General features: G+C 62.3%; 103 protein-coding genes and 1 tRNA gene (1 of these 104 cut by a window edge). 36 read left to right on the top strand and 68 right to left on the bottom strand.

Annotated elements, in window-relative coordinates:
- Positions 1-2567, bottom strand: partial view of an efflux RND transporter permease subunit gene (locus GM658_RS18960; protein WP_155455618.1) — the 5' portion only. Its footprint begins 541 nt before the window's first position; 2567 of the gene's 3108 nt are visible here — the first part of the coding sequence; it begins with the start codon at positions 2565-2567; its stop codon lies beyond the left edge, outside the window.
- Entirely contained in the window at positions 2564-3637 is a 1074-nt protein-coding gene (locus GM658_RS18955; protein ID WP_371865163.1) for an efflux RND transporter periplasmic adaptor subunit, read from the bottom strand. The genes GM658_RS18960 and GM658_RS18955 overlap by 4 nt, the downstream gene beginning before the upstream one ends.
- Positions 3638-3800: 163 nt before the next feature.
- On the opposite strand from GM658_RS18955, the gene hpnC reads away from it, so the two are divergent.
- The 5 genes from hpnC (at position 3801) to GM658_RS18930 (ending at position 8582) form a co-directional block, all read left to right on the top strand.
- Positions 3801-4625, top strand: coding sequence for a squalene synthase HpnC (gene hpnC / locus GM658_RS18950; protein WP_155455617.1), 825 nt, complete (start codon positions 3801-3803; stop codon positions 4623-4625).
- A gap of 38 nt (positions 4626-4663) precedes the next feature.
- Positions 4664-5497 (top strand): presqualene diphosphate synthase HpnD, encoded by an 834-nt coding sequence (hpnD, locus tag GM658_RS18945; RefSeq protein WP_155455616.1) that lies wholly within the window; start codon positions 4664-4666, stop codon positions 5495-5497.
- Positions 5490-6830, top strand: a complete 1341-nt coding sequence (gene hpnE / locus GM658_RS18940) for a hydroxysqualene dehydroxylase HpnE (RefSeq protein WP_170298876.1) — start codon at positions 5490-5492, stop codon at positions 6828-6830. The genes hpnD and hpnE overlap by 8 nt, the downstream gene beginning before the upstream one ends.
- A gap of 139 nt (positions 6831-6969) precedes the next feature.
- Complete coding sequence (locus tag GM658_RS18935; RefSeq protein WP_155455615.1) at positions 6970-7755, top strand: DUF1700 domain-containing protein; 786 nt, start codon at positions 6970-6972, stop codon at positions 7753-7755.
- An 11-nt stretch (positions 7756-7766) separates the two neighbouring features.
- Positions 7767-8582, top strand: a complete 816-nt coding sequence (locus GM658_RS18930) for a head GIN domain-containing protein (protein ID WP_155455614.1) — start codon at positions 7767-7769, stop codon at positions 8580-8582.
- Here GM658_RS18930 and GM658_RS18925 read toward each other — a convergent pair.
- From GM658_RS18925 to kbl, 9 genes are all read right to left on the bottom strand, one after another.
- Complete coding sequence (locus GM658_RS18925) at positions 8556-9776, bottom strand: TIGR03862 family flavoprotein (RefSeq protein ID WP_155455613.1); 1221 nt, start codon at positions 9774-9776, stop codon at positions 8556-8558. The two genes, GM658_RS18930 and GM658_RS18925, sit on opposite strands and share 27 nt — an antisense overlap.
- Positions 9749-11728, bottom strand: coding sequence for an EAL domain-containing protein (locus tag GM658_RS18920; protein ID WP_155455612.1), 1980 nt, complete (start codon positions 11726-11728; stop codon positions 9749-9751). Before GM658_RS18920 ends, GM658_RS18925 begins: the two co-directional genes overlap by 28 nt.
- 4 nt (positions 11729-11732) lie before the next feature.
- Entirely contained in the window at positions 11733-12551 is an 819-nt protein-coding gene (locus GM658_RS18915; RefSeq protein ID WP_155455611.1) for a phosphate ABC transporter substrate-binding protein, read from the bottom strand.
- A 166-nt stretch (positions 12552-12717) separates the two neighbouring features.
- Positions 12718-12972 (bottom strand): molybdopterin converting factor subunit 1, encoded by a 255-nt coding sequence (gene moaD / locus GM658_RS18910; protein WP_155455610.1) that lies wholly within the window; start codon positions 12970-12972, stop codon positions 12718-12720.
- A 1-nt stretch (position 12973) separates the two neighbouring features.
- Positions 12974-14170, bottom strand: coding sequence for a molybdopterin molybdotransferase MoeA (locus GM658_RS18905; protein ID WP_155455648.1), 1197 nt, complete (start codon positions 14168-14170; stop codon positions 12974-12976).
- 9 nt (positions 14171-14179) lie between these two features.
- Positions 14180-15655: a threonine synthase gene (thrC, locus tag GM658_RS18900; protein ID WP_155455609.1), complete on the bottom strand. Its 1476-nt coding sequence runs from the start codon at positions 15653-15655 to the stop codon at positions 14180-14182.
- Positions 15656-15804: 149 nt separating this feature from the next.
- Positions 15805-17184 carry an L-serine ammonia-lyase gene (locus GM658_RS18895; protein WP_155455608.1) on the bottom strand — a complete coding sequence of 460 codons (1380 nt, stop codon included), beginning with the start codon at positions 17182-17184 and terminating at the stop codon, positions 15805-15807.
- Positions 17185-17209: 25 nt separating this feature from the next.
- Positions 17210-18172: an NAD-dependent epimerase/dehydratase family protein gene (locus GM658_RS18890; RefSeq protein WP_155455607.1), complete on the bottom strand. Its 963-nt coding sequence runs from the start codon at positions 18170-18172 to the stop codon at positions 17210-17212.
- 32 nt (positions 18173-18204) lie between these two features.
- On the bottom strand, positions 18205-19407 hold the full coding sequence (kbl, locus tag GM658_RS18885; protein ID WP_155455606.1) for a glycine C-acetyltransferase: 1203 nt from the start codon (positions 19405-19407) through the stop codon (positions 18205-18207).
- 114 nt (positions 19408-19521) lie between these two features.
- Between kbl and GM658_RS18880 the strand changes: the two genes are divergently transcribed.
- Positions 19522-20097, top strand: coding sequence for a helix-turn-helix domain-containing protein (locus GM658_RS18880; protein WP_170298875.1), 576 nt, complete (start codon positions 19522-19524; stop codon positions 20095-20097).
- Positions 20098-20103: 6 nt separating this feature from the next.
- Here GM658_RS18880 and GM658_RS18875 read toward each other — a convergent pair whose 3' ends face one another.
- The 9 genes from GM658_RS18875 to GM658_RS18835 all read right to left on the bottom strand — a co-directional run bounded on the left by GM658_RS18875 (position 20104) and on the right by GM658_RS18835 (position 30022).
- Positions 20104-20499, bottom strand: a complete 396-nt coding sequence (locus GM658_RS18875; protein WP_155455604.1) for a GFA family protein — start codon at positions 20497-20499, stop codon at positions 20104-20106.
- Entirely contained in the window at positions 20499-20846 is a 348-nt protein-coding gene (locus tag GM658_RS18870; protein ID WP_155455603.1) for a hypothetical protein, read from the bottom strand. Before GM658_RS18870 ends, GM658_RS18875 begins: the two co-directional genes overlap by 1 nt.
- A 24-nt stretch (positions 20847-20870) precedes the next feature.
- Complete coding sequence (locus GM658_RS18865) at positions 20871-21239, bottom strand: VOC family protein (RefSeq protein WP_155455602.1); 369 nt, start codon at positions 21237-21239, stop codon at positions 20871-20873.
- Positions 21239-21673 carry a GNAT family N-acetyltransferase gene (locus GM658_RS18860; RefSeq protein ID WP_155455601.1) on the bottom strand — a complete coding sequence of 145 codons (435 nt, stop codon included), beginning with the start codon at positions 21671-21673 and terminating at the stop codon, positions 21239-21241. The genes GM658_RS18865 and GM658_RS18860 overlap by 1 nt, the downstream gene beginning before the upstream one ends.
- 23 nt (positions 21674-21696) lie before the next feature.
- Positions 21697-22257: a hypothetical protein gene (locus GM658_RS18855; protein WP_155455600.1), complete on the bottom strand. Its 561-nt coding sequence runs from the start codon at positions 22255-22257 to the stop codon at positions 21697-21699.
- 74 nt (positions 22258-22331) lie between these two features.
- Positions 22332-24737, bottom strand: a complete 2406-nt coding sequence (locus GM658_RS18850) for a zinc-dependent metalloprotease (RefSeq protein ID WP_155455599.1) — start codon at positions 24735-24737, stop codon at positions 22332-22334.
- A 3-nt stretch (positions 24738-24740) separates the two neighbouring features.
- Positions 24741-26915, bottom strand: coding sequence for a prolyl oligopeptidase family serine peptidase (locus GM658_RS18845; RefSeq protein WP_155455598.1), 2175 nt, complete (start codon positions 26913-26915; stop codon positions 24741-24743).
- Between the two features lie 91 nt (positions 26916-27006).
- The gene (locus GM658_RS18840; protein WP_155455597.1) at positions 27007-29382 is read right to left on the bottom strand and encodes a putative bifunctional diguanylate cyclase/phosphodiesterase; all 2376 of its coding nucleotides are present in this window, start codon (positions 29380-29382) and stop codon (positions 27007-27009) included.
- Positions 29383-29386: 4 nt separating this feature from the next.
- Positions 29387-30022, bottom strand: coding sequence for a methylamine utilization protein (locus GM658_RS18835; RefSeq protein ID WP_155455596.1), 636 nt, complete (start codon positions 30020-30022; stop codon positions 29387-29389).
- Between the two features lie 119 nt (positions 30023-30141).
- Here GM658_RS18835 and GM658_RS18830 point away from each other — a divergent pair, with 119 nt between their 5' ends.
- The gene (locus tag GM658_RS18830) at positions 30142-31971 is read left to right on the top strand and encodes a GGDEF domain-containing protein (protein ID WP_170298874.1); all 1830 of its coding nucleotides are present in this window, start codon (positions 30142-30144) and stop codon (positions 31969-31971) included.
- Between the two features lie 14 nt (positions 31972-31985).
- Positions 31986-32552: a DUF5625 family protein gene (locus tag GM658_RS18825; RefSeq protein ID WP_155455595.1), complete on the top strand. Its 567-nt coding sequence runs from the start codon at positions 31986-31988 to the stop codon at positions 32550-32552.
- Positions 32553-32557: 5 nt separating this feature from the next.
- On the opposite strand, the gene GM658_RS18820 is transcribed toward GM658_RS18825, so the two are convergent.
- The 4 genes from GM658_RS18820 to GM658_RS18805 form a co-directional block, all read right to left on the bottom strand.
- Positions 32558-33502, bottom strand: coding sequence for a tetratricopeptide repeat protein (locus GM658_RS18820; protein WP_155455594.1), 945 nt, complete (start codon positions 33500-33502; stop codon positions 32558-32560).
- 75 nt (positions 33503-33577) lie between these two features.
- Positions 33578-35557 (bottom strand): TonB-dependent receptor, encoded by a 1980-nt coding sequence (locus GM658_RS18815; protein ID WP_155455593.1) that lies wholly within the window; start codon positions 35555-35557, stop codon positions 33578-33580.
- A gap of 80 nt (positions 35558-35637) precedes the next feature.
- Positions 35638-35988 (bottom strand): hypothetical protein, encoded by a 351-nt coding sequence (locus GM658_RS18810; RefSeq protein WP_155455592.1) that lies wholly within the window; start codon positions 35986-35988, stop codon positions 35638-35640.
- A gap of 19 nt (positions 35989-36007) precedes the next feature.
- A complete protein-coding gene (locus GM658_RS18805; RefSeq protein ID WP_155455646.1) occupies positions 36008-37258 on the bottom strand; it encodes an Hsp70 family protein in 1251 nt (416 codons plus the stop codon).
- A 168-nt stretch (positions 37259-37426) separates the two neighbouring features.
- Between GM658_RS18805 and GM658_RS18800 the strand changes: the two genes are divergently transcribed.
- Entirely contained in the window at positions 37427-38518 is a 1092-nt protein-coding gene (locus GM658_RS18800) for a LacI family DNA-binding transcriptional regulator (protein ID WP_155455591.1), read from the top strand.
- A 101-nt stretch (positions 38519-38619) separates the two neighbouring features.
- Here GM658_RS18800 and cphA read toward each other — a convergent pair whose 3' ends face one another.
- Together cphA and GM658_RS18790 are read right to left on the bottom strand one after the other, a co-directional pair.
- Entirely contained in the window at positions 38620-41190 is a 2571-nt protein-coding gene (gene cphA / locus GM658_RS18795; protein ID WP_155455590.1) for a cyanophycin synthetase, read from the bottom strand.
- A gap of 12 nt (positions 41191-41202) precedes the next feature.
- Positions 41203-43380: a cyanophycin synthetase gene (locus tag GM658_RS18790; protein ID WP_155455589.1), complete on the bottom strand. Its 2178-nt coding sequence runs from the start codon at positions 43378-43380 to the stop codon at positions 41203-41205.
- A gap of 105 nt (positions 43381-43485) precedes the next feature.
- On the opposite strand from GM658_RS18790, the gene GM658_RS18785 reads away from it, so the two are divergent.
- Together GM658_RS18785 and GM658_RS18780 are read left to right on the top strand one after the other, a co-directional pair.
- Positions 43486-45765 carry a cyanophycin metabolism-associated ABC transporter gene (locus GM658_RS18785; RefSeq protein ID WP_155455588.1) on the top strand — a complete coding sequence of 760 codons (2280 nt, stop codon included), beginning with the start codon at positions 43486-43488 and terminating at the stop codon, positions 45763-45765.
- Positions 45758-46222, top strand: coding sequence for a cyanophycin metabolism-associated DUF1854 family protein (locus GM658_RS18780; RefSeq protein ID WP_155455587.1), 465 nt, complete (start codon positions 45758-45760; stop codon positions 46220-46222). The genes GM658_RS18785 and GM658_RS18780 overlap by 8 nt, the downstream gene beginning before the upstream one ends.
- Here the strand turns inward: GM658_RS18780 and GM658_RS18775 are convergent.
- Entirely contained in the window at positions 46219-47109 is an 891-nt protein-coding gene (locus GM658_RS18775) for a PhzF family isomerase (RefSeq protein WP_155455586.1), read from the bottom strand. The two genes, GM658_RS18780 and GM658_RS18775, sit on opposite strands and share 4 nt — an antisense overlap.
- 100 nt (positions 47110-47209) lie before the next feature.
- Between GM658_RS18775 and GM658_RS18770 the strand changes: the two genes are divergently transcribed.
- The 4 genes from GM658_RS18770 (at position 47210) to GM658_RS18755 (ending at position 49411) form a co-directional block, all read left to right on the top strand.
- Positions 47210-48103: a LysR family transcriptional regulator gene (locus GM658_RS18770; RefSeq protein ID WP_170298873.1), complete on the top strand. Its 894-nt coding sequence runs from the start codon at positions 47210-47212 to the stop codon at positions 48101-48103.
- Between the two features lie 74 nt (positions 48104-48177).
- Positions 48178-48564 carry a bacteriohemerythrin gene (locus GM658_RS18765; protein ID WP_155455584.1) on the top strand — a complete coding sequence of 129 codons (387 nt, stop codon included), beginning with the start codon at positions 48178-48180 and terminating at the stop codon, positions 48562-48564.
- A gap of 45 nt (positions 48565-48609) precedes the next feature.
- Positions 48610-49059 carry a MerR family transcriptional regulator gene (locus GM658_RS18760; RefSeq protein WP_155455583.1) on the top strand — a complete coding sequence of 150 codons (450 nt, stop codon included), beginning with the start codon at positions 48610-48612 and terminating at the stop codon, positions 49057-49059.
- Entirely contained in the window at positions 49013-49411 is a 399-nt protein-coding gene (locus GM658_RS18755) for a carboxymuconolactone decarboxylase family protein (RefSeq protein ID WP_155455582.1), read from the top strand. The genes GM658_RS18760 and GM658_RS18755 overlap by 47 nt, the downstream gene beginning before the upstream one ends.
- A 104-nt stretch (positions 49412-49515) precedes the next feature.
- Here GM658_RS18755 and fnr read toward each other — a convergent pair whose 3' ends face one another.
- The 5 genes from fnr to GM658_RS18730 form a co-directional block, all read right to left on the bottom strand.
- Complete coding sequence (fnr, locus tag GM658_RS18750; RefSeq protein ID WP_155455581.1) at positions 49516-50292, bottom strand: fumarate/nitrate reduction transcriptional regulator Fnr; 777 nt, start codon at positions 50290-50292, stop codon at positions 49516-49518.
- 101 nt (positions 50293-50393) lie between these two features.
- The gene (locus GM658_RS18745) at positions 50394-51029 is read right to left on the bottom strand and encodes a response regulator transcription factor (protein WP_155455580.1); all 636 of its coding nucleotides are present in this window, start codon (positions 51027-51029) and stop codon (positions 50394-50396) included.
- A complete protein-coding gene (locus GM658_RS18740) occupies positions 51022-52125 on the bottom strand; it encodes an ATP-binding response regulator (RefSeq protein ID WP_155455579.1) in 1104 nt (367 codons plus the stop codon). The genes GM658_RS18745 and GM658_RS18740 overlap by 8 nt, the downstream gene beginning before the upstream one ends.
- Positions 52122-52535 (bottom strand): response regulator, encoded by a 414-nt coding sequence (locus tag GM658_RS18735; protein WP_155455578.1) that lies wholly within the window; start codon positions 52533-52535, stop codon positions 52122-52124. The genes GM658_RS18740 and GM658_RS18735 overlap by 4 nt, the downstream gene beginning before the upstream one ends.
- Positions 52532-54022 (bottom strand): sensor histidine kinase, encoded by a 1491-nt coding sequence (locus GM658_RS18730; RefSeq protein ID WP_229416974.1) that lies wholly within the window; start codon positions 54020-54022, stop codon positions 52532-52534. The genes GM658_RS18735 and GM658_RS18730 overlap by 4 nt, the downstream gene beginning before the upstream one ends.
- A 175-nt stretch (positions 54023-54197) precedes the next feature.
- On the opposite strand from GM658_RS18730, the gene GM658_RS18725 reads away from it, so the two are divergent.
- Positions 54198-54458: a TraR/DksA family transcriptional regulator gene (locus GM658_RS18725; protein WP_155455576.1), complete on the top strand. Its 261-nt coding sequence runs from the start codon at positions 54198-54200 to the stop codon at positions 54456-54458.
- Here the strand turns inward: GM658_RS18725 and GM658_RS18720 are convergent.
- Positions 54455-55105, bottom strand: a complete 651-nt coding sequence (locus GM658_RS18720) for a hypothetical protein (protein WP_170298872.1) — start codon at positions 55103-55105, stop codon at positions 54455-54457. The genes GM658_RS18725 and GM658_RS18720 overlap by 4 nt on opposite strands.
- 102 nt (positions 55106-55207) lie before the next feature.
- Between GM658_RS18720 and GM658_RS18715 the strand changes: the two genes are divergently transcribed.
- Entirely contained in the window at positions 55208-57145 is a 1938-nt protein-coding gene (locus tag GM658_RS18715) for an ATP-binding protein (RefSeq protein ID WP_155455574.1), read from the top strand.
- Here GM658_RS18715 and GM658_RS18710 read toward each other — a convergent pair.
- A complete protein-coding gene (locus GM658_RS18710) occupies positions 57142-57588 on the bottom strand; it encodes an Hsp20/alpha crystallin family protein (RefSeq protein ID WP_155455573.1) in 447 nt (148 codons plus the stop codon). The genes GM658_RS18715 and GM658_RS18710 overlap by 4 nt on opposite strands.
- 178 nt (positions 57589-57766) lie before the next feature.
- Here GM658_RS18710 and GM658_RS18705 point away from each other — a divergent pair, with 178 nt between their 5' ends.
- A complete protein-coding gene (locus GM658_RS18705; RefSeq protein WP_155455572.1) occupies positions 57767-58594 on the top strand; it encodes a J domain-containing protein in 828 nt (275 codons plus the stop codon).
- A gap of 4 nt (positions 58595-58598) precedes the next feature.
- Here the strand turns inward: GM658_RS18705 and GM658_RS18700 are convergent, their stop codons facing one another.
- Positions 58599-58799 (bottom strand): DUF3079 domain-containing protein, encoded by a 201-nt coding sequence (locus GM658_RS18700; protein ID WP_155455571.1) that lies wholly within the window; start codon positions 58797-58799, stop codon positions 58599-58601.
- A gap of 53 nt (positions 58800-58852) precedes the next feature.
- Positions 58853-59815, bottom strand: a complete 963-nt coding sequence (locus tag GM658_RS18695; RefSeq protein WP_155455570.1) for a LysR family transcriptional regulator — start codon at positions 59813-59815, stop codon at positions 58853-58855.
- Positions 59816-59928: 113 nt separating this feature from the next.
- Here GM658_RS18695 and GM658_RS18690 point away from each other — a divergent pair, with 113 nt between their 5' ends.
- Entirely contained in the window at positions 59929-61137 is a 1209-nt protein-coding gene (locus tag GM658_RS18690) for an MFS transporter (protein ID WP_229416973.1), read from the top strand.
- A 35-nt stretch (positions 61138-61172) separates the two neighbouring features.
- Here GM658_RS18690 and GM658_RS18685 read toward each other — a convergent pair whose 3' ends face one another.
- The 23 genes from GM658_RS18685 to GM658_RS18575 all read right to left on the bottom strand — a co-directional run bounded on the left by GM658_RS18685 (position 61173) and on the right by GM658_RS18575 (position 84284).
- Positions 61173-63860 (bottom strand): winged helix-turn-helix domain-containing protein, encoded by a 2688-nt coding sequence (locus GM658_RS18685; RefSeq protein ID WP_155455569.1) that lies wholly within the window; start codon positions 63858-63860, stop codon positions 61173-61175.
- Positions 63861-64289: 429 nt separating this feature from the next.
- On the bottom strand, positions 64290-68333 hold the full coding sequence (locus tag GM658_RS18680) for a hypothetical protein (protein WP_155455568.1): 4044 nt from the start codon (positions 68331-68333) through the stop codon (positions 64290-64292).
- Positions 68334-68406: 73 nt separating this feature from the next.
- Complete coding sequence (sctV, locus tag GM658_RS18675; RefSeq protein ID WP_170298871.1) at positions 68407-70491, bottom strand: type III secretion system export apparatus subunit SctV; 2085 nt, start codon at positions 70489-70491, stop codon at positions 68407-68409.
- A gap of 11 nt (positions 70492-70502) precedes the next feature.
- Positions 70503-71585 (bottom strand): EscU/YscU/HrcU family type III secretion system export apparatus switch protein, encoded by a 1083-nt coding sequence (locus tag GM658_RS18670; protein WP_155455566.1) that lies wholly within the window; start codon positions 71583-71585, stop codon positions 70503-70505.
- Positions 71578-72366, bottom strand: a complete 789-nt coding sequence (sctT, locus tag GM658_RS18665; RefSeq protein ID WP_170298870.1) for a type III secretion system export apparatus subunit SctT — start codon at positions 72364-72366, stop codon at positions 71578-71580. Before sctT ends, GM658_RS18670 begins: the two co-directional genes overlap by 8 nt.
- Positions 72367-72377: 11 nt before the next feature.
- Positions 72378-72644, bottom strand: a complete 267-nt coding sequence (sctS, locus tag GM658_RS18660; protein ID WP_155455564.1) for a type III secretion system export apparatus subunit SctS — start codon at positions 72642-72644, stop codon at positions 72378-72380.
- A 9-nt stretch (positions 72645-72653) separates the two neighbouring features.
- Positions 72654-73301 (bottom strand): type III secretion system export apparatus subunit SctR, encoded by a 648-nt coding sequence (sctR, locus tag GM658_RS18655; protein WP_155455644.1) that lies wholly within the window; start codon positions 73299-73301, stop codon positions 72654-72656.
- Between the two features lie 32 nt (positions 73302-73333).
- A complete protein-coding gene (locus GM658_RS18650) occupies positions 73334-74389 on the bottom strand; it encodes a FliM/FliN family flagellar motor switch protein (RefSeq protein ID WP_155455563.1) in 1056 nt (351 codons plus the stop codon).
- Entirely contained in the window at positions 74386-74853 is a 468-nt protein-coding gene (locus GM658_RS18645) for a hypothetical protein (protein ID WP_155455562.1), read from the bottom strand. The genes GM658_RS18650 and GM658_RS18645 overlap by 4 nt, the downstream gene beginning before the upstream one ends.
- A gap of 253 nt (positions 74854-75106) precedes the next feature.
- A complete protein-coding gene (locus tag GM658_RS18640) occupies positions 75107-75625 on the bottom strand; it encodes a hypothetical protein (protein WP_170298869.1) in 519 nt (172 codons plus the stop codon).
- Between the two features lie 5 nt (positions 75626-75630).
- Positions 75631-76953, bottom strand: coding sequence for a FliI/YscN family ATPase (locus tag GM658_RS18635; protein ID WP_155455560.1), 1323 nt, complete (start codon positions 76951-76953; stop codon positions 75631-75633).
- Positions 76954-76967: 14 nt separating this feature from the next.
- Positions 76968-77603: a type III secretion system stator protein SctL gene (sctL, locus tag GM658_RS18630; protein ID WP_155455559.1), complete on the bottom strand. Its 636-nt coding sequence runs from the start codon at positions 77601-77603 to the stop codon at positions 76968-76970.
- Complete coding sequence (locus GM658_RS18625; protein WP_155455558.1) at positions 77600-78340, bottom strand: SctK family type III secretion system sorting platform protein; 741 nt, start codon at positions 78338-78340, stop codon at positions 77600-77602. Before GM658_RS18625 ends, sctL begins: the two co-directional genes overlap by 4 nt.
- Entirely contained in the window at positions 78337-79176 is an 840-nt protein-coding gene (gene sctJ, locus GM658_RS18620; RefSeq protein ID WP_155455557.1) for a type III secretion system inner membrane ring lipoprotein SctJ, read from the bottom strand. The genes GM658_RS18625 and sctJ overlap by 4 nt, the downstream gene beginning before the upstream one ends.
- 14 nt (positions 79177-79190) lie before the next feature.
- Positions 79191-79571 (bottom strand): hypothetical protein, encoded by a 381-nt coding sequence (locus GM658_RS18615; RefSeq protein ID WP_155455556.1) that lies wholly within the window; start codon positions 79569-79571, stop codon positions 79191-79193.
- A gap of 34 nt (positions 79572-79605) precedes the next feature.
- Positions 79606-80073 carry a tetratricopeptide repeat protein gene (locus tag GM658_RS18610; RefSeq protein WP_155455555.1) on the bottom strand — a complete coding sequence of 156 codons (468 nt, stop codon included), beginning with the start codon at positions 80071-80073 and terminating at the stop codon, positions 79606-79608.
- A gap of 59 nt (positions 80074-80132) precedes the next feature.
- Positions 80133-80363 carry a hypothetical protein gene (locus tag GM658_RS18605; protein ID WP_155455554.1) on the bottom strand — a complete coding sequence of 77 codons (231 nt, stop codon included), beginning with the start codon at positions 80361-80363 and terminating at the stop codon, positions 80133-80135.
- A 113-nt stretch (positions 80364-80476) separates the two neighbouring features.
- A complete protein-coding gene (locus GM658_RS18600; protein WP_155455553.1) occupies positions 80477-80731 on the bottom strand; it encodes a hypothetical protein in 255 nt (84 codons plus the stop codon).
- The gene (locus GM658_RS18595) at positions 80728-81879 is read right to left on the bottom strand and encodes an FHA domain-containing protein (protein WP_155455552.1); all 1152 of its coding nucleotides are present in this window, start codon (positions 81877-81879) and stop codon (positions 80728-80730) included. The genes GM658_RS18600 and GM658_RS18595 overlap by 4 nt, the downstream gene beginning before the upstream one ends.
- A 358-nt stretch (positions 81880-82237) precedes the next feature.
- A tRNA-Val gene (locus GM658_RS18590) sits at positions 82238-82312 on the bottom strand.
- 12 nt (positions 82313-82324) lie between these two features.
- Positions 82325-83026 carry a DNA polymerase III subunit epsilon gene (gene dnaQ / locus GM658_RS18585; protein WP_155455551.1) on the bottom strand — a complete coding sequence of 234 codons (702 nt, stop codon included), beginning with the start codon at positions 83024-83026 and terminating at the stop codon, positions 82325-82327.
- Between the two features lie 45 nt (positions 83027-83071).
- Positions 83072-83512 carry a ribonuclease HI gene (rnhA, locus tag GM658_RS18580; RefSeq protein WP_155455550.1) on the bottom strand — a complete coding sequence of 147 codons (441 nt, stop codon included), beginning with the start codon at positions 83510-83512 and terminating at the stop codon, positions 83072-83074.
- A complete protein-coding gene (locus GM658_RS18575) occupies positions 83505-84284 on the bottom strand; it encodes a class I SAM-dependent methyltransferase (protein ID WP_155455549.1) in 780 nt (259 codons plus the stop codon). Before GM658_RS18575 ends, rnhA begins: the two co-directional genes overlap by 8 nt.
- Positions 84285-84304: 20 nt before the next feature.
- On the opposite strand from GM658_RS18575, the gene gloB reads away from it, so the two are divergent.
- On the top strand, positions 84305-85090 hold the full coding sequence (gene gloB / locus GM658_RS18570) for a hydroxyacylglutathione hydrolase (RefSeq protein ID WP_155455548.1): 786 nt from the start codon (positions 84305-84307) through the stop codon (positions 85088-85090).
- A gap of 13 nt (positions 85091-85103) precedes the next feature.
- Positions 85104-85748: a 2-hydroxychromene-2-carboxylate isomerase gene (locus tag GM658_RS18565; RefSeq protein WP_155455547.1), complete on the top strand. Its 645-nt coding sequence runs from the start codon at positions 85104-85106 to the stop codon at positions 85746-85748.
- A gap of 167 nt (positions 85749-85915) precedes the next feature.
- Here the strand turns inward: GM658_RS18565 and aceB are convergent, their stop codons facing one another.
- Positions 85916-87505 carry a malate synthase A gene (gene aceB / locus GM658_RS18560; RefSeq protein WP_155455546.1) on the bottom strand — a complete coding sequence of 530 codons (1590 nt, stop codon included), beginning with the start codon at positions 87503-87505 and terminating at the stop codon, positions 85916-85918.
- Positions 87506-87629: 124 nt separating this feature from the next.
- On the opposite strand from aceB, the gene GM658_RS18555 reads away from it, so the two are divergent.
- Complete coding sequence (locus tag GM658_RS18555; RefSeq protein ID WP_155455545.1) at positions 87630-88535, top strand: LysR family transcriptional regulator; 906 nt, start codon at positions 87630-87632, stop codon at positions 88533-88535.
- Positions 88536-88709: 174 nt separating this feature from the next.
- Here the strand turns inward: GM658_RS18555 and GM658_RS18550 are convergent, their stop codons facing one another.
- From GM658_RS18550 to GM658_RS18535, 4 genes are all read right to left on the bottom strand, one after another.
- Entirely contained in the window at positions 88710-88913 is a 204-nt protein-coding gene (locus tag GM658_RS18550; protein WP_130314543.1) for a cold-shock protein, read from the bottom strand.
- Positions 88914-89115: 202 nt separating this feature from the next.
- Positions 89116-89469, bottom strand: coding sequence for an Hpt domain-containing protein (locus tag GM658_RS18545; protein ID WP_155455544.1), 354 nt, complete (start codon positions 89467-89469; stop codon positions 89116-89118).
- Positions 89470-89472: 3 nt separating this feature from the next.
- Positions 89473-90123, bottom strand: coding sequence for a uracil phosphoribosyltransferase (upp, locus tag GM658_RS18540; RefSeq protein WP_130314541.1), 651 nt, complete (start codon positions 90121-90123; stop codon positions 89473-89475).
- A 44-nt stretch (positions 90124-90167) separates the two neighbouring features.
- Positions 90168-91850, bottom strand: a complete 1683-nt coding sequence (locus tag GM658_RS18535; protein ID WP_155455543.1) for an isovaleryl-CoA dehydrogenase — start codon at positions 91848-91850, stop codon at positions 90168-90170.
- 346 nt (positions 91851-92196) lie between these two features.
- On the opposite strand from GM658_RS18535, the gene GM658_RS18530 reads away from it, so the two are divergent.
- The gene (locus tag GM658_RS18530; RefSeq protein WP_371865160.1) at positions 92197-93831 is read left to right on the top strand and encodes a putative bifunctional diguanylate cyclase/phosphodiesterase; all 1635 of its coding nucleotides are present in this window, start codon (positions 92197-92199) and stop codon (positions 93829-93831) included.
- The gene (locus tag GM658_RS18525; RefSeq protein WP_229416971.1) at positions 93828-95306 is read left to right on the top strand and encodes an HDOD domain-containing protein; all 1479 of its coding nucleotides are present in this window, start codon (positions 93828-93830) and stop codon (positions 95304-95306) included. The genes GM658_RS18530 and GM658_RS18525 overlap by 4 nt, the downstream gene beginning before the upstream one ends.
- Positions 95307-95309: 3 nt before the next feature.
- On the opposite strand, the gene GM658_RS18520 is transcribed toward GM658_RS18525, so the two are convergent.
- Positions 95310-96452: an MFS transporter gene (locus GM658_RS18520; protein ID WP_371865159.1), complete on the bottom strand. Its 1143-nt coding sequence runs from the start codon at positions 96450-96452 to the stop codon at positions 95310-95312.
- Between the two features lie 2 nt (positions 96453-96454).
- Entirely contained in the window at positions 96455-97561 is a 1107-nt protein-coding gene (gene aroC / locus GM658_RS18515; protein WP_155455541.1) for a chorismate synthase, read from the bottom strand.
- Positions 97562-97773: 212 nt separating this feature from the next.
- Here aroC and GM658_RS18510 point away from each other — a divergent pair, with 212 nt between their 5' ends.
- Complete coding sequence (locus GM658_RS18510; RefSeq protein WP_155455540.1) at positions 97774-100035, top strand: GGDEF/EAL domain-containing response regulator; 2262 nt, start codon at positions 97774-97776, stop codon at positions 100033-100035.
- A 76-nt stretch (positions 100036-100111) separates the two neighbouring features.
- Here the strand turns inward: GM658_RS18510 and GM658_RS18505 are convergent, their stop codons facing one another.
- Positions 100112-100570, bottom strand: a complete 459-nt coding sequence (locus GM658_RS18505) for a CBS domain-containing protein (RefSeq protein ID WP_028102561.1) — start codon at positions 100568-100570, stop codon at positions 100112-100114.
- Positions 100571-100715: 145 nt separating this feature from the next.
- Between GM658_RS18505 and GM658_RS18500 the strand changes: the two genes are divergently transcribed.
- Positions 100716-102026 (top strand): O-acetylhomoserine aminocarboxypropyltransferase, encoded by a 1311-nt coding sequence (locus GM658_RS18500; protein ID WP_155455539.1) that lies wholly within the window; start codon positions 100716-100718, stop codon positions 102024-102026.
- Between the two features lie 2 nt (positions 102027-102028).
- Positions 102029-102817, top strand: a complete 789-nt coding sequence (locus GM658_RS18495; protein WP_155455641.1) for an alpha/beta fold hydrolase — start codon at positions 102029-102031, stop codon at positions 102815-102817.
- Here GM658_RS18495 and GM658_RS18490 read toward each other — a convergent pair.
- On the bottom strand, positions 102800-104167 hold the full coding sequence (locus GM658_RS18490) for a YihY family inner membrane protein (protein WP_155455538.1): 1368 nt from the start codon (positions 104165-104167) through the stop codon (positions 102800-102802). The genes GM658_RS18495 and GM658_RS18490 overlap by 18 nt on opposite strands.
- A 52-nt stretch (positions 104168-104219) precedes the next feature.
- Here GM658_RS18490 and wrbA point away from each other — a divergent pair, with 52 nt between their 5' ends.
- From wrbA to GM658_RS18445, 9 genes are all read left to right on the top strand, one after another.
- Positions 104220-104825, top strand: coding sequence for an NAD(P)H:quinone oxidoreductase (gene wrbA / locus GM658_RS18485; protein WP_155455537.1), 606 nt, complete (start codon positions 104220-104222; stop codon positions 104823-104825).
- 5 nt (positions 104826-104830) lie between these two features.
- Positions 104831-105232 carry a DUF2069 domain-containing protein gene (locus GM658_RS18480; RefSeq protein ID WP_155455536.1) on the top strand — a complete coding sequence of 134 codons (402 nt, stop codon included), beginning with the start codon at positions 104831-104833 and terminating at the stop codon, positions 105230-105232.
- Complete coding sequence (locus GM658_RS18475) at positions 105232-106647, top strand: FAD-binding oxidoreductase (protein WP_155455535.1); 1416 nt, start codon at positions 105232-105234, stop codon at positions 106645-106647. The genes GM658_RS18480 and GM658_RS18475 overlap by 1 nt, the downstream gene beginning before the upstream one ends.
- Positions 106644-107069 carry a DUF4124 domain-containing protein gene (locus tag GM658_RS18470; protein ID WP_155455534.1) on the top strand — a complete coding sequence of 142 codons (426 nt, stop codon included), beginning with the start codon at positions 106644-106646 and terminating at the stop codon, positions 107067-107069. Before GM658_RS18475 ends, GM658_RS18470 begins: the two co-directional genes overlap by 4 nt.
- On the top strand, positions 107057-109612 hold the full coding sequence (locus tag GM658_RS18465) for an FtsX-like permease family protein (RefSeq protein ID WP_155455533.1): 2556 nt from the start codon (positions 107057-107059) through the stop codon (positions 109610-109612). The genes GM658_RS18470 and GM658_RS18465 overlap by 13 nt, the downstream gene beginning before the upstream one ends.
- Positions 109612-110679: a lipocalin-like domain-containing protein gene (locus GM658_RS18460; RefSeq protein WP_155455532.1), complete on the top strand. Its 1068-nt coding sequence runs from the start codon at positions 109612-109614 to the stop codon at positions 110677-110679. Before GM658_RS18465 ends, GM658_RS18460 begins: the two co-directional genes overlap by 1 nt.
- Before the next feature lie 20 nt (positions 110680-110699).
- Positions 110700-112517, top strand: coding sequence for an ABC transporter transmembrane domain-containing protein (locus tag GM658_RS18455; protein ID WP_155455531.1), 1818 nt, complete (start codon positions 110700-110702; stop codon positions 112515-112517).
- 7 nt (positions 112518-112524) lie between these two features.
- Positions 112525-113604 (top strand): threonine aldolase family protein, encoded by a 1080-nt coding sequence (locus GM658_RS18450; protein WP_371865157.1) that lies wholly within the window; start codon positions 112525-112527, stop codon positions 113602-113604.
- The coding region (locus GM658_RS18445) for a DEAD/DEAH box helicase (RefSeq protein WP_155455530.1) at positions 113601-115003 on the top strand (1403 nt) is incomplete at its 3' end. The genes GM658_RS18450 and GM658_RS18445, both read left to right, overlap by 4 nt.

Genomic DNA, 115003 nt, shown 5'->3' with positions numbered 1-115003 from the left:
ACCTTGATCTCATAGCCTGGCGGCAGCTTGGCGCGCAGCGCATCCAGCTTCGGATTGATCTGGCCCGATACGGTTGGCCCCTGCACACCTTCCACCACGTCCGACTGCACGGTGATCGCCCATTCCCTGCCCTCGCGCCAGACTACGCCCGGCTCCCAGACAAAGTGGACACGCGCCAGTTGCGAAATCGGCACCGAGCGCCCGCTATTGGTTGGAATATAGGTATCGTTCAGCACTGCGATGGTATTGCGCTCGTCGAGCGGCTGGCGCACCTGGATGTCGATCAGGCGGATACCCTCGCGGAACTGGCCAATCGGCGTACCGGAAAGGATGGTATTCGCCGCCCGCATCACGGTTTGCGAAGTCACGCCAAGTGCACGCATCTTGTCCTGGTCCAGGTCCAGGCGCAGCACCTTGATCGATTCGTTCCAGTTATCGTTGACGCCCACCGCATTCGGATTGGCGCGCATGATGTCCTTCACCTGGTCGGCAATCGCACGCACACCATCCACCTCAGTGCCGGTCACGCGGAACTGCACCGGGTACGGCACCGGCGGGCCATTCGGCAGCAGCTGCACGCGGCCGCGCACTTCCGGGAAGTCGGTCTTGAAGACATTGCTGATCTTCTTGCGCAACGCTTCGCGCGAATGCAGGTCTTTCGCCAGCACCACCGTCTGCGATACGTTCGTCTGCGGGAAGATCTGGTTCAGCGGCAGGTAGAAGCGCGGGCTGCCGGTGCCGACGTAGGTCGTCACGCTTGCGACGCCGGGTTCCTTGCAGATGAACTCCTCGAATTTCTTCGCCTGGGCTTCGGTCTGCGAGAAAGCGGTGCCCTCCGGCGACCACATCTCGACCATCAATTCGGGGCGGCTGGAGTCAGGGAAGAATTGTTTTTCGATGAAATTGAAGCCGTACACGCCAAGGGCAAAGATCACCAGTGTCGCGGCAATCGTCGTCTTGCGGTATTCCACACACCAGTTCACGACGGCACGGAATTTGCGGAAACCGGGCGTATCGAACAATTCATGATGGCCACCGCCCTCCGAGTGCGGCTTGACCTTCAGCAGGATGAAGCCGATGTAAGGCGTGAACACCACGGCGACAATCCACGACGTTACCAGCGCAATCGCATTCACCGAGAACAGCGAGAAGGTGTACTCGCCCGCTGCCGATGCGGCAAGGCCGATCGGCAGGAAGCCCGCAACCGTAATCAGGGTGCCGGTCAACATCGGCAAGGCAGTCGATGTGTAGGCGAAGGTTGCGGCTTCCAGCCGCGAATGGCCCTCCTCCATCTTCCGCACCATCATTTCGACCGCAATAATCGCGTCGTCCACCAGCAGGCCGAGCGCGATGATCAGCGCGCCGAGCGAGATCTTGTGCAGGTCGATGTCGAATATGCGCATGAACAGGAAGGTCACCGCCAGCACCAGCGGAATGGTCAGCGCCACCACCAGGCCTGGCCGCGCATCAAGGCTCAGCTTCGGCTTAGTGTGCAGGCCGAGTGATACAAAGCTCACTGCCAGCACGATCAGCACCGCTTCGATCAGGGTGTGCAGGAACTCGCCGACGGAGGCCGTCACCGCAGCCGGCTGGTCCGACACACGCTCAAGCTCGATGCCGACCGGCAGCTTGCCCTTCATGGCGTTGACGGTCTTCTCCAGGTCCTTGCCCATCTGGATGATGTTGCCGCCCTTCTCCATCGACACGCCAAGGCCGATGACTTCCTTGCCGTTGAAGCGCATCTTGTCGCGCGGCGGATCCTGGTATTCGCGCTTGATCTGCGCAAAATCGCCAAGGCGGAAGGTCGTGTTATTGGCGCGAAGCTCAAGCTCTTCCAGATCCTTCACCGTGCGCAGCGCGCCGGAAACGCGCACCTGCAGGTTATCGGTGGGCGTGACGACGACACCGGTCGCCTCGACCACGTTCTGGGTCGCGATCTGGTTGGCGATCTGCTCGACGGTCAGGCCCAACTGGGCAAATTTCTTATGCGAGAACTCGATGTTGATCTTCTCGTCCTGTACCCCGAACAGTTCGACCTTGGACACCTTTTTCACGCCGAGCAGCTCCTGGCGCACCAGGTCAGCGTAGTCTTTCAGCTCCGCGTAGGTAAAGCCGTCGCCGGACAGCGCGAAAATCGAGCCGTAGGTATCGCCGAATTCGTCATTGAACACCGGCCCCTGTACCCCTGCCGGCAGCGTCGAACGGATATCCCCGATTTTCTTGCGCACCTGGTACCAGGCTTGCGCCACCTCTTTTGGCGGCGTGGATTCCCGCAAGCTCAGGATGATCAGCGTCTGGCCAGGTTTCGAATAGCTGGTGATTTCATGCACAAACGGGGTTTCCTGCAGCTTCTTTTCAAGCTTGTCCGTGACCTGCTCGGCCATCTGCAGCGACGTCGCGCCCGGCCAGAAGGCCTGCACCACCATCGAACGGAAGGTAAATGGTGGATCTTCGTCCTGCCCCAGGTTCTTGTACGCCAGCAGGCCGCCCAGCAACAGCACCGCAATCAGGTAGCGCGTGAGCGGAATGTGCTCCAGCGCCCAGCGCGAAAGGTTGAAGCCCTTCATTTGGCGGCTCCGAGGATGGTCACTTTCTGGCCCGGCTTGAGCAGGTTGACGCCGGCGGTCACCACGGTCTGGCCCGGCTTGACGCCGCTGCCCAGCACAATGTCATTCCCCGACACCCCGCTCACGGTGACAGGCACCAGACGCACCGCGCCGTTTTCAACGACCCAGACAGAGGTCGCCGCTTTCTCATGGAATAGCGCCGTCAACGGCACCTTGATTTGCGGTTGCGGCGTGCGCGAGGCAAAAGCCACCAGCGCAGTCATGCCCAGCTTGGCCTCGGACATGCTGGCAGGGATCGATACGCGGAACGCATAGGTTCGCGTCGACGGATCGGCCACCGGCGAGATTTCGCGGATCTTGCCAGGTACCGACTTGTCCGGGCTGGCCCACAGGCGCACGTGCACGTCGGGAATGGCGCGCAAGGTGTCGACCTTATCTTCCGGCACGCCGAACACGATTTCCTTCTCGTCGGACTTGGCGACGCGCACCACGGGCGTGCCCGGCGCGACCACCTGGCCCACTTCCGCATCCACTGAGGTCACCACGCCATCGATATCCGATTCGAGGTTGGCGTAACCGGCCTGGTTGGCCATGCCGCGGTAGGCGGCCTGCGCCGAATCCACTTGCGCCTGGGCCGATTTGGCGGCCGACAGTTTTGCATCGAGGATGGCCTGGCTGACGAAATTCTTCTCGCGCAGTTCCTGGTAGCGCTTCAATTCGGCGCTGGCCAGGTCGCGGTTGGTCTCCGCGGCGCGCAAGGCGGCGAGCGCCTGGGCCTGCGAAAGCTTGAGGTCTTGCGGGTCGAGGTCCATCAGCACCTGTCCGCGCTTGACGACGGAGCCGACATCCACCTTGCGGGAAACGATCTTGCCGCCAACGCGGAAACCGAGGCGGGACTCGACACGCGCCCGCACTTCGCCCGAGAATTCGGCATTCACATCAATGTCCGAGCTCTGCAGCACCATGGCACGCACAGGGCGGACATCTTCGGTCTTGGGAGCTTCTTTGGAACAGGCGGCAAGCAGCAAGGCGCAAGCTGCAACCACGGGTAGTTTTTTCGCTACGAACACGATGGAATTCCTTTTAAGTGTCTCTGGCAATTGCCGGGAGTGCATCTTTGCCATTATTATTTGCATTCCGGAACTAACTGACTTTCCGTTTAGTAAAAAATTATAGCCGGGTCAACCGTACTTGCAAATGACTTTCGCGTCATTAATTTAGAACAGCACCTCTATGTCCGTTGACCATTACGAGAATTTCCCTGTCGCTTCCATCCTGATGCCGCGCCGCTTGCGCCCGGCGGTGGAAGCGATTTACGCCTTTGCCCGCAGCGCCGACGATATCGCCGACGAGGGCGATGCCACGCCAGAACAGCGCCTGGCGGGGCTTGCCGCCTATGAAGAAGCCCTGGGCCGCATCGAGCGCGCCGAGGGTGGCCACGAGCCGATGTTCGAGCGCCTGGCCGGCGCGATCGAGCACCACCACTTGCCGATGCGCCCCTTTTACGACCTTCTATCCGCTTTCAAGCAGGACGTGACAGTCACCCGCTACCAGGATTACGCCACCCTGCTCGATTACTGCGCCCGCTCCGCCAACCCTGTCGGCCTGCTGATGCTCCACCTGTACGGCGCGGCCGACGAACAGAATATCCGCCAGTCCGATGCCATTTGTTCCGCCCTCCAGATCATCAACTTCCTGCAGGATGTGGCAATCGACGAACATAAGGAGCGCATTTACCTCCCGATGGAAGACCTGGCGCGCTATGCCTTGTCGCCAGCCCACCTGGCACGGCCCGATAACCGGGCCAAATGGCGCGCCATGATGAAGTTCCAGGTCGACCGCGCGCGCGCATTGATGCTGGAAGGCGCGCCGCTGGCCTGCCGCCTGAAAGGCCGCATTGGCCTTGAACTGCGCATGGTCGTCCAGGGCGGGCTGCGCATTCTCGAGGCGATCGAAGAAGTGGAATACGACGTTTTCCTGCGCCGTCCAAAACTCGAAAAAGGCGATTGGTTCAAGGTTTTCTGGCGCGCGCTTCGAATGCGGCCGTCTTCACTATAAAATAGCGCCTTTGACAGCATTACCCAAGCGATAAGAACATGTCCCCCGACGAATACTGCCAGCAGAAAGCCGCCGCCAGCGGTTCCAGCTTCTACTACAGCTTCCTGTTCCTGCCGCCGGAACGGCGCCGCGCCATTACGGCGATGTACGCGTTCTGCCGCGAAGTGGACGACACCGTCGATGAATGCACCGACGAATCGCTGGCGCGCATCAAGCTGGCCTGGTGGCGCAACGAGATCGCCCAGATGTACGAGGGCAAACAGACGCACCCTGTCACCCAGGCCCTGCAGCCCCATCTCGCAGTCTACGACCTGAAACAGGAGCATATGCAGGCGATCATCGATGGCATGGAAATGGACTTGAACCAGACACGCTACCTCGATTACGCGGGCTTGTCCAAGTACTGCTGGCACGTGGCCAGCGTGGTAGGCATCCTGTCGGCATCGATTTTCGGGGCCACCCGCCCGGAAACCTTGCAATATGCCGAGAAGCTGGGGCATGCCTTCCAGCTCACGAACATCATCCGCGACGTCGGCGAGGATGCGCGCAAAGGCCGCATCTACCTGCCGGTCAACGAACTGCAGCAATTCAACGTGACCGCAGCGGACCTGCTAAACGCACGCGAGTCGGAGAACTTCTCGAAGCTGATGCAGTTCCAGGTCGCTCGCGCACAAAAAGCGTATGACGAAGCGTTCGCCCTGTTGCCAAAGGAAGACCGCCGCGCACAGCGCCCGGGACTGATCATGGCCGCCATCTATCGCACCCTGCTGAACGAAATCGAGGAAGACGGTTACCACGTCCTCAAGCAGCGCATTTCGCTGACGCCTATCCGCAAACTGTGGCTGGCGTGGAAGACCTGGGTCCGTGGTTAAGCATTTTGCCGTCGCCGGCGGCGGCTGGGCCGGGTTCAGCGCCGCCATTGAGCTGGTGCGCGCCGGCCATCGAGTGACTTTGTTCGAGGCGGCGCGCACCTTTGGCGGCCGCGCGCGCCGCGTCGCCTTCGATGGCCGCGAACTCGATAACGGCCAGCACATCATGCTGGGCGCCTATTCCGAGACCTTGCGCCTCATGCGTGCGGTGGGCATCGACCTCGCTGCCGCCGTCCTGACCTTGCCCCTGCAGATGCGTTATGCACCTGGTACGGGCGGCATGGACTTTGTGGCGCCGCGCTTGCCGGCGCCGCTGCACGTGGCCATTGCCCTGCTGCGTGCGGTCGGCCTGGAACGCGCCGACAAGATGGCCCTGGCCCGCTTCACCACCACAGCGCGCTGGATGGGCTGGTACCTGAACCAGGATTGCAGCGTGGCCGAACTGCTGGAACGCTTCGACCAGACCCCGCGCATCGTGGCGCTGATGTGGCGGCCTTTGTGCCTGGCAGCGTTGAACACGCCGCCGGAACGCGCTTCCGCGAATGTTTTCCTGGCGGTGCTGCGCGACAGCCTTGGCGCCAGCCGTGCCGCTTCCGACATGCTGGTGCCGCGCGCCGACCTGTCCGCCCTGTTCCCGGATGCCGCTGCCGCCTGGCTCAAGGATAGAGGGCACACGGTCCACCTGGGCGCCAAGGTTACGGCAGTCTGCAAGCAATCCAGCGCCTGGACCATCGAGGCCAGCGGCGCCGGCGTTGGCGGTGCACAGCCGGCAGAATTCGACGGCGTGGTACTGGCCGGATCGTCCGTTGCCAGTGCAGCATTGTTGTCGCAACTGCCCGGAACCGAAGCGCTGGCCGCCCAATTGGCAGGCTTTGAGCAGGAACCGATCACCACCTGCTACCTGCAATACGCTCCAGGCACACTCCTGCCGGCGCCCTTCCTCGCCTTGCTTGACGATCCGGCGAATGCACGCTGGGGCCAGTTCGTCTTCGACCGCGGCCAGCTGGACGACAGGCAGGAAGGCCTCTTTGCGGTTGTTATCAGCGCTTCCCGCGCCGCGTCGGAACTGCCGCAGGATGAACTGGCGGCGTCCGTCGCAGCGCAATTGGCCGCCGACCTGGCACAGCCGGAACTTGCCAAGCCATCATGGGTCAAAGTCATTACCGAGAAGCGTGCGACCTACGCCTGCACGCCCGGCCTGCAGCGCCCTGCAAATGAAACTGGCCTGCCCGGCCTCGTGCTGGCGGGCGATTACACGACAGGCGAATATCCCGCCACGCTCGAAATGGCGGTGCGCAGCGGCGCCCAGGCGGCGCGCGTCCTCGCGCGCTCGTGAGCGCCGGCGTGGCGGTCCGCCTGTCCCGCGCTACAGTCGCCTGCTCCCGCATTTCTGCAGTCTGTCGTAAACAGCTGGAGGGCCGCCTGTGCGGGCGGTACAGTGCGAGCATGGAGAAGAACGGAGCCTTTAGTTTCCAATGAGCAAGACTGAATACCTCGACGCACTGAAGAAAGCCCTTGCCGGCTTGCCGCCCGACGTTGCGGCCAAGACCATGGCTTACTATGAGCAGCGCTTCATCGACGGCCTTGCCGCCGGCCAGACCGAGGACGACATTTCGTCCGGCATGGACGAGCCGCGCAAGATCGCCATGACCCTGCGCGCCAACGCGCACCGCAGCGCATTCGAGCAAAGCCGCAATCCAGCCAACCTTGCGCGCATGATGGTTTCCATCGTCGGCCTCGGCATCTTCAACCTGTTCATGGTGGTGCCGGCCGCGGTGTTCTCCGCTTTGCTCATTTCCGTCTACGCCAGCGCCTTCGCGCTGTACATCAGCGGCATTGCCATTACCGCAACCGGGCTGGCTGGCGCGAACGAGCTGGTGCTGACCGGTCCCCTGCGCCATCTCGTCAGCTACGACGAGGAAGGCGCACAAGTCGATACCCGCATGCAAACCAAGATTTCGATCAGCGACCAGGGCATCGAGATGTTCCAGGAACCTTCGCCCGGACTGCGCAAGGAAATGGATGCGGCGGATAGCCGGTCCGAAAAATGGCTCGAAGGGGCGGAAGCAATGGCCGAAAGCGGCGTGCGCATTACCTCCGACCTGGATAGCGAATCGCGTGCAACGCAAACGGCGGCCGGCATTGGCCTGATCCTGCTGGGTATCCTCCTGACCCTGGTCAGCATCGTCGTCACGCGCTATTCGCTGATCGGCCTGAAACGCTACGTCCAGATGAACGCTTCGCTGTTGCGCGGCCATTGAAAGGAAGCGCCATGAATATCCGTTCCCTGCTCAAGATCGGCCTTGGCATGGCATTGCTGGCCGTTCTGCTGACCGGCGTCTCTTACAGCATGCTGCGGGCCCAGGGCGCCGCCAACCCCACCAGCGTGGCGGGACGCGCCGCCCGCACCGAAGTTCGCCAGGTGAATGCGACGGTTTCCAGCGTTGAACTGGTGGGACCCATCGACTTGCGCCTGAAGCAAGGCGATGTGCCCTCGTTAAAGGTGCGTGGCGAGCAGCGCCTGCTTGGCAATATAGCGACCGAACAGGATGGCCCGACCCTGCGCATCGGCTCCAAAGGCTTGCTGCTGCACCCGCGCCGCCCGATCGAAGTTGAGCTGGTCCTGCCTTCGCTGAACGAATTGGTGATCAACGGCAGTGGCGACAGCACGGTCGATGGCTTCAGCGGCGAGCACCTGAGCGTACAGCTCCAGGGCACCGGCAACCTCGCCTTCAATGGCCGCTACAAGAATGTGGAAGCCGGGCTGCACGGCAGCGGAGGCCTGAACCTGAATACCGGACATGGCGACACCGTGCAGCTGGAAATGGTCGGCACTGGCGCCATCAAATCGAGCGGCAACTGCAAGGAACTGACCGCCCAACTGACCGGCTCCGGCAAACTGGACGCCCAGCACCTCGCTTCCGACAAGGTGACGGTGGTGCTGCAAGGCTCAGGCAATTCCGACGTCTTTGCGCGCCAGTCGGCGGACCTGACTGTGCGCGGCAGCGGCGACATCAACGTTTACGGCAACCCCGCAGACCGTAATGTCAGCCGCACCGGTTCAGGCGGCGTCAGCTGGATTCACTAGGTAGCGCAGGATGTCTTTGCCGGCGGCCTGGCCGCTGGCAAAACACGCCGTCAGCAGATAGCCGCCGGTCGGCGCTTCCCAGTCCAGCATTTCTCCGGCCACGAATACGCCGGGCATCGCTTTCAGCATCGTCCCTTGCAGCGCTTCAAAACGCACGCCGCCTGCGCTGCTGATCGCCTCATCGATGGGGCGCGGCTGATGCAGGGTGATCGGCAAGGCCTTCAGCGCTGCCGCTACCCGCAGCGGATCGTGGAATGCATCCTTGTCCAGGACCTCATGCAGCAAACCCGTCTTGACGCCCTTGATGTGCAGGCGGCTTTGCAAAAAACTCGACATTGAGCGCGATCCGCGCGGATGCATCAGTTCCTGCCGCACCCGTTCCAGCGGCCAGTCGGGCAGCAGGTCCAGCGCAATGGTCGCGCTGCCGTGCGCAGCGATCCGGTCGCGGATGCCGGCCGACAGCGCGTAAATCAGGCTGCCTTCGACGCCGGTGGCGGTGACGACCAGCTGGCCTTTGCGGCCGCCGATCGCTACGGTGGTCAGCGGCTGGCCGGCGTAACGTTCAGCAAAATGCACGCTCCAGGCGGTGTCGAAGCCGCAATTGGCCGGCACCAGCGGAGCCAGCTCGACTCCCCGCGCGGCCAGCAAGGGCTGCCAGGCGCCGTCAGAACCCAGGCGCGCCCAGCTTGCACCACCCAGTGCCAGCAGCACAGCGGCGCAGCGCACGGTGCGCTCGCCGTCCGGCGTCTCGAAGCGCAGCGCGCCGTCGCCCGCCCAGCCCAGCCAGCGGTGGCGCTGGTGGAAATGCACACCGCTTTCCCGCAGGCGGTGCAGCCAGGCGCGCAGCATCGGTGCGGCCTTCATCTCCGTAGGGAAAACACGGCCGGAAGTGCCGACAAAAGTATCGATGCCCAAGCCATGCACCCAGGCCCGCAAATCGTCGGGCTTGAAGGCATCCAGCATGGGGCGCAGATCAGCCGCACGGCTGCCGTAGCGCGCGACAAAGGCAGCATAGGGCTCGGAATGCGTGATATTCATGCCCCCGCGCCCAGCCAGCAGGAACTTGCGGCCGACCGAAGGCATGGCGTCGTAGACATCGACCCTGACGCCGGCCGCAGCCAGGACCTCGGCCGCCATCAGGCCGGCCGGCCCGCCACCGATGACCGCTACCCCTTGTAATTGATTGCTTTCCATAGGGGCAGCATTGTATTCGATCTCGGGCGATCGGCTGCCAGGAGTTGGGCGAATTCATCCGCCGGCATGGCCCGGGCATGGAAGCAGCCCTGGATTTCGTCGCAATGGTGGGCGCGCAGCCATTCCCTTTGCAGCAAGGTCTCCACGCCCTCGCCCACGATCTGCATATTGAGATTGTGGCCGACGTCGATGATGGAACGGCAGATTGCTTCGTCGGCCTGTTCGCTACCCAACTGGCGCACAAAGGACTGGTCGATCTTCAGCTGGTCCATCGGCAGCATGCGCAAGCGCGCGAGCGAAGAATGGCCGGTGCCGAAATCATCGAGCGAGAGCCGGACCCCGATGCCTTTCAGTTCGTTCAGCCTGGCCACCGCCGCGTCGAGATTGTCCTTCACCATCGATTCGCTGATCTCGAATACGAGCATGGCGGGCGGCACGTCGTATTCTTCCAGGGCCACTTCGATATGTTCGGCCAGCCCATCTTCCCGGAACTGGCGCGGCGACAGGTTGATCGAGACCGGCACCATCGGCAGGCCGGCATCGCGCCAGGCTTTCTGCTGGCGGCAGACTTCACGAATCACCCAAGCTCCCAGCGGCACGATCAGGCCACTACTTTCGGCCAGCGGGATAAAGTCACCTGGCGGCACCAGGCCGCGCGTTGGGTGATCCCAGCGCACCAGTGCCTCGGCGCCTGCCAGGCCGCCATCAGCCAGCGCAGCGCGCGGCTGGTAATGCAGGACGAATTCATTGTGCACCAGGGCGCGCCGCAATTCGGCTTCCAGCGCAAACATGCGCGCCACGCGTTCATTCATCTCCGGCGCCACGAAGCGGAAGCGGTTGCCGCCATGACCCAGCGCGTGCGCCATGGCCGAATTGGCCGAGCGCAGCATGCTTGAAGCGTCGCAGCCATCCTTGTCCATCAGTGCGACGCCGATGCTCGCGGTGCTGGACACGATATTGTCCTTCCAGCGCATTGGATCCTTGATCGCGTTGAGCAGTTTGGCGGCGACCGGCAGCACATCGTCGTCCTGCGCCATATCGCCCAGGATGATGGCGAACTCGTTGCCGAGCAGGTGGGCGACAGTGTCGCCCTCGCGCAGGCAGGACTTCATGGCATTCGCTGCGTGCATCAACAAGGCATTGCATGCATCAACGCCCAGGCTCGCCTTGACGCCGCGATAGCGGTCCATGGTCAACGCCAGCACCGCCACCTTGCGGCCACTGCGCTCGGCGGCCATCAGCGCCTGGCGCAAACGGTCGTTGAACAGGGCGCGGTTGGCCAGCCCTGTCGCCGGGTCGTGATGGGCTTGGTAAGCCAGTGCCTGGTCCGCCGCACGGCGCTTGCGCGCTTCGCGCAGGCCATTCAGGGCGCGAGCCAGTTCGGCGGCGAGTTCCTGCAATCCTGCCACCTCTTCACCATCGAAAGCAGCGGGGTTGATCGAGTATACGCACAGCACGCCAGATGGTGCAGCATCGTCCTCGCCGCCACACATGGGCAACGCAAGCGCGCTCGGGTAGCCGAATTCCACCGTCTCGCCGCGCCGGACGATCGGCTTAGCTTCCCGCATCGCGTCAAGCGCAATACCATCGCAACTGCAGCCATGGCGCCAGCCGCCGGCCGCCGCAGCAAAGCGCCCTGCCGGGGTGCCGTGGATTTCGCCTGCTACCACGTCCTTGCCGCTGCCAGCGGGGGATAAGCCTGTCCATGCCAGCGAATAGCCGCCTTCTTCGGATATTGCCCGGCACACCGAGGACATCATTTCTTCAGCGCTGCCGGCATGCAGCAAGCCGTAGCGGCAGCGTGCAGCCATGCGCAGGCTGCGGTTGGCACGCTGCAGTTCTTCCGTTTGTCCATTTGCCTTTTGCCGCTCGCCGTCGCGTTCCCGGCCCCATTTGACTGCCAGCAGAGAAGTTGCCGCCAGCATTCCCGAGATGATGAAATGGATATCCATGGCCTCAGTCCAGGTAAGGGACAAAGTCGAACGCCGACAGGATGCCGTTCACTTGGGCGGACAGGCAGAACGCGAAGAAACTGCGCGCCACTCCGGATGGAGCGTCCCTGCTGGCCAGCGTCAGGGCGCGGCAGATCGGGTAACTGCCGTTGCGGATATTCGCGCTGCTGGCTGCGATGCCGGAGATTGGCAGCAGGCGCACGGACACGCCTTGCGAGATGGCTCTTTCAGCAGAGCCGACGGAAACATAAGCGATGGCGTTTTCGCATGCCGCCACCACCGCCAGCCGTTCAATATTCGATTCCACCGCCGCATTCAAGCTGAATGCATCCAGCGGTTGCTTGAGGAAACGCGCAAACAGGGCACTCGAAGCACCGTCGCGCAGTCCGCCCAGGGCGTAGATGGCATCGCGCTTCCCGCCAAACTCCTGCCATCCCTGCACGCGGCCGGTGAAGATCGCCTGCAATTGTTCAGCGTTCAGCTCTCGGAGGGGGTTGTTTGCGTGGACGACCACGCCCACGCCATCGCGCGCAATCGGAATGCCGTACAAATCGCGCTCGGATGGCGCCAGCGCGCGCGAGAGCATGGCGATGTGCGCATGCCCTGCCCGCACATCTTCCAGGCCGCGCGCCGAACCGCCCAGCTCGACGTCCACCGCCACTTCCGGGTGCAGCAAGTGATACTTTGCTGCGATTTCCTTCAGCAGCGGTCCCATTGTGGTGGAACCTGCGATATGGAGTTTTTGCGCACGCTTGCGCGGCGGGACCGGCATGGCGCCCGGCGAAGTGCCATTCAGGCTAAGGGCGGCGAAGACAAAACCCATTGCGACTCTCCTTGCGAGGAAGGGTATAAGCCGCAGGGAAGAGGCGACGAGGGATCAGTGAGGGAAGCATGCGGCGCAGGTTTGGGGCCGCATGTATTCAAGTATAACGTGATGATGCGCGTGGTCAACATAACACAACAGTATGTTGCGCGCGCACCGCAGAAGCTTAACCGCCTGTCACAGGTGGGAAAAAGGCAATTTCATCGCCGTCAGCAACCGGCGCCGAAGCATCGCACATGCGCTGGTTGCAGGCCATGCGCAAAGCGCGCCCTTGCGCCAGGGTGCTGGCCCACGGCTCGCCGCGCGACTGCAGCCAGGCGCGCACCTGGCCGACGGTCTCCACGCCGGCTGGCAGCGCGGCTTGTTCGCCGCCGCCCAGGGATTCGCGCACGCTGGCAAAATATTTAAGATTAATCAGCATATCAATACATCAATTCACTGAAGGGGATGAAGCGCACCAGGTCGCCCGGCGCAATCGGGTTGCCGGGAGGATTGTCGAGCAGGCCGTCGCCCCACACTGTCGAAGTCAGCACGCCTGAACCCTGGTTCGGGAACAGATCCAGCCCATCCCTGGCATTCAGTCTGACGCGCAGGAATTCGTTACGGCGGTCGGCTTTTGGCCACGCAAAGTCCGCGCGCACCAGCATGCCGCGCGGGCGGGCAGGCGCTTCAGCGCCCTGCAGGCGCAGGAGGAAAGGCCGCACGAACAGCAGGAAAGTAACGAAGCTCGACACGGGATTGCCCGGCAGCCCAAGGAAGAAGGCCTGCCCTACTTCGCCAAACGCCAGCGGCTTGCCCGGCTTGACCGCGATCTGCCACATGTTCAGCTTGCCTTCAGCCTCGACGGCAGGCTTGATGTGATCTTCCTCGCCGACGGAAACGCCGCCGGAAGTGATGATCAGGTCATTGCCGTCGGCCGCCTGGCGCAGCACTTTGCGCGTCGCCTCAAGCGAATCCGGCACGATGCCGAAGTCGCGTACTTCGCAACCCAGGTTTTCCAGCAAGGCGCGCAGCGTGAAGCGGTTGGAATTGTAGATGGCGCCCGCCGCCAGCGGCTCGCCCGGCATCGCCAGTTCGTCGCCGGTGAAGAATACGGCGACGCGCAGCTTGCGCCGCACAGCCAGTTCCGCCATGCCGATGGAAGCGGCCAGGCCCAATTCCTGGCTGCGCAGGCGGGTGCCCGCCGCCAGGATCACGCTGCCGACGCTGATATCTTCGCCGGTGCGGCGGATCCATTCGCCCACTTTCGGGGCGTGCCTGACGGTGACCAGTCCGTCGCTAGCTTCGCACTGTTCCTGCATGACGACGGCGTCTGCCCCTTCCGGAATCAAGGCGCCGGTAAAGATGCGCGCGGCGCAACCGGGCAGCAAAGGACTGCCGACATGTCCGGCAGGGATGCGCTGCGACACTGTCAGCGTGGCTTCGCCGCTCGCGCAATCGGCCGCACGTACTGCGTAACCGTCCATCTGCGTATTGTCGTGGCCGGGCACATTCATGCCCGATACGACGGCCCGCGCAAGCACTCGCCCATTGGCTTCCAGGGTTGGGATATTCTCGACCTCCGCTACAGGGCGGGCGGCGGAGAGCAGGAAATCAAGTGCTTCGCGAACGGCGAGCATGGCCATGTTTTACAGTCCCGTGTTGGCGGCGATGTATGCCTTCATCTTGCTTACATCGGCCGGCATGACTTCGAAACGCTGCGGCAGCGCTTCGATATTTTCGAAACCGGCTGGTCGCTCGGCGTCCTGCCCCAGCGCTTCCAGGATGGTTTCATTGAATTTGGCGGCAAGCGCGGTTTCCAGCACAATCATCGGCACGCCCGGCTCCATATATTCCTTGGCGACCTTGATGCCGTCGGCGGTGTGGGTGTCGATCACGATCCCGTAATCGTCGGCCACGTCGCGAATGGTCTGTACGCGGTCGGCGTGGGTCGATTTGCCGGATTTGAAGCCGTAGTTGGCCACCAGCTTGAATTCATCGCCGTCGCTGCCTGGCGCGCCCGAGAGGTCGAAACCGCCTTCGGTTTCGACTTTCTTGAACAGTTCGCGCACGCGCTTGCCGTCGCCTTTCACCAGGTCGAACACGAAGCGCTCGAAGTTCGAGGCTTTCGAAATGTCCATCGAAGGGCTGGAGGTGTGGTACGTCTCGGCCGACTTGCGCACACGGTAGACGCCTGTGCGGAAGAATTCGTCCAGTACGTCGTTTTCGTTGGTGGCGACGATCAGCTTGTCGATCGGCAGGCCCATTTGGCGGGCGATATGGCCGGCGCAGATATTGCCAAAATTACCCGACGGGACGGTGAAGGAAACCTTCTGTTCGTTGTTCCTGGTCGCAGCCAGGTAGCCGCGGAAGTAATATACAACCTGCGCCACCACGCGCGCCCAGTTGATCGAGTTGACGGTGCCGATCTTGTGGCGAGCCTTGAACTCCAGGTCGTTGGACACGGCCTTGACCATGTCCTGGCAATCGTCGAACACGCCTTCCACCGCGATGTTGAAGATGTTCGGATCCTGCAGCGAGAACATCTGGGCGGTCTGGAAGGCGCTCATTTTCTTGTGCGGCGAGAGCATGAATACCTTGATGCCCTTCTTGCCGCGCATGGCGTATTCGGCGGCGCTGCCGGTGTCGCCCGAGGTGGCGCCGAAGATATTCAGTTGGGCGTCCTGCTTGGCCAGCGCGTATTCGAACAGGTTGCCGAGCAGTTGCATCGCCATGTCCTTGAAGGCCAGGGTCGGGCCATTGGACAGCGATTGCAGGACCAGTTGCTTGCCTTCCGTCTCGTCCAGCACGCGCAGCGGGGTGATGTCGGCGGCTTTTTCGCCTTCGCGCACGTTTCGGTAGACGTCGGCGGTGTAGGTTTTATGCGCGAGGGCGCGCAGGTCGGCTTCAGGGATGTCGCCGGCGAACTTTTTCAGGATTTCTACTGCCAGGTCGGCATAGGACATGTGCCGCCACTTGTTCAGCTCCTCGCCGCTTACTTGGGGGTATTCAACCGGCAGGTACAGGCCGCCGTCTGGCGCCAGTCCACCGAGAAGGATGTCGGAGAATTGCTGGAGGGAGTGGGATGCAGCCGACGCGTCGGCCCGGGTAGACACGTATTGCATAGAGTAGAAAGTCCGGTGGCGGGTGAAAACGGACATCTATTATAGTCTGGCCGGAGTTTCTTTGTGGATTAAGCTAGTTTTTGGAATTTTCTACTGAAAACCGGTCACCCACTGCCTGACCCGCAGGGTCAGGCACTGGGGTGCCGGGTTTAGCAGGCAGCGTGATTCACGGAGACCACATGGATCGCCAAGCCACCCAGCGAAGTCTCCTTATACTTCGCCTGCATGTCCGCGCCAGTCTGCCGCATCGTCTCAATCACATTATCGAGCGTCACAAAGTGCGTCCCGTCGCCCTTCATGGCCAGCGAAGCGGCGGTAATCGCCTTGACCGCACCCATGCCATTGCGTTCGATACAAGGAATCTGCACCAGACCACCGATCGGATCACAGGTCATGCCCAGGTGATGCTCAATCCCGATCTCCGCAGCATTTTCGATCTGGGCATTGGTACCGCCCAGCGCAGCCACCAAACCGGCAGCAGCCATCGCACAGGCCACGCCGACCTCGCCCTGGCAGCCAACTTCGGCGCCGGAAATCGACGCATTGCGTTTGCACAGCATCCCGATGCCCGCTGCAGTCAGCAGGAAGTTGCGGACGCCGGCCACAGGGTCGACCGGTTTACAGTCTTCCGCATAATATTTCAGCACAGCGGGAATGATGCCGGCAGCACCATTTGTAGGCGCCGTTACAACACGTCCGCCTGCCGCATTCTCTTCATTGACGGCCATCGCATACAGACTCACGCCATTCAGCGCATCATGCGGCAGCTGGTTGGCACGGTCACCCGACTGCGCCTGGCGCCACAGGTCGGCTGCGCGGCGCTTCACATTCAGGCCGCCCGGCAGTTGGCCCTTGGTTTCCAGGCCATGCTGGATGCAATCGCGCATGACGTGCCAGATACGGTCCATCCCTTCATTCAGCTCAGCCTCGCTGATGCGCGCCAGTTCGTTTGCGCGCAGCATTTGCGGTATCGTCTTGCCGCTGCTGACGCCATGCCCCAGCAGTTCAGCCATCGTATTGAAGTGGTACGGCAGGCGCTTCGCAGGCTTGCCATCGGTACTTGCCGTCTCGCCTTCGGCGCGAATGAAACCGCCGCCGATGGAGTAATAAATCTTGGTGACCGAACTGCCGTCCGTACGCTTCAGTGTGAAGCGCATGCCGTTCGGGTGCTCCGGCAGGTTCTCGGACATATGGAACACCAGGTGTTCCTTGCGGGTGAATGGGACAGTCTTCTGGCCCAGGAGGCTCAACTCGCCGTCCACATCGGCGGCAGCGAGCATATCGTCCACCGCGTCAGGATCGACGCCTTGCGGCGTCTCGCCCATCAGGCCAAGCAGCACAGCCTTGTCAGTGCCGTGGCCAACGCCGGTCAGGGCCAGCGACCCGAACAGCTCGGCAGTCACAGCGGTGACATCGTCCAATGGACTGTTTTCGACCAGGAAGCGGCGCGCCGCCACCATTGGTCCCACCGTATGCGAACTCGATGGGCCGATGCCAATCTTGAATAAGTCGAAAACACTCATGTCCATTGTTGCTTGTCTCTCTTGTCTCTGTTTATGCGGCCTCGCTGAGGCTCACGTCGATATTTGCCAGCATGTCCTTCACCATCTCTTCCACGCCGATCTTCGCTTTCCAGTTCCAGTCCGCGGTGGCCTTGGAATCGTCCAGGCTGCGCGGCCAGCTGTCGGCGATGGCCTGGCGGCTGTCCGGAGTGTAGGCGATCTTGAAGTCAGGCAGAGCGCGGGTAATCGCTGCCGCCAGTTCTTCCGGGTTGAAGGAAACGCCGGCGACATTGTACGACGAACGAATCTTGATTTGTGAAGCTGGAGCGTCCATCAATTCAATGGTTGCGCGAATCGCGTCGGGCATGTAGATCATCGGCAGAGTAGTCTTCGGGCCGAGGAAGCAATCGTAGCGTTCACCGCGCAGCGCAGCGTGGAAAATCGCGATCGCATAGTCGGTGGTGCCGCCGCCTGGAGGCGACTTGAAGCTGATGATGCCAGGGTAGCGAATCGAACGAACGTCCACGCCGTATTTCAGGAAGTAATATTCGCACAGGCGTTCACCGGCCAGCTTGGAGATGCCGTAGATCGTGGTCGGGTCCATCACGGTGTACTGCGGCGTATTCTCGGCCGGCGTGTTCGGGCCGAATGCCGCGATCGACGATGGCCAGAAGATGCGCAGCGGCTTGCCCTGCTCGCCGCGCTCGCGCGCCACTTCCAGGATATTGAGCAGGCCGTCCATATTCAGGTCCCAGGCCTTCAGCGGCGCCGCTTCGCCAGTGGCGGACAGCATGGCGGCCAGCTGGTACACCTGGGTGATGCCTTCGGCAGCCACCAGCTGTTCCAGGGCTGCCTTGTCCATCACGTTCAGCACCTGGTAACGGGCAGCGCTGTACTTGTTGACCGGGCTGATGTCGGTGGCGATGACGTTTTGTGCGCCGTGCTGCTTGGCCAGCGCTTCCACCAGTTCACTGCCGATTTGGCCGTTGGCGCCGATGACGAGGATACGTTCCATGGTTCTTACCTATTTTCCTGATGAGTTCCTGATTAGTTCTTGATGATGCCCAGCTCTTTGCCGGCTTGTTCGAAAGCAGCGAGGACCTTGTCCAGCTGCTCGCGGGTATGGGCGGCGGACAGCTGCACGCGCACGCGCGCCTGGCCCATCGGCACCACCGGGTAGAAGAAGCCGGACAGCAGCACGCCCAGTTCATACATGCGGGCAGCGAACTTCTGCGCAACCGGTGCTTCGAACAGCATCACTGGCACGACCGGGTGGGTGCCTGGCTTGATGGTGAAGCCGATGCGTTCGATCTCCTTGCGGAAGTAAGCGGTGTTCTCGTGCAGGCGGTCGCGCAGTTCGGTCGAGGCGGACAGACGCTTCAGCACTTCCAGCGAAGCGCCGGCGATGGCTGGCGCCAGCGTGTTGGAGAACAGGTATGGACGCGACTTCTGGCGCAGGGTGTCGATCACTTCCTTGCGGCCCGAAGTGAAACCGCCCATCGCGCCGCCCAAGGCCTTGCCCAGGGTGCCGGTAATGATGTCGATCTTGCCCAGCACATTGTGGTGCTCGTGGGTGCCGCGGCCAGTTTTGCCCATGAAGCCGGATGCGTGGCATTCGTCGATCATGACCAGGGCGCCGTATTTTTCGGCCAGCTCAACGATCTTGTCCAGCTGGGCGATGGTGCCGTCCATCGAGAACACGCCGTCGGTCACGATGACCTTGTGGCGCTTGTCGGCGGCTGCCTGCAGCTGCTTTTCGAGGTCGGCCATATCGTTGTGCGCGTAGCGGAAGCGCGCAGCCTTGCACAGGCGGATGCCGTCGATGATGGAGGCATGGTTCAGCGCATCGGAAATGATGGCGTCGTTCTCGTCGAACAAAGGCTCAAATACGCCCCCGTTGGCATCGAATGCCGCTGCGTACAGGATGGTGTCTTCCGTGCCCAGGAACTCGGAGATCGCCTTCTCCAGCTGCTTGTGCACGGTCTGGGTGCCGCAAATGAAGCGCACCGAGGACAGGCCATAACCGTACTTCTCGGTTGCGTCGATGGCGGCCTGCGCCACCCATTCCTGGCCCGACAGGCCCAGGTAGTTGTTGGCGCACATATTGATCAGGGTACGACCGTCTTCCGATTGCACCTCGCTGCCCTGGCGGGAAGCAATTACGCGTTCTGGCTTGTACAGGCCATCATTGCGCAGCTTTTCCAGGTTTTGTTGCAGGCCGGTGTAAAAAGCATTCGTCGCTTGGCTCATGGTCGTCCTCTGATGTAAAGTTTACTCTTATTTCACTATTCCGACTGAAATTCACTATATTGAACGTGAATTCGATATACGGGATCGTACTTTACAATATTGAACTCTGCAAGCGTGAAGCCGAACATTTCAACCAATGCCCCGCCGGAAGTCGGCGCCGCCCTGCAACGACTGCGCCTGGCGCGCGGCCTTACGCTGGAAGACCTGTCCCGTATCGCGGGCGTCTCCAAGTCCATGCTATCGCAGATTGAGCGCGAAAAAGCCAATCCGACCATCGCCATCACCTGGCGCCTGGCCAACGCCCTGGGCGTACAAATCGGCGAATTGCTGGCCGACGTCGAAAAGGATGTCGAAACCATCAAATTGGTTGATGCGCACGAAACCCCTACCCTGCCCGGCGCCCACGCCGGTTACATCCTGCGCATCCTGGGCCCGATGGAACTGGCGGGTAAATATGAATGGTACGAATTGACACTGGCGGCGGGCGGTGAACTGGTATCGCAACCGCACGATCCCGGCACGACCGAACACCTGACGATCCTGCATGGATCGATGGAACTGGAAGTCGGAAACAACAAGAAAAAGATCAAGCTGGGCGGCACCGCGCGCTACGCTGCCGACCTGCATCATGCCATCCGCAATACCGGCAAAACCGAAGCCAAGGCGCTGCTGGTGGTGATCCACCGTTAATTGCGCCTAAGGGATGCGCTCCGCGCCTGGTGGCGGCGCAACCCATGCGTGCATCCGTTCTTCGTATACCGAAACACGAGGCGCGGGGAAGCCTGGATCAGCAAAAGCCCCGACCGGAACGCCGACGAATGCTTCGTGCCCGCCGATTTCATAAAAAACGGTAGCGCCGCAAACCGGACAAAAGTGGAATTTCGCCTGCCCGCCCGAATCGCCGACACGGACAAACTCAGTCGAATTTCCTGAAATAGCGACGTTCTCGCGCGGGAAACGCGCCTGGACGCCAAAGACACTGCCGGTGCGGCGCTGGCACTCCAGGCAATGGCATATCGAAATCCTGACCGGATCGCCACTCACTTCGGCCGTTAGCTGGCCGCAGGTGCATGAGGCAAGGCGTTTAGACATCAGGGAATCTCCTTCCTGGGCAGGTTCAAGTCCCGCCGCAACTGTTTGCAGGCCTCCAGACCGCTGTCGAATGTAACACTGCGATAACTCTCGCCCGACTTCAACTGGATCTTGATATAACACTGTCGGTTCGATTTTCCCGGCAGCCCAAAGAGCACCGTATCGATTGCCTCACGCGGAACCATGACATTCTTCGCCATCGGTCCATCAAAGTGAAGGTATATCCCGCCCGGAACCTTCTCCGCCGCGACAAACCGGCCGAACGTCGTCGAATACCAAACCCATGTCACGACAACAGCCGCGACAAGTGAGGCTGCGCCTACAGGTTTGATGTACGGCCGCGGCATGATTCTTCGCCCCACTTCACGGTATCAGGGATGATGGCAAACCATTTCGATATTGTGCCCATCGGGCCCGATCACGAAGGCAGCAAAATAGTTGGCGTGGTAGCGCGGGCGCAGGCCGGGCGGGCCGTTATCCTTGGCGCCCGCCTCCAGTGCAAGGCGATAGAAATCCTCGACCTGCTGCCGGTTTTCGGCAGCGAACGCAAGATGAAGATGGGCTGGCTTCTCCTTTGTCTCGAACAAGACCAGCGAAGTACTGCCCTTGGCCACCAGTTCGATGCCGTAGCTCGGTTCACCCTCCCCGGCAACACTTACGCCGATCGGCTCGAGCGCTTTGAGAAAGAACGCTTTGCTCGCCGCAAAGTCGCTCACGCCAAATTTAACGTGATCAAACATCAGCCCTCCGTTTTTTCGTACATGCCTGGGAAGTAGCGCTCCATCAACGACTGTGGGAATCGTGGCGCTGTAAAGCCATACTGTGCATACAGCCCATGCGCATCACCCGTTGCGAGAGTGAACCTGCGTAGCCCTTGCAGTTGCGGATGCGTAAACACGGCCTCCATCATGGCCTTGCTGTAACCGCGCCCGCGGTGTTCCGGCAAGACAAAGACGTCCACCAGATTCGCAAACGTCGTGTAGTCGGAGACGACCCGCGCGAAAGCGATTTGCTGATCTTCCAGAAAGCCGCCAAAGCATAGTGAATTGGCGATAGACCGTTGGACCAACTCCAGTGAAATGCCTTTGGCCCAGCTGGATTGCTCCGAAAGGAAGCTGTGAATCAGCGGAATATCAAGCTCGGTGCTTACTGTGGTGATGCGAATCCTGTTCATAGGCGAAAATACTAGCACGACCCTTAAAACTTCGCCCGGCACTGCTTTGCCCCAGCTCTTGGAAACGCGCGCAGGCCTTTGTATAGTGATGCCCTAAGCCCGCCTGATTGACAGAAATCACAGCTGCCACGCCTAACAATCTCGATGATTCGCCAGCCATTGCTGGCTTGCTTGAGGTAAAAGCGATTAGTGTCATCGTCTCCATCTGGAACATATTTGAATCGCACATCTACTTTAGCCGTGCGTCCATCATCGTTTACAGCCAAAATCTGGCTTCCCTTTGGCCTGTCCCACGCCGAAGGCAAGAACAGGTTGCCCTCAATGTATGGCGGCTTATCTTCGGGTGCGGCGCGCACCGATAATTCATTCGCCTTCTGTGCTGCATCCAGCAAGCAAAGCAATTCCCGAGAAAGCATGTCCTTTAGTTCAGTCGATGTTAACCCCTTGTACGCGCCACTTGGCTGAACTTTAGCTTCCCAAGACAGGAATTTCTCTACCGCTGCCCCTGGCGAGCCAATATCTCCTGCACACGAAACGCAGGGAAACAGCCCAGCCAAAACAAACAACGCAAGAAGTTTATTCATAACAGGCGGCTTCCTTCATCAACAACGCGATGGCTTGGCGCTAGAGCGCCTTGGCCAAGCGCGGCCTGGGGCAATCAGATTGGTGCGCCCGGCGGAATGACTGGCAGCGCGCGCAGTTTGACGCTGCGGGGATCCGCAAGATATCGCAATATGTAGTCGGCAGCCTGGCTGCGGCTGGCGGCGGTCGTCCCTTTGCCGGGGTTGGCTTTCAGCCATGCTGCGAAGCCGCGCAGTTGCTCGCGCAGGCCAGCGTCGACGTTGGCGTGCAGCTTCCCGCCGTCCAGCACCTGCAACAGCGCGTCGAGGACCACCCAGTCGGCGGCAAGCTGCACCGCCTCACCGCCGGCGAGGTTGCCGGGAACCGGGCCGCGCTTCCAGCTTCGCGACAGAGTTGCCGCGATCACTTCGTCCGGGCCAGGCATCGCATCATCACGCGCGTGCTGCCAGTACAGGCGATTCAGCCGGCCCGCATCGAACAGGAAACTCGCCGTTTGCGCGGCGCCCGATTCTGCGGCCGAAAGCGCATCGAAAACTGCCGTCATACGCGTGCCAAAATATTCCTTGCTGCGCTCATACCCGGTCGATGGAGGCGTCAACTGGTCAAGCACCCTCGCCGGCAAGGCCAGGTACTCCGCACGCAACGTATCGGCCAGCCGGGCCAAAGCGGCACGCTGCGTGGTTGCGGGCGTGGCCCTGATGCCTGCATCTGCGCGTCCGGCACGAATATCAGCGCTGGTGGTCGATTCGTATTCGCCACCTGCCAGTAAGCGGGCAACGGCTTCGCCCTGGTAGCGCTGAAGCAGGTAGACGGGCACCAGGCGCGCTTCGAGCTCGCCTGCCTGGCGCTCACCCGGCAGCACGTCATACGAGAAGTTATCGAGCGCGCGGCGGCGGATCGCGCCCAGCTGGTCCCAGGTTTTCAAGGTATCCGGACCAAAATCCCATAGCAGCCCGTTCGGATGGGACGCTCCCGGCGCGCGTGAATCTTCGTCCGAGACATATTGCATTCCGGCGGCGCGCGCATCACTGCGCAGCTTTGACAGAGCGCTTGCCTCCGCCTCTCCGCTTCCGTAATCGCCATAGATGTACTTCACCATGTACTCGTCCCACGGTCCGACACCGGCACCGTAGGCATCCTGCAGGTCGATTGCGCCATCCGCGCCCAGTTTGAGGACGGGATGCGGGTAGTCCATCACCGAGCCATTGCCTTGCCGGCTGGCGGCGAAGTTGTGAGCGAAGCCCAGCGTGTGCCCAACTTCGTGCGCAGCGAGTTGGCGCAGGCGCGCCAGCGCCATCTGCTCGGCGAGTTGATGGCGCTCAGCTGGCGAGGACTTGCCGTAGGGCGCCAACAGGGCCTCGGCGATCAGGATGTCTTGCCGCACGCGCTGGGAACCCAGCGTCACTGAGCCGCGAATAATCTGGCCCGTACGCGGATCGGTCACGGCATTGCCATACGACCAGCCGCGCGTGGCACGGTGCACCCAGGTGATGACGTTGTAACGCACGTCGGCGGGATCAGCGCCTTCCGGCATCAATTCAACACGGAAGCCGTCCTTGAATCCAGCCTTTTCGAAGGCAGACGTCCACCACCGTGCGCCCTCAAGCAGCGCCGAGCGCACTGGCTCCGGTGCGCCCCGGTCAAGGTAGTACACGATAGGCTTGCCGCCTTTTTCCAGGCGGTGCCGGATCTGCCAGCGTACATCGAGGCTTCCCGCCAGCGGGGTGGCGAAATCGTAATAGCCGGTATCGATGCCGCCGGAGAATGGATGGTAGGCCCGAGGCTTGTAGCCGTTGTCCGGCAACCGCACCAGGGAAATATGCTGGCGCATCGTCAAGCTGGCCGGATCCGCGGCGACCTGGCGCACGTATTCGCCATTGCCAGGGCCGGCGAATGTCAGCAAAGCTTCCAGTTCAACGTTGTCCGGGAATGCTTTCGCTTCGGCCGGTAGCACCGCACTGCGTTTGCCGTCGACGTGATAAGCACCCTGCTTCGTTTCGTCCAGGCGCTGAATGACCCCATGCTGGTCGGCCAGCAGGAAACTGGAAAAATCAACGAGGTGGCGCGGACCGTCGCTGGCGAGGATGTCGCCGGCCCACAAGACGGCGCCGGCGAACGACTCGGCCACCGCATTGCGTTCATCGGCATCGGCGGAACGGGCCACAAAACGGGTGTTCTCCTGGACCAGGAACAGGCGCTCGCCAAATTTCTGGAAACGAACCAGCTTGGCGCTGCCCGCTTGCGCACGGTCCAGCCCTACATCGTTCGAGCCCAATGCATATGGCAGCGAAGAGACCAGCAGGAAGGGCTGGTCCAGCTCGCGGACCGAGAGCAGCACCCTGCCTTTGCCCTCATCGCGCCACAGCTCGATGAATCCCGGCTGCACCGCGAGCGACTGGGTCTGCCCGGCAAAGGTTTTAGGTGCTTCCGCTGCCGTGGCAGGCGCAAGCAAGGCTGTCCACAGCAACAGGAGCGCGCGCATTGCTTACTGTCCGCCAGTGGTGGACGCCGCGGCTGCGCCAGGCGTCATGTCCAGCGCACGGGTCAGGAAGCCCCAACGGTCAGCCACTTCCTCGATCTGCTTCGCGGTCGGCTTGCCGGCGCCGTGGCCGGCCTTGGAATCGATGCGGATCAGGATCGGTGCGGGACCGGCTTGTGCAGCCTGCGCTGCCGCAGCGAACTTGAAGCTGTGGGCTGGCACGACACGGTCATCGTGGTCCGCGGTCATCACCATGGTCGCTGGGTAGCAGCTGCCCTGCTTCAGGTTGTGCAGCGGCGAATATTTGACCAGCGCCTTGAATTCTTCCGCGTTGTCGGAAGAACCGTAGTCCGACGCCCATGCCCAGCCGATGGTGAATTTCTGGAAGCGCAGCATGTCCATCACGCCCACAGCCGGCAGTGCAGCCCCGAACAGGTCCGGGCGCTGGGTCATCGCGGCGCCTACCAGCAGGCCGCCGTTCGAACCGCCGCCGATCGCCAGCTTGGCCGGCGAAGTGACTTTGTTCGCCACCAGCCATTCAGCTGCGCCGATAAAATCGTCGAACACATTCTGCTTTTGCAGCTTGGTGCCGGCCTTGTGCCAGGCTTCGCCGTATTCGCCGCCGCCGCGCAGGTTGGCCATCACGTACACGCCGCCCATTTCCACCCAAGCCAGGTTGGACACCGAGAAGCTCGGCGTCAGCGAGATATTGAAGCCGCCGTACCCGTACAGGTAAGTCGGGTTACTGCCATCGAGCTTCATGCCCTTCTTCGACACGATGAACATTGGCACTTTGGTGCCGTCCTTGCTGGTGTAGAACACCTGGCGTGTGTCGAAGGCGCTCGGATCGAAGTCGACCTTAGGCTGACGGTAGATGCTCGACTTGCCACTCTTCAGGTCCAGGCGGTAAATCGTGGTGGGGGTGGTAAAGCTGGTGTACGCGTAGAAGGTTTCGGTGTCTTTCGCCTTGCCGCCAAAGCCGGAGGCCGTCCCCAGGCCAGGCAGTTCGATGTCGCGCACCGGCTTGCCTTTCAGGTCAAACACCTTGACGGCGCTGTGCGCATCAGCCAGGTAGTTCAGCACCAGTTGCTTGTTGACGATGCTGGCGCCGGTCAGGGTTTGCGCCGCTTCCGGCACGATTTCTTTCCAGTTCTCGATGCCTGGCTTGCGGATGTCGATCGCGATAATACGCGAACGTGGCGCGTTCTTATCGGTCATGAAGTAGAACACTGGGCCTTCGTTGTCGATGAAGCTGTACGAAGCGTCGAATGCTTCCAGCAGGCCGACTACCTGGGCGTTCCTGGCCTTCAGGTCCTTGATGAAGACGCGATTTTTGTGTTCGGTACCTTGCGAACCGTTGATCAGCAGGTAGTGGCCGTCATCAGTCACTTCCGCACCAAAGCCCCATTCCTTCTGGTCCGGACGGTGATAGGCCAGCACGTCGGCGGCTTGCCCGGTGCCCAGTTTGTGGAAATAGACTTTCTGGAAGTAGTTCACGCCGGCCAGCTTGGTTTCTTCGGTCGGCTCGTCATAGCGGCTGTAGTAGAAGCCGGAACCGTCGGCAGCCCATGCGGTGTTGGAGAACTTGACCCATTTGATATGATCGGCCATGTCCTTGCCGGTTTCAATGTCGCGCACTTTGATCTCGTTCCAGTCGGAGCCGGAGGCCGCGGTGCTGTAGGCCAGGAACTTTCCGGTCGGGCTCACGGCCATGCCGGCCAGCGCCACGGTGCCGTCAGCGGCCAGCGTGTTCGGGTCCAGCAGGACGCGCGGGGTTTCGTTCAGGGTCTTGGCGGTATACAGGACCGACTGGTTCTGCAGGCCGTCGTTACGGCTGTAGAAGTAGCGGCCGCCCTTCTTTTCAGGCACGCCATAACGCTCGTAGTTCCACAGCTTGGTCAGGCGTCCCTTGATCGCCTCGCGCTGCGGAATCTGGGACAGCCAGGCTTGCGTTATCTTGTTCTGTTCAATCACCCAGGCCTTGGTCTCGTCGCTGTTGGCGTCTTCCAGCCAGCGATATGGATCGGCGACCATGGTGCCATGGTAGTTGTCCTGCTGCTCGACTTTCTTCGTTACCGGATAAGTGACGGCGGGAGCGCCGGCCGGACATGTCTGGGCCAGGGCTTGTGCGGAGAATGCAGCGATCAGGGAAAGAGCAAGGGTGGCGCGCTTGAATGGCATTTGTCGTCCATGTTGAAGTTATGAATGCGGCAAGGATCATAACGTGAACTTTGACAAATAAGTAACTCTCCGAAGGGCTTCGCGCCGCTTATTATTCGGCCAGCGCCGGCGCGCGCCAAGTCTCGACCCAGCTGGCCAATTGGTCCGCCGGCATTGGGCGGCTCATGAAATAGCCCTGCCCCTGGTCGCAGCCCATCTCGGCCAGGATATGCCAGGCCGCCTCGCTTTCGATCCCTTCGGCAACCACGCGCAGGCCCATATTGTGTCCCAGGTCGATCGTGGAGCGCACGATCTTCGCATCGCCCACGTCGTTGGCCATGTTCAGCACAAATGATTTGTCGATCTTCAGTTCATCCACCGGCAGGCGTTTCAGGTAAGCCAGCGAGGAATAGCCTGTGCCGAAATCGTCAATCGACAGGTCGCAGCCCATGCCGTGCAGGCGCTCCAGCGTTTGCTGGGCGCGTACCGGATCGTCCATGATCGCGCTTTCCGTGATCTCCAGGCAGAAAGCGCCAGGCGAAACATGGTGGCGCATGAAAATTTCGCCGAATTTGAACGGCAGTTCCTGGTCCAGCAGGTCGCGCGTCGACAGGTTCACCGACACTTTCAGGTGAATGCCGCGCTGCGCGAGCGCATGGCACAACTCCGCGGAACGTTCCAGCACCCAGTGCGTCAGCACCCGGATAAACCCGGTCTGCTCAGCGAACGGAATGAACTGGTCGGGGAATACATTGCCGCGCACAGGGTGCTGCCAGCGCACCAGCGCTTCCACACCAACCACCCGGCCGGTCGCCAGCGTCACTTTGGGCTGTACGAACAGGCGAAACTCGTTGTTTTCAACCGCCTGGCGCAATTCAGTCAGCAGCGACAGGCTTTGCTGGCTACCCTTGTCGATCGCGTCTTCGTACACCACCGCACCTTCATTGCGCTGCTTGGCGGCGTACATGGCGACTTCGGATTTGCTGAGCAGTTCTTCGCCATCCATCCCGTGATCGGGGAAGCCTGCAATGCCAATGCCGGCGCCGATGTCGACCATCTGTTCGTCCAGCGAGAGCGGCGACTCCAGCGCCTGCAGGATCTCCGACGCCACCACCACCGCCTGGTCCAGGTCTGAGCCGGGCAGCAGCACCGCGAATTCATCGCCGCCCAGGCGCGCCACCTGGGCCGGATGACGGCGGTTGGCCAGTTTCTGCAGCAACCGGCCGGCCACCTGCTTGAGCAAGGCATCGCCGAAGCTGTGGCCCATCACGTCATTCACGTGCTTGAAGCGGTCTAGGTCCATCATCAGCACATACGCCGAGCCGGCGCGCTTGCGCGCGTCAGCAATGGCATCGTTCAGCAACAAGAGGAACTGGGCGCGGTTCGGCAGGTTTGTCAGCGGGTCCCAATACGCCAGACGGCGGACTTCCTGTTCGCGCTTGGCGATACCGTCCCGCATGCTGCCGAACGCATGCGCCAACTCGCCGATTTCGTCGGCCCGGGAGGATTCAATATTTACCTTGTAATCGCCCTGCTCCAGCTTTTTCGCCGTATCGGCCAGTTGGCGCAGGGGCTGGGCAATGCGCTTGGCAGTCAGCACGCTGGCGACGACGCAGACCACAATGCCGGCTGCCGTCAAGCCAAGCAGCCAGCGTTCCAGGCGCGCATATTCCGCGGTCGCCTCGTTGATGGAGCGGCCAAGCATGACCACGGCAACCTGGCCGTCGTCCTCGCCGATTGGCGTCATGCGCACGCTGAGTTTATCGCTGGTGATGTCCACATCGAAAGCGTCGGACGGCAAGCGCCCCATGCCCTGCAGCTGCGCCATGATGCTGCCGACGGCCGATGGCGCCAGGCTCGAAGCAACGGGCAACCAGTTCCCTTTGCTGTCGCGCGTCAGCAGCAGGGTCTGGAGCGATGTGGTTTCCTGCATGTCGCGCGCCAGGCGTTCATCGAGCGGGAACGTCATCACGACAAAGCCTATGGTCAGCGGCGCCTTCACCGGCACCACCACGATCTGGTACGGCAAGCGCTCGACGATCGCAATCCCGTTCGCGCCATCAGCCTGTTCCGCCTTTTCCAGCATGCTCATGACCATATGCTCCAGGCCTGCAGCCTGTGCATCGCTGGTCGATGCAACCACCTTGCGTTCCGGGCTCACGAGCATGGTCATCGATGCCTTGATGCGCCGGCCATGATTGGCCAGTGCCGATTCGATGGTGGCGCGGTCGTCCGGGTCGGTATTGCCGATCGCCGCCAGGAAGCCGGCATCGCGCGACAGCAGCCTGGCGCCGTTGCGCAGGTTCTGGGCATTCTGATCCATCAGGCGCGCAAAGACCTTGCTGCCGTTGACCAGCTCAGAGGCAATCGACGTGCGGGCATTGCTGTCGATCCCGCGCTGGATCACCAACAGTCCCACCAGCTGTACCACGATCAGCAACACCAGGAACAGTGTAACGATACGGCTTTCGAGGCTTCGGAATCGCATGGCGTCAGTAAGCCGCAGAATCTGGATCGGTGACTGGAGGCTTCAACGGCATCCTGAAGCTGGCGCTGGCCGCCTCATCGGACAGACGCAGCGCCTGTTCCTGCGGGTTGCCGCCAACGATATCGGGGTGCCATGCCTTCAGCACATATTTACCCGCTGGTGCATCGACGAGCACTGCTCCGCTGGCGTCCGTCTTGCCGAAAAACGGCGTGTCGACAATGCGAACATAGGCGATCATCTTGTCGTGGATATTGCAGCCCAGGACCACGGTGCCAGGCTTGTCGAAGGTCTGCGGTTCGGCCGTCGTCCCGGAATACAGCTTCTGGTCGAACTTGTGCGGCGGCGAGAACGAATAGATATGGTGCCGCACCTTATCGTTGTTCGGGAAGTAGATCTTGCTGCCGGTCTGGATCACCGTCACCAGCGGGATGAATTTCAAGCCTTTCTGGCTGATTTCTCCTGCTTTCTGCGGCTTGGGCAACTGCTGGCCGCCTTCGGCCTCCAGATACACCACGGCGTCCGTCACCGGTTTTCCATTGGCGTCTGTAACGTGCACGTTAATCCCGCCGGCAGCGCTGGCCGCCCCCGTGAGCAAAAAGGCCGCCAAAGCGGCGGAACGGCTAATCAACTGGCTCGGCATCGTTCTCAGTCATGGACGTGGAAGCTTATTGTAGCGCCAAAAAGTGTTTCCGGCATTCATCATACTGTCACATTTGCGGCACACAATGCCGGGGTTGACATCATGCCCAGAGCACTATCGTGAGCCTACCAGCAGCCACACTTCCGAACAACGTGACCTACCTGCGCCCACATCCGGACGAACTGCTAGGCCAGCACCTGCTCGACATCATCCAGCGCCGCCAGTTGCACGCCCTGTTCCAGCCCATCGTACACATGCAAAGCGGCGAGATCATCGCTTACGAAGGCTTGATCCGGGGACCATCCGACAGCCCGCTGCACTCGCCGCTCAACCTGTTCCGCGTGGCGCGCGCCAATAAGCTCTCGCGCGAAGTCGAATACCTGTGCCGCCGCATCGTGCTGGAACGTTTTGCGGAGCTGCAGCTGCCCGGCAAACTGTTCCTGAACGTCAGTCCCGATTCGCTGGTACGCCAGCAGGACGGGACGCAGGGCGAGACCCTTGGCTACATCCACGAATTCGGCCTCAATCCCGCCAACGTCATCATCGAGCTGACTGAAAACCAGCCGACCTACGATTATGCGTTGATGCGCCAGGCGGTCCTGCACTACCGGAACATGGGCTTCCAGATCGCGATCGACGACCTGGGCGAAGGATTCTCCAGCCTGCGCCTGTGGTCCGAACTGCGCCCGGAATACGTCAAGATCGACATGCACTTCATCCAGGGTATCGAGCACGACCCGGTCAAGCTGCAGTTCGTACGCTCCATCCAGGAGATTGCCGACAAATCCAACACCCTCGTCATCGCGGAAGGCATCGAGAAAGCCGCCGAGCTACTGGTGCTGCGCGACCTCGGCGTGGCGTATGGCCAGGGCTATCACCTGGGACGCCCGCATGCCCATCCGGCCAAGGCCCTGCCGGCGGAAGTAGTCAAGGTTCTGGGCCGCAATGGCGTGGCGGTCTATCCGCAACGCGCTGCCGAGAGAAATGCCGTGAGTATCCGCAAACTCCTGCACGACGTCGCCGCCGTGCCGCCGTCGATGAACAATAACGACGTCTATGAGATTTTCATGGCCGATCCAAAACTGATGATCATCCCCGTGGTCGACCGTGGCCGCCCGCTTGGCCTGGTATCGCGTTTCGACATGATCGACCACTTCGCACGCCCTTACCAGCGCGAGTTGTATGGCAAGAAACCATGCACTCTTTTCATGGATGCCAAACCGATCATTGCCGACGTCGACACCAGCTTGCAGGAACTGTCTTGCCGCATGGCGGAATCAGATGCGCACCACCTGTTCAACGGCTTCATCATTACTGAAGACGGCAGCTATGCAGGCATGGGTACCGGCCACGACCTGATGCGGGAAATCACGCAGATGCAGATCAATGCTGCGCGCTATGCGAATCCATTAACACAATTGCCAGGCAACGTGCCGATCAACGAACATATCGACCGCCTGCTGGAAAGCGGCACCCGCTTCTGGGTATGCTACGTCGACCTGGATCATTTCAAGCCCTTCAACGACGTCTATGGCTACCGCCGGGGCGATGACGTCATCCAGTTGACCGGGCATATCCTGGCCAAGCACGGCGACCGCAACCGCGACTTCGTCGGCCATATCGGCGGCGATGACTTTGTCATCCTGTTCCAGAGCGAAGATTGGGAAGCGCGCTGCCAGGCCGTGCTTGGCGATTTCAGCACCGCCATCGCCGACTTTTACAGCAACGAAGACCGCGAACGCGGCGGCTACATCAGCGAAGACAGGCAGGGCAAGAAAGTCTTTTACTCATTGATGAGCTTATCCGTCGGCGTGATCCGCGTCGAGCCGCGCCAGTATTACTCGCATCACCAGATTGCGGCTAGCGCAGCGGAAGCAAAGAAGCAGGCCAAAAAGATACACGGCAACAGTCTTTTCCTTGACCGAAGGTTACAAATGCAGGGAGCGTAGTCTATATTGAACCCATGAGTCCCTTCATCTACAGCATGTGCCAGAAACCAATCGTCGGCTTGGCGATGGCGACGGTCGCGCTGTGCGAATTCCCGCAACTGATCAAGGATGCACCGCTCAAGCTTTCCGAAGCCGGCACGGTTGTTACTGCCGACGTGGAAGTTCCGGTGGACCTGAGCTACACGCTCCAGCTCGAAGTGAGCAACCCGGCAGGCGACTCCTTGAGCAAGCAGGAAATCTCCATCCTCGGCGACCGCCGCATGGAAGATTGCATCGAAGGCACGGACCTGTCCAAGGTTTCCAAACAAGAACGCGCCAGCTATGGGCGGCCTATGGCGTTCAAGGTCGAAGTACGCCGCAAGGCTGACAATACCGTGATCCATTCGCGCCTGGTGAATACCATGTGCGTGGCCAGCAAATGGGCCAACCAGCGCTCGCGCAGCCTCGGCAATATTCCCCTCGCTCGCGGCATGTACAGCATCCGCGTTGAGAACGTCGATGCGCAAACCGGGCTCGATCACCTTTCTTCCAATCTGGCGCTGGCGCCAAGCATCGACCGCCCGCTTACCGCACAGCGCTAGCCTGCTCAGGGCGAACTGTTGCGCGCTTCCGGATCGAAATCAGCCTTGCTGAGAAATTGCTCATCCGGCAAAGCCGTGTCGGCAGTACCGCCGCGCAAGCCCTCCAGGTTGTGCCGTGCCAGCGCATGTCCTTGTGCGGCCGCACGGCGGTACCAGCGCAGCGCTTCCGCTGCGTCCCGCTTGACGCCCTGGCCCGTCGCATACAGCACGCCAAGATTGTTCTGGGATGCCGCATCGCCCTTTTCAGCTGCGCTGCGGTACCAATGCACTGCTTGCGCGAGGTCGCGCTGCACGCCTTCACCATTGGCATACAGGACCGCCACGCTGAATTGCGCCTGCACCGAACCGCCCTCCGCCGCCAGGATGTACCACATCAAGGCCTGTGCGGCGTCGCGCGCCACGCCCGTGCCGTGGGCGTACATGCTGCCCAACAGGCATTGCGCGTAGATGTCGCCGCGTACGGCGGCCTTGCGCAGCCAGGCTTGCGCCAGCTTGCAGTCGGCCGCCACGCCGCGGCCGTTCAGGTAAGCCTCGCCAAGCAGGGCCTGGGCGCTCGACACGCCTTGCTCCGCCGCGCGGCTGAACCAGCGCACCGCCATCTCCTCATTGACGGGCACGCCGCGCCCACGACGGTACATCTGGCCGAGATTTTGCTGTGCGGCAGCTTCGCCCTGGCGCGCGGCGCGGCGGAACCAGTACACGGCTTCCGCATCGTTGTTGCCGGTACCCAGGCCCTTGTAGTACATGGCGCCAAGCTGGTTCTGGGCAAAGGCCAGGCCTTGCAGGGCCGACATGCGCATCCAGCCGAAAGCCAGGCGCGGGTCGGCATCGACGCCAAGACCGTTTTTGTAGAGAAGCGCCAGGTTGAACTGGGCATAAGGATCGCCCCGCTCAGCGGGGCCAAGGAACCACCGGAAGATGCGCTCCCGGTCTGCCAGACGTTTGCCCATCGCCGCCTCCCATACCCTAGATTGTTATCTAAAGTATAAGAAGCGTCTCCGGGCTGCGTTTGATTTAACGCAAACTCAGAACTTGGCGCGCACGCCAAAGACGAAACTGCGGCCCGGCAGCGGCGAAACATCCTTCAGCAGCGAGGTCGAAACACGGATGTCTTCGTTCAGCAGGTTCTTCGCCAGCACGAACCAGGTCAGGTCCATGTCGGCCAGCTTTTGCGTGTATGACAGGTTGGCGCTGACCTGGTTGTAGGAACCGGTCGGCGCGGTTTCGAACGATGCCAGGCGGTCCTGCGCTTGCGCGTGGATCCAGGTTGCCCCGGCGCGCCACACAGGGGTGCGGTAACCGATGCTGGCGCCAACGCGCGATGCCGGCTGCAGCGGCAGGCTGCCGGCATTTTTCAGGTCGCCATGCGAGGTATCGGCGAACAGGCGGCCATTCAGGCCCATCGCCAGCGGGTTGTATTCGATTTCCGCTTCGGCGCCGCGGATCGTGGCGTCGCCCTGGCTGAAGATGCGCTGCCGGAATTCGCCGCCATCCTGGCCCTCTTCGTCCAGCATCCGTCCTGTGACATGGCCGTAGATGAAGTCCGAAATGCTGTTGCGGAACAGATTGGCTTTCCAGCGAATCAGGCCGGCCGTTTTCTGCAGCGAGAATTCAACGTTGCGCGAGGTTTCCTTCGACAGGTTCGGGTCGCCCACGTCATAGGTAATCGTCGCATCGTGCGGACCGCCGGAGTACAGTTCCTCGGTCGATGGCGCACGCTGCGCGCGCGACAGGGTCAGGCCGGTCGCGTAGCCAGGCGTGAACGACCAGAGGGCGCCCAGCGCACCGCTTTGCAGCGAGAACGAGCGATCCAGGCCGGATACCGGCTCGCGCTTCACGTGCTCCAGGCGCACGCCTGCGTTCACGCGGACAGGGCCCCATTCCTTTTCCTCGACCAGGAAGCCAGCCGACGAATTCGAACGCGTGACGGGCACGGTATCCGGGCCGCCTTGCGCGCTCAGGGCCGAGAAGTGCGTCAGTTCGGTCTGCACGCCGAAGGTGCCGTGCCAGCCATCGATTGCCTTGTGCACCGCGTCGGCGCGGGTTTCAACCGAACGGTTCTTGAACTTTACTTCCGGCTGGCCATCGTCACCCAGTTCGGCGTGGTGGTAGTCGGTATACCCGGCCTTGAATTTGGCGGACTCGATGCCCGGCAATGGGTTCTTGAACAGGCTGTCGAAATCGTAACGGACCTGGTGCTGGTCAATCGCCGAGCCTTCCGCGGTTGGAATGCCGTATTTGTTGTCCAGGCTGGACACCGACGCGCCGACATAGCCCCAGCCGTCGATATAGGAACCGCCGAAGCCGGCGCCTTTCTCATGCGTGCCCGAATGCGGCAAGCGGCCGGAGGCGGAATCCGGATCGCCTTCCACGCGGTTGCCCGGGATCTTGTAATCGCCGGATTGGCGGGTGTTGGCATCCACGTGCAGGGCCAGCTTGCCGACGGCGCCATCGATGGTGCCTGAAGTCGCAGTGCCATCGTCCACGCTGCTATAGCGTGTTTCAACCTGGCCTGTCAGCTTTGGCTCCAGCGCTGGCGGAATGCGCTCGTTGACCACGTTCACCAGGCCGCCGATCGCGCCGGAACCGTACATCAGCGAAGCCGGGCCGCGCAGGATTTCGATCTGGTGCGCTACCGCGCCTTCTGCGGACACCGCGTGGTCGTTCGACAGGCCCGAAACGTCGGAAACGGCCATGCCGTTTTCCAGCATCTTCACCCGCGCCCCTTCCAGGCCGCGGATGATCGGACGCGAAGAACCGGCGCCAAAGGCCGAGGTGGAAACGCCCAGCTCCGACGACAGCGTATCGCCCAGTGAATTGGACATCTTGTCGCGCAACTCATCGCCGGACAGCACCTTGGCCGGCACCAGGATCTGTTCGGTTTCGCCCTGGTGGAAAGGGTTTGCGGTCACAACCACCTTGGTCACGTCGCCATCATCGGCATGGGCAATGGCGGATACGGCCGACAGGACAGCGCCTGCCAGCAGGGAATACTTGAAATTCATAGTCAGACTTTCTGGATACGACAAACGTTAGCCGGCCAAAGCAATAAGCCACGGCGGCAGAAAATGTTTACAACGTTGTGTCAAGCCAGAGGGGGCGCGCGGGAATCGTAAGCGCGTACGGTACGCGCATCGGTCAGCTGCGGCAGGGCGACGCCGGCTTGCGGCGCGCAGTAGTCGACAGATGGGAAAGTGAAGCTCGGCGTATGGATCGCCGACGCCAGGGATGCAAAGGCCGCGCACTCGCTGCAGCTATGGTCCAGCGCCAAGCCAGCGCTGATGCCACTGCCATCGACGTCGTTTGCATTCTGCTGTTCGCTGCTGCGGCGGAAGTCCGACCAGTGCGAAACCGCGTGCGCCATCCCCAGCTGCTGGGACAGTACCAGCAGCACGGCAAGCAAGACGTGCAGGAAATGGCGGTTAGCTTTCTTCACGGCGGCTATTTTAAGCAAATTATGCAAACTTGCGCAATGCATCACGTGCAAGGCCGGCGCCGATGCTGCCGAACAGGTCGCCTTCGACCCGGCGCGCACCCGGCACCAGCGCCGCGATTCGCTCGCGCAACAGGCGCACACCGCTGGAACCGCCGGTGAAGAAGATCGTGTCCACCTGGCTTGGCTGCACGCCTGCATCTGTCAGCAGTTGGGTCACGGTCGCACCAACGCTGGAAACCAATTGCTCAACTGCCGCATCGAAACCGGCGCGCGTTACGTCCAGCATGACAGGCGGTGCGAACCTTTCGAGGTGCATCTGCACCAGGTCGGCCCCGGACAAGCCGATCTTGGCCTCCTCCACCTTGAGCGCCAGCCAATGGCCAGCACGCTCTTCGATCAGGTGCTGCAGCCGTTCCAGCTTGGCCGGCTCGCGCGCATCGCGGATCATTTCCGACAGCTGCGCCTGCATCTTGCGCGTGTAGGCCTGGTTGATGGTATGCCAGGTCGCCAGGTTGAAGTAATAGCTGGACGGCACCTCGGCGCCGCTCAGGAACTGGCTGCCATAGCCCAGCAGAGGCATCACGCTCGACAGGCTGAGATATTTATCGAAGTCGGTGCCGCCGATGTGGACACCGCCGGTAGCCAGGATATCCTCAACCCGCTCCGCGCGCGCAACGCGGTCGGGGCCCAGGCGCACCAGCGTGAAGTCGGAAGTACCGCCGCCGATGTCGGCGATCAGCACCAGTTCTTCGCGGTCGATCTGCGATTCGTATTCAAATGCGGCTGCAATCGGCTCGTATTGGAACGCCACGTTGCGGAAGCCGACACTGCGCGCAATGTCGGCCAGGGTATCTTCCGCCACCTGGTCAGCAGCCTTGTCGTCGTCGATGAAGTGCACCGGGCGCCCCATGACGACGCTTTCGAACTGGCGGCCGGCAGCGCTTTCGGCGCGCCGCTTCACTTCCCCGATGAACTGCGACAGCAGCAGGCGGAATGGCAGAGCGCGGCCGCCTACTTCCGTCTGGCCGTCGATCAGGCTGGTGCCCAGCAGGCTTTTCAGGGAGCGCATCAGGCGCCCTTCGCAGCCGGCCAGGTATTCGGCCAGGGCGGCGCGGCCGTAGCTGGTTTCCTCGTCGTCGGCATTGAAGAAAACCACGGATGGCAGCGTCATCTTGCCGTCTTCAAGCTCCAGCATGATGGGATGGCCGGGGCGCACCCATCCTACGGTGGAATTGGAGGTGCCAAAGTCGATGCCGCAAGCCTGAGCCATCTTATTCATCCGAAAACCGAAAGGGGCGGTATTTTACCAGAGCCTGCGCGGCTTGGGCACCACACGCAATGCGTGTAAACGTGGGGAAACTATTGCCATGTGGTAAGATTGGGGATTATTTTCAAAATCACAAGCAATTCATCCGGAATCTGCCCCGAGCCCGCAGACATGCGTCCAACAACCCTACAACCAGCGATCAGCCTTGCCGAGCAAAAGGCCATCATCCTCCAGGAGGGACGCCGCGTCACCTCCTATGATGTCGCGCTGGTGGCGGGCGTGTCGCAGTCGGCGGTGTCGCGCTGCTTCAAACCGGGCGCCAGCGTCTCCAAAAAGACCTACGAACGCGTGATGAAGGCGGCAGAAGGGCTGGAATATATCCCGAACGCGGCGGCGCGCAGCCTGATTACGCGCAGGACCAATATTGTTGCGATTGTGGTCTCCCATTCCAGCATGCTGTACAACCCGGCCGCCTTGTCCGAGCTCAGCCAGCAGCTGAACCGGCGCGGCAAGCGCGCCCTGCTCTTCACGATGCAGCACGAGGGTGAAATTGAGCAGATCCTGACCGATGTGTGGCAATTCCAGGTGGATGGGGTGATTGCGGCATCCAAGCTGACGCCGGCCCACGTCGAGGAGTTCAGGCGCCGGCAGGTGCCGCTGGTGGTGTTCAACCGCCACCTGCGGGACATGGATGTGAATACCGTGCTGTGCGACCAGTTCGAGGCCAGCCGGGCGCTGGTGAGCCGCCTGGCGGCCGCCGGGCACCGGCAGTTCGCCCTGATCGGCGGGCCGGAACAGAATTCGGTTGCGCGCGAGCGCTTGCGCGGCGCGCTGGACCGGATCGAGGAATTGGGCCTGCCGGCGGCGCCGGTGTTCTATGGCTGCTTCGACTATTCCAGCGGGGTGGCGGGCTTGCATGAGCTGATCGCGCGCATCGGCGCGGTGCCGGATGTGGTGATTTGCGGGAATGACGCAATGGCCATGGGCTGCGTGGATGCGGCGAGGCAGCATTTGCATATCGACGTGCCGTCACAGATGTCGGTCGTGGGCTGCGACGCGGTTGAAGGGTCGCAATGGCTGAGCTATGAGCTGACGACCCTGCGCCAGCCGTTGCACAAGATGGCGATTGCGACGGCGGATCTGATGTGCGGCCTGATTGAGGCCGATGGCGAGGTCGAGGCTGAGAAGCGGGTGTTTGCGGCGCAGTTTGTGGAGGGCGAGACGGCCCGCTTGCATGCGCCGCGGGCTGTTTTGGCGGCCTAACCCGGTAAACCTGGGTCTGACCCACTCTAGCGGTCGAAATTTACGTCGGCGGGTGCGCTGACTGGGTCTGACCCTTGGGTCAGACCCAGGTATGCCGGGTTTCAACCGGCCGCAATGCGATTCGCGATATGCCGCAGCGACTCCTCTACCTGGTCCACCAGGATCAGGCACAGATCACCTTCCTGCAGTCGATCCATCGCAGTATCAATCGCAATAAACTCGCCGGTAATCTCATCCACCTTCGACGTACGCGAAGCACCCTGCAAGCCTTCACGCAGCAGGCGAACCACCTCGCCATCTGCACGCCCGCGCTGGCAGGCATCCTGGTACAGCACGACATCATCGAATGCCTTGCCCAGGATCTCGGTCTGCTGGCGGATATCCTGGTCGCGGCGGTCGCCGGCGCCGGAAATCACCACCGAACGGCGCTTGGCCGGCATTGCATCCACCGCCTGCACCAGCGCCTGCATCGCATCCGGGTTATGGCCATAGTCAGCAATCACGGTCGCACCGCGGTACTTGAAGATGTTGAAGCGGCCCGGCGCATTGTGGCTGTCAGTCGTGAAGGTCAGCAAGCCGCGACGGATCGAATCCCAGTCAATGCCCGCAGCCCAAGCCGCAGCCACCGCCGCCATGGTGTTCTCCACCTGGAAGCCGATGGTGCCATTGAAGGTGATCGGCACGTCCGACAGCGGAATACGCTGCTCGTTCTTGCCTTCCACCGCCACCAGCTGGCCGTTGTCGATGTACACGGTACGCTTGCCCTGCGCCAGGTGGGTCGCCACCACCGGGTGATAGCGGTCCGCACCGAAGAAGATCACCTTGCCCTTGCACTTGGCAGCCATGGCAGCCACGATCGGGTCGGTTGCATTCAGCACGGCATAGCCCTGCGCGTCGACGTTCATCACGATCACGCGCTTCAGCACCGCCAGATCTTCCACGGTGGTGATGTAGTTCAGGCCCAGGTGGTCGCCGGCGCCGATATTGGTCACCACGGCCACTTTGCAGCGGTCGTACGCCAGGCCTTCGCGCAAGATGCCGCCGCGGGCGGTCTCGAACACGGCTGCATCAACGTCCGGATGCTGAAGGACGTTGCGCGCCGAACGCGGGCCGGAGCAGTCGCCGGAATCGATCTGGCGGCCGTTGACGTACACGCCGTCGGTATTGGTCATGCCCACGCGCAGGCCAGACGCTGCGATCAGGTGCGCAGCCAGGCGTACCGTGGTGGTCTTGCCGTTGGTGCCGGTCACCGCAATCACAGGAATGCGGCCATCGTCGCCCTCAGGGAACATGGTGTTGATGATCGCTTCGCCGATCGGGCGGCCTTTGCCGTAGGACGGCGACAGGTGCATGCGCAGGCCCGGCGCGGCATTCACTTCCACCACGCCGCCATTCTGCTCTTCGATCGGACGCAGCACGGAATCGCAGACCACGTCCACGCCGCAGATATCGAGACCGATCATCTGCGCCGCCTCCACCGCGCGCGCAGCCACTTCCGGGTGGACGTCGTCGGTCACGTCGGTGGCGGAACCGCCGGTCGACAGGTTGGCGTTATTGCGCAGCACGACGCGCTGGCCGATCGGCGGCACGGAGTCCGCAGCCAGGCCTTGCAGCGCCAGGCGCGCCAGGGCGATATCGTCGAAACGGATCTTGGTCAGCGCAGTGCCGTGGCCGGTGCCGCGGCGCGGATCGGAGTTGACGATATCCACCAGTTCGCGCACCGAGTGCACGCCGTCGCCCACCACGTGAGGAGGGTCGCGGCGCGCAGCGGCGACCAGCTTGTTGCCGATCACCAGCAGGCGGAAGTCGTGGCCGGCAAGGAAGCGTTCGACCATGATGTCGTCGCGGAATTCCTTGGCGGCGTTGTAGGCGGCGATAGTCTGCTCGCGTGTCGTGATGTTCACCGTCACGCCTTTGCCCTGGTTGCCGTCCTTCGGCTTCACCACGACGGGCAGGCCGATCTCCAGCGCGGCTTTCCAGGCGTCTTCCGCATCGACAGCGGTACGGCCCGTAGGCACAGGTACGCCAGCGGCGTCCAGCAATTTCTTGGTCAGTTCCTTGTCCTGCGCAATCGTTTCGGCAATCGCGCTGGTGCTGTCCATTTCGGCAGCCTGGATGCGGCGCTGCTTGGAGCCCCAGCCGAAGCTCACCATCGAGCCTTCGGTCATGCGGCGGAACGGGATCTTGCGCGCCACGGCAGCGTGCACAATGGAACCAGTCGACGGGCCCAGGCGCACATCTTCATCGAGTTCACGCAGTTCGTGCAGCGCGGCGGCCAGATCGAACGGCGTGTCCTCCATGGCGGCCTTGACCAGCTTTTCAGCCCATTCAACAGCCAGGCGGCCCACGGCCTCCTCGGTATATTCAACCACCATCTGGTAGATGCCGTCTTCCAGCGTCTGCGTCGTGCGGCTGAAGGTCACCGGGCAGCCGGCTTCGGCTTGCAGGCCCAGGGCCGCCAGTTCCAGCACGTGCGCCATCGGGATGGTGTCGGCGTGGCCGTCCGGCTGCAGCTGCGCCAGGCGCGGGAAGCGGGTGCGCAGGCGCACTTCGAAACCAGGGATCTTGTCGACGGAGCGTTCTTCCGGCGAGCAGGAGACAATGGCTTCAACAGCCGTATGGTGGCTCCACAGATTTGGGCCGCGCAGGGCGCGGAGGCGAATAACTTCCATTCCTGGTAATCCTTAGTTTTTCTTGGTATTCCACTCGAAGGTGCGCAGCGCAGCACCGATCAGGTCCGGCGACAGGCCCATGGCCCAGCCGGCGCCGATCGCGGCCAGCACCGCTTCCTTGCGGTCTTCTTCACTGGCCGGCAGGCAAGACGGCGGCAGCACGGCCAGCTCGTCGCGGCCCGCGGCCATGACGAAGCCGCCATCGCGCAGGAACACGGCGCGGCCGCCGTCCTGGCGGTGCGAGTCGATGGCGGGCACGTGTTCGTCGGTGCCGTAGAAGATGACGTCACCGTCGCACAGTTCCGCCATTTCGGCCACTTGCGCATCGGAGGCGTTCAGCACGGCGGCACCTTCCGGCAGCACCACGTCGACCTGCGTGCGCAGCACGCCGAACATCTGTTCCGGGGAGTTGATGTAGAACTCGCCGAGGTCTTCATGGCCGGCAGCGTCGGTCACCACGCCTACCATGCACTTGTCGTAAGAGAAGCCTTCGCTCAGGATCATGCGCCCGGAGTTGGCGAATACCGCCGCTTCCACATTCTTGTTCAGCAGCAGGCGCTCGCCGGATTCCCATTCGGTCAGCGGGCCGCGCGCCACGTTGCGGCCGTTCAGGAATACGCCCTGTTCGGTCGCAGTGCCGACGTAGCGGCCGCTCATTTGCAGCAGCCAGCCGATCAGGCGGGCGATCAGCGCGTTCTGGCGGCTGCCCGCCACACCCACGATCGGGATGCGGCCATCGTCGTCTTCCGCGAACAGCTGGTCGCAGATGGCATGGCCAACCGGGCGCGCTACGCCGCCGGCGGCTGGCTTCAAGTGGGCCAGCAGGCCCGGGCTGGCGTTCACTTCGATGATGGCGCCGCCCTGCTCTTCCAGCGGCCTGGAGATGTCGGCGGCCACCAGGTCGATGCCGGCGATGTCCAGACCGATGGTGCGCGCAGCCAGCGCTGCCATTTCGGCAACGGCCGGGTGCACCAGGTCCGTTACGTCATTGGCAACGTTGCCATTCAACTGGATCAGGACTTTGCGGCCGGATTCCGGCACGGAGTCCGGGGTCAGGCCCTGGCGCTTCAGGTCCAGCAGCACCTCTTCCGATTCGCGCGGCTGCACGATATTCAGCGGGAATTCTTCGGTCGTGCCGCGGCGCGGATCGGTGTTGATCTGGGAATCCACCAGCGCCTGCACCGTGGATTTGCCGTCGCCCGTCACCCACAGCGACTCGCCCATGGAGGCTGCCACCATGCGGCGGCCCACAACCAAGAGTCGGTGTTCATTACCGACGATGAACTTCTCCACGATTACGCTCTTGCTGCCGCCGCGCGCCACGGCGATGTCGTAGGCGGCGCGCACGTCGGCTTCGGACACCAGGTTCAGCGAAACGCCGCGGCCATGGTTGCCGTCGTAGGGCTTGATCGCCACCGGCAGGCCGATGTCCTGTGCTTCTTCCCAGGCGTCGTCGGCGCTCTTGACCAGCGTGCCTTCCGGTACCGGCACGCCGACGGACTTCAGCATGTCCTTGGTCATGTCCTTGTCGGAGGCGATGCCTTCGGCGATGGCCGAGGTGTTGTCGGTTTCAGCGGTCCAGATGCGGCGCTGGCGCGAGCCGTGGCCCAATTGCACCAGGTTGCCGTCGGTCAGGCGGATGTGCGGGATCTTGCGGTCGGTCGCAGCGTCCACGATGGAGCCGGTCGATGGGCCCAGGCACAGCGATTCGACCATCGAGGTCAGTTTGGCGACGGTGGCGGCCAGATCGTATGGCTTGTCGTCGATGGCAGCCATCAGCAGGTCCTTGCCGGCGGCCAGCGCGGCGCGGCCGACCTGCTCCTGGCGGGTGCGGAATGCCATTTTGTAAATGCCGCTGCCTTCGGCGGTCTGGCGCGTCTTGCCAAAGCCGGTACGCATGCCGGCCAGGTTCTGCAATTCCAGTACAACGTGCTCGAGGATGTGGCCGGCGTAAGTGCCGTCGCGCAGGCGTTCGAGGAAGCCGCCGCGCTCACCGACGCCGCAGCGATGCTCGACCAGGCCTGGCAAAAAGGCAATCAAGCGTTCGTAAAATCCGGGGAGTTTATTGGAAGGGTAGTTTTCAAGCTCGCCGATATCCAGCCAGGCTTCGATCACCGGGCGATAGGTCCAGATGTTCGGTCCGCGCAGGTGTGTTACACGGAGAAACTCAATATCTTTCTTTTTTGTCATGTTTTAGCTCTTGTACCTCTTGCGGTATACTCCGCCCGTCCTTCTATTTTCCCACTGTTTCGCAATTCTTGCCACTTGGCAAAGAGTGCCGGAGTCTGATCCACAATGATAACAAACCAACTTTCCTCTGAGCTCAGCCTGACAGAACTTCCCGACAGGTGGCGCACAGAGTTACCGGCGCTTGCCCCTGAAGAAAACGTGCTCGGCGCGCTGGAGGTTGACCTGGACTCCAAGCTTCACTTCCGCAAAGGCCTGGTGCTCCTCACGGAGCGCCGCATTATGGCACGCGCACCTGGTGAAACGGTATGGCAAGATTGGACTTATCGTCGTGGCATGTCTCTAAAACTGCACGACCACGCCGGCGTCGGCCACCTGGAACTGGTGGACGAAACGCAGCGCCTGGCCGCCTGGCGCTTCACGCTTGGCCAGAACCTGCTGGCGCTGCGCCTGTCCGAGAACTTCCCGCGCATCTTGGAAGCCCACGTTTTCGGCAAGCCGCTGCAGCAAGTCGAACAGAATTCCTGCCCAACCTGCAAGGCGCCACTGGAGACAGACCAGGAAGAATGCCCGGTCTGCACCAAGGTCGTTCACACGCCGCCATCCACCTGGACCCTGTTCCGCCTGTGGCGCTTCGCCAAGCCGTACAAATGGCAGCTGGCGCTTGGCTTTGCGATGATGTTGCTGTCCACCGGCGCGCACCTGATCCCTCCGTATATCAGCATGCCGCTGATGGACAATGTGCTGATCCCTTACCAGAACGGCAAGCCGGTCGACACCATGCTGGTCGTGATGTACATGAGCGGCCTGGTTGGTGCTGCGGTCCTGGCGTGGGTATTCGGCTGGGCCAAGACCTATATCCTGGCGCTGGTGTCGGAACGCATTGGCGCAGACCTGCGCACCACCACCTATGAGCACCTGCTGCGCATGTCGCTGGAATACTTCGGCGGCAAGCGCACCGGCGACCTGATGTCGCGTATCGGCTCCGAATCGGACCGTATCTGCGTCTTCCTGTCGCTGCACCTGCTGGACTTCGCGTCCGACTGCCTGATGATCATCATGACCGGCGTGATCCTGTTCACGATCGATCCATGGCTGGCCATCACCACCCTGCTGCCGCTACCGTTCATCGCGTGGATGATCCACCTGGTGCGCGACAGGCTGCGCACCGGCTTCGAGAAGATCGACCGCGTGTGGGGCGAAGTGACCAACGTGCTGGCCGACACCATTCCCGGCATCCGCGTGGTGAAGGCCTTTGCGCAAGAGACGCGCGAGGCCCAGCGCTTCCGCACCGCCAACAAGCACAACCTCGCCGTCAACGATAAGCTGAACAAGGTGTGGTCGCTGTTCTCGCCAACCGTGTCCTTCCTGACGGAACTGGGCATCCTGGTGATCTATGTGTTTGCGATCTGGCAGATTTCCAAGTCCTACATCACGGTCGGCGTGCTGAGCGCCTTCGTGACCTACGCCACCCGCTTCTACGGCCGCCTGGATTCCATGAGCCGCATCGTGTCGGTGACGCAGAAATCCGCTTCGGCCGCCAAGCGCATCTTCGACATCCTGGACCACGTGTCGAGCGTGCCGGATCCTGCGCAGCCTGTGAAAGTCGAGAAGATCAAAGGCGACATCACCCTGCGTGAAGTGGGCTTCCGCTACGGTAACCGCGCCGTGAACCGCGGCGTGAACCTGGAGATCAAGGCCGGCGAAATGATTGGCCTGGTGGGACACTCCGGCTCCGGCAAATCGACCCTGGTCAACCTGATCTGCCGCTTCTACGACGTGGCCGAAGGCGCGATCCTGCTCGATGGCGTCGACATCCGCAACTTCGCAGTGTCCGACTACCGCCGCAATATCGGCCTGGTGCTGCAGGAGCCGTTCCTGTTCTTCGGCACCATCGCCGAGAACATCGCTTACGGCAAGCCCGATGCGACCCGCGAAGAGATCATGAAGGCGGCCCGCGCCGCCCATGCCCATGACTTCATCCTGCGCCTGCCGCAAGGTTACGATTCCATGGTCGGCGAACGGGGCCAGGGCCTGTCGGGCGGTGAACGCCAGCGCATCTCGATTGCGCGCGCCCTGCTGATCGATCCGCGCATCCTGATCCTCGACGAAGCGACAGCCTCGGTGGACTCGGAAACCGAAAAGGAAATCCAGAAAGCGCTGGACAACCTGGTCGCCGGCCGCACCACGATCGCCATTGCGCACCGCCTGTCCACGCTGCAGCGCGCCAACCGCCTGGTGGTGATGGACCGCGGCAAAGTGGTCGAGGAAGGCCCGCACGAAGAACTGATGGCCAAGGAAGGCGCCTACTACCGCCTGTACCAGGCGCAGGCACGTAACGTCGATACCGACATGGATGACAAAGCAAAGAGCCGTGAAGATGATTAATTTTACTTTGAGCCGTGACAGCTTCGGTAAGCTGAACCTGGTCGACGCCAACGGCGTGCTGCATGAAGGCGTGTCCCCAGTGCGCGCCTTCCCGATCCAGGCCCCGGAAGAAGGCCTGTCGCTGGTCAATACCGACGGCAAGGAAGTGGCCTGGCTGGACCGCATTTCCGACCTGTCGCCGGAAATGGCCGACGTGGTGCGGGACGAACTGGCAGGCCGCGAGTTCATGCCCGAGATCACGCGCATCGTCAACGTGGGCAGCTATGCCTGCCCGTCGACCTGGACGGTGGAAACCGACCGTGGCGAGACCGAATTCGTGCTGCGCGGCGAAGAAGACATCCGCCGCATCGGCAGCGTCTCGCTGCTGGTATCCGATAGCCATGGCATCCATTTCCTGATCCGCGACCAGTACACCCTGGATAAGCACAGCAAGAAGATTCTCGACCGCTTCCTCTAAATCTCCAGCGGCGCGCAAAACAGGATCACCGCCTCGCCGCTGATCGTTACCTGCAACGGCGCGCCGTCCCCGATACCCACCTTTACGCCCACGACGCCATCGCGCTGCAGCGACCGGCCCTGGTGGGCTTGGAACGCAAGCTCCCTGCCGTCGTGCGGCATCAGGCCATGCCGCACCAGGTAGGCGCCCAGCGGGCCATTTGCATTGCCTGTTACCGGGTCTTCAATGATGCCGATGGCTGGCGCGAACATGCGCCCTTCCGTGGCAAAGCGCCCTTTCAGCACGAACGGAAACCAGCCATTGCAGCCCAGCTCACGGCTCATTGCCGCCAGGGCTGCCATGTCCGGCGCGAGTTGCTCCAGCGGGAATCCATCGGCCAGCGGAACGATAACCTTACTGTGGCCGGTCGACACGACCTGCAAGGGCCTGCCGTGGCCACCAATGACCGCCGGTGGTGCCCCGAATGCGCTTGCGATCCGCTTGCGCCAATGTTCACCAAGCGCGTCACCAAACTGCGGACGCCCCTGTTCGATCTCAATGCGCCAGTCAGCGCCATCAGCGACGGTACGGATGCGCTGCAAGCCGGCGCCGGTTTTCTGCACCACGGTCCGCGCGCCGCTCCCACCGGCGCGTGCCAGGGCGTAATGGGCGGCGATGGTCGCGTGGCCACATGAGGGCACCTCCATCGACGGCGTGAAAAAGCGCACATGCATGTGATGGTCCGCGCTGGATGGGCGCAGCACAAAGGCAGTCTCCGAATGCTTCAACTCACGTGCGATGTGTTGCATCTGCGCCTCGGACAGGCCATCGGCGTCCAGCACAACGCCGGCCGGGTTACCGCGAAACGGGGTACGGGTGAAGGAATCGATATGAAATAGCTGAGGCATGGCAGGTTCCGGTGACGTAAAGCCAACAGTCTAATAATGCTCACGGTAGGCAACAATGCACGTGATAACTGATAGACTATCCCGCAATACGGGAGAATCGATGAGCGAACTTGACGACTATGCGACCTTCGTCGCCATATTGGAAACCGGCTCCTTGACCGCCGCCGCGCGCCGCACCGGCCGCTCGCTGCAAACGGTCAGCCGCGCCCTGGCCGAACTGGAGTCCTCCCTGGGCACGCAATTGATCCAGCGCACCACCCGCAAGCTTCACGCGACGCCCGCCGGCGCGGCCTTCCTTGACCGCATTCGTCCCGCTCTCGCCGACATCGAAGCCGCCCGCGAAGCTGCCCGCAACGAGGGCGATGCGCCCCAGGGAAAGCTGCGCGTCGCAGCGCCAACCCTCCTCGGGGCAAGCTGGCTCACCCCGGTAGCCGCCAACTTCATGCAGCGCTGGCCCGGCATCCAGGTCGAGCTGGTACTGTCTGAACGCCTGTCAGACCTGGTGGCCGAAGGCATAGACGTTGCCATACGTGTCGGAGAACTCGCCGATTCGGCCCTGCGCGCACGGCCGCTGGCGCAACTGCGCCGCGTATTCTTCGCGGCCCCAGGCTGGCTGCAGCAGCACGGCACGCCGCAGAATCCAGAACAACTCGCCGCCCTGCCCTGCGTACTGCGCACCATCGGAAGGGACCGCCGCCAATGGCCGGTCCGCGTGGACGGCGCGCTGCGGCTTATTCCCGTCACGGGCCCTTTCAGCGCAAACGACGCGGCAGCCGCCAATGAAGCCGTGGCCTGCGGGCTTGGGCTGGGCATGGCGCCCCTTTGGCAGATCCGCCGCATGCTCGATGCGGGCCGCGTGCAAATCGTCCTGCAAGACAATGAGCCGCCTGGCGTTCCGCTGCAAGCCGTCTGGCCGGGCGGCGGCAAACTCGCGCGCCGCACAAGATTGTTCATTGACCACCTGGCGCAAGAGGCAAACGCACAACGCTGGTAGAAATTGACTTGGATCATGGTCCCGGGTTCCGCAGGGACTGCACAATTGGCTTCCTACCAATCTGGAGCGATTCCATGGATTCCATCGTATTCGGCCCCGACCTGGCACTTGGCATTCCCGTGCTGGACCAGTCGCACCGTATCGTGTTTGACATGCTCGAGGCGATGGAAAACCTTCCCCGCCCCGCTTTCGACAAGGCTTGCCGCGAGCTGGCCACCGAGTTCATGGAGCATCTGCGCGAGGAGAACAGCCTGATGGAGCGGATCGATTACCCTGCCGCGCAAGTTCACCGCGCCGCCCACGGCAACCTGCTCGAGCGCATTTCGCGCGCCCTGCGCCTGCTGCGCGACGGTGAGGAAGCCACGGCGCGCGACATCGTGCGCAGTCTGCCCGACTGGCTCGAAGCCCACATCAACACCATGGACCTGGCACTTGCAATTGCAGTCTCCCGCCTGACGTAATAAAGTAGTTGACTTAGAGCGCGCTCGAACTTCTAAGATCAACCCATGGAATCCCATCTGAGCATAGACGAAGTTGCGAAACGTACCGGCCTGACCGCCCATACCCTGCGCTATTACGAGCGTATCGGCTTGATTGCCCCTGTCGGCCGCGCATCCGGCGGCCAAAGGCGTTATGCGGCATCGGACCTTGCCTGGATCGAATTCCTGCTGCGTCTGCGGGCCACGCATATGCCGATTGGCAAAATGCAGGCATTCGCGAAACTTCGTGGCGCTGGGGACTCCACTATTGGCGAACGCCGCAGGATGCTGGAACAGCACCTGGCCGACGTTCTCGCGGAAATCGAGACGCTGCGGCAATCGGCCGCAGCGCTGCAGTGGAAGGTCGAGCATTACAGCTGCTTGGAGCAGTCCCTGGCGTCAGGTTCAACCATTGATGGAGGAATTGCTGATGAACTTGGAAAACCGTTACGAGCGCGGGCTCGCAAAATTGCGTGAAATCGATGGCGAGATTGGGGAGCGCGTCGTGGAAAGCCTGGCCGGCATCGCACCGGACTTCGCACGCTACCTGGTCGAATTCCCGTTCGGCGATATCTATTCCCGCCCTGGCCTTGACCTGCGGAGCCGTGAAATCGCGGTCGTCGCGGCGCTGACGGCGATGGGCAATGCGACGCCCCAGCTCAAGGTGCATATCCAGGCGGCCCTCAACGTCGGCGTCACGCGTGAGGAAGTCGTTGAAACGATCATGCAGATGGCGGTCTATGCCGGCTTCCCCGCCGCCCTGAACGGCTTGATGGCGGCAAAAGAAGTCTTCGCACAGCAAGGGGCGCTGGGCCCGGCCAGTGTCTGACCCAGCGGGTCTGGCACTCACATGCGGCGGCGGCTGGCCGAATAAAAAAGGGGCAGCTGAGCTGCCCCATACACCCCCTACAGGTGAGAAAACTGGTCTAACGGTCAGGCGACTGCCGCAAATTCCTGCGCCATGCCGCCGGAAGACATGACTTCCAGCTTGTTGCGGTCGATGATGCGCAGGTCGCGGTTATTCAGCACAATCGAACCATCCTGGCGCAGGCGGGCCAGCTGGCGGCTCACGCTTTCGACGGTCAAGCCCAGGTAGCCGCCAATATCTTCGCGCGACATGCGCAGCTGGAAGCTGGTCGACGAATAGCCGCGCTGGGCATAGCGGCCGGCGAGGTTCAACAGGAACATGGCCAGGCGCTGCTCGGCGCGCATATGGCTCAGGAACAGCATGACCGACTGCTCGCGCTGGATTTCGCGGCTCATGGTGCGGTGAAATTGCTGCAGCAAGCCAGGGATCTGCATCACCAGTTCCTGCAGCCGGCTGAATGGAATTTCGCACACTTCGCTGTCTTCCAGTGCAACGGCGTTGCAGGAGTGCTGGCCGTTGCCGATTGCTTCCATGCCCAGCAAGTCGCCGGCCATGTGGAAGCCGCCGATGGTCTGCTCGCCGCGCTGGTTCACCTGGACCGTCTTGAAGTGGCCAAAGCGCACCGCGTACAGGCTGTGGAAGCCGTCGCCGGTCTGGTACAGCGTTTCGTCGCGGCTGACACGGCGGCGGCGGGCAATGATCTGGTCAAGGCGGGCAATATCGTCCTCCGCCAGGCCTTGCGGCAGGCAAAGACGGTTGAAGCTGCACAGCGAGCATTTAGCAGCGACGGGTGCGCAGGATTTGGTCGCGTTGGCAGGGGTGATTGGGATGACCGGGCTCATGATGCTGCTCCTTGTTTTCGATAGGAGAAGTATCCCGCCCGCCATCATTTCCCGGTATCAAGCATCCTGTGTAGTTGCTGTAGTGGTTCCCCTACAGCGGATCAGATCAAACCTTGCTCAAGGGCGTAGCGCGTCAACTCGGCATTGCTGGACATGCCCATTTTCTCGAGGATGCGGCTGCGGTAGGTGGTCACGGTGTTGGGACTCAGATGTAGTTTTTCCCCTATGCGCACCAGCGACTCGCCTTGGGCGATCAGCTTGAAAACTTCCAGCTCGCGGTTTGAAAGTTGCTCGTGGTCGCCGCTGGGGCCGCCGCCGACCAGTGTTGCCAATTTCTCAAGCAACGCCGGACTGACATGCTTGCCGCCCGATGCTGCCTTGCGCACGGCTTCGATCAGGGTCGAGGTCGGGGCATCCTTGGTCAGGTAGCCCGATGCGCCCGACTTCAGCGCGCGCACGGCGTAAATTTCCTCCGAATAGGTGCTGAGCACCAGCACCGCCATGCGCGGATATTCGCTGCGCAGGGATTTCAGCAAGTCGAGGCCATTCTTGCCCGGCATTTTGATGTCCACCAGGGCCACGTCAAAACTGCGCTCCGCCACCCGCTGCATGGCTTCCACGGCGTTGCCGGCCTCGCCTTCGACGCTGATGTCCGGCGCGGTGCCCAACATCAGGCGCACGCCGTTGCGGGCGATGGCATGGTCGTCGACCAGCAGCACGGTGATCTTGTCACCCATTCTTATCCTCCAAAGGCAGGCGCAGTTGCAGGGTCGTACCCTGCCCGGCCTTACCGCTGATATTCAATTCGCCGGCTAAGCGGCGCGTGCGTTCGTGCATGCCGAACAGGCCCCAGGATTCGCGGTCGGACAGGCCGGCGCTCTCGATACCCTTGCCATCGTCTTCCACGCGCAACACCACATTATCGCCATCGCGGTCGACAAGCAAACGCGCTTCGCTCGCCTCGGCATGGCGCACTACATTGGTCAGCGCTTCCTGGGCCACGCGGAACAGCATCGTGCTGCGTTCAGCATCCAGTTCCAGCGCCATGGCGGCAGGCGTAATGTTGCAGCTGCAACGCAAGCCGCTGCGCTGCGCCACCTGCTCCGCATACCATTCCAGCGCAGGCCAGATGCCCAGCTGGTCCAGCACACTTGGGCGCAGGTCGGTAATGACCCGGCGCACGGTTTCAATGGCATCCTGCGCCAGCTTGGCTGCGTCGTTCAACAGCGGGTCGGACTGCTCGCCGCTGCGCTCAATCGCGACCGAGATATAGGCTTTGATGCCGGTCAGGAGGCCGCCCAGTTCGTCGTGGATTTCCTGCGCAATGCGGGTGCGCTCGTGTTCTTTCAGCTTTTCCTGGTAGGCCGCCAGTTCGCGCAGCTCCTTCTGCGACTGGCGCAGCACGCGCTCGGCCTGCTGCTTTTCGTCGATCAGGCGCTGCTCGCGCAGCAGGCGGTCGATGGCCCCAGCCAGGAAATCCAGGTAACGGCCATCGCTGTCCTTCACCATGTAGTCGCGCGCACCGCGGCGCATGGCTTCCGCGGCGACGGTGGCGCTGTCGGCGCCGGTCAGCATCATCACGGGGATGGTGGGCTGCGGCTCGCCCTGGTCGGCGGCCAGGCGGGCCAGGAATTCCAGCCCGGTCAGGTCCGGCAGGTGGTAATCGAGCAGGATGCAGTCCGGTTTCTCGCGCAATGCGATATCAAGTCCCTCCTGGCCGCTTTCCGCCTCCAGCAGCTCGCAGCTGAAGCCGGGCGCCTGCGCAAAGGCACGGCGGCAGGCGATGCGGTCAACGACATCGTCCTCGACGATCAGGACCCGGACCGTGCTCATGGCAGCTCGCTGATAGTCCAGTACAGGTTAATCGAGCGTACCACTTCCACGAACTGCCGATAGTCCACCGGCTTGGTCATGTAGCCGGCCACGCCAAGATCGAAGCTGCGCATCTTGTCCTGCTGCTCTTCCGACGTGGTCAGCACCACGACCGGGATGCGCCGCAGCTCCGGATCCTGCTTGATATTCTGCAGGAACTCGATGCCGTTCATGATTGGCATGTTCAGGTCCAGCAGGATGATGCATGGCAACTCGCTGCCCGGCTCGCGCAGGTATTCCAGCGCGGCCTCGCCATTTTCGGTCGCCACCACGCGGTTGCCCACATGGACTTCCTTCAAGGCGCGCAGGATGGTCATGACATCGACCTGGTCGTCTTCAACCAGCAGGATTGGCTTGCTCGTATTGTTCATTCCTTGTTCTTTCTCTTCTTTGGCAGGGTGAAATAGAACGTGGTGCCTTTGCCCAGCTCGGACTCGAGCCACACCCTGCCCTGGTACATTTCTACAATCTTCTTCACCAGCGCCAGGCCAACGCCCGTGCTCTCCACGCGGTCGCGCGGCGCCAGGGTCTGGAACAGCTGGAAAATGCGCTCAAAATGGCGTTCGGCGATGCCTGGACCATTGTCGCGGACGTGGAAGCGCCACTGCTCGCCTTCGTCGGCCCAGCCCACCTCGACTTCACCCTGCGGCTTGTCCATGTATTTGACCGCATTCGACACCAGGTTGTGGAACAGCTGCTGGATGCGTGTCGGTTCGCCCACCACGGTCGGCATGCCGGGCATGATGCTGACCTTGATCTGTTCCGGCGGCGCCAGCAAGTCCACCACTTCGGCGACCAACTGGTCCAGGTTGACCGGCACCGCGGCTTCCTTGATGCGGCCCACGCGCGAATACTGCAGGATGCCGTCAATCAGCGCACCCATGCGGTGCACGCGGTTGATCAGCAGGCGCATATGCTCCTTGCCCTCGTCGTTGAACTTGTCGCTGTAGTCGTGGGCCAGCCAGTCGGCCAGGGAGCCGATGCCACGCAGCGGGGCCTTCAGGTCATGCGAGACGACGTAGGCGAAATTGGTCAATTCCTCGTTGGCGCTGGTGAGTTCCTGCAGCAGCTGCTGCGCCTTTTCTTCAGCGTGTTTGCGTTCGGTGATGTCGCGCACCAGGCCGGTGAACATGCGGCGCCCGCCCAGCCACATCTCGGTTACGGCAAGGTCCATCGGGAACAGGCTGCCGTCGCGGCGCAAGCCCTGCACTTCGCGGCCTTTGCCGATGATGCGCTTTTCGCCGGTGGACAGGTAATGCTGGAGATAGCCATCGTGCGCCTCGCGGTGCGGCGCCGGCATCAGGATCTTCACGTTGCGGCCCACGACTTCCGCCTCGGGGTAGCCGAACATGCGCTCGGCGGCCGGGTTCACGCGGTCGATGGTGCCGCGTTCGTCGATAGTGATGATGGCATCGACCGCTGTCTCGAAGATGGCGCGCATGCGCGCTTCGCTTTCCTGCAGCGCGTGCTCGGCCTGTTTGCGGGCGCTGATGTCGTGGATGGTGGCCATCACCATCGGCTGCATATCGTTGTCCGGCAGCGGCGACAGGCTCACTTCAACCGGGAATTCCGTGCCGTTCTTGCGGGTAGCGAACAGTTCGACGCCGGCCCCCATGGCGCGCGGGTGCGGGCGCTTGAAATAGTTGCCGCGCAGGCCGACGTGGCCATGGCGGAAGCGTTCCGGTATCAGCGCTTCCAGCGATTTGCCTTGCAACTCGCCGGGACCGTAACCGAACAGGGTTTCAAGGGCTGGATTGACCAGGACCAGTTGCCCGTCCTTGTCGATGATCAGCATTGCATCTGTGGCCGATGCCAGCAGCCATTGCAGGCTGCGTTCCGCAATCGTTGAGTGAGTCAAAGCCTGGTCCTGTCGGTTGTCAAATCCTGTCATCCTATGATTGTAGCGTCACCGTGGGCAAGTGGCCAAACGGCGGCCCATCTAAATATATTGATCAAACTTGACTTAGGTCAAGCGAGCCAGGTGACGCAACGCACGATGCCCGTTACAGTGACTTCAAAATTGGAGACTGGCCATGCTACCTGAAGAAATTGACCGTTGGACTGGCGTCCTGCGCCAACGGCGCGAGGTGCTGGCTGGGCGCGACCCCGCCGAAGTGGCGGCCATCGATGCCGCCCTGGAGCGCCTGCAAGCCGGCACCTTCGGCCAATGCCTGCGCTGCGGGTTGGCGATATCGGCGGGACGCCTGCAGGCACAGCCAAGCGCCACCTCGTGCCTGGCTTGCCAGGAACTGCAAGAGCGCCAGCGAGCCTTCATCACGCTTCCGACAGTTTAAGGAAGCTTCCTTACGTAAGGCTTGCAAGCCGGGCCGCTGCCCTCCGCTCCGTTGCAGATGTCACGCCGGCACTGGACTGCGCCACGCTCGCTAAGCGGTGGGCAGCGCTTGAAGGCTTCCGCATATTTCGCTTCCACGGCGAGGCGATTGCGGCGCGCCGCGGCTGACAATTTCGGACGTGCCTTCCCGCTCTTGACGCGAGCAGAGCCAACGAACCGCGGCGCAGCGCTGGCCGCCGGACGGCGAACGGCGTCGCGGCGCACACGGGTGGCATGGCCACCAGGCTGCGCGGCTGAAGGCTGCAATGCAGCTGAAGTGACGGGCGCCGCTTCCACGGGAGCTGCGGCAGGCGCCTGCGCCGCCGCTGGCGCAGTAACCTGGGCGGCTGACTGCGGCAAGGTTGCCGCCACCGCCATCATGTCGCGCTCCACAGCTACGCGCTGCACCAGGATGACCGCCGCAGCGGCCAGCCCTGCGACGAGCGCGCCACACGCCATCCAGAAGGCAGGCCCGCGCCATTCCCCAAGCGGCGCGCGCGCTGCGTGGCCGCCATCTTGCGCCTGCGCAGCACCGGTGTGTCCATCCGGCGCAGAATCCGAAGGCGGCACGGGCTCCTCGGCCCCACTCTGTGCATGCTGTTCCGTCATACGCGCAACATAGCAACAATTACATCGGAACGTCGCATGCTTGTAGCGGCCTTGCCAACTGGGCTAAGATAGTTACTCGGGTGCAAATGAGAACATCCCAGAATGAAAAGCTTCCAGGGCTTCTTTCGCGATCTAGGGCTGCAGCGCAAACTTTTGCTGGTATCGGTCTTTACGACGCTTGCCGCGATGCTGGTCGCCCTGTTTGCCCTCGCCAGTTACGACATGCTGGTGGCTCGCCCACGCGTGGTAAACGATATGACCAGCCGCAGCGAGCTGCTGGCCACCAATTTCGATGCTGACCTGAATGCTGTCGACCGCAATAGCGCCATCCGCAAGCTGGAAGCGCTGCGTGCCAGTCCCGAGATCGCCCAAGCCTGCCTGTTCACTGCTGATAAGCGCCTGTTCGCGCAGTTCAACCGGGACCATGCTGTGCCATGCGCCTGGCCGGAAAAACTGGAACAAAGCGGCCACAGTTTCGACGGTTACGAGCTGGCGATGCTGTCCCCGATCCGCTTCGAACGGGCGACAGTGGGCTACCTGGCCCTGGAATACCATCTGCCGTCCACCCTGGAGCGCATGCGCCAATACGGGCTGGTGCTCGGGGTGGTCTTCCTGACCTTGTCGTTCGGCGGCATCCTGTATGCCTGGAGCTCACGGCGGCTGGTGACAACGCCGCTGCTCGCCTTGTCCTCCGTTGCGGACCAGGTAACGCGCGAACAGCGCTACGACCTGCGTTCGCCAGTGGCCGGACAGGATGAAGTGGGCCGGCTGGCAAGCGCATTCAACGCCATGCTTTCGACCATCGCAGCGCGCGACGCGGCCCTGCGCCGCAGCCAGGCGCTGCTCAATAACATCGTTGAAAAGTCTTCCGCCGTGATTTACGTGAAGGACCTCGATGGCCGCTACCTCATGGTGAACCACAGCTTTCGCATGCTGCTGGCGCCCGGGTCGCCAGAGCCGCTCGGCAGCACCGATGAAGTCCTCTTCCCGCCCGAAATGGCGCAAGCCGTACGCCTGGCCGACCGGGCCGTACTGGCCAGCGGGCGTGCTTCCAGCCACGAAGAAACCTCAGCCGGCACAATCGGCGGTGCACGCACCTACATCTCCGAGAAATTCCCATTGATCGACGAGTTCGGCCATATCTGGGCGCTGGGCGGCGTGTCGACCGACATCACGGACCGCAAGCGCAGCGAGCTCGAACTGGAAGAGCTGGTCAACGTACGCACGCGCCAGATCGCCGATACCAACCGCGAACTGGCCGAATCGCTTGGCACCTTGCAGCGCGCGCAGGAAGAACTGGTGCGCAGCGAAAAGCTCGCCGCACTGGGCTCGCTGGTGGCAGGCGTGGCGCACGAATTGAATACGCCGATCGGCAACAGCCTGCTGGCGGTCAGCACCCTGGTCGACCAAAGCAAGGCATTCGCCGCCGGCATAGAAAACGGAGTCAAACGCTCAACCCTGCAAGCCTATATCGGGGACGTCAACAACGGCAGCCAGATCGTGCTGCGCAACCTGCACCGTGCGGTGGACCTGGTCGCCAGCTTCAAACAGGTGGCGGTGGACCGGGCCACGTCGCAGTGCCGCGAATTCCAGCTCGATGAACTGGTGTCCGAGATCCTGCTGGTACTGATGCCGACATTCAAAAAATCCGGTGTGCGGGTGAGTCATGAAATCCCGGCCGGGATTGTCATGGCCAGCTATCCGGGCCCGTTCGGCCAAGTTTTGATCAACCTCGTCAACAATGGCCTGATCCACGCGTTTGAAGGCATGGAGAATGGCGAAATCAAGATCACCGCGGAAGCCCTCGGCGCCGGTTTGGTGGCGATCGCCGTGCGCGACAATGGGATTGGCATCGCGCCCGAACATATGGGCAAGATCTACGACCCGTTCTTCACCACCAAGCTTGGGCGCGGCGGCTCGGGCCTCGGTCTGAACATCGTCTACAACATCGTGTATGGCTTGCTGGGCGGCCGCATCGACGTAAAAAGTGCCCTCGGAGAGGGCACCAGTTTTATCCTGACCTTGCCGGTCCGGCTTTAGTGAATCTGCAGCTTGCGGCCGCCCTGCTGGGCTTTCTTAGGCAAGGTCAGTTCCAGCACCCCGCCCTCGCATTTTGCGCTCGCCTTGCTGTCGTCAATATCGTGCTCAAGCGTGAAGCTGCGGTATTGCTCGCCGAAGTAGCGTTCGCTGCGGACGATATTGCCACCCTGCTTTTCATCCGCGACCCGTTTCGTCTCGGCGGAGATCGTCACGCGATTGCCCGAGATATCGACCTTGATGTCGTCCTTGTTGACACCAGGCACGTCGGCGCGGACGGTGTAAGCCTTCTCGTCCTCATGCACATCGATACGGATCGGCTGCCGGCCCTCCCCTTCACGCGTGATATTTGCCATCCGGAAGTCACGGAACAGGTCTTCGAAATTGCGGAACGGATCGAAACGGGCCAGTTCGGTGAGTGGGTCGTAACGCCTTAGATTAGCCATGGTTTCCTCCTTTCTCATGATGCATAACATGATAGTTCCGTCGGCATAAGTTCGCTAAATGATTGCATCAATCGATTCTGATGACACATTTTATGCAAGGCTATGGCTCTGCCGGAAACTTCTCACAACGAGGAATAGATGCTAGGCTGCGCGCTTTCCATTCTTAATCGGCTCTGCAATGACGGTTGATGCACTGCGACGGCTTGGCCTGGACGCCAGCGCGGATGAAAAGGCGATCCGAAAAGCCTATGCGCGCGAACTCAAGTTGATTGACCAGGAAACCCAGATCATGGAGTTCCAGGCCCTGCGCGAAGCCTACGAAACAGCGCTTGGCTTGCGCAAGGCAGCTGCACCCGCTCCCGCGCCGCCCGCCGTCGACCATGAAGCACAGGAAGCCTACGACTGGATGGTTGCGGCAGTTGCCGTCATTTCCAGTGGCCGCCGCATCGCCGATGAGACGATCTGGGTCGGTGACCTGATTGAACAACTGACCGAACAACAGCCAGTCGGCCTGGACGCTGGCTGGCAACTGGAAGCTGCCATCGGGCGCCTGCTGGCTGAAGGCTGGAAACCAGGCCATGAAGCGCTCTTGCTCGCCGCCACCCATTATTTCGGCTGGGCGGAGGAAGGCAACTGGCCACATCCTCAGGTGGCCGACGCATGGTTCGAGCGTCTGTATTTGCATCATGGGCACGCCACGCTACGCGCCCCCTTGCTAAGGGTGGTTCGCGACCTGCGCCAGACGCACGAGCCGGATATGGGAAAGCTGCGGCGCGATCACGGCTATTTTGAGCACCTGGCGACACACTTCCCCAACCTCACCGCTGTCATCGTCGACATGCGCATGCTTGCGCGCTGGCGCGAGCTGGCCGCACCGCTGGGCGAGGCGCGCGACGTGTCGTGGGTGCCGCCCGCCAATGAGGAAGACGAATCGCTCCCGTGGAGCATCTTTCGCGCGGTACTGATTCTGCTCACCGTCCTGCTCTGGATAGCGCAATACAGATAGCACCTCAGCCTATCCCGTCCTCATTATCCTGCTTCTGCAAAAGCGGCGACTGCCATTCCATCCAGTCAGCCCCGAACAGCTCGGATGGATGCTGGGTACGTTCAGATCCGTTGCCGCATGCTAGGCTGTCCGCAGGACAGTATTTATCGCATCCCCAACAGACCCGCTCGGGGTGTAAAGGAATGATTGGGAACTTCTTTGCCATGATTGACCCGCTCTTCAATATCTCAAGCGTAGCCTTATGCAAGTTGGCGAGCCTTAATCCAGATCAATTTTGACGCCATGGCGCTGCTCATGGCGGGCGGCCGGCAGAACTTTCAGGTCCGGCTCAGCAGCAAACAATGCCTCCAGCCATTGCGCAAATACTTGCAATTTGAGTGACGCCATGCGGCCTCGTGGATAGACGAGCGACACGGGCATCGGCGTCGGCGGCATATCGTTCAAGACCTGCACCAACGTGCCATCGGAAAGATGGCCGCGAACGAGATAGGTTGCCGCCTGCACCAGGCCTAAGCCCTGCAGGCCAAGCATTACATGCCCTTCCACGTCGTTGGTTGCGAGCGCACTAGCCATCTCGACCTTGCGCACTGAGCCGCCTTCAATGAAATCCCAATCGAATGGCCGCCCAGTGCGGCCCGAGAAGTGCAGCACTGCAGTATGCCGGGCCAGGTCGGCAAGCGAATGCGGCGTGCCATGCGTGGCGAGATAGGACGGCGCGCCGCAGGTTAAGAAGCGCATGGTGCCGATCTGGCGCCCGATCAGCGAGGAGTCCTGCAATTGACCTACGCGCAGCGCGCAGTCGACACCTTCACGAACCAGGTCAGTCAGCCGTTCGTTCAGGTTCAGCACCAACTCCACCTCAGGATAGGCCCGATGAAATTCCCCTAATTTTGGCAACACGATGCGGCGGCCTACCGCCCCGCCCAACTCCACCCGCAACTTGCCTCGTGGCCGTTGCGCATCTTTGGCCCGGAACGGCGCTTCCGCCTCCTCCACTGCCGAGAGGATGGCCAGGCACTGGCGAAAATAAGCCGCGCCGTCGTTGGTCAGCGCCAGGGTACGCGTAGTCCGCTGAAGCAACTGGGTGCCCAGGTAGGCTTCCAGCTTCTGGATAGTCGCCGTCAGTGCCGCGCGCGGAAGATCGAGTGTTTCCGCCGCCTTGGTGTAGCTGTTCGCTTCTACGATGCGGACGAAGGTTTGCATGGCCTTAAGACGGTCCAATCGGAACTCCATTGTTCACTTTATATGAAAAGTATAGAGCATTTGGCGGCTAATTATCTTTTCCGACAGCTCCAGCACAATGGCGCCAACCTTTCCATTAATGGAGTTCAAACATGAAAAACGATATTTCCCACGGCATGGTTGCCTTGCTGGCAGGCGCCAGCGGACTGATTGTCGCCAGCTTGTATTACGCGCAAACCCTGGCCGGGCCGATCAGCGCCGCAACCGGCCTCTCGCCGGAAGCCGCAGGCTTGATCGTCACCCTGACCCAGGCCGGGTATGCACTGGGCCTGCTGTTCGTCGTGCCACTGGGTGACCTGCTGGAGAACCGCAAACTGATCTTCAGCGCCCTGCTATTTGCCGCAGTGGCCTTGGCCGCAGCCGCGTCCAGCCACAGCGCGACCCAATTCCTCGCCGCCTCGCTCGCTATCGGCCTCGGCTCTGTCGCCGCCCAGGTGCTGGTTCCCTTCGCTGCGCACTTGTCGCAGGAAGCCACGCGAGGGCAAACCGTGGGCAAGGTCGTTAGTGGCCTTCTGCTCGGAATCATGCTGGCGCGACCCGCGGCGAGCCTGATTGCGGAATACGCCGGCTGGCGTGTGGTATTTGGCGCGGCGTCTGTCATGGTCGCCCTGCTGGCTTTCGTGCTGCGCGCCAAGCTGCCTGAACGCGCGCCCCAAGCGCCGATGCCCTATCCCCGCTTGCTTGGCTCGCTGTGGCATCTGTTCAAGACGACGCCGGTATTGCGCCGTCGCGCCGCTTATCACGCGGGTCTGTTCGGCGCTTTCAGCATGTTCTGGACTGTCGTGCCGCTGATGCTGGAAGGTCAATACTTCCACCTGTCCCAAGCCGGCATTGCGCTGTTCGCCCTGGTCGGCATGGCAGGCGCGATTGCTTCACCGATTGCCGGCAAGCTTGCCGATAAAGGCTATACGCTGCCCGCCACCGCTGCCGCGCTGGTGCTGGGTGTGCTGGGGTTTGCCTTGCCGCTGTGGGCGCCTCAATCGCGCATCCTTGCTTTGGGCCTGCTGGTACTGGCGTCGATCGTGCTCGATATGGGCGTCGCGGCCAACCTGGTGCTGGGACAACGCGCCTTGTTTGCCTTGGGCGCTGAAGTACGCAGCCGCCTGAACGGCATCTATTTTGCGCTCTTCTTTGCCGGCGGCGCGATCGGCTCCGCGTCTGGTGCCTGGATGCTGGCGAATTACGGCTGGCGCGCCGCCCTGCTGACAGGAATGGCGTTCCCATCTGCTGCCTTGCTTTACTGGGTAACAGAAGCGCTTGCCGCACGTTCTGCCCTGCCCCGCGTCAGCGCGGCCCGGTAATGGAGAAACGCCATCGCCTCCATTCAGCGGTCGAACTACTCGGCAAGCCCAAGCTGGCGCAGGCGTTCCGCTGCCTGCAGCCGGCTGTTCACGCCCAATTTGACGTAGATTTTTTTCACGTGCGAATTCAAAGTATTCAAGGAGATAAACAGGCTCTCGGCGATTTCATGGTTCGTCGCTCCGCGCGCAATATGACTGACAACGAGCTTCTCCTTTTTGCTGAACAATTGCGGCAGGCGCTCGAAAGTCTGCGCCGATTCCTGGGCGGCGTCCGCGCCCATATGTCCGAGCAAGGTATGTACATAGGATTTGTAATCAGCGCCGCGCGCCAGCTTTTTAAGCATGCCGGACAGGGCCTCGCCTTCATTGATGAATACGCGCAGCAGGTGCGTGTTTTCAGCCAGGCTGACACCCTGCTGCAACACCATCATCGCCTCGTCGCTGCGGCCATCCTTCTGCAGGCAGATCGCCTTGAGGACCTGGATTTCTGTCATCACCGCCAGACGCTTGCCTTGCACTGCTGGATACCACAAGCGTTCCAGCAGATCGAGCGCCTGGCTGCGCCGCCCTGCAAGGATGAAAAAGCGCGCCTGCACCAGGTATTCCGCCTCGCGTCCGGGCGCCAGTGCAGGCTCGAGCGGCAAGCGGGCGGCTTCGCTCCAGAGCTGGACCGCATCCATCTTGCCAAGACTTAGCCAATAGCCTGCAATGACGGCTGATAGCGGCGCGATTTCCACCACGAGGCGGCCGGCATAGCGCAGCAACAGGACCTCGAACTGGGGATCCCAGGCCTCCGCCGCTTTACCCAGTTCCTTACGGGTTTTCGCCAGCAGCACGCGGCCCCAGGCATTCACGTATTGCAACCCGGCCGCAGTCATTTCGACACCACGCACCAGATGCTGTTCCGCCAGCGCGAGCTCATTCATTTCGTAGGCTACCTCGCCAAGGCCGATATGCAGCATGCCGCACGCGGGGAGATACTGCCAACCGCAGACCAGCAAGGCCTGGATGGTCTTGTCGTAGATTTGCTTGGCGGCCAAGGGGCGGCCCCGCAGCAAATGACTGCGCGCCAGTGCGCAGGCAGCGGTGATCGGCACCTGAACGTTGTGGGTCGCATCCCGTATCAGAACATTGTCTTCCAGCAGCCGTTGCGACTCTTCCATGCGCCCACTGACGAAATAGAATACTCCGCGCGCCACGGCTGCGGCGCGGAACAAGGTCCGGCCCGGTGCGAGCGATGCCTGCGCCTCATCGAAATGGGCGATGCCTTTGTCGATATGGCCCTGGTACGCCGACTGGCAGCCCCGCAGCAGAGCAAGCTGGCCCAGCATCGCGCGTTCCTTGCCGCCGAAAGGCGCGTCATGAAAACCTGCAAGGCACTTGTCCACGAGGCAAAGATGGCGTTCCAGCTCGGCCATCTCATCCAGGTACAGATAGCCCCACGCGCACACCATCGACAACAGGGGGCGCTCTGCGAGCACGCTCTCCGGCAATTGCCTCGACCAGGCCAGCGCGCTGCCCATCCGGCCGTGGGAAAAGAGTTCGCTGTGATGCGTCTCCATCAGATCGGCAGCCGATTCGTGATCAGGCGCTGCCAGCGCATGAACGACGGCCTCGGTAATGAAGCCATTTTCGCTGAACCATTTACTGGCACGCCGGTGCAGCAGCCCGACCGAGCTCGGCGCCGCGGCGCGCAAGCGGCTTTCCAGCAAGGCGCCAAACAGGTGGTGATACCGATACCAAAGACGTTGCTCATCGAGCCTGAAGATAAACAGATTGGCCCGCTCTATCTCGCTGATCACGGCGTGGCTATCGTCGCGCCCGGTCACCGCGTCGCACAGCGCTGCATTGAAGCGCTCCAGCATCGAAGTTTGCAAAAGAAAATTCAAGGTTTCATCGGCGAGTCCGTGCAACACTTCGTCCAGCAGGAAGTCCGAGACGTGGCGGTTGTCGCCGGTGAAGGTCCGGACGAAAGCGGCCTTGTCGTGATGATGGCTCAGGGCCACGGCCGCCAGGTGTAAGCCAACGATCCAGCCTTCCGTGCGCTCGGCCAGCGTGCTCACCTGTTCCGGCGGTAATGAGAGCTGCATGACTTCGTTGCAGAAGGCTTCCACTTCCGGCAAGCTGAAGCGCAAGTCTTCGCCGCGGTATTCCACAATTTGCCCCTGTCCGCGCAGGCGCGCCAACGAGAATGGCGGCTCGCTGCGGCTCGCAAAGATCAGCTGCAACCGCGCCGGTTGATGATCAACCAGGAACGCAATCGCCTCATGGACCGCCGGCTCGGTCACCAGTTGCAGGTCATCCAGGATGATGCACAGTCGCTCCGGCAGCGCGCACAGCAGGTTGACCAGAGGTCGCATCAGCGCACTGATCGGGGGCGGTGGAATCAAGGCACACATATCGGCCATGACTTTGCCGAACTCGGCGCATTGGCCTTGAATCGCATGAATGAAATGCACCAGGAAGCGCAGTGGGTCGTTGTCGCCGGCATCGAGCGACAGCCAGGCGACCGGCGTAGAACTGGCGGCGGCCCAACTTGCGGCCAATGTCGTCTTGCCATAGCCCGCCGGTGCGCAGAGCAGCACTACGCGCGGCGCTAGTTCCGGATGCTGCAATCGCGGTCGCGCCAGCAACTGCGCGGTAGCGGCAGGGATCACGAATTTGGTCGCCAGAATCTGGTCGGCCAGTAAGGCCAGGCAGGGATGGTGGGACAAATCGCTCATCTGATTACTGATCCATTCTAGGCAGCCGGGATTGCAACGAAGGATGCGCCCGCCTGCTCTTGTATTGGAAACAACAATAAATACAGCTTAACGAATTCAAACCGGTTTGGAAATCACCAAAAATGGTGAGTGCTTGGTGATTCATAGGTCTTACCGGGGGTCCCGACGCTCGGTCGCGCGGTGACGGCTGACCAGAATACCGGAAATCGTCAGGGAGGGTTGACCCGATACAATTTATTGCAATTTACTTATTACTCCCTGGATCACGCGTGGCTGGCGCGGCAGGAGTTGGAATGCGGGTGGGAGAGGCCATCGTGCCGGGGGACCGATGGCAGATAGATTGAACTGCTCAGGTCGGCGCACGGATGTTAGCCGTGCGCCGTGGACGAGTTGAATCACGACTGCATTTTCAGCATCGTGGGCCAAGGATCAGCCGTGAGCCTTGAAGCCATCTGGCAAGATCAGAAGTTCACCAGCGTTGAGGATGTTCGGATTGCGGCCGTGCCCGCTGTCCGTGGCGCTATCCTCCAGGCGTTCGTTGAGCCAGGGGTTCAAATCGTAGATCTTGGCGACGATGGCTGGATCGTTGCCCGCGACATCCCAGACGTTGTCATTCAGCTTAACGGTATAGACATTCTGGGTCGAGACCGGCGGTGCTGCCGGCAAATCGGGCGGTGCAGGCTGCGGCGGAGGTGCTTGCGGCGGCAGCGGCAGCTCGCGCGCTGCCAGCCAGTTTTTCCATCCTGCGGCGCTCGCGATATGGATCGTCGTTGTCTGTGGCCCCGCCAGCGAATAGAACGTCAGCTTGCGTTCCTGCGGGGAGTAGCCCGTGATATTGCCGTTCTGACCCAGGCGCCATTCGTGCGCGCCCTTTTCGTAGAACATGCCGGTCGCTGAATCTTCATAACGGTGCGTGTCCGGATTCAAGCGGATCGTCGGATGCTTGGCCAAGTCCATATCGGCCGGATCGGGCGGCAGGGCCAGATAGTTGTCATAGTACGGATTGGCATCGGCCACATTGCCCTTGTCATCAAGATGATCGGACAGCGATTGGGTGGCGTCCAGCATCTTACCCAGCATCTTGGGGTCAGTCTTGTTGAGGTAGTCGATGAACTTTTCCGGGTCACCGCCGGTGGTTGCGTAAGCTTTCAGGAAGCCGTCGACCTTGGCGTCGCTGCTCCACCAATCGTGCTGCGCCATGACGTCGGCATGCGCCTTGTCGAGGCCGACGCCTTCCATGAAGGTCCGATCATAGTTCTGGAAGTTCTGGATGGCCTTGTTGTGGTCCCAGGCCCAATTGCCGGCCGCGGTGGCGAGGTAGGCAATATTGACAACCCAACCGATCGGGTTATCGCCGAACACGGCGAAACGCGCCACTGTTTTCGTGGCGCCCTCCTCGACAATATTTTTGAACAGCACGCCCCTGAGTGTCGGGCTGAGCGTCTCCGCCCACTTCGCCGCGTTGCCCTTTGATCCGGTGCCGAACATATACTCGAACGCATTCAGCAGTTTGCTCGTTCCAAGGAATTTCTTGGTCGCGCTTGCCTCACCCAGCGCCGTTCGGCCAGCGGCACCGTCGACTCCGGACTCTCCAAGTGCATACTTGCCCGCAAGCCGCGAGTTGAAGCTGAACTCATGCGGCTTCAGGTCAGCCACCTTCTTGCCATCCTTCGCAGCGTAGGCAAACCTTTCGATCTTCCAGCGGGTTTCGGCGGCCGCCTTGAGCTCCGGATCGGCCATGACCTTTGCGCCGAGGGTGCGCAAGGTCATCTCGCGCACCTGCAGGCGCAGCAGCATGGCGTCGCTGCTGAGATTGACGGATTGCGTGCCCAGCTTGAACTGCTTCGTAGCGGTGTCCACCGTGCCATCCGGATTCGGGTAGGGCAGCGTTCCGTTGAGATTGGCGAATACGCCGCTGGCGTCCCACGCCGTTGCTATCGTCATCAAGCAAACCAGTTGCTTGACCAGGGGCTGGGTCGCCTCGGTCGCAAGTCGCGTCCAGCGGTCGCGCGCCGTGCCTTCCTTGACGTAGAGCCCCCAGCTGTTTTCGCCGGATTCGGCGGCATCGAAGAACTTCGTACCGAGTTTTTTGACCATCGTGTCGGCAGTAGTGAGGACTTTCCCGTCCGGGCCTTTGCCGAAAGTATGCGGTTGGATGCGTGCGGCGCCCAAACCCGCCTGCATCAGGTGGAAGCCGGCGAAACCGCCCACCAGGCCGATCAACAAGCATTTGCGCAAGGGCCCGCCGACATCGCCGACTTTCACCGTATCGAAGAGATATCCCGTCATGGCTGCTTGGAAGTAGCCTCCGACGCCCCAGATCAACGAGCCGCCAAAATAAGGCAGGTGGGCCGCGCGCGTGGCTTCAATCGCGGCGCCCGGCAAATTGACGCCGCCGTTCACCTTTCCAATGACGTAGGATTCGGCCAGGAATTCCGCCAGGTCGCCGGTCACCTGTGCGCGAAGACCGTAGGTTTGCGCCTGGGTGCCTCCGTTTTTCAGGTCATCCGAGAGCATCTTGCGGACCACCTGGGTACTCGTGCGCATCGAAGCCGAATCGCTCATCAGGAGGGTCGAGGTCACCTTCTCATCGGCCATTAGGGCCGTGCGGGTCTCATCGACCTCTTTGTAGCCGTCCATCCCGCCCAGGTCCTTGCTGTAGAAGTCAACAGCCTCGCTGGTGCGCAGCAGCTTGTATCCCATGTCGTCGATGCAGTTACGGCCGTCAATGATGTCTTGTTTGAGCCCAGGGAATTTTTCAACCATCGCCCTTTGGCCCTTGTTGAAATCGCCGTCCGTCAGCAGATCCGAGTACTTGCCTTGGACCAGTAAGGGCGCCATGCCTTTGGTTGCCTTGTTGAGCATGTCCTCGTTGTTTTTCTTCAAACCGTCGAGGCCTTCCTTGAGCGCGCGCAGAGTCGCGTCCCGCCACACCCCCTTCTGCTTTTCAAAGCGGCCCGCATCGTGGATTTTCCCGGCAGCGCCCATATCGACCTCATCCATTTTCAGGGTCGATACCTGGCGCACGGTTTCCAGCGCAAGTGTCGCGTGCCCGTCGGCCACCGCATCCTTGAAGCCCAGTTGGGCAATATCCGCCGCGGGATTTGTGGCGAGCAGGTGCGCCACGCCCTCTACCGCGGCCTTGATTTCAGGGTCGCTGTATTCTTTCTTCTCCCAATCGCTGCCGGCAGCGGCGACGTCCACCGCCGCCGACAGCGCCTTGGCTACTTTGATCCCCGCCCCGATATCGGGGATGCTCCGTTGGCCTTCCAGGCCCTTGGGCTGCCTGTTAGCGATATCGTTGACGATCTTTTCCACCGTCGGTTTCGACTGGTTGATGATCCGGGCGGCAATCTCGGGCGATACGGCCGAATGTTTGGACGGGTCGGTCACGTCGCGCAGGGCCTCGGCGCCTGCCGCGGTGCCCTTCTTGGCATACGCATCTTCGACCGCTTTGACGCCGTCCTTGACGTAGGTGTCGATGACTTTCTGCACGCCGGCGTCCGCCATCACCAGCCCCTTTATCGTCGGGTCCACGCCTTTGGGCAAGGCCTTGCCCAGCAGGTCGATTTGCGCCTCGTTGCCCAGCACGGCGCTGTCCTCGAATCGCTGCAGGATTGTGGCCGCCCCGATGACGGCCTTGAACTCAGGATCATTAGCGTAGCGTCCATTCATCTGCGTGGCCGCGTAGGCCAGCGGGTCCAGTTCACGGATCTGGACACCGGCAGGCAAGTCGGCATAGGTCGCGCTCAATTCCTTCCGGGTCGCTGCCAGGAGTTCCTTCTGCTTTGCGGCATAGTCTTCGCGCGCGCTGGCGATCTGCTCGCTCGTGACGGACTTGTCGCCGTCCTGCTGCTGTGCGGTCAGGTCATCGAGCCTGGTGCCAGCCTGGTTGACTTCATTGAGCTTGGTATTGGTAGCACGTTCGGCCGGGGTTTCGGTCAGGACGGTGTCCAGGCCTTTGTTGACCGCCGCCTGGGTCGCCGGGTCGTCATGGTAGCGGTTGGCGATATCGTGCGCTGCGTTCTGCACTGCCTCCTTGTTGTTCGGGTCGCCCTGGTAGGTCAGGCGCAATTCGGCGGCGATCGCCTGCTCGGCCTTGGCCTGGTCGCCGTTGGCGACGGTGCGCCGGGCTACGTACATTTCCCAGTCGGTCTGGTTGTCTTCCGGCAGCGTGTCGCCGAAATCGGCCTGCAGCCTGTCCGCCGCCTGCTTGGTTTCCTTGGCGGTGGCGACCGTCTTGTCGGTATACTCCTCGGCAGCCTTGACGGCCGGCGCCGGCGGCTTGACGAAGTCGATCTGCGGCTTGTCCACCAGCAGCGGCGAGGCCCGCGGGCCCTTGGTGACGTAGTCGGCATTGACCACGCTGGACGTGGCGGGCGGGGGCGGGTCCACGTGCCTGGGCGGTGGCGGCTCCAGGTCCAGCAACTGTACTGCGCGGTGGATGATGCCACCGAAGTCGATCCCGAACATGGTGTTCTCCTTGCTTGGTTGGCTACTGTTGATTCGATGCAGCTGCGCCCCTGCCGGAGCGCAGCCTGTCGCCTTAAATCTCGACGGAACTGACCGGCACGACCCTGACCGTTTGCCGCAATTCCTGGTAAGACACCACGGCGAGATCGGCCAGCTCGACCTCGGTCAGCTTCCTGAGATAGGGCCTGATCTCAAGTGAAGTCAGCAGAACTGCAGTTTTCTCCACATGTGTTTCCACCGCCTGCTTGATATTGGCGACCAGCTGGTTGCCGATTTCCGGATCGAGCATCAGCACTGCCCCTGCCGAGGTTTGGCGCAGGGCTTGCCGCAGCTGCTCTTCCACACGGGGATGCAGCACGATCGCCGGCAATGATCCGTCCTCCTGCGCGAAGCGGTGCGAAATGTACTGCGTCAGGGCGATTCTTACGTATTCCGTCAGCAGGACCGTGTCCTTCTCCCGCGGCGCCCATTCGATCAGGGCCTGGGCGATCACCCGCAGGTTGCGGATGGAAATTTCGTCGCGCACCAGGCGCTTGAGCACTTCCGCGAGGCGCGGCAAAGGCACGTTGCGCTGCAATTCCTTGTCCAGGTCGGGATACTGCTCGCCCAGGCGCTTCAGCAGGTACTGGGTTTCCTGTATCCCGATGAATTCACCGGCGTGGCGGCGCAGCACGCTCAGCAGGGCGCGGGCCAGGATCTGTTCGTTCTCCAGATACTTCAGGTTTGCCGCATCCAGCGCGTCGATCTCCTCCACCGGCACCCACAGCGCCGGATGCCCGAAAACCGGTGCGCCACCCTCCCTGTAGCGGATACGCGCCAGGTCCAATACTTGCCTGGACGCCAATGCCAGCACTTCGTCTTGCGCCAGGTAGCCGGCCAGCACGGGAATTTCATCCACATAGATCCGGTATTCCCCCTCCTCAAGGCGCGCATTCTCGCGCATGACGACGCCGGGAAAAGGGATGCCCAGGTCGACACTGAAGTAGCGCCGCGCTTCGGCCAGTTCGCTCTCGAAGTGCACCGGTGACAGGACGCTGCCGACGCCGGGGAAAGCCTGCACCACCAGCGGAATGGTCAAGCTATGCTCCGCGGCGTCGAGCAGCGTGCGCGCCCCGTCATGGCCCTCCTTCTGCATCGATGGAACTGGCGTCTGTGCTGCGTTGGCATAGCGCCGCCGCGCCGGCACCAGGAAAAAGCCCAGCGAGGCCACCGCAATGCCGAGCAGGATGAACTGGAACTTGGGAAAACCTGGCACCAACGTCAGCAGGAAAATCATCGCGCCGCCTACCAGCAGGGCCTTGGGTTGCCTGCTGATCTGGGCAGCGATTTCGTTACCGAGGTTCGGACTGCCGACCCGGCCCGGATCGGAAACGCGCGTGATGACGATGCCGGCCGCGATCGACACGAACAGCGACGGTATCTGCGACACCAGGGCGTCGCCGACCGTCAGCACCGCATAGGTCTGCAGGGCCGTGCCGGCATCCATGCCTTTGCGGAAGACGCCGATCGCCAGCCCGGCCAGGATGTTGACCGCCGCGATGATCAGGCCCGCGATGGCGTCGCCCTTGACGAACTTCATCCCGCCATCCATCGCCCCATACAACTGGCTTTCGCTCTCCAGTTTGGCGCGGCGCTGGCGCGCCTCATCCTTGTCGATGATCCCGGCCCGCAGGTCGGCATCGATACTCATCTGCTTGCCCGGCATGGCATCCAGGCTGAAGCGTGCCGCCACTTCGGCCACCCGCTCGGAACCCTTCGCCACCACGATGAACTGGACCACCGCCACGATCAGGAACACCACCGCGCCGACGATCACGTCGCCGCCCACCACCATCTGGCCAAAAGTGGCGATGATGTCGCCCGCATACGCGTTCAGCAGGATCTGCCGCGTCGAGGCGATATTGAGCGCCAGGCGGAACAAGGTGGTAAACAGCAGCAGCGATGGAAACGTGGAGAGGCCGAGTGGCGAGGAAATATACAGCGCGACCATCAGCAGCACGACGGAGAGCGTCAGGTTGACCGCGATCAGGCTGTCGAGAATGAATGGGGGCAGCGGCAGGACCATCAGCATGATGACGGCCACCACCAGCGCCACCAGCAGCAGGTCCGCATGGCGCGCCAGCACCGACCACGATCCGGGCGGTCTCAATCCATGCATAGGGTTCATTTTCATTCGTTTCCCTCGCCAAGTCGTCCATGAAAATCCCGTACCCAACGCAACACTTCGGCCACGGGCTCCAGAAATTCGTCCGGTATATGGGTATTCAACTGCACCGCAGCGTGCAGGCCGCGCGCCAGCTTGACGTTGCGCATGATGGGGATACCCTCTTCCTGCGCGATGTCGCGGATCGCCTGCGCAATATGCCCTTCTCCTTTGGCGACCACCAGCGGCAGGTCGGTCACGCCCGCTTCGTAGTACAGCGCAACGGCGATATGGGTCGGATTGACCACGACCACATTCGCCTTGCGCACGTTCTCCAGCATGTTCCCCATGCCCAATTCATGGTGCAGGCGCCGGCGCATGCCGCGCATTTCCGGACTGCCTTCCATTTCGCGCGCTTCGCGCCGCACTTCGTCCTTCGTCATTTTGTGGCGCTTCAGGTATTCCATGCGCTGGAACCAGATGTCGAATACGCTCATGGCAACGAACGCCAGCGTGACCATCCACGCCATCTGGCCGATGATCTTCCCGGCCAGCGGCAGCAGGCCGCCAACCGGGAGCCATTGCGCGCGCACCAGCGCGGGCAGGGTTGCGTGCGCCACCCACCACAGCACGGCGGCAAGCGCGATACAGATCACGGCCAGCTTGACCAGGCCGACCAGGTTACGCAGCGCAAACAGGCGCTTGGCTCCCTCGACCGGATTGAGGCGCGACAGGCGCGGCATCACCGGCTCCAGTGAGAACACGGCGCCTGCCTGGAGCCATCCCGTCAGCGCCGCCAGCGCCGCCATCAGCAGCGCGACGGCGGCGCAGATGCAGGCCGCTTCCGTCAGCAGATCGCGCGTCCATGCCAGCAAGGTCGCCGTGTCGTCTAATGCATTGAAGCTGGCGCCGGCCGTACGCGTGAGCATGGCGCCCAGCCGTTCGACCAGGCTCGTGCCGCCGAGCGCGAAAAGGACCTGGGCCAGCACGATCGAGGCCGTCGCGCCCACGTCTTTGCTGTGCCAGACGTCGCCCTGCTTCCTCGCGTCGCGCAGCTTCTTGCTGGTCGGCTGCTCGGTCCTGCTCTGGCTGGAAGACCCATTACTCATGCCAGACCCCGCGCAGCGCGTTCAGCATCGCGGGAAAATCGGCGATGGGCAGAGCGCGCAAGCTCTCCGACATGCCGGCCCCGTACAGCAACATGAGCAATGCCAGGATCAGCGCCTTCAGCGGCATCGCCAGGAAAAAGGCGTTCAGCTGCGGCGCAAAGCGCGACAGCAGGCCCAGCCCGATCTCCAGCATCAGCATCAACAGCAGGAACGGCGCCGCCACCTTCAGCGCCAGGCCCAGCATCTCGCTCAGCGCCCGCAGCCCGACTTCCACCAGGCTCGCATTGCCCATCGACAGGGCCATGCTCGGGATCGGCCACACCTGGTAACTCTCGTACAGCGTGCCGATCATCGACAGCAGGCCGCCGGTCACGAGAAACAGCATGGTGAACATCTGCATCATCAGGCCGCCGACCATCGAGTCGTCCTGCCCCGTGGTCGGGTCGACCATGGTCGCCATGCTCATGCCGGCCTGGAATTCGATGATTGTGCCGGCGGTGTACAAGGCCCAGAATCCTATGCCGGACAGGAAACCCAGCACCAGGCCGATCCCGCCTTCCTTCAGGATCACGAACACTACCTGCGGATAGGAGATCGACAGCATGGCCGGATCCTCCAGTGCAGCCGGCAGCATCAGGCTGCTCAAGGCCACGGCAAGCGCCATGCGCACCATGACGGGAACGGTCTGGCCCATGAAGATCGGCCAGACTGAAAACGCCACCAGCATGCGCGTCATCAGCAGGCTGGTCACGATCAGGATGGCTTCTCCCTGGTGCATCATGGCGCCCATCGCTAGCGCACTCCCGCAATGGCGCCGAACATCTGCTCACCAAAGAGGAACAGCTCGCCGCCCAGCCAGGACGACGTCAGGGCGATCGTGGCGATGATTGCGATCAGCTTGACACCGAACGAAATCGTCTGGTCTTGCACCTGGGTGACTGCCTGCAGGAACGCAAGCGCCAGGCCGGTAATGCTGGCCACCGCGATCACCGGCAGCGACAGCAGCAGGATCAGGAGCAGGGCCTGGTTGACGTAGGTGATGAGGACAGAAAATTCCATGGCGGCGGCCTATTGATAAGTAAGGATCAAGCCGTGTACCAGCTTTGACCAACCGTCCAGCACCACGAACAGCAGCAGCTTGAGCGGCACCGACACCACCGTGGGCGAGAACATCATCATCCCCATCGAGACCAGTATGTTGGCCACCACCAGATCGATGATGACGAAGGCAAGGTAGATCAGGAATCCGATCTTGAACGCGGCCGTCAGCTCGGTCACCGTGAATGCCGGAACCAGTACCAGCAAGTCATCGCCTTTGAGCGCCTCGGCCCGCTCCACGGGCCATATCTTGCCGGCCGAGCGGACGAAAAACTCGCGCTCGCGCGGATTGGTGTGCTTTGACAGGAACCCCCGCAGCGGTTCGCGCGCCAGGCCCAGTATGTCGAAGAAGCTGCCGGCGTTCAGCTGCTGTCCCGGCTTCACCTGCGCCTGCACGGTGTCGGTAATCTTGCTGGTGACCGGCGCCATGATGTAGAGCGACACGATGATCGCCAACCCGTTCAGGACAAGGTTGGGCGGCACCTGCTGCAAGCCAAGCGCATTGCGCACCAGGCTGGTCACCACCACAATCTTGGAATAGGAAGTCACCATCACGGCAAGGAAGGGCGCCAGCCCTAGCAAACCAAGCGTTGTGATGACGATGATCGGATCCGGCATTCCCTGTGCGAGCACGCGTCCCCCTGCAATAGCTAAGCGGATTGTTCGTTGCCGCTGCCGGCAACGCGCACGATGCGTACGCCCAGCTTGCTGCCGATGGCGATCAACTTGCCCTGCGCGATCACCGAGCCGAACACGCTCAGCGTCACCGTCGCCAGGCTGGCATCCTGCTCCAGCTCGAATGTCTGGTCGGCGTGCAGGCGTTCGATCTCGGCCAGCGGCAATACCATCTGGCCCATTTCAAACACCACCGGGACTTCGATATCGGTATGATCCTTGTGCATGGTGCTTTGCTCTCCTCGGTTGACTACCAGGCCTTGCGCGTGCGCCAGGATGCCGGAATAAGGCGCCTGCAGCGTCACGGTGCGCTGCTTGAGGCGGACCGACCAGGCGCGCTGACTGCTGTTGCCGGGGATGAAGACCAGCGTCACGCCATGACGTGAAATCGCTCCGCCCTCATCGATCCACACTACGTCGCCAGCGCCCAGGCCGCGCACCGTGGACTTGGCCAGCACGGTGCGCCCTACCCGCAGGCAGACAGCCACCGGCATGTCGCCCCTGGAAACCAGCGGCGCCAAGGCGCCTTGCGGCATGGCCTGATGCAGCCATTCCAGTGTCCGCAGTACACCCGCCGCCAGCGTGCCGCGCGATTGCGCACCGTCTTCGCGGATCACGGTGAAGCCGATCGCGCACGGCCAGGCCGCGCTGTCCGGCGCAGTCCAGTGCACCGCGCGGATGTCCACGTCATGCATGAAACCCTGCGGCAGCGCCGCAGAAAAATCCGCGGCAACGCGTTCGATGACGAGATTGCGCGTCGGCGCGGGCAAATGGGAAAATGGTTCGCCGACCAGGCGCGGGTCGATCCCGGCCAGCCCGTCGAATTTGACCAGCAAGGCCTGGCCCGCCAGCGTGCATTCGATGGCGACGGCAAACGGTGCGTGGGGCAGCACACAGCCCCACTGGATGCGCAGGCGCCGGCCAGCCACCGGCCACTCGGAAAACTGGCGCACGGCGAGCCAGGCATTCACCAGGCGGCTGACATCGGGCTCGAGCTGATCGAGAACCAGGGCTGCGGAATCGGACATCATGCATCAGCTCCGGCCGTGTCGCTGCGCTGCACCAGGTCGAGCCGCACCACCAGTCCCGTCGATTTGTTCAGTGCTTCCAGCAGGCGCGCGCTGCCGCCCCGCATCAGCCGCAGCATCGCGTCATCCGCCGCGTGCAGCCGCACGTTGAGAAAGACACCGTCGCGCGACATTTCTACCGATGAGCCGGGCAGTGAGGTGCCGAGGTCGAGCATGATGCGGCCCGTGCCCGCCCTGGGGCTGTCTGCCACGTACAGATTGGCGCTGAAATGTTGCAGGAGCGCTGCCACTTCATCGTTCTGGGCGGCATCGGCCGGGGCCGCAGTGGCCGAAGCACTGCCCTGCTGAAGCCCGGTGAAGGCCTGCTGGCCAGGCCGCTGCACGCCGGCCGCCATCAGCTCGGGGGGAATAGCGCATGGCAGGGCAGTCTGGCCGCCCTCTTCACCAGCTGCCGTCCGCAAGCGCACGGGGGCATGCGGGGCAGCGCCCGCCGGCGCGTCGGTGCTCGCGCCGGAGCAGTCCGCCCGGACCTGATGCGGCGACGTGCCGCTTGCACGCGCATTCGTCTTCTCCGCCGGCGCCGGTGCCGTGTCCGGCGAGCGCTTGCGCATCATGTTGCGAAAGGCTGCCACAGCTGCATCGGAACTGGGCCGGCCAAGCGGTACAGCGGCTGGGCCAGGCAGGAGCAGGTCCCGCTCACCGCCATCGATCCTGGAAAATTCATTCATGCCTGGCCTCCGGAGCGAGCGTCTTCCTGGCCAGGTACCAGCTCGCCGCGACTGCGTCTTCCGATCGCTGCACCTCACGCGCTTCCCGCTCCTGGCGCTGCATCTTCTTCATCTGGCCCACCATGTCGATGATGTTCGACAAGGCATGCTGCTGCTTCCTGGTCCTGATCTGGGCCGCATCGACTTCCTGCTGCGCCTCCTGCAAGCGTTCAAGGATGCTGGCCCGCTCTTGTTCGAGGTCGTTCTCGAGTGCGGCGATTTTCAGGTGCTGGTCGGCATAAGCCTTGCCTCGCTGCAGCGCCCCGCCCTGTTTTATCCATGCCTGCCATTGCCGATCCCAGGACGCCCTCTGGGCAGCCAGGACCCGCAGTGCCGCCTCCGCGCGTTCGACTTCCCGCCGGATTCCGTTGCGCAGCGCGGCCTTGCGCGCGAGTTCGGCGTGCGCGCCCTGGAGTTGCACGTCCCGTACCCTGACCAATTGTTCGTGCTGTTCCAGCATGATGGTTTCCATGTCCCCTAGGTCGCCGCTATATTGCGCATGGCCGCCAGCGTTTCCCGCAGGCCGGATGACTCCCCTGGCGCCTGCCGCAGCAATGCCTCGCACGCTGGGCGGGTACGGATCGCGCGATCCGCTATGGCGTCCGCCCCCGCTTCGTACTCGCCGATCTGCAACAACATCTCGATCGACTGGTACTTGGCGCTGAGCTCGCGCAGTGTTCCTGCCAAAGCCTGGTGTTCAGCCGACGCCACGATATTCATCACCCGGCTGCGGCTCTGCATCGTATCGATCGCCGGATAATGGTTGGCGGCGGCAAGCTTGGCGGACAGGATGATGTGGCCATCGAGCGTCGAGCGCACCTCTTCACCGATCGGATCGCCCGCCTCGTCATCATCGACCAGCACCGTGTAAAAAGCGGAGATCGCGCCCTTCTCGCTTTGCCCGGCCCGTTCGAACAGCTTTGGCAGCACGGTAAACACCGAGGGTGGAAAACCGCGCCGCGTTGGCGGCTCACCTGCCGCCAGGCCAATCTCGCGCAATGCGCGCGCATAGCGCGTGACCGAATCGACCAGCAGCAATACCGAACGGCCCTGGTCACGGAAATATTCGGCAATTGCCGTCGCCACGCAGGGAGCCTTGGCCCTTTCCCCGGCCGCCCGGTCCGAGGTCGCCACCACGAAGACGGTGCGTTCGCGGCCGCCGGCCGGCACTGCGGTACGGAAGAACTCCCCCACTTCGCGGCCGCGCTCGCCCACCAGCGCGACCACGGTGACATCGGCCGCAGTCCCATGCGAGATCATCGACAGCAGGCTGCTCTTGCCGCTGCCCGCCGGCGCAAAGATCCCCATGCGCTGCCCTTCGCCGCAAGTGAGAAAGGCGTCGATGGCACGCACCCCCGTATGCAGGGCGCTCAGGATCGGCTTGCGCCGCAGTGGATCGGGCGCCGGCGCATACACCGGATACTCCTGCACCGCGTCGATCGGCCCCAGGCCGTCGATCGGCTCGCCGAATCCATCCAGCACCCGGCCCAGCACGGCGGGCCCCACCTTTACGCCCTGCGTGCGCCCCAGATGCAGGACTTCGGTCTGGGTCGACAAACCCGCCAGTTCGCCGAAAGGCATCAGCAGCACCAGGTCGCGGAGGATGCCGACTACCTCGGCCTGCATCTGCCATGGGGTACCGGGATTGCGCAGCGCGCAGATGTCGCCGACCCGGGCGCTGACCCCGCTGGCCTTGATCAGCGTGCCCACCGCTTCCAGTACGCGGCCGCGCGTCTCGATCGCGGAAAAGCCACTGAGTGCGTCAGCCAGCGCGTCGGACAGATAGTCCATGCTTGCCATGTCGCGGCGCCCCCTCATTGACCGGCCCCGCTCGAGCGCCGCTTGCCGACGAACGCCCGGATCAGGCCCGCGCGTATAGCCGCGATCTGCGTATCGAGGCTGGCGTCGACGATGCCGAATTCGCTCTCCAGCACGCACATGCCCGGCACCCCGGCAGGATCCTGCACCACGTCGATATATTCGATCTCTGGGAACTCGGCCAGCACCGGCGAAAGCAGCGCATTGACGGTGTCGAACTGTTGCGCCGCCACGATCAGGCGCAAGGAGTTCTTGCGGCTCGAATTGGCGATCGTGCGCCGAACCAGGCCTTCCATTACGGTACGCTCGCCTATTTCGTGCAGGATCGCCTGCAACGCGTCCATCACCGTTTTGACCAGCCGTGCCTCCAGGCAGATGAACGACGATTCCATTCTTGCGGTGGCGTCGACCATCGACGCCGCATACTCGGCGCGGCCCTGTTCGATGCCGAGTTCGCGTCCCGCGCGAATCGCGGCATCACGTTGCGTTTCCGCCAGCGCGACGATCTCGGCGGCGCGCCGGTTGGCATGGGCCAGCGCCTCCTGCGCGCTGGCCAGCTGCGCGAAATCGTTCGCCTTGATGACTTTTCCATCGGCGCTGGCGAGCTTGCCGCGATCCACCAATAGCATCATTGCGCGGTCCTCCCGGGCGTTGCAAACAGCCACCCGTGATCCGGCGCCGCCTTGTGCAGAACGGCGACAAAGAGCGCAGCCAGCCTGCTGCGGTCTTGCTCCTGCAACACCGGCCGCTGGAGGCTGGCCCAGCCGCAAGGAAACCTGAGCTGCATGCGTGCCAGCGTTGCGCTTGACGCAGCGCCCAGCAGGGCGCTGGCCAGGCCCACAGCGCGCCGGGTCCAGGCTTCGTTGTCGGGAAATGCGGCGCCATGCGGATGGAAGACGTAGCCGAGTACCGGGAGCGGCACCGTCCAGCCCAGCGCGAACCGAAGGCTATCGCGCCCCAGTGTACGTTCGAGCGCCACCATGTCGGCGCCGAGAACCACATGCCTGATCTGTTCGCGCACCAGCAAGCCGGCCATCAGTCTTGCGCAGCGTTCCAGCACCGCGGCATCCAGCAGGGCGATGTTTTTCGCGCGATCGGAAAAGTCGAAATCAAAATCCTGGTCCAGCTTACATGCCTGTAACAAGGCCAGGGATAAGCGGCGCATCCAGAACGGTGAATCATCGATCCCCTCGGCAAGCGGCAGGTCCCGGCCCAGGCGCGCGATCCAGCTGGCATGCGCATAGGTCGCTGGAAAAAGATTGAAACGGAGCCGAAGATCGAAAGCGCGATCCTGTACCAGCGGTTGCCAGGCCCGGCCTGGGTTATCACTTGCAGGGCTATCGGCGGCTTCCAGCATAACGGCGCTCATGCCCGTTCCCTCTGGCGCGCTGGACGTTCCCGTACCTCGCGCTGCGTCGCGTTCCGCGCTGTCAATTTTCCTTTGAGCCAGGTGCGCAGGTGCACCGCATTCAGCAGCAGTATCAACAGAACCGCCGCCACGATCCAGGGCGTGAGCATCATGATCCAAAGTGTGGCCACGCTGGAGTTGGCGACGATGATGCCGAAAATCCGTGCGGTCGGCACCTGGTCGGAAGCGGTGCCGGTGGCGCGCGCCGGGAACAGGCTGACCGACACCTTGTCCACTGTCAGCCCTTCCACGCTGCGGATCACCAGTTCCTTCACTTCCGGGATCACCGCCTTCATATTGATGTCGGCCCGATATTTCAGGAACACAGAGGCAGAGGAAGGTTTGACCGGCGACGCCAGCGGATCGTTGGACGGCAGGACGATGTGCACACGTGCGCTCAGCACGCCGTCGATCTGCGACAGGGTCTTGGCGATCGCCTGCTCTGTGCCATAGGTAAAGCGGATGCGTTCTTCCGTGGGCGACGAAATCAGATTGTTACGCGCGAAGATGTCTCCCATCTCCGTGTAATGCTGCGGCGGTTGTCCGTTCGCATTCAGCAGGCTGATCGCCGGCGCCATCTTGGCACTGTCGACCCAGACGCCATAGCCTTTTTCGCCAGCCCGCTTCTCCGCGCTGATGCCACCTTTCAACAAGGTCAGCAGGACATCGTTGGCCTGCTGCTCGGACAGATTGCTGTACACGGCTTGCTCGCAACCGGAGAGGAACAGCAGCCCCGCCAGCAGCAATCCGTAGGCAAGGCAGCGCTTCATCCGGATCGACATATTGTTATTTTCCATGGGCGGTTTCAAGGTCAATTACGCTGGAACAGGGACTCCGTGCCCTTCTCCGTCATGCCCGCTGCCTTCGACACCACTTCAAAGGCAGCCGACGTCTTGACCATGTCATATTGGAGCTGCAGCACGTCCTTCATCGAAAGGTCGCCTTCTTTTTTCAACAGGTTTTCGATCGAAGCTTGCGCGGAGCTCCACATCGACGACATATTTTCGCTATGGCTGCGGATCGCTTGCGAAGCGGCCCCCGGTCCTTCGCCCGCCAGGGTTGGCGAATGCGGCTCTCCGAGCAATTCCTGAAAGCGGCTGATCGACGCCGGATCGGGCGCTGGCGCCCGCTCAGCGCCGGCCTGTGTCGATGCCTGCAAGGCCTGCAGCGACGATAGGGAGGTGAAGTCCATGTTTTCTCCTTGCCTGGTACTGCTGCCGTAGCCGCTAGGCCCGTATGTTGTGATGACGGAAAAATGCCAGCGACCCCGTATCGGTCTTGCGCGCCGCGCCCTCTTCTTTCAGCTTGCGCGCCTGGTCCAGCCAGCATTCGACAATATTCACTGCGCCCGGCTCCTGCCTGCTGGCAAGCACGGCGTCGAAGAGTTCCAGCGCGCCGTCCTGCCTGTCCTCCACGAGGAACGCACCAAGCATGGCCTTCACCATTTCACTGGCGGGAAAAGCCCCGACAGCATGCTTCAAGCCTGTAATGGCGTCCTGCAGACGCCCGCTGCGCGCATGGACCACCGCCAGAGCGACCGCAGGCGCTGAACTATCGGGTTTTGCCAGAGCCATACCCGAGAAAATCTGTTCGGCCTTTTCGTGAAATCCATACTCGCTTGCCAGGAAGCCGATCTCGGCAATGCGCTGTAGAACACATGGAGAGAAGATATTCAATTTTTCCAAATCAGACATTCCAATCTCCATGTACGCATATCGCGACAGCGCGCCCTGCTATTTCGCCAAGCCAGCGCTTACGAAATATTGTGCGCAGCGCCTTTGGTGCCTTCCCCAAACGCCTTGATCGTTTCGGAGACTGCGCTCTGCGCCGTACTCGCGACCTGCATCGAGAGCGCGACCTTTTGCATGCCAGTGGCGAATCCGGCCGGATCCTTCTTCGCATCCGGCAGATGCGCCAGGCCATCGAACGCAGCTTGCAATAGACCGCCTGCACCTGAAATTGCACCATCAAATCCGTTTGTCATGTCTCTCTCCATAAAAGGTTAAAAGGCTGCTGCCCCAGCATCACCCTACTTCCAGCCATCTCCGCCTCCAGCTGGGCTGAGGCGGGTGGCAATCCTGCATGGTTCCCGCCTCGCTAACGGGGATTCAAATGCATGCCGTCCCAGATGTTCTGCAAAACCTCGACCGAAACAGCCGCGCTCTCGACCAGGGCCCTGGTTGCCGCGTACTCACGCTGCTCAAGTGGGTGCCGCAAACGCTCGGCGCCGGTTGCGACGGCCTGCTCCATCAGGCGCCGGTATTCGGCGCACAGAGCGCCGCTTCTATCGGCAAGGAGACGCGTGGCAAACTCGCTGGGGGGCAACTGATCGTCTTGGTTAAGAGTCTTCATTGCAGCGCCGCCAGGGGGAAGACGTAATGCCGGTCACCTTTTTGAAACTCGACCTGGTCCAATTCGATCTTGACTATCCGGATACCGTTGAACTCATCACCTTCCGCGAATTTCTCCCCATATGCGCCGATCAACCATTTGTTTTTCTTCCAAATCAGAATCGATGAAAAGCGTTTCGACATCCGCAGCGGCGCGCCCGCCGGCTCCATCGCCGCCACGGCCAGCGCAGCAGGCGGAGCAGCTTCCGCGACCAGCGGGGCGGGAGTGGCAACGGGCTCGCCCTTCTTGACCTGCACGTTCAGCGCCTTCAAGCCCGGTACCTGCTGTGCCAGCGAGGTGAGTTTGGATGCGGCCTCGAGGGTATCGACTTCGTTGGCACAGGTGACGACACCAGCCCCGGCGTCTTTGGCGAGGCAACTGATGCCCCCCAAGCGGGCCAGGCGCGCTACCGAGGCCACGATTTCCTCGGTGGCATGGATGTCGCTGCGCGCCTTGTATTCGGAATCATGCAAGGACATGGCAAGCAAGTCGCGCTGGTAAATGGTGCTGACGTATCCCGATACCGACAGGTGGTGATCACTGTCGACCTCCAACTGCAATTGACTGCCCACCGGTGCTACCGACTTGAGCCATTCCCGCGCCTCGCGTGTACGGGCCTCGGTCATTTCCGTCCGGTCGGGTGACATCATGGCGTAGGCCAGGCTCAGGCTGGCCGCGAATCCGACCACCACCAGGACCGCGCTGCGCAGCAAACGGCTTGGACTACGCAAGTTGCCCCCCGGCGCGAAACTCCCCAACAACGATCCTGCTTTTGCGAGGCCCTTTTCCCACTCTTCGTCTGCCGGCCGCACCGCAAACGACGCGCTGCCTATTTCAATGGTCTGGTAATCGAAAATCCTGGCCGTCTCGCCCGGCTCCAACATGCTGGCGCCGATGCGCACGGAATCGTCCAGCGCGCTGCAGTGCACACCCCGGTGATCGATCGCCAGCAGGCAATGCCTTGGAGCTACATTTTCATCCAGCAAGATCGCCGTGCAAGATGCGTCCGAGCCGATCACGCAAGACAAGCCTGAGTCGAAGGTGAACTCCGCCCCTTGCTGCAAGCCCTGCACTACGCGGACTGTTCTGCTTTTGAGTGTTTCCGCCATGATGTGCACCACCTAATCGGAATTTTCTGCCACCAACAAAACGCAACGGGGGGAGCCCTCGGCAAGCCAACTGACCGTTCAGATCTGTCAATATTGGCAAGCTCGGAGCAAAATATACCGGGGATGGGAGGTGCGGCAAATCACCAAAGGATGTGATTCTTTGGTGATTTTTTGAACAACATAATTACCTGGATTGCCGTGCGGAATCTAGGGTGATGACAGAAGGTCGGGCGCGTACAAGCGGTTGCCGCAAGAATGATGTCCCGGGACGATTCCGGACTTTTTCCGTACCATCTGCATCAGCAACAAAAAAGGCCCACATCACGTTGATGCAGGCCTTTGATTTGCTACTTAATTCTGGTGGGAAGTACAAGTTTCGAACTTGTGACCCCTGCAGTGTGAATGCAGTGCTCTACCCCTGAGCTAACCTCCCAAAGTGGCGCTATTATAGACTAGAGGTACGCCAAACACAAGTTCCCTTGACTGCCTTGTCCAGGCCATCGAGCAAATCCTTGTGCGCAGCCTCTTCCGCATCGCTGGCGCGCAACACCATCACCTCGGCCAGTGCAATCTCGGCCATGGCGATACCGCCGCTGCTTTCCTCGATCACAATGTCCATGCCCAGGCTATTCTGGCCGCGCGTCATGGCGAGGTAGACGTCAGCAAGCAATTCCGCGTCCAGCAAAGCGCCGTGCAGCTTGCGGTGCGCATTGGAGATGCCGAAGTGTTCACACAGCGCATCCAGCGAATTGCGCTTACCGGGACGCATTTCCTTCGCCTGCACCAGGGTGTCGATCACGCCATTGATGTGGGAATCGAAAGTCGGCAGCTTGAGCAGGTTGAATTCGTGGTTCAGGAAGCCCAGGTCGAACGGCGCGTTATGGATGATGACTTCCGCACCCTGGATGTACTCGCGCAGCTCCTCCACCACTTCGTGGAAGCGCGGTTTATCGCGCAGGAACTCGGTGGTCAGGCCGTGCACCGCCAATGCGCCCTCTTCCGAATCGCGCTCTGGATTGATATAGCGGTGGAAGTTATTCCCGGTCAGCTTGCGCTCGAACAGTTCGACGCAGCCAATTTCAATGATTCGGTTGCCCTGTTTGGGGTTAATGCCGGTGGTTTCGGTATCGAGGACGATTTGACGCATAAATTGACGAATTTGTTCGTAGCAAGCGGCGAAGTATAACAGGCCTTATTTCTTGCGCACCGATTCCACGCCCAGGTTGGCCAGCTGGTCGGCGCGCTCGTTGCCCGGATGGCCGTTGTGGCCGCGCACCCAGCGCCAATCGACCGTGTGGACGGCCTGCGCTGCGTCGAGTGCCTGCCACAGGTCGGCGTTCTTCACGGGTTCCTTGGTGGAGGTTTTCCAGCCGCGCGCTTTCCAGCCGTGGATCCATTCGCTGATGCCCTTCTGGACGTACTGGCTGTCGGTGTGCAGCACCACCTCGCAAGGTCGCTTCAGCGCCTTCAGCGATTCGATCACTGCGGTCAGCTCCATGCGGTTATTGGTGGTATTCAGCTCGCCGCCGAACAGTTCCTTCTTGGCGTCGCCCGCGATCATCAGCGCGCCCCAGCCGCCGGTGCCAGGGTTGCCCTTGCAGGCGCCGTCGGTGTAAATCTCTACTTTATCCATCGATGCTTTCTTTGTGTTTGTTGGCGGCCGGGACGGGAACGCCCGCCTTGGCCGTTTTCTGCTTCCAGGCCGGTCCGATCAGGCGCATGCCTTTGACGCGCTTGATCGCCTGCACCATATACACCGCGCCGAAATACGGCCAGTAATTGGGGCCCGCGCGGTCCATGAAGTTGTAGCGCGCCAGCCAGCGCTCGGTGCGGCAGGCCGGCGCGTAGCAGCCTAATTGCGTCTGGCTTACGCCCATGTTCAGCAATTTTAGCCAGTCTTTGATGCGCGGCATGGAGATGAATTCGCCCGCCTTCGGCAGGTAGTGCGATCCGGTCAGGCGCCCGCGCACCTGGCGCAAGCCCCACAGGCTCACCGGGTTGAAGCCGCATACGATGACCTGGCCTTCAGGAATCAGCACACGTTCGACTTCGCGCAGCACCTGGTGCGGTTCGGCGGAGAATTCCAGGACATGCGGCAGCACCACCAGGTCCATACTATTGGTAGCAAACGGCAGTTCCTCGCTATCGAGCGTGACCGCGACTGCGCGGCCGGTGCCCGATTGGCGCGGATGCAGGCGGATGTCGGCCAGCCACTGGTGCGGCATGCGGTTGGCCGCCAGCGCGTCGATTTGCGGCATGCCGATCTGTACGGCGTTGAAACCGAAGATATTGGCCACCATCTTGTCCAGGCATGCCTGCTCCCAGGCGCGCACGTATGCACCCGGCGGTGTTTCCAGCCATTTGTCGAACGCTATAATGGATTCGTCGGATGTTGCGCTATCCATGCATTCCCTTTATTGAGCCCATGAGCAAACCTGTTTCCGTTCTCACTGTTCCAGCCTTCAAGGATAACTACCTTTGGCTGATCCACGACGGCCGCAATGCGGCAGCCGTCGATCCCGGCGACGCGGCGCCTATCCTTGCCGCCCTGCACCAGCACGGCCTGACACTTACCGCCATTCTACTCACCCATCACCATGCTGACCATATTGGCGGCGTGCCGGGGCTTTTGGCGCAATTCCAGGTCCCTGTTTTCGGCCCGCGCCATGATGGTATCGCGGCCGTCACCGTACCGCTGGGCGAAGGCGACCGGGTCTCAGTTCCCGGCCTCGGCCTGTCGTTGCGCGTGCTCGACGTGCCGGGGCATACGCGGGGCCATATCGCCTATGTGCGCGATGGCGCCGAGCCCTGGGTATTCTGCGGCGACACCATGTTTGCCGGAGGTTGCGGGCGCCTGTTCGAGGGCACTCCGGCGCAGATGACGGAATCGCTAGGCAAGCTGGCGTCTCTGCCAGAGGCTACCAAGGTGTTTTGCGCCCATGAATATACGCTGTCCAACCTGCGCTTCGCCAGCGCGGTGGAACCGGGGAATGCGGCCCTGCGCGCACGCGTGGCGGCCGACTCCGCGACCCGCGAACGGGGCCAGCCAACCGTCCCTAGCACCATTGGGCTGGAACGCGCCACGAATCCTTTCCTGCGTTACCGTGAACCTGAAATCGCTTCCACGCTGCGCGAGGCGGGCAGATTGACTGGCGGCGAACCGCCGGTGGCCGTCTTTGCCGCGCTCAGGGAGTGGAAGAACAACTTCTGACTTAGGGAGATTTATGCAGACCGTCCGCATGTACGTTGATCCCATCAGCCCATTCGTGTGGCTGGCGACCAAGCAGATTGCCCGCATCGAGGCGGCGGGCGTCAAGGTTGAAATGGTTCCTGTCTTGTTTGCCGCGATGCTGAACAAGCATGGTTTGGTGGGGCCGGCGGAAGTCCCGGCCAAGCGCGTGCTGACTTTCCGCGATGTGATGCGGCAGGCGGCGGCCCAGGGGCTGGAGTTTGTCGGGCCGCCGGGGCATCCGTTCAATCCTTTGCTGATGTTGCGCATGGCGACGGCAATTGTTGGCCGTGAAGCGCGGATTGCATTTGTTTCGGCGGTGATGGCGGCTACTTGGGAATTGGGGCTGGATGCGCAGGATTTTGCCGTGCTTTCTCGCGTGGCGCGCGATTGCGGGCTTGATGGGGAGGCGCTGGTGGCTGCTGCGGGTACGCCGGAGGTCAAGGCGGAACTGGCGCGGGCGACTGAGCAGGCCATTGCCGAGGGGGTGTTTGGGGTGCCCAGCTTTGTTTATGAGGGCGAGCTGTTCTGGGGGGCTGACCGGGTGGACAGTCTGTTGCGCAGGATTGGCGGGCTGCGGATTGATGAGGCGCGCTTGCGGGCGTTTCTTGAGCGGCCGGCGTTGGCTACGCGCCGCTAACCCGGTAACCCTGGGTCTGACCCAAGGGTCAGACCCCGAATGATCTTGCGGCCAACGGGGTTGGTTCTGGGCCTTTGACTTTCGTCGAAGTTCAAAGGCACAACCAACACCATCGGCTGTGGCGCCGGCAGGGTCTGACCCTTGAGTCAGACCCCGGTTTACCGGGTTTAGATTTCTTCGTACAGCGGCAGGGTCAGGAATTCCTCAAACGCCTCCGAAGTCGACATCTTTTCAAAGATCACCGCAGCGCGATCGTAGGCCGGAGTAGAACCGTCCGGAGCTGCAGCCTTCACCTTCGGCAGTTCCTCAGGAATCATCGCACGCACCATATCGGCAGTCACCTTGCGGCCATCTTCCAGCACGCCCTTGGAAGAACGAATCCACTGCCACACCTGCGAGCGCGAGATCTCCGCAGTGGCAGCATCTTCCATCAGATTATGGATCGGCACGCAGCCGTTGCCGTTCAACCAGCTGCCCAGATAGTGGATACCCACGTTGATGTTGTAGCGCAGGCCGGCTTCGGTAATGGGCGCCTCAGGCTTGAAGTCCAGCAGTTCGGCCGAAGTCACTTCCACGTCCGGACGCTGTTTGGAAATCTGGTTCGGCGCATCGCCCAGCACCTTCTTGAATTCGCCCATGGCCAGGTCGACCAGGCCCGGGTGCGCCACCCAGCCGCCATCGTAGCCATCGGTCGCATCGCGCGCCTTGTCGTTGCGCACGCCGCCCATCGCGATCTCGTTCTTTTCCGGGTCGTTCTTGATCGGGATCAGTGCAGCCATGCCGCCGATCGCCGGCGCGTTGCGCTTGTGGCAGGTCTTCAGCAGCAGCAGCGCGTAGGCGCGCATGAACGGCGAAGTCATGGTCACCTTGGCGCGGTCGGCCAGGCAGAAATCCTTATCCAGCTTGAACTTCTTGATGCAGCTGAAGATGTAGTCCCAGCGGCCGGCATTCAGGCCCGAGCTGTGCTCGCGCAGTTCATACAGGATTTCATCCATCTCGAACGCCGCCAGGATGGTTTCGATCAGCACGGTGGCCTTGATGGTGCCTTGCGGGATACCCAGTTCATTCTGGGTCATCACGAAGATGTCGTTCCACAGGCGCGCTTCCAGGTGCGATTCCATCTTCGGCAGGTAGAAGTATGGGCCGGCGCCACGCGCCAGCTGCTCTTTCGCGTTGTGGACCATGAACAGGGCGAAGTCGAAAATGCCGCCCGAAACACGCTTGCCGTCGACGGTCACGTGCTTTTCATCCAGGTGCCAGCCGCGGGGACGCACCACCAGGGTGGCGGTCTTTTCGTTCAGCTTGTAGGACTTGCCGTTCTGCTCCAGGGCGATGGTCTTGCGCACCGCGTCCTGCATATTGATCTGGCCCGAGATCTGGTTATCCCAATTCGGGGTGTTGGAATCCTCGAAGTCGGTCATGTAGGAGTCGGCGCCGGAGTTCAACGCATTGATGACCATTTTGCGCTCTACCGGACCGGTGATCTCCACGCGGCGGCATTCCAGCGCTTTCGGGATCGGGGCGATCTTCCAGTCGCCGTTGCGGATATGCGCAGTTTCGGCCAGGAAGTCAGGGCGTTCGCCGGCGTCCAGGCGCTTGGCGCGTTCGACGCGCTTGGCCAGCAATTCCTGGCGGCGCGGTTCGAATTCGCGGCTCAGCTTGGCCACCAGGGCCAGCGCTTCCGGGGTCAGCACGCGCTCGAAACCTGGCTTGATTTCACCTGTGATTTGCATACCTGCTGGCAGAGTGATGCTCATGGTCTTTCTCCGTTATAGATGGTTAGTGTTGTGATTCGATGTTTTCCAGTATATTGACTAAAAACATAGAGAAACAAGACTAAAAAGCACTTCATCTGTGCGTTTTAGTCATAAGTGAGGACGCATGGGTCAATTCAGGCAAATTTCCACCTTTGTAGAAGTGGTCAACCGCGGCAGCCTGTCGGCAGCGGCCCGCGCAGAAGGCATTGCACCGGCCGTCATAGGACGCCGGCTTGACGCGCTGGAGCAACGGCTCGGCGTCAAACTGCTCCAGCGTACCACGCGCAAGCTGGCGCTGACGGACGAAGGCGCCGCCTTCCTTGAGGATTGCCAACGCATCCTCAGCGAGCTGGAAAGCGCCGAAGCGGCAGTCGCCGAGCGTAGCGCGCGCGCCACGGGTCACCTGATGATTTCCGCACCGGCCGGTTTCGGACGGCTGCACGTGGCGCCGCTCGTCCCCTCCTTTTTAGCGGAGCACCGTGACGTGTCGGTGACATTGAACCTGAGTGACCGCATGGTGGATTTGATTGGCGAAGGCGTGGACGTCGCGATCCGGATTGCGCAGATGTCCGACTCCAATCTGGTGAGCGTCAAGCTGGCTGACAATCATCGGGTGGTGGTTGGCACGCCGGCCTACCTGAAGCGGCACGGGATCCCAAAATCGCTGGACGACCTGTCGAAGCACAACTGCATGACCATCAGCAGTGAAGGCAGCCAGCGCGGCTGGACTTTCCGCGATGGCGATAAGAATGTCACTTTGAAAATTGCAGGGAATATGAGCTGCAATGACGGTGCCGTATTGCACGATTGGGTATTGGCCGGCAAAGGCCTGGCCTGGCGCTCGATGTGGGAAGTGGGGTCGGATATTGAAGCAGGCCGATTAAAGCCCGTGCTCAACGAATATTCCGCGCCCGGCAACGATATTTACGCCGTCTTTGCGCAGCGCCGCCACCTGCCCCTGCGCATCCGCGCCTTCGTCGACTTCCTGCGCCACACCTACGCCCAGCCCGGCTACTGGCGCAAAGGCTGAGCCCGTGTCCCACCCTGGGGTCACACCCGAATCGGGACACAGCCTCAGCCGCGCTGGCACTCGAGCTCGTGTCTCGTTTCGGGTGTGACCCCAAGGTGGGACACGGGCTGAAGCGTAGGGGCGAAAAAAAATCCTCCGATTTGGAGGATTTTTTGCAGTTTGGATCCGACTCTATTACAGAGGCTGGATGTTCGACGCCTGCTTGCCTTTTGGGCCGGAGGTCACGTCGAAGGAGACGCGTTGGTTTTCCTGCAGCGACTTGAAGCCGGTGCTTTGGATAGCCGAGAAGTGAGCAAACAGATCTTCGCCGCCTTCATCAGGGGTAATGAAGCCAAAACCCTTTGCGTCGTTGAACCATTTTACGATACCAGTTGCCATTACAATTCCTATTACAGTTAAGTGAGCTTTACGCCCGTGATACCGTTTAAATCCAGTCGCCTGAATCAAAACGATCCCGCATTATACCGAAATACCTGTTAAAAACACGTCGCGATGAAAATTAATTCACGATTTGCCCAAACAGGTTCCGCACATGTGTAGGTAACTATAGACAAGATTTATCAATCTTGTTTGATAAATATCAATCGTGCGCGGCAAACTTTTCAGCGCGAAAATCCTTGTCGGCCCAATGCAACAGTGCTTGCACGGCAGTGTCGATACCTTCCCATGGGGCGCCGGCCTCCATGACGCCGCGTACCATTTGCTCGATGCGGCGCGCTTCCGCGCCCAGGGCGTGGAAGCCAAATGACCCGGCGGATCCGGCCACACCGTGCAAGGCGTGGTGCAATTGGTCGATATGGCTAGCGCTCAAGGCGCCCCGGCACAGCACCAGGGCATCCCGAATCGCTGACATGCGTTCCGGAACGCTGGCGGCATATTTGTCGCGCAGGGCTTGCAGCCGGTCCTGGAATGCTGGGTCCGACGGCGTCGCCATGGCTTATTTGGTCCCGAAAATGCGGTCGCCGGCGTCGCCCAGGCCGGGAACGATGTAAGCGTGGTCGTTCAGGTGGGAATCCAGCGAGGCGCAGAAAATCTTCACGTTCGGGTGCGATTTCTGGAACACTTCAATGCCTTCCGGCGCTGCAACGAGGGCCAGGAAGATGATCTGGTCGTCGCTTACGCCGCGCTTTTTCAGCACGTCAACGGCATGCACGGCGGAATTGCCGGTCGCCACCATCGGGTCGCACAGGATGAAGGTGCGGTCGACCAGGTCCGGCAGGCGTACCAAGTACTCAACCGGCTGGTGGGTTTCCGGGTCGCGGAACACGCCGATGTGGCCGACGCGGGCCGATGGCACCAGGTTCAGCAGGCCGTCGCTCATGCCTACGCCTGCGCGCAGGATGGGCACCACGGCCAGTTTGCGGCCGGCGATCACGGGCGCCTGGATGGTTTCCAGCGGGGTTTCAATTTCGCGCGTGGTCAGCGGCAGGTCACGGGTGATTTCGTAACCCATCAGCAGGGTGATTTCTTTCAGCAGTTCGCGGAAGGTGCGCGTGGACGTTGCCTTGTCGCGCATATGGCTCAGCTTATGCTGGATCAGCGGGTGGTCAGTGATGAACAGGTTGGGGAAGCGTGGGTCTTGTTTCATAAATTGAGCGTTATATTCGGTTTATTCCGCGCATTATCCCAGCCTCAGGCGTTTTCCACCAGCGCACGCTGCAGGATGGCTTCGCAGTTGGTTCCGTCCGGCAACCGGCCATAGGCGCCGCCAGGTTCACGCGCCAGGCGGGTGGCGACGAAGGCCGAACTGACGAAGGCGGGCGCGTGGCGCAGCAGCAGGCCTGCCTGCACGGCCAGGACGATGCGTTCGGCCAGTTGGCGGGCGCCGAATTCATCCTGGCTTGCGCTGGGCAGGTCGGCCAGCAGCTGGCTGGTGAAGCGCACGTAATCCGGATCGGCATGGCTGCCCTCCCCCAGTTCGGCGGCCAGCACTTCCTTCGCCTGGCCCGATTTCGACAGGGCGCGCAGCAAATCAAGGCACATCACGTTGCCTGAACCTTCCCAGATCGAATTGACGGGCAATTCGCGGTACAGGCGGGCCAGTGAACTTTCCTCGACGTAGCCGCTGCCGCCCAGGACTTCCATCGCTTCGGCGCCAAAGCCGGGCCCCCGTTTGCAGATCCAGTACTTGCCTGCTGGCGTCAGCAGGCGTGCCAGCAGCGCTTCGGCCGGGTTGTCCATATGGTCGAAACAGCGCGCCAGGCGCATGGCAAAGACCGTGGCCGCTTCGGATTCCAGCGCCAGGTCGGCCAGCACATTTTGCATCAGCGGCTGCTCGGCCAATGGCTTGCCGAACGCGCTGCGGCGGCGGGCGTGGTGCAGCACCTGCGTCAGCGCGGCGCGCATGATGCCGGCGGTGCCCAGCACGCAATCGAGGCGGGTGTGGGTACCCATTTCAAGGATGGTCGGAATGCCGCGGCCCAGCGGGCCAAGCAGCCAGCCGTAGGCGCCGGTGAATTCCACTTCGGAGGAGGCATTCGATTTGTTGCCGAGCTTTTGTTTCAGGCGCTGCACGCGCACCTGGTTGCGCGTTCCGCCTGGCAGGAAGCGCGGCACCAGGAAGCAGCTCAGGCCCGCGGCGCCGGCTTGCGCCAGCACCAGGTGGGCATCGCATTGCGGCGCGGAGAAGAACCATTTGTGGCCGGTCAGGCGGTACACGGCTTCGCCGTCATCGCCGAACAGTTCGCGCGCTTCGCCAGGCGCCACCAGTTCTGCCTGGGTGGTGTTGGCGCGCAGGTCGGAACCGCCCTGCTTTTCCGTCATGCCCATGCCGATCAGGGCGCCGCGCTTCTCTTCAATCGGCAGCGGGCTCGGATCGTATATTCGCGACAGGATCTTGGGCAGCCAGCGCGCTGCCAGGCCGGGACTTTGGCGCAGTGCCGGCACGCTGGCATAGGTCATGGTAACCGGGCATTGCGATCCGTTTTCCACTTGCCCGAACAGGATGTAGCGCGCGGCCCGCGCTACTTGCGCGCCGTGGTGCGGGTGCTTGCCTTCCCATGGCGAAGCGTGGGCGCCGGCGGCGATCATCTGTTCCATCAGCTTGTGCCAGGCGGGGTGGAATTCGATTTCGTCGATGCGCCGTCCACCGCGGTCGAAATTGTTCAGCACGGGAGGGTGTTCGTTCGCTTGCCGCGCCAGTTCCTGCATCTCGGCGGTGCCCAGTTCGGCGCCCAGTTCCATCAGCGATGCGGTGGCAAAAGCGCCGCCTTCGCGTTCGAGCGCTTCGCGCAATGCGGTGTCGCAGGTGAACAGGTTGACGTTGACGAAAGGCGATACCTGGTTGAAGACCTCGTGCGTGTCGAAACGGTTCATGGCGCTCTCCAAAGGTGCTCGTTATCGCAGAGGCTAGCGCAAACTTTCAGGAGTAGCAAGATAACCGTGAAAAGGAAATATTGCTTAATAAAGCATCAAACTTCTTCTGTTTTCATTTAAAACTGATCTCGGGCAACAAATTTCCTAAAAACATGGGCTAATGTTGCTCTTTTTCATGTGAAACATGAGCTTTAAGTGATACATTTCTCTCTGGTCACGACCCGAAGAGAAAGAATCGAGCGCAACAATGCTTTCCAGCTCCACAACAGTGCCCCTATCAACGTCACACCATGAGGCAAACCTCCTGCTCGAGGAAGCGGGTGATGTTGTGTTCCGGCTGAACTTGATGGGGCAAATTCTCTTCGCCAGCCAGCGCGCTGCCAATTTATTGCGTAACGGGCAGGAAATGGAAGGCCAGCCTTTCCTCGCCTATATCAGCGACCTGGACCATGCGACGCTCAAGTCGGCCCTGTCCGAATCGGTCCAGGGCCGCGGCGCCCACCGCGCCGAAATCCGCCTCAAAACTCCCGAACAGGAAGTCTGGTTTGAACTGCGCGTGAGCAGCTACGCCACGAGCGGCAAGGCTTACGAGTTGCTGGTGGTCGGGCGCGACATGACGGCGCAGCATGCAACCGAAGAACGCTTGCGCCACATGGCCACCCACGATGGCCTGACCGAACTGCCGAACCGCCTGCTGCTGTCTGACCGCCTGCGCATGACCATCGCCCAGGCACGCCGCTCCGGCCAGGGCTTTGCCGTGGCTACCATCGGCCTGGACAGCTTCAAGAAAGTGAACGATGGCCTGGGCCATCCGGTTGGCGACGCCGTGCTGAAAATGGCTGCGGCGCGCCTGCGCAAGACCCTGCGCGACAGCGACACCCTGGCGCGCGTCGGCGGCGATGAATTCGTTGCGGTACTGCCGGGCACGTACAACGAGGCGCAGATCAAGCTGGTCACCGGCCGGCTGCTTGCCACGCTGCAGTCGCCATTCGAAGTGGAGCAGCATACGATTTACGTCAGCGCTTCGCTCGGCGTCTCGGTCTATCCCGAGCACGCGGAAGACGAAGTGCGCCTGGTGGCCCTGGCCGATGCCGCCATGTCGCGCGCCAAGGAAACGGGCAAGGCGCGCTGCGTGGTCTACAGCCAGCGCCAGAGCGGACCACCGGAGCACGATATTTCGCTGGAAGCGGCCATGTTCCAGGCTGTGCGCGAAGGCGAATTCCTGCTGTATTACCAGCCTATCGTCAATTCCGGCACGCGCGAAATCGAGGGCTTCGAAACCCTGATGCGCTGGAAGCACCCTACCCTGGGCATGGTGCCGCCGGGCCGCTTCATTCCCATCGCGGAAACCAATGGCTTGATCAACCTGCTCGGCGCCTGGGCCCTCAAGTCGGCCTGCGTGCAGCTGAAGCAGTTCCAGGAAGTGGCCAAACGGCCACTTTACATTTCTGTTAATATCAGCCCGCGACAGTTCCGCAACGATAAATTCCTCGATGTCCTCGACGACGCGCTGGCCTTCTCCGGCCTGCCGGGTGAACAATTAGTGCTGGAAATTACGGAAGGCACGCTGATGATCGATCCATCGCATGCCGAAATGATCCTGGCCAAAATGGCGGAGCGCCATGCCCGCATTGCGATCGACGATTTTGGCACCGGCTACTCTTCGCTGTCCTACCTGAAACGCTTCCCGATATCCGTGCTCAAGATCGACCGCACCTTCATCCGCGACCTGCCCGGCTCAGAAAAAGACGGCGCCATTTGCAACGCCGTGCTGGACTTGGCCAAACACCTTGATTTGTCGGTGGTGGCCGAAGGCGTGGAGACCGAAGAACAAATGCAATACGTTGAGCAGCGCGGCTGCCAGTACGTGCAGGGCTTCCTCACCGGACGGCCAATGGCGGCGCATACCGCGATGGCTGCGCTGAAAGAGCGTACCTACGCATCCCTCATGACCGAAGAAGTAAGGCAGGTGGCCCAATGAGCGCCCTGGGCGAACAGACCCTCTCCACCCTGTGGGAGCGCACGCGCATGCAGGGCGACATGCCGGGATTCGCCAAGGCGATTACCTCCATCCTCGGCGCCATGCGCGGCGAAGATGAAAAAGAATTCGATATGGCGCGCACCGTGCTGTCGGATCCGGTCCTGACGCAGAAGGTGCTGCGCCTGGCCAATAGCGGCATGTATTCCGCATTCGGCCAGCATATCAACACCGTCAGCAAGGCCGTTCTGGTGCTCGGTACCGAGGCGATCGGCCACCTGGCCCTGGGGCTGAAGCTGATCGAAGAACTGTCCGTGGTGTCGCCGGATTCGGGCCTGGCGCACATCGAAATGGAAAAAGCCGTCCTGGCAGGCATCGTGGCGCGTGAAGTTTCGGCCACGGCCGAGAACCGGCACGGCGAAGAAGCCGTGGTCTGCTCGATGCTGCAGACGCTGGGCCGCATGATGATCACCTTCTATATGCCTGAACGCTGGGCCGCCTTGCAGGACGCGGCCGGCGAAGGCAAGGAAGATGCCTCGGCAATCGACGTGCTGGGCATGTCGCTGCAGGATATCGGCCGTGCCGCAGCCATCCACTGGGGCCTGCCGAGCAACCTGCTGTCCGGCATGCGCACCATGGTGCCGCCAGCGGACGATGAACCGGCCGAACCACTGAGCCCGGAAGACTGGGTTGCCGGCGTCTCGACCATGTCCTGCATCTGCGCCGGCGCCCTGTGGCATGACAATGAGGAAGGCGCTGCCGAAGTGCGCCGCATCACGGCGCGCTATTCGAACATGATCGGCGTCAGCACCGACAGGCTGGCGCTCGCGATCGAACAAGCCAAGGTGGTGGCGGCAAGCGACCTGTCGATTGCGCCGCTGTCCAAGCCGGCCGAGCGCCGCGCCAAGGCGCTGGACCAGACCCGCCAGCGCGCCGCCGGCAACAATATCCTGCTCAGCGGCCTGTCCGATATGCGCGACTCGCTGGATACCGCCAGCCCGGGCCAGATGGTCTCGATCGCGCTGGAAACCGTGTTCAAGGGCCTGCAGTTCACCCGCGCCGTGGCCTTTGTGCGCAATCGCCGCGAAAACAAATACATGGCGCGCATGTGCCTGGGCGAAGGCGTGCGCGAGCACCTGCCTGCCATGCAGTTCCCGGATGCTTACGAGCCGAATGTCTTCCATGCTGCCTTGAGCAGCGACCGCGTGATCTTCATCGAGAATGCGGCCGATCCCAAATTCGCAGCCAAGCTGCCGGCATGGTGGCGCGATACCCTGAACGATGCGCGTAGCTTCGTGATCCTGCCGCTCTGCTCCAACGGCCAGCCGACCGGCTTCCTGTATGGCGATTGGGACGATTCCTTCCCGGTCATCCATCTCAGCCCGACCGAGTTCTCGCTGTTGAATGACATCCGTTCGCTGGTGATGAAAGCGGCCGAGCGCCGGCACCAGGTCGATAGCGTCAACCGCGCTGCCTGACGCTCAGCGCTGCCAGCGAAAGCTCAGCGCAGCTGCCACGGCGCCGGCCGCCACCAGTCCCGACGCAACGAAGTAAATGCATTGCGGCCCGGCGTTTTCCCAGACCCGGGTCAGCGCCAGGCTGCCGATGCTCGCACCGATGCCGTAAGAAATGCTGATGTACAGCGCCTGGCCGCGCGCCTGCAAGGCGCCGCCGAACCAGCGCTGCATGGTCTGCACCGAGGCCGAATGGTGCAGGGCAAATGTCGCCGCATGCATCACTTGCGCCAGCACCAGCAAGCCCAGCGAACGCGGGCCCGCGCCAATCAAGGCAAAGCGCAGCACGCCGAAGGCGAAGCAGGCGTACATCAGCCGCTTGGCGCCCCAGCGCTTGAACAGGGGCGCCTGGTAGTAGAAGCACAGTACTTCCGCCACCACACCGACCGACCACATCAGGCCGGTGACCGTCTTGCTGTAGCCCTGCCTTTCCAGATAGAGCGAATAGAAGGTGTACAGCGAGGCGTGGGCCGACACCATCAGTGCGGTGGAGGCGAAGAATGCCAGCACTTCCTTTTTGCGCAGCACCGACAGCAGCGCTGGCGGCTTGCCGGCGTGCGTCAGGCGCGGCACATCCTTCAGGCGGAAGGCAGCGGCCAGCACGAACACCAGCAATACGCCGCAGAACCAGACCAGGGCGCCCGTGCCTTGCCAGTCCATCAGGAAGGACGACAGCATGACCGTGACAATGAAGCCGATCGAACCCCACAGCCGAATGCGGCCGTAGTAGGTGAGGTCGCCGCGCATTTCCGACAGCATCAGCGCCTCGCACATCGGGCCTTGCGCGCTGGTGAACAGGTTGAGCAGGACCATCGCCGCAAAGAAGTGCGCGAAAGTGGAACCGAATACGAAACCGGAGAACGAGACCAGCGCCGCCATGCCGGTCAGGCGCAATACGAACACGCGCCGTTCGGAATGGTCAGCGACATAGCCCCAGACATTGGGGCCGAAGATCCGCAGCACCTGGATCAGCGACATCAGCACGCCGATCTGCGCTACCGACATCCCCCTGCCCTGGAAATACAGGCTGGCGTAGGTCGAGAAGGTGCCGGCGTAAGCGTAATAACAGAAGAGGAAAAGCGCGAACCCGAAAGCCTGGGCTGGCAACACGCTTACTGCGACGCTTTGCCGATATCCGGCGTGGAAACCTTGACGTCGCCGCACTGGGCGCGGTGCATCAGGGCGTGGTCCATCAGCACCAGTGCCAGCATTGCCTCCGCAATCGGGGTGGCGCGGATGCCGACGCAAGGATCGTGGCGGCCGAAGGTCTCAACCGACACCGGATTGCCTTCCTTGTCGATCGAGCGGCGCGGCGTGCGGATCGAGGAAGTCGGCTTGATGGCGATCGACACCGTGATGTCCTGGCCGGTCGAAATGCCGCCCAGGACGCCGCCGGCGTTATTGCCGACAAAGCCTTCCGGGGTCATTTCGTCGCCATGCTCGGAGCCGCGCTGCGACACGCTGTCGAAACCGGCGCCGATTTCGATGCCCTTCACCGCGTTGATGCCCATCATGGCATATGCGATGTCCGCATCCAGCTTGTCATAGATTGGCTGGCCCAGGCCGACCGGGACGTTGCGCGCGATCACGTCGATGCGGGCGCCGATCGAATCGCCATCCTTGCGCAGGCTGTCCATGTACTCTTCCATGCGCTCGATCAGGGCCGCGTCGGAAGTGGCGGCGAAGAACGGGTTGGACGGCACGTGTTCAAAACTTTCGAACGGCACTTCGATTTCGCCCAACTGGCTCATGCAGCCGGCGAACTCGGTACCGTACTTCTCCTTCAGCCACTTCTTGGCAATGGCCGCTGCGCCGACCACCGGCGCCGTCAGGCGAGCCGACGAACGGCCGCCGCCGCGCGGATCGCGCACGCCGTATTTGTGCCAGTAGGTGTAATCGGCGTGGCCCGGGCGGAAGCTCTCCGCGATATTGCCGTAATCCTTGCTGCGCTGGTCTTCGTTCTTGATCAGCAGTGCGATCGGGGTGCCGGTGGTCACGCCCTGGTACACGCCGGACAGGATCTGCACCGTGTCCGGTTCCTGGCGCTGCGTCACGTGTCGTGAAGTACCTGGCTTGCGGCGATCCAGCTCCGGCTGGATGTCCGCTTCCGACAGCACCAGGCCCGGTGGGCAGCCATCGATTACGCAGCCGATTGCAGGGCCATGGGATTCGCCAAAAGTGGTGACGGTGAACAGTTTGCCGAAGGAGTTGCCAGACATGATGGAGGAGATGTGTAGTTGCCGGGGAAACTCCCCATTCTAACCCGAGATGGTAAAACTCGCAGGAAGTAGCCATTTTGCCCACAACTTTGGCAAAACTAGCACACTGCTATTCGTTATCTTCCATGAAAGTGTTTTAATCGTCGTTCTCAGGAACAATTCGCTATATACTAAACTTGTAAGAACACCGAGACCCCTTGGAGAAGCGACACATGCCCCCTTCGATCACGGCGCCTGAGGGTAGCCACGACGATCAGGACGATCTGGTTTTCTTAGAAGAGCATACGGCTCAGCCAGCTCCCCCGGCACAGCGCAATGTCTGGCGCGTGATGATTATCGATGACGACGAAGACGTCCATTCGACGACCACGTTCGCCCTCGGTAACCTCGACATGCAGCACCGTCCCCTGGAGTTCGTGCACGCCTATTCCGCCGCCCAGGCGCGCGAGATGCTCAAGCATGAAGAGGAAATCGCCGTGATCCTGCTCGACGTCGTGATGGAGCAGGATGACGCAGGTTTGCATCTGGTACGCTATATCCGCGAGACCCTGAAGCTGGCTGACGTGCGCATCATCCTGCGCACCGGCCAACCTGGCTACGCGCCTGAAATCGATGCGATCCGCGATTTCGACATCAACGATTACAAGACCAAGTCCGAGCTGACGCGCATCAAGCTGTTCACGACCGTGACCGCCGCGATCCGCTCCTACGAACAAATCCGCAATATCAATGAAAGCCGGCGCGGCCTGGCGCGCATCGTCCATGCCAGCACGGAGCTGATGGCGCTGCATGGCGTGCAGAATTTCGCTTCCGGCGTGCTGTCCCAGATTGCCGAACTGCTGGACCAGGAGGCGCACGGCGTGCTGTGCGTGCAGGAATGCCCGGACGCCGGCTGCCACGAACTGGTGGTGATGGCCGCCACCGGCAGCCACCACAACCTGTCCAATACCCAGCTCACGGCGAAGGAAGATCCGCAGGTGCACAAGGCGCTGGAAGAATGCCTGGCCGCACGCCGCAATATCTACTGTGCCGACAGCATTGTGCTGCACTTTGCCGGCAAGGCAAGCCGCACCTTTGTCGCCTACATGGATGTGTCGCGGGCGCCGACGGCGCTCGAGCAAAGCCTGCTGGAAGTATTCTGCAGCAACGTCGCCGTGGGCCTGGACAACGTGGAGCTGGTATCGCACCTGCACACGGCAGCCTTCTACGACAACCTGTCCAAGCTGCCGAACCGTACCCGCCTGATCGAAATCCTCGACGCCACCCTGGCTGGCCCGGCCAAGGAAGACGCCACGCTTTGCCTGGTGGACCTGGACCACTTTGCCGAAACCAACGACGCCCTGGGCCACGAATTCGGCGACCTGCTGCTGTCCGCCGTCGCGGCCCGCTTGCAGAACAGCCTCGGCAAGCAATTGACGGTGGCGCGCATCGGCGGCGATATTTTCTGCGTGCTGGGCGATGCCGGCCAGGTCAATCCGGGCAATATCGTCGGCCTGTTCGCAGCGCCGTTCAGCATCGACGGCCAGGACGTGCAGCTATCGGCCACCCTCGGCCTGGTACGCCTGCTGGAACACGATGGCAGCGGCGCCGACGCATTGAAGGATGCCGATATCGCCTTGAAGCGCGCCAAGACACAGCAGCGCGCCGGCCACTTCTACTTCTCGCGCAGCATGGGTGTGGAGATCCGCGAACGCGTGCGCATGATGCACGCGCTGCGCACGGGCTTCAGCCAGAACCAGCTGTTCGTGGTCTACCAGCCGCAAGTCGATCTATCGACGCGCAAGCCGATGGGCGCCGAAGCGCTGCTGCGCTGGCAAACGCCGGACGGCAAGTTCGTCTCGCCCGACCGTTTCATTCCGATTGCAGAATATTCGGGCCTGATTATCGACCTGGGCGAATGGGTGATGCGCACCTCGATGCAGGAACTGGTGGCGCTGCGCGCGGCGGGACATACGGGATTCACCATGTCGATCAACGTATCGCAGGTACAGTTCCGCCATCCGCATTTCATGGAGACGCTGCGCAACGCCCTGCATGACACCGGCGCGCCGCCTGAATATGTGGAGCTGGAAATCACGGAATCGATGGCGATGGAAGAACCGGATATGCTGATCAAGATGCTGGCGCAGATCAAGCAGACCGGCGTGACCATCGCGATTGACGATTTTGGGACCGGCTTCTCTTCCCTCTCCTACCTGCAGCGCCTGCAGATCGACCGCCTGAAGATCGACCGCGCCTTCGTCACCGAGATCACCAACTCCGCGCGCGGCAGCAGCATTGCCGAAATGGTGGTGCAGTTGGGCCGCAACCTGGGCCTGGCGGTGATTGCGGAAGGGGTGGAAGACGAACGCCAGGCGCAAATCCTGCAAAACCTGGGTTGCCCGCTGGGCCAGGGCTTCCTGTTTGCCCGCCCGATGACCGGCGAGGCCTTGCTGGGATGGCTCAGCGACGACGCCCTGGCCGGCGTCGCGTAAATAAAAAAAAGGGGACGTACCCCTTTTTTGTTGTTCAAAAAAAGGGGTACGTCCCCTTTTTTTCGCCCTTGTTATTTCAGCCTTCGGACTTCTCTTCTTCCTCGGCCGGCCAATCACGGATATAGGCCTTCAGCATGCGGTTTTCGAAGCTTTGCGCTTCCAGCACGGCGCGCGCCACGTCGTAGAACGAGATCACGCCCAGCAGAGTTTTGGCGTTCATCACCGGCAGGTAGCGCGCGTGCTTTTCCAGCATGATGCGGCGCACTTCGTTGACCTCGGTGTCCGGGGTCACGGTGATCGGGTGGTCGTCCATGTGCTTGCGCACGGTGCCGCCGCCGACCGAACCCTGGTTCGCATGCAGCGCCTTGAGCACTTCGCGGAAGGTCAGCATGCCGACCAGGTCACCGTATTCCATCACCACCAGGGAGCCGATATCTTTTTCGGCCATGGTGTTCGCCGCTTCGACCAGCGGCTGGTCCGGAGTGATCGTGTAGAGGATGTTCCCTTTGACTTGGAGGATTTCAGATACTTTCATTTTGGGCCGTCCTGTCCGGTGGTGATTATGGTTTTATTGTAAGCCTTACCATCGAATTTAGCGTATGCCAAGCGAAAAATCCAGTTCCGGATTAATCAAAACGCAACAGTATTCACAAGCTAAATAACACGATAGCATGTCAGGCATGACAACACCAAATTATCCTGGGTTCGATACCCTCGCCCTGCACGCGGGCGCCACGCCAGATCCGGCCACCGGCAGCCGCGCCACCCCGATCCATTTCACGTCATCGTTCGCTTTCCGCGATTCCGACCATGCGGCGGCCCTGTTCAATATGGAACGGGCCGGCCATGTGTATTCGCGCATCTCCAACCCGACCAATGCGGTGCTGGAGGAGCGCATGGCGGCGCTGGAAGGCGGCGTTGCGGGAATTGCTACCGCCAGCGGACAGGCGGCCATGCACCTCGGCCTGGCGACCATTGCCGGCGCCGGTTCGCATATTGTCGCTTCGCGCGCGCTGTACGGCGGCTCGCATAACCTGCTCGGCTATACCCTGAAGCGCTTCGGCATCGACACCACCTTCGTCGACCCGCGCGACCTGGATGCCTGGCGCGCGGCGATCCGGCCCAATACCAAGGTCCTGTTTGGGGAAACGCTGGGTAATCCCGGCCTCGATGTGCTGGACATCCCCAATGTGGCGGCCATCGCACACGAAGCGCACCTGCCCCTGATGGTCGATTCGACCTTCACCACCCCTTACCTGCTGCGACCAATCGAGCACGGCGCCGACCTGGTGTTCCATTCGGCCACCAAATTCCTGTGCGGGCACGGCACGGCCATCGGCGGCGTGCTGGTCGATGGCGGCACTTTCGACTGGCAGGCCGCCTACGCGGCTACGGGGCGTTTTGCCGAGCTTTGCGAGCCGTATGACGGCTTCCACGGCATGGTCTTCGCCGAAGAGTCCAGCGTGGCGGCATTTGCCCTGCGCGCGCGGCGCGAAGGCTTGCGCGACTTCGGCGCGGCCATGAGCCCGCACAATGCATTCGCCATCCTGCAGGGCGTGGAAACACTGGCAGTGCGCATGGACCGCCATGTGGCCAATACGCGCCGCGTTGCCGAATTCCTGCTGGCCAATCCCGCGGTTGAATCGGTGACCTACCCTGAGCTGGACTCGCATCCCGACCGTGTGCTGGCAGCCCGCCTGCTGCCGAAAGGCGCAGGCGCCGTGCTGTCGTTCACGCTGAAGGGCGACCGCGCTGCAGGCAAGCGTTTTGTCGACAGCCTGAAAGTATTCTCGCACCTTGCCAACGTGGGCGATGCGCGCTCGCTGGTGATCCACCCCGCTTCCACCACGCACTTCCGCGTTCCCGCCGACCAGCTGGCCGCATCCGGCATCGCCGAAGGCACCATGCGCCTCTCAGTCGGACTGGAGGATGCCGGCGACTTGCTGGAAGACCTGGCGCGCGGGCTCAAAGCCTCGCAGAAAGGGGCTTGAACATGATGTTTGGCGATTCGTACTGCTACACGGGCGGGAAAACCTTCGACCCGGCGTTGCCGACCGTTGTCATGATCCACGGCGCGCAGAATGACCATTCGGTCTGGGCGCTGCAATCGCGCTACCTGGCGCATCACGGCTTTGGCGTGCTGGCGCTTGACTTGCCGGGCCATGGCCGCAGCCGTGGCCCGGCTTTGCGCAGCGTCGGGGAAATCGCGGACTGGCTGCTTGGCCTGCTCGACGCTGCCGGCGTGACATCCGCCGCCCTGGTCGGGCACAGCATGGGCGCCCTGATCGCGCTGGAGACCGCGCACCGCGCGCCGGAGCGCATCACGCGTCTGGCGCTGCTTGGCGCGACCTATCCGATGAAGGTTTCCGATACGCTGCTCGACGCGGCGTTGAACGCGGAAGGCGATGCAATCGACATGGTCACCATCTGGTCGCACAGTTCGTATGCACAGAAGCCGTCATTCCCGGGACCGGGCTTTTATGCCAGTGGCATGACCAAGCACCTGATGGAGCGCATCTCGGCGCAGGGCGAGCCGCAGCTGTTCCATACGGATTTCACCGCCTGCAACAGCTATGCAAACGGCGATTCGGCGGCGGCCAGCGTGCGCTGTCCAGTGCAGTTCATCTTCGGCAGCAAGGACATGATGACGCCCCCGCGCAGCACCAAGGCGCTGCTGGCGGCTCTGCCGGGTGCGCGCACGGTGACGGTGGATGCCGGCCACCAGATGATGGCCGAGCAGCCGGATGCGGTACTGGATGCGCTGTTAGCCTTCCTGCGCTGAAGGTTCGCCGAAATGCTCGCCTAGCGTGACGCCAAGGCCGGATTCCACGGCGGTTTCCACCTGGCGCGCCAGGACGGCGGCGTCGCGGCTGGCCTGGATATCGGCTTCATTGTCGGAATCGGCCACGACGCCCGCATTCAGCGCCATGCCGCCAAAGACGAACAGGCGGTACACATCCGCCATGGTGACTTTGTGGACGTTGGCAAGCAGCACCCAGTTATCCGCGCCTTCGCTGACCCGCTTGCCGAACTGCACCCGCGGCGGCGGAGCGATCTTGACCTTGGCCACCCAGCCGGGCACCAGCATCTTCTCGAGCAAGGCATCCATTTCATCGAAGCCGAGCCGGGTGCGGCCACGCATTTCAGCCGAACTGACGGCTGCGTTATCGCCGCGCTCCCGCGCTTCGTGCAGCACCTTCAGCACTGCCATCGCATCGACAAATTCGCCGCCCGGCACCGCTTCGTGCCACCAGCGCTCATATTTCACCACCGGCAGCGCGGCCGTCAGCAAGGCCCCCAGCAGGGTAATCAGCCAGGACACGTAAATCCACAGCAGGAACAGCGGCAAGGCCGCCAGCGCGCCGTAAATCTTCGAATAGGTCGGCACCTGGGTGATAAACACCGCAAACCCGCGCTTGGCCAATTCAAAGGCCACCGCCGCCAGGGCGCCGCCGCAAATGGCATCGCGCCAGTCCACCATGCGGTTCGGCACCGAGATATAGAGGAAAGTGAAGCCCAGTGTCGTCAGCAGTACCGACAGCAAGGTATAGAAAATCGGGCCGGTCACCGAGCCTACCAGGCCGCTGGTGACGTCGAACAGGTGGGTCGACAGGCTGATCGACACGCCCACCAGCAAAGGGCCGAGCGTAATCAAGGCCCAATACACCATCACCCGCCGCACCAGGCGCCGCTCGGCCTTGACGCGCCAGATACGGTTGAAGGCGCGCTCGATCATGCTCAGCATCGTGACGGACGTGAGCACCAGCGTCACCGCGCCGACCGCCGACAGCCGCGTCGCCTTGGAGGCGAACGTGGTCAGGTAGCCGAGGATGGTGCTGGAGATCGCCTTCGGCATCACGCTCTTGATGAAATACGCTTCCAGCGCGGTGCGGAAGGTGTTGAACATCGGGAAAGTGGTGAAAATCGCCAGCGCGATGGTCAGCACTGGCACCAGCGCAAACACGGTGGTGAAGGTCAGGCCGCCGGCCACTTGCGGCAGGCTTTCCTCGCGCAGGCGCCGGCGGCCAAACTGGACCAGGTCGCGCAGTTCGCTCCAGGACAGCGCGCGCAATTCAGCCACGCCCTTGGTGCAGGCGCGGGCAACGTTGGAATAGAGGGACTTGAAAACCATTGGTAAAGCTATTTGATCATGCTATTTAATAAAGGGTCATATAATAGCAACGATGAACAGAAACAACCTTACAATTCTTATTTTGTACTATTCAAGGCATGGTTCCGTACGCAAGTTGGCGGAATTGGTGGCCCAGGGTGTGGAATCGGTCCCGGGCTGCGACGCCCGCCTGCGCACCGTGCCTGCGGTATCCACCGTGGCGGAAGCAACCGCGCCGGAAGTACCATTGGATGGCGCGCCTTATGTTGAACTGCAGGACCTGGAGGATTGCGACGGCCTGGCGCTGGGCTCCCCCACCCGCTTCGGCAATATGGCTGCGGCCATGAAATATTTTTGGGATGGGACGTCGGCGCAATGGCTGTCCGGCACCCTGTCCGGCAAGCCGGCCTGCGTCTTCACCTCGACCGGCAGCCAGCACGGCGGCCAGGAGTCAACGCTGCTGACCATGATGGTGCCCCTGCTGCACCATGGGATGATGGTGATGGGCCTGCCCTACACCCATCCTGAACTGATGACGACGACCAGCGGCGGCTCGCCTTATGGCGCTACCCACTGGTCGGGACTGGACGGCAAGAAGCCGTTCACGGAAGATGAAAAACGCCTGGCAGTCGCACTGGGACGCCGGCTGGCCGAAGCGGCCGTCAAGCTGCGGGGATAAGCAAAATGAACAGCACTAAACACAAGATCTTCCATTGGGGCGCCATCGGCAGCCTGGCCTTGCTCATCATCTGGTGCGTGGCCTGGGAAATGTGGATTGCGCCGCTCAAACCCGGCGGTTCATGGGCGGTCCTGAAGGCGGTGCCGCTGCTGTTCCCGCTGCTGGGCGTCATCAAGCGCGATATCTACACCTTGCAGTGGACCTCGATGATGATCCTGATCTATTTCATCGAAGGCGTGGTGCGGGCCTATGCCGACAAGGTCACGCCCTGGCTGGGCTGGGGTGAAGCCGCCATTGTCGTGGTCTACTTCCTGTGCGCGATCCTGTACGTGCAGCCATATAAGAAGGCCGCCAAACAGGCGGCCCGCGAATTGCTGGAAAAGGTCAACACCAGCAAGACCAAGTAATGATGGATACCGCTGCATTTCTCGACGCTTGCCGCGCCTTGCTCGGCGAGGCGAATACCATTTCGGATGAAGCGGCCATGGCGCCCTACCTGCGCGACTGGCGCGGGCGTTTCACTGGCCGCGCTTTGGCAGTACTGCGCCCGGCGGATACCGGACAAGTTGCGGCTATCGTGAAGCTGTGCGCCGAGGCGCGCATTCCCATCGTCCCGCAAGGCGGCAATACCGGCCTGGTTCTGGGCAGCGTTCCCGATGCGAGCGGGCGCGCGGTGGTGCTGTCGCTGGCGCGCATGCAGAAGGTGCGGCAGGTCGATCCCGTCAACCGCACCATGACCGTGGATGCAGGCGTGATCCTGCAGCGTGCCCAGCAGGCGGCGGCTGAACAGGGCTGCCTGTTCCCTCTCTCGCTGGCTGCGGAAGGCAGCTGCACCATCGGCGGCAACCTGTCCACCAATGCCGGCGGCACCGGCGTGCTCCGTTACGGCAATACCCGTGAACTGTGCCTGGGGCTGGAAGTCGTGACGCCGCAAGGCGAGGTCTGGTCGGGATTGCGCGGCCTGCGCAAGGACAATACCGGCTACGATCTGCGCGACCTGTTCATCGGGGCGGAAGGTACGCTGGGCATCATCACCGCGGCCGTGCTCAAGCTGTATCCGCAGCCCAAGGCGTCCGTCACGGCGCTGGCCGCGCTGGAATCGCCCCATGCTGCCTTGCGGCTGCTGTCGATATTGCAGGACCATTGCGGCGCCAGCCTGACCGGCTTCGAGCTGATGTCGGCATTCTGCCTGCAACTGGTGGCCAGGCATTTCCCTGCCCTGCCGCAGCCGCTGGCCGGACGACATGCGCAATACGCTCTGCTCGAGCTTTCCAGCAGCGAATCGGAATCGCATGCCGCCGCATTGCTGGAACGCGCCCTGGGCGTGGCGCTTGGCGAAGGGGTGGCGCAGGATGCGGTGGTCGCCAGCTCCGCCGCGCAGTCGCGCGGCCTGTGGCACTTGCGCGAGCACATTCCACTGGCGCAGGCGGCCGACGGCAAGAACATCAAGCACGACATCTCGCTGCCGGTGTCGTCGATTGCCGAATTCATCGCGGGCACCGAACCGAAGCTGCAGGCGGCCTTCCCCGGCTGCCAGCTGGTGTGCTTTGGCCACCTGGGCGATGGCAACCTGCATTTCAACGTCGCGCCGCCGCCCGGCGTGGCAAACGAAGAATTCCTGCACAGCCAGGAGGCGGTCAACCGCGTGGTGCACGACGCGGTGGCGGCATTCGGCGGCTCAATTTCGGCCGAACACGGGATCGGCGCCCTGAAGCGCGATGAACTGGCGCGGTACAAATCACCGGTCGAGCTGAACCTGATGCGGGCCATCAAGAACGCATTGGACCCTTTGGGCCTGATGAACCCGGGAAAAATCCTATGAAACCCCTGCCCTTGCTGCTGTTGGCGCTTGCCCTTCCTGCAGGGGCGCAAACCATGTACAAATGCACCGTCGACGGAAAGGTGAGCTATTCCCAGCAGCCTTGCGACAAAGGCGTCGCCAGCACCGTCGCGGTGCCGCCGGCGCCGCCGCCGGACCTGGCCGCTGCGGCAGACCTGAAGCGGCAGGAACGCGAGGCCGACAAGCTCACGACCGAACGCCGCAAGCGCGAAGCCCGCGAAGAGCGTGAAGAACGCACTGCGGCACGCGCGGCCGCGACGCAGCACAAGAAATGCAAGAAGCTGCAGTTGCAACAGAAATGGGCCGAGGAAGATGCGCGGGGCGCCACGCTGCAAAACACCGAGCGCGCCAGGTTGAAGGCTAAACGCGCGGCAGATATGGCCCATCTGGAATGTGGCGCCTGACGCGCTGGCTGGCCGCCGGCGAATGGCGTTCGCACCCGGTGCGGGCCCTGACGGCGATCGCCGCCATCGCGATCGGTGTGGCAATGGGCTTTGCGATACACCTTGTCAACGCGGCCGCGCTCAACGAATTTTCTACTGCGATCAGCAGCCTGTCCGGCCAGGCGGATATCCAGGTGAGCGGCACGGAAGCCACATTCGACGAATCGGTTTATCCCACGCTGGCACGGCTGCCGGAAGTCGCGGTCGCATCTCCCGTACTCGAATTCGATGCCTCTCTGCCTGGAGCCCGGCAGGCGCTGAAGATTATTGGCCTGGACGTCTTCCGTGCCGGCTTCATCACGCCTGACCTGATCGGTGCGCCCGAGGAAGACCTTCCTTACGACACGCTGGCTGACGACGCGATTTTCCTGTCGCCGGCGGCCATGCACTGGCTGGAGGCGCGGCCCGGCAGCGAGCTTCGCCTGCAGGCGGGCAGCAAGATTGCGGTGCTGAGGGTGGCCGGCTCGCTACAGCGGGCCCGCGTCGGCCAACGCTTTGCCGTGATGGATATAGCAGCAGCGCAGTGGCAGTTCCAGCGCCTCGGCAAGCTGTCCCGCGTCGATCTGAAATTGCGCGACGGGATTGATCGCCGGGCTTTCGAAAGTTCGCTGGCGGCGCGGCTCGAAAGCGCCTACCCCGGCCGATTCCGCGTCGGCCAGCCAAATGATGCGAACCAGGAGGGCCGCAATGCGAACCTGAGCCGGGCCTATCGCGTCAACCTGAGCGTGCTGGCGCTGGTGGCGCTGTTCACCGGCGCCTTCCTGGTTTTTTCTTCGCAGGCCCTTTCCGTACTGCGCCGGCGTGGCGAATTCGCATTGCTGCGCGTGCTCGGCCTGGAACGGCGCCAGTTGATCCGGCAAGTGCTGCTTGAAGGCGCGCTGCTGGGCACTGTCGGTTCCGCGCTTGGCGTGGCGGGAGGTTATGCGTTGGCGGCCGCTGTGCTGCGGCTGTTTGGGGGCGACCTGGGTGCCGGTTATTTTTCCGGCGTCCAGCCTACCGTGCAGTGGGCGCCGGGTGCTGCCCTGGCTTATTTTGCGCTCGGGCTGGGCGTTGCCCTGCTGGGCGGGCTGGCGCCGGCGCTCGATGCGGCGCGCGCACGGCCTGCCGTAGCGCTCAAGTCAGGCACCGATGAAACGGCACTGCGGCCGCTGGCGCGTTCCTGGCCGGGCCTGGCCTGCCTCGCCGCGGCGGGCGCGCTGGCGTTCGCGCCGCCGGTATTCGAATTGCCGCTGTTCGGCTATCTGTCGATCGCACTCCTGCTGGTCGGCGCGATTGCACTGATGCCGCGCCTGGCAGGCATGGCGTTCCAGCTCCTGGCGGCGCGCGCCACACCGGAGGGCGCCCTGCCAAGGCCCGTGCCTGCATTGGCGCTGGCGCGGCTGGCCAATGCGTCCGGCCAGGCCGGCATCGCGCTGGGCGGGGTGCTGGCCAGTTTCAGCCTGATGGTGGCGATGGCCATTATGGTCGCCAGCTTCCGCTCCTCGGTTGACGAATGGGTGCTGCGCATCCTGCCGGCCGACGTCTATATACGCAGCGCTTCGGCAGGCGCCACCGGCGGCCTCACGCCTGCCGAACAGGATGCCATCAGCGCCTTGCCGGGTATCGCCCGCATCGAATTCCTGCGCGTTCGTTCCGTTTCGCTGGAGGCCGACCGGCCGAACGTCGCCGTCCTGGCGCGCGACGTGGATTCGGCCGATCCCGGCCGCGCAATGGTCCTGGTCGGGGATCCGGCGGCCGCCGCCGCAGCCGGCGCCGACAGCCTGCCCCCGGCTTGGGCCTCCGAAGCGATGGCCGACTTGTATGGCGCCAGGCCCGGTGGCACGCTGCGCCTGCCCCTGCAAGGGAAACAGAGGGAATTTCGCGTGGCCGGCGTCTGGCGCGATTATGCCCGTGCGGGCGGCGCCGTCATCGTGCGCCGTTCGGATTACATCGCCATGACCGGCGACAGGGATGCGGGCGACGCAGCCATCTGGCTGGCAAAAGGCAGCAGTACCGCGCAGTTGCAGGAAACCGTCCGCAAACTCCCGTTCGGCGAACTGCTCGAAACCAGCATCCCATCCGAAATCCGCAACCTGACGCTGAAAATCTTCGACCGCAGCTTTGCAGTTACCTACCTGCTGGAAGCCATCGCCATCGTCATCGGCCTGTTCGGCGTGGCCGCGACCTTTTCGGCGCAGACCCTGGCTCGCAGCCGGGAGTTCGGCATGCTGCGCCACGTCGGCGTCACGCGCCGCCAGATCCTCGCCATCCTGGCGCTCGAAGGCGGCGCCCTGACCACGCTCGGCATCGTGGCCGGGTTTGCACTGGGCTGGGTCATCAGCCTGGTGCTGGTCCACGTCATCAATCCGCAGTCGTTCCATTGGACCATGCAAATGCATTATCCCTGGCCCTTGCTTGCTACCGTCGCACTGGCCTTATTGATTTCGGCGGCCGCCACCGCGCTCGCCGCAGGCCGCCAGGCGCTGTCGGGAGGCCCGATACGGGCCGTGAGGGAGGATTGGTGATGCGCGCCCCGCTTTGCCTCCTGCTTGCGGCCCTCATCGCGCTGCCGCTGCAGGCAGCCGACTTCACGCCCGTCAAGCCCGGCGTAGCGCTGCAGTTTCCCCGGGATTTCGGCGCGCATCCCGGCTACAAAACCGAATGGTGGTACGCCACCGGCTGGATCGCAACGCCGGACGGCCGCCAGCTCGGCTACCAGGTCACCTTCTTCCGCGCCGCCACGGGCCATGGCCGCGCGAACCCGAGCCAGTTTGCGCCCACCGACGTCATCGTCGCCCACGCCGCGCTTTCCGACCCGGCTGTCGGCAAGCTGCTGCATGACCAGCGCACCGCCCGCGCCGGTTTTGGCCTGGCCGGCGCAGCCACCCAGGACACCGACGTCCAGCTGGATCGCTGGCGCATGCGGCGCGGCCCGGATGGCACTTACCAGGTCGACATCGCGGCGGCCGACTTCACGCTGGCGCTGCAGCTGCAGCCCACCCAGCCGGTCCTGCTGCAGGGCGACGCCGGCTTCTCGCGCAAAGGCCCCCAGCCCGAGCAGGCAAGTTATTACTATAGCAAGCCCCAGTTGCGCACCAGCGGCACCCTTGCACGGCGCGGCGCCGCCCCGCAGGCGGTTCAGGGCGTGACCTGGCTCGATCACGAATGGTCAAGCCAGGTGCTCGACCCGAATGCTGCGGGATGGGACTGGACCGGCATCAACCTGGCCGACGGCGGCGCTCTCATGGCATTCCAGATAAGGGACCGCCAAGGTGGTAAACTATGGGCCCACGCGACATGGCGCGATGCATCCGGTAAGATCACGCACTATTCGCAGGACCAGGTCAGTTTTACCCCGCAGGTGCGATGGCGTTCGCCGCGCACCCATGCCGAGTATCCCGTCGCCACCCTGATCAGCACCGGCACCGAACAGTGGCTGGCCAGCCCTTTGCAGCAGGACCAGGAGCTGGATTCGCGCCGTTCGACCGGCGCGGTGTATTGGGAAGGCGCGGTGACGGTCACGCGGGACGGCAAGCCGGCGGGACGCGGCTACCTGGAGTTGACGGGCTATGTCCGTCCGATGAAACTTTGAAGAAGAACGTAGAATACGCAATGAGCACCACCAACAACGGCCAGCCCGAAGCCCGAGAACTCAAAAAAGGCAGCCTGGCTGCCTTCAAGGGCCTGATGCCCTTTCTCAAGCCTTACCGCAACCGCTTCCTGATCGCGGGCATCGCCCTGATCGTGGCCGCCGGCTCCACGCTGGCTATCCCCTACGCCTTCAAGCAGATGATCGACCTGGGCTTCGGCGCCAACGCCGGCGTGCGCAGCGCGACGCACGTGAACCAGGTATTCCTGGCCCTGTTCGCGGTCGCTACCGTGCTGGCCCTGGCCACTGCAGCGCGCTTCTATAGCGTGTCCTGGCTCGGCGAGCGCGTCACCGCCGACATCCGCAATGCCGTATATTCGCATGTGGTGCAGCAAAGCCCGGAATTCTTCGAAACCACCAAGACCGGCGAGGTGCTGTCGCGCCTGACCACCGACACCACCCTGATCCAGAGCGTCGTCGGCACCAGCATCTCCATGGCCCTGCGCAATGTGCTGCTGTTCCTGGGCGGCCTGGTGATGCTGTTCGTGACCAGCCCCAAACTCACAGGCATCATCATCGGCCTGCTGGTACTGACCGTGCTGCCGATCGTGATCTTTGGCCGCCGCGTACGCAAGCTCTCGCGCGACTCGCAAGACCGCGTGGCCGACGCTTCGGCGATGGCCGGAGAAATCCTGAACGCCATGCCGACCGTGCAAGCCTTCACCCATGAAAAGCTGGAAGCGCAACGCTTCGGCGGCTCGGTGGAAGGCGCTTTCAGCACCGCCATGCGCCGCATCCAGGCACGCGCCTTCCTGACCATGCTCGCCATCGTGCTGGTGTTCGGCACCATCGTGTTCGTGCTGTGGCTTGGCGCACACGCTGTCCTCGAAGGCTCGATGACGGGCGGCGACCTGGGGCAGTTCATCCTCTACGCCTCCATTGTGGCGGGCGCAATCGGCGCCCTGTCCGAAGTGATGGGCGAGGCCCAGCGCGCAGCTGGCGCCACCGAGCGCCTGCTGGAATTGCTGGCAGTGCGTTCCGACATCCAGGATCCGGCGCAGCCGCAAGCCCTGCCGCCGCGCGCCGCCAATGGCGCCGCACTGAGCCTGGCCGACGTCTCCTTCAGCTACCCTTCGCGCCCGGATACCCTGGCGCTGGATCATGTCACGCTGGACGTCAAGCCCGGCGAAACCATCGCCGTGGTCGGCCCGTCGGGCGCCGGCAAGACCACCCTGTTCCAGATGCTGCTGCGCTTCTACGACCCGCAGTCGGGCGCCATCCGCCTCGACGGCACGGATATCCGCCTGCTCGACCTGCATACCCTGCGCGGCGCTGTCGGCATCGTGCCGCAGGACACGGTGATCTTTTCTGCCGACGCAATGGAAAACATCCGCTACGGCCGCGCCGACGCCACCGACCAGGAAGTCATCCAGGCAGCGCGCCTGGCGGCGGCCCACGAATTCATCGAGCGACTGCCGAATGGCTACAAATCCTTCCTCGGCGAGCGCGGCGTGCGCCTGTCCGGCGGCCAACGCCAGCGTATCGCCATCGCCCGCGCACTGCTGAAAAATCCCCCGCTGCTGCTGCTCGATGAAGCGACCAGCGCACTGGATGCCGAATCCGAACGCCTGGTGCAGGGGGCGCTGGAGGCGGCAATGGTGGGCCGCACCACCATCATCATCGCGCACCGCCTGGCAACCGTGCAGCGTGCCGACCGCATCATCGTCATGGAAGACGGCAGGATCGTTGAAACCGGCAACCACCAGTCGCTGGTGGCGCTGGGCGGCATCTACGCCAATCTGGCGGCGCTGCAATTCCATAACGTTCACGTGACCCATTGAGGCAGCCGTGACCGACGCTGAACTGCGCCAGAGCTGCCACACCGTACTCCCGGGCCACCGCCAGCCCTCGCCAGCCGAGACTTTTGCGGCCATGGCGCAGTGGTGCGAAGCCAACGGCGTCGCCCATGACGTGTATGGCGACGGGGAATTGATCCAGTCCTTCGAGCGTAAGGTCGCGAATCTGCTCGGCTTTGAGGCCGCCACCTTCTGCATCACCGGCACCATGACCCAGGTCACGGCGCTGCGCCTGGCCTGCATGGAGCGCGGCAGCCGCCTGGCCGCCCTGCACCCGACTGCGCACATTTTCAAGCACGAACGGAGCAACCACCAGCTGCTCGACCACTTTCAGGCGCTGCAACTGGGCGACCTGCACCGGCCTTTTACCCTGGCCGAACTGCAAGGCGTGCCGGACCGCTTGGGGGCCGTGTCGCTGGAACTGCCAGCGCGCGAGCTGGGCGGCCAGTCGCCCCAATGGGACGAGCTGCAGGCCATCAAGGCGCATTGCGCTGAACAAGGCATCCACCTGCATATGGATGGCGCCCGCTTGTGGGAAGCCGCTGCCGGCTATGGCCGGACGCCAGCCGAAGTCGCGGCGGGCTTCGACAGCGTCTATGTTTCGCTGTACAAAGGCATCGGCGGCCTTGGTGGCGCCATGCTGCTGGGCAGCCGGGCCTTCATCGCCCGCGCCCAGGAATGGTTCCGCCGCCAGGGCGGCAACGTCATCCACCGCACGCCATACGTGGTGGCGGCAGCGATGCAGTTCGACGAGCGGCTGGCCGCCATGCCTGACTATTTCCGCCGCACCCAGTGGCTGTACGAGGAACTGCGCAATTACCCGCAATTGCACGTCAACCCTGCGCAGCCGCATGCGAACATGCTGCACATCCACGCAGCGGTCGACCGCGACCGCCTGCTGCAGATCCGGAACGAGATCGCGGCAAAGCACGGCGTCTGGCTGCTGAACCGGGCCGCGCATGCGCAACTGCCCGGCGCCAGCTATACCGAATGGTATGTCGGCGATAACCTGCTGGCGCTGCCGGACGAAAATGTCCGCCACGCCCTGAAACTTTGGAGCGATGCACTATGAGTTTTGCCTCGCTGGATTTGATCGACGGCCTGCAGCGCACCCTCGACTCGATAGGCTACAAAACACCGACGCCGGTACAGAAACAGGCGATTCCCGCCGTGCTGGCGGGCCGCGACCTGCTGGCCGCGGCGCAAACCGGCACCGGCAAAACCGCCGCTTTCGCCCTGCCCTTGCTGCAGCGGCTGACGATGGAAGGCGACCAGGCGGCGCCGAACTGTATCCGTTGCCTGGTGCTGGTGCCGACCCGCGAACTGGCGGAACAGGTATACCAGAGCTTCCATACCTACGGATTCAATTTGCCGCTGCGCTCCGCCGTGGCTTATGGCGGCGTGCCGATGGATCCGCAACTGGCCAAGCTGCGCAAGGGGCTGGACGTTCTTGTAGCCACGCCCGGCCGCCTGCTCGACCTGCACCGTAAAGGCGCACTGGAATTCAGCCAGCTGCGGGCACTGGTGGTGGACGAGGCAGACCGCATGCTGGACCTGGGCTTCGCCGCCGACCTCGATTTGCTGTTTGGCGTGTTGCCTGCCGAGCGCCAGACCCTGCTCTTCTCGGCCACCATGCCGGACACCATCCGCGCGATGGCGCAGCAGCTGCTGCGCGATCCGCTCATGGTGCAGGCCAGCGCGCCGAATACTACGGCGCGTACCGTGCGCCAGATGGTCTTCACCACCGACAAGCGCAATAAGCCGGATTTGTTCCTGCACTTGATGCGCAAGGAAGGCTGGGGCCAGGTGCTGGTCTTCGTCAAGACGCGCAAGGGCGTCGAACAGCTGGTCGGCCTGCTGCAGGGTGAAGGCGTGTCCGCCGACTCGATCCATGGCGACAAGCCGCAGCCGGCCCGTATCAAAGCCTTGAAACGCTTCAAGGCAAATGACGTGCAAGTCTTGGTGGCGACGGACGTCGCTGCCCGTGGCCTGGATATCGAAGCGCTGCCGCTGGTTGTCAATTTCGACCTGCCGACCGTGGCGGAAGATTATATTCACCGCATTGGCCGCACCGGGCGCGCTGGCGCGGAAGGCGAAGCGATTTCCCTGGTGTGCGCTGACGAAGTCGACCTGCTGCGCGCCATCGAGAAGCTGACCGGCGCGGTGCTGCCGCGTGCGGAAGAAGCCGGCTTTGAGGCCGATCACCGCGTTCCGTCGACCGGCACACCGAGCATCGCGGCGCCCGCGCGTGCATCCGCCAAACCTGCACGTGGCGCAGCCAAGCCGCCCAAGGCGGTGCCGAAGCCGCCAGCCCGGGAACGGGACGATACCCCGCGCCCCGCCGGCGGCTTCGGAGGACTCAAGGAAGAAGTGCCACCGAAAGAGAAAGCACGCCAGCGCGGCCCGATCTACGGCGCCCGGCCCGGCAGCCCCGGCGCAGGCGCCGGCGGGTTGGCGCGAGGCGCCACGGG

Origin of the sequence: Massilia eburnea, from assembly GCF_009720745.1 — a bacterium.
Classification (GTDB): domain Bacteria; phylum Pseudomonadota; class Gammaproteobacteria; order Burkholderiales; family Burkholderiaceae_D; genus Rugamonas; species Rugamonas eburnea.
Note: the sequence above shows the minus strand (reverse complement) of the source record. Positions and strands in the feature narration are given on the sequence as shown.

Excerpts from the sequence above, each read along its gene's own strand:
- gloB (WP_155455548.1), top strand. The coding sequence starts at position 84,305 with ATGAGCAAACCTGTTTCCGTTCTCACTGTTCCAGCCTTCAAGGATAAC.
- GM658_RS18890 (WP_155455607.1), bottom strand. The coding sequence starts at position 18,172 with ATGGAACGTATCCTCGTCATCGGCGCCAACGGCCAAATCGGCAGTGAA.
- sctJ (WP_155455557.1), bottom strand. The coding sequence starts at position 79,176 with ATGGAAAATAACAATATGTCGATCCGGATGAAGCGCTGCCTTGCCTAC.
- GM658_RS18790 (WP_155455589.1), bottom strand. The coding sequence starts at position 43,380 with ATGACAAAAAAGAAAGATATTGAGTTTCTCCGTGTAACACACCTGCGC.
- GM658_RS18525 (WP_229416971.1), top strand. The coding sequence starts at position 93,828 with ATGAGCGCCCTGGGCGAACAGACCCTCTCCACCCTGTGGGAGCGCACG.
- cphA (WP_155455590.1), bottom strand. The coding sequence starts at position 41,190 with ATGGAAGTTATTCGCCTCCGCGCCCTGCGCGGCCCAAATCTGTGGAGC.
- GM658_RS18870 (WP_155455603.1), bottom strand. The coding sequence starts at position 20,846 with ATGCCGCGGCCGTACATCAAACCTGTAGGCGCAGCCTCACTTGTCGCG.
- GM658_RS18930 (WP_155455614.1), top strand. The coding sequence starts at position 7,767 with ATGAATATCCGTTCCCTGCTCAAGATCGGCCTTGGCATGGCATTGCTG.
- kbl (WP_155455606.1), bottom strand. The coding sequence starts at position 19,407 with ATGAGCCAAGCGACGAATGCTTTTTACACCGGCCTGCAACAAAACCTG.
- sctV (WP_170298871.1), bottom strand. The coding sequence starts at position 70,491 with ATGCATGGATTGAGACCGCCCGGATCGTGGTCGGTGCTGGCGCGCCAT.
- GM658_RS18595 (WP_155455552.1), bottom strand. The coding sequence starts at position 81,879 with ATGGCGGAAACACTCAAAAGCAGAACAGTCCGCGTAGTGCAGGGCTTG.
- GM658_RS18690 (WP_229416973.1), top strand. The coding sequence starts at position 59,929 with ATGAAAAACGATATTTCCCACGGCATGGTTGCCTTGCTGGCAGGCGCC.
- GM658_RS18915 (WP_155455611.1), bottom strand. The coding sequence starts at position 12,551 with ATGGGTTTTGTCTTCGCCGCCCTTAGCCTGAATGGCACTTCGCCGGGC.
- GM658_RS18625 (WP_155455558.1), bottom strand. The coding sequence starts at position 78,340 with ATGAGCGCCGTTATGCTGGAAGCCGCCGATAGCCCTGCAAGTGATAAC.
- GM658_RS18895 (WP_155455608.1), bottom strand. The coding sequence starts at position 17,184 with ATGGACATGAGTGTTTTCGACTTATTCAAGATTGGCATCGGCCCATCG.
- sctL (WP_155455559.1), bottom strand. The coding sequence starts at position 77,603 with ATGATGCTATTGGTGGATCGCGGCAAGCTCGCCAGCGCCGATGGAAAA.
- GM658_RS18825 (WP_155455595.1), top strand. The coding sequence starts at position 31,986 with ATGAGTCCCTTCATCTACAGCATGTGCCAGAAACCAATCGTCGGCTTG.
- GM658_RS18700 (WP_155455571.1), bottom strand. The coding sequence starts at position 58,799 with ATGGCAAAGAAGTTCCCAATCATTCCTTTACACCCCGAGCGGGTCTGT.
- GM658_RS18740 (WP_155455579.1), bottom strand. The coding sequence starts at position 52,125 with ATGAGCACGGTCCGGGTCCTGATCGTCGAGGACGATGTCGTTGACCGC.
- GM658_RS18615 (WP_155455556.1), bottom strand. The coding sequence starts at position 79,571 with ATGGACTTCACCTCCCTATCGTCGCTGCAGGCCTTGCAGGCATCGACA.
- GM658_RS18725 (WP_155455576.1), top strand. The coding sequence starts at position 54,198 with ATGCTACCTGAAGAAATTGACCGTTGGACTGGCGTCCTGCGCCAACGG.
- thrC (WP_155455609.1), bottom strand. The coding sequence starts at position 15,655 with ATGCAATACGTGTCTACCCGGGCCGACGCGTCGGCTGCATCCCACTCC.
- GM658_RS18495 (WP_155455641.1), top strand. The coding sequence starts at position 102,029 with ATGATGTTTGGCGATTCGTACTGCTACACGGGCGGGAAAACCTTCGAC.
- GM658_RS18920 (WP_155455612.1), bottom strand. The coding sequence starts at position 11,728 with ATGGATATCCATTTCATCATCTCGGGAATGCTGGCGGCAACTTCTCTG.
- GM658_RS18935 (WP_155455615.1), top strand. The coding sequence starts at position 6,970 with ATGAGCAAGACTGAATACCTCGACGCACTGAAGAAAGCCCTTGCCGGC.
- GM658_RS18840 (WP_155455597.1), bottom strand. The coding sequence starts at position 29,382 with ATGCGATTCCGAAGCCTCGAAAGCCGTATCGTTACACTGTTCCTGGTG.
- sctS (WP_155455564.1), bottom strand. The coding sequence starts at position 72,644 with ATGGAATTTTCTGTCCTCATCACCTACGTCAACCAGGCCCTGCTCCTG.
- GM658_RS18815 (WP_155455593.1), bottom strand. The coding sequence starts at position 35,557 with ATGAATTTCAAGTATTCCCTGCTGGCAGGCGCTGTCCTGTCGGCCGTA.
- sctR (WP_155455644.1), bottom strand. The coding sequence starts at position 73,301 with ATGCCGGATCCGATCATCGTCATCACAACGCTTGGTTTGCTAGGGCTG.
- GM658_RS18535 (WP_155455543.1), bottom strand. The coding sequence starts at position 91,850 with ATGAACCGTTTCGACACGCACGAGGTCTTCAACCAGGTATCGCCTTTC.
- GM658_RS18685 (WP_155455569.1), bottom strand. The coding sequence starts at position 63,860 with ATGAGCGATTTGTCCCACCATCCCTGCCTGGCCTTACTGGCCGACCAG.
- GM658_RS18705 (WP_155455572.1), top strand. The coding sequence starts at position 57,767 with ATGACGGTTGATGCACTGCGACGGCTTGGCCTGGACGCCAGCGCGGAT.
- GM658_RS18605 (WP_155455554.1), bottom strand. The coding sequence starts at position 80,363 with ATGACAAACGGATTTGATGGTGCAATTTCAGGTGCAGGCGGTCTATTG.
- GM658_RS18475 (WP_155455535.1), top strand. The coding sequence starts at position 105,232 with ATGATGGATACCGCTGCATTTCTCGACGCTTGCCGCGCCTTGCTCGGC.
- GM658_RS18640 (WP_170298869.1), bottom strand. The coding sequence starts at position 75,625 with ATGGAAACCATCATGCTGGAACAGCACGAACAATTGGTCAGGGTACGG.
- wrbA (WP_155455537.1), top strand. The coding sequence starts at position 104,220 with ATGAACAGAAACAACCTTACAATTCTTATTTTGTACTATTCAAGGCAT.
- GM658_RS18855 (WP_155455600.1), bottom strand. The coding sequence starts at position 22,257 with ATGAATAAACTTCTTGCGTTGTTTGTTTTGGCTGGGCTGTTTCCCTGC.
- GM658_RS18680 (WP_155455568.1), bottom strand. The coding sequence starts at position 68,333 with ATGTTCGGGATCGACTTCGGTGGCATCATCCACCGCGCAGTACAGTTG.
- GM658_RS18555 (WP_155455545.1), top strand. The coding sequence starts at position 87,630 with ATGGGTCAATTCAGGCAAATTTCCACCTTTGTAGAAGTGGTCAACCGC.
- GM658_RS18765 (WP_155455584.1), top strand. The coding sequence starts at position 48,178 with ATGGATTCCATCGTATTCGGCCCCGACCTGGCACTTGGCATTCCCGTG.
- GM658_RS18875 (WP_155455604.1), bottom strand. The coding sequence starts at position 20,499 with ATGTCTAAACGCCTTGCCTCATGCACCTGCGGCCAGCTAACGGCCGAA.
- hpnD (WP_155455616.1), top strand. The coding sequence starts at position 4,664 with ATGTCCCCCGACGAATACTGCCAGCAGAAAGCCGCCGCCAGCGGTTCC.
- GM658_RS18860 (WP_155455601.1), bottom strand. The coding sequence starts at position 21,673 with ATGAACAGGATTCGCATCACCACAGTAAGCACCGAGCTTGATATTCCG.
- GM658_RS18490 (WP_155455538.1), bottom strand. The coding sequence starts at position 104,167 with ATGGTTTTCAAGTCCCTCTATTCCAACGTTGCCCGCGCCTGCACCAAG.
- GM658_RS18455 (WP_155455531.1), top strand. The coding sequence starts at position 110,700 with ATGAGCACCACCAACAACGGCCAGCCCGAAGCCCGAGAACTCAAAAAA.
- GM658_RS18820 (WP_155455594.1), bottom strand. The coding sequence starts at position 33,502 with ATGGGCAAACGTCTGGCAGACCGGGAGCGCATCTTCCGGTGGTTCCTT.
- GM658_RS18850 (WP_155455599.1), bottom strand. The coding sequence starts at position 24,737 with ATGCGCGCGCTCCTGTTGCTGTGGACAGCCTTGCTTGCGCCTGCCACG.
- GM658_RS18545 (WP_155455544.1), bottom strand. The coding sequence starts at position 89,469 with ATGGCGACGCCGTCGGACCCAGCATTCCAGGACCGGCTGCAAGCCCTG.
- GM658_RS18805 (WP_155455646.1), bottom strand. The coding sequence starts at position 37,258 with ATGGCTCAGGCTTGCGGCATCGACTTTGGCACCTCCAATTCCACCGTA.
- GM658_RS18505 (WP_028102561.1), bottom strand. The coding sequence starts at position 100,570 with ATGAAAGTATCTGAAATCCTCCAAGTCAAAGGGAACATCCTCTACACG.
- GM658_RS18835 (WP_155455596.1), bottom strand. The coding sequence starts at position 30,022 with ATGCCGAGCCAGTTGATTAGCCGTTCCGCCGCTTTGGCGGCCTTTTTG.
- hpnC (WP_155455617.1), top strand. The coding sequence starts at position 3,801 with ATGTCCGTTGACCATTACGAGAATTTCCCTGTCGCTTCCATCCTGATG.
- GM658_RS18530 (WP_371865160.1), top strand. The coding sequence starts at position 92,197 with ATGGGGCAAATTCTCTTCGCCAGCCAGCGCGCTGCCAATTTATTGCGT.
- GM658_RS18500 (WP_155455539.1), top strand. The coding sequence starts at position 100,716 with ATGACAACACCAAATTATCCTGGGTTCGATACCCTCGCCCTGCACGCG.
- GM658_RS18460 (WP_155455532.1), top strand. The coding sequence starts at position 109,612 with ATGCGCGCCCCGCTTTGCCTCCTGCTTGCGGCCCTCATCGCGCTGCCG.
- aceB (WP_155455546.1), bottom strand. The coding sequence starts at position 87,505 with ATGAGCATCACTCTGCCAGCAGGTATGCAAATCACAGGTGAAATCAAG.
- GM658_RS18775 (WP_155455586.1), bottom strand. The coding sequence starts at position 47,109 with ATGCCTCAGCTATTTCATATCGATTCCTTCACCCGTACCCCGTTTCGC.
- GM658_RS18780 (WP_155455587.1), top strand. The coding sequence starts at position 45,758 with ATGATTAATTTTACTTTGAGCCGTGACAGCTTCGGTAAGCTGAACCTG.
- fnr (WP_155455581.1), bottom strand. The coding sequence starts at position 50,292 with ATGAGCCCGGTCATCCCAATCACCCCTGCCAACGCGACCAAATCCTGC.
- GM658_RS18755 (WP_155455582.1), top strand. The coding sequence starts at position 49,013 with ATGAACTTGGAAAACCGTTACGAGCGCGGGCTCGCAAAATTGCGTGAA.
- GM658_RS18720 (WP_170298872.1), bottom strand. The coding sequence starts at position 55,105 with ATGACGGAACAGCATGCACAGAGTGGGGCCGAGGAGCCCGTGCCGCCT.
- GM658_RS18465 (WP_155455533.1), top strand. The coding sequence starts at position 107,057 with ATGTGGCGCCTGACGCGCTGGCTGGCCGCCGGCGAATGGCGTTCGCAC.
- GM658_RS18905 (WP_155455648.1), bottom strand. The coding sequence starts at position 14,170 with ATGCTCGCCGTTCGCGAAGCACTTGATTTCCTGCTCTCCGCCGCCCGC.
- GM658_RS18480 (WP_155455536.1), top strand. The coding sequence starts at position 104,831 with ATGAACAGCACTAAACACAAGATCTTCCATTGGGGCGCCATCGGCAGC.
- GM658_RS18735 (WP_155455578.1), bottom strand. The coding sequence starts at position 52,535 with ATGAACAATACGAGCAAGCCAATCCTGCTGGTTGAAGACGACCAGGTC.
- sctT (WP_170298870.1), bottom strand. The coding sequence starts at position 72,366 with ATGATGCACCAGGGAGAAGCCATCCTGATCGTGACCAGCCTGCTGATG.
- GM658_RS18650 (WP_155455563.1), bottom strand. The coding sequence starts at position 74,389 with ATGATGTCCGATTCCGCAGCCCTGGTTCTCGATCAGCTCGAGCCCGAT.
- GM658_RS18865 (WP_155455602.1), bottom strand. The coding sequence starts at position 21,239 with ATGTTTGATCACGTTAAATTTGGCGTGAGCGACTTTGCGGCGAGCAAA.
- GM658_RS18670 (WP_155455566.1), bottom strand. The coding sequence starts at position 71,585 with ATGAGTAATGGGTCTTCCAGCCAGAGCAGGACCGAGCAGCCGACCAGC.
- GM658_RS18635 (WP_155455560.1), bottom strand. The coding sequence starts at position 76,953 with ATGGCAAGCATGGACTATCTGTCCGACGCGCTGGCTGACGCACTCAGT.
- aroC (WP_155455541.1), bottom strand. The coding sequence starts at position 97,561 with ATGTCTGGCAACTCCTTCGGCAAACTGTTCACCGTCACCACTTTTGGC.
- GM658_RS18510 (WP_155455540.1), top strand. The coding sequence starts at position 97,774 with ATGCCCCCTTCGATCACGGCGCCTGAGGGTAGCCACGACGATCAGGAC.
- GM658_RS18565 (WP_155455547.1), top strand. The coding sequence starts at position 85,104 with ATGCAGACCGTCCGCATGTACGTTGATCCCATCAGCCCATTCGTGTGG.
- dnaQ (WP_155455551.1), bottom strand. The coding sequence starts at position 83,026 with ATGCGTCAAATCGTCCTCGATACCGAAACCACCGGCATTAACCCCAAA.
- GM658_RS18770 (WP_170298873.1), top strand. The coding sequence starts at position 47,210 with ATGAGCGAACTTGACGACTATGCGACCTTCGTCGCCATATTGGAAACC.
- moaD (WP_155455610.1), bottom strand. The coding sequence starts at position 12,972 with ATGCTGATTAATCTTAAATATTTTGCCAGCGTGCGCGAATCCCTGGGC.
- GM658_RS18470 (WP_155455534.1), top strand. The coding sequence starts at position 106,644 with ATGAAACCCCTGCCCTTGCTGCTGTTGGCGCTTGCCCTTCCTGCAGGG.
- rnhA (WP_155455550.1), bottom strand. The coding sequence starts at position 83,512 with ATGGATAAAGTAGAGATTTACACCGACGGCGCCTGCAAGGGCAACCCT.
- GM658_RS18550 (WP_130314543.1), bottom strand. The coding sequence starts at position 88,913 with ATGGCAACTGGTATCGTAAAATGGTTCAACGACGCAAAGGGTTTTGGC.
- GM658_RS18710 (WP_155455573.1), bottom strand. The coding sequence starts at position 57,588 with ATGGCTAATCTAAGGCGTTACGACCCACTCACCGAACTGGCCCGTTTC.
- GM658_RS18745 (WP_155455580.1), bottom strand. The coding sequence starts at position 51,029 with ATGGGTGACAAGATCACCGTGCTGCTGGTCGACGACCATGCCATCGCC.
- GM658_RS18610 (WP_155455555.1), bottom strand. The coding sequence starts at position 80,073 with ATGTCTGATTTGGAAAAATTGAATATCTTCTCTCCATGTGTTCTACAG.
- upp (WP_130314541.1), bottom strand. The coding sequence starts at position 90,123 with ATGAAACAAGACCCACGCTTCCCCAACCTGTTCATCACTGACCACCCG.
- GM658_RS18760 (WP_155455583.1), top strand. The coding sequence starts at position 48,610 with ATGGAATCCCATCTGAGCATAGACGAAGTTGCGAAACGTACCGGCCTG.
- GM658_RS18925 (WP_155455613.1), bottom strand. The coding sequence starts at position 9,776 with ATGGAAAGCAATCAATTACAAGGGGTAGCGGTCATCGGTGGCGGGCCG.
- GM658_RS18785 (WP_155455588.1), top strand. The coding sequence starts at position 43,486 with ATGATAACAAACCAACTTTCCTCTGAGCTCAGCCTGACAGAACTTCCC.
- GM658_RS18845 (WP_155455598.1), bottom strand. The coding sequence starts at position 26,915 with ATGCCATTCAAGCGCGCCACCCTTGCTCTTTCCCTGATCGCTGCATTC.
- GM658_RS18800 (WP_155455591.1), top strand. The coding sequence starts at position 37,427 with ATGCGTCCAACAACCCTACAACCAGCGATCAGCCTTGCCGAGCAAAAG.
- GM658_RS18575 (WP_155455549.1), bottom strand. The coding sequence starts at position 84,284 with ATGGATAGCGCAACATCCGACGAATCCATTATAGCGTTCGACAAATGG.
- GM658_RS18600 (WP_155455553.1), bottom strand. The coding sequence starts at position 80,731 with ATGAAGACTCTTAACCAAGACGATCAGTTGCCCCCCAGCGAGTTTGCC.
- GM658_RS18715 (WP_155455574.1), top strand. The coding sequence starts at position 55,208 with ATGAAAAGCTTCCAGGGCTTCTTTCGCGATCTAGGGCTGCAGCGCAAA.